At 40.3% G+C, this 115,343-nt stretch carries 120 protein-coding genes, 2 rRNA genes, 2 pseudogenes and 3 riboswitches; of the genes and pseudogenes, 89 read left to right on the top strand and 35 right to left on the bottom strand.

The window, feature by feature from the left end; genetic code table 11:
* The 15 genes from G8782_RS16415 to tsaA form a co-directional block, all read left to right on the top strand.
* Positions 1-157 (top strand): 23S ribosomal RNA (locus G8782_RS16415); the annotation flags it as partial.
* Positions 158-240: 83 nt separating this feature from the next.
* Positions 241-356, top strand: a 5S ribosomal RNA gene (gene rrf / locus G8782_RS16420).
* Positions 357-587: 231 nt separating this feature from the next.
* Positions 588-1,109: a DUF2179 domain-containing protein gene (locus tag G8782_RS16425; RefSeq protein ID WP_172373479.1), complete on the top strand. Its 522-nt coding sequence runs from the start codon at positions 588-590 to the stop codon at positions 1,107-1,109.
* Entirely contained in the window at positions 1,106-1,291 is a 186-nt protein-coding gene (locus tag G8782_RS16430; protein WP_172373189.1) for an NETI motif-containing protein, read from the top strand. The genes G8782_RS16425 and G8782_RS16430 overlap by 4 nt, the downstream gene beginning before the upstream one ends.
* Before the next feature lie 78 nt (positions 1,292-1,369).
* Positions 1,370-1,469, top strand: a riboswitch (purine riboswitch).
* 182 nt (positions 1,470-1,651) lie between these two features.
* Complete coding sequence (purE, locus tag G8782_RS16435) at positions 1,652-2,140, top strand: 5-(carboxyamino)imidazole ribonucleotide mutase (protein ID WP_172373198.1); 489 nt, start codon at positions 1,652-1,654, stop codon at positions 2,138-2,140.
* Complete coding sequence (gene purK, locus G8782_RS16440) at positions 2,137-3,258, top strand: 5-(carboxyamino)imidazole ribonucleotide synthase (RefSeq protein WP_172373200.1); 1,122 nt, start codon at positions 2,137-2,139, stop codon at positions 3,256-3,258. Before purE ends, purK begins: the two co-directional genes overlap by 4 nt.
* A gap of 71 nt (positions 3,259-3,329) precedes the next feature.
* Complete coding sequence (gene purS / locus G8782_RS16445; protein ID WP_172373210.1) at positions 3,330-3,575, top strand: phosphoribosylformylglycinamidine synthase subunit PurS; 246 nt, start codon at positions 3,330-3,332, stop codon at positions 3,573-3,575.
* Positions 3,576-3,580: 5 nt separating this feature from the next.
* A complete protein-coding gene (gene purQ / locus G8782_RS16450; RefSeq protein WP_172373212.1) occupies positions 3,581-4,267 on the top strand; it encodes a phosphoribosylformylglycinamidine synthase subunit PurQ in 687 nt (228 codons plus the stop codon).
* On the top strand, positions 4,251-6,479 hold the full coding sequence (gene purL / locus G8782_RS16455) for a phosphoribosylformylglycinamidine synthase subunit PurL (protein WP_172373214.1): 2,229 nt from the start codon (positions 4,251-4,253) through the stop codon (positions 6,477-6,479). The genes purQ and purL overlap by 17 nt, the downstream gene beginning before the upstream one ends.
* Complete coding sequence (purF, locus tag G8782_RS16460) at positions 6,455-7,879, top strand: amidophosphoribosyltransferase (protein ID WP_172373216.1); 1,425 nt, start codon at positions 6,455-6,457, stop codon at positions 7,877-7,879. Before purL ends, purF begins: the two co-directional genes overlap by 25 nt.
* 11 nt (positions 7,880-7,890) lie before the next feature.
* Entirely contained in the window at positions 7,891-8,946 is a 1,056-nt protein-coding gene (gene purM, locus G8782_RS16465) for a phosphoribosylformylglycinamidine cyclo-ligase (RefSeq protein ID WP_172373218.1), read from the top strand.
* Positions 8,946-9,515 carry a phosphoribosylglycinamide formyltransferase gene (gene purN / locus G8782_RS16470; RefSeq protein WP_172373220.1) on the top strand — a complete coding sequence of 190 codons (570 nt, stop codon included), beginning with the start codon at positions 8,946-8,948 and terminating at the stop codon, positions 9,513-9,515. Before purM ends, purN begins: the two co-directional genes overlap by 1 nt.
* 40 nt (positions 9,516-9,555) lie before the next feature.
* Positions 9,556-11,091 carry a bifunctional phosphoribosylaminoimidazolecarboxamide formyltransferase/IMP cyclohydrolase gene (gene purH, locus G8782_RS16475; protein WP_172373222.1) on the top strand — a complete coding sequence of 512 codons (1,536 nt, stop codon included), beginning with the start codon at positions 9,556-9,558 and terminating at the stop codon, positions 11,089-11,091.
* Positions 11,092-11,104: 13 nt separating this feature from the next.
* Positions 11,105-12,364, top strand: a complete 1,260-nt coding sequence (purD, locus tag G8782_RS16480; RefSeq protein WP_172373224.1) for a phosphoribosylamine--glycine ligase — start codon at positions 11,105-11,107, stop codon at positions 12,362-12,364.
* Between the two features lie 416 nt (positions 12,365-12,780).
* Positions 12,781-13,242: a tRNA (N6-threonylcarbamoyladenosine(37)-N6)-methyltransferase TrmO gene (gene tsaA, locus G8782_RS16485; protein ID WP_172373226.1), complete on the top strand. Its 462-nt coding sequence runs from the start codon at positions 12,781-12,783 to the stop codon at positions 13,240-13,242.
* A gap of 64 nt (positions 13,243-13,306) precedes the next feature.
* Here the strand turns inward: tsaA and G8782_RS16490 are convergent, their stop codons facing one another.
* Positions 13,307-13,558 (bottom strand): hypothetical protein, encoded by a 252-nt coding sequence (locus G8782_RS16490; RefSeq protein WP_172373228.1) that lies wholly within the window; start codon positions 13,556-13,558, stop codon positions 13,307-13,309.
* Positions 13,559-13,905: 347 nt separating this feature from the next.
* Between G8782_RS16490 and G8782_RS16495 the strand changes: the two genes are divergently transcribed.
* The 12 genes from G8782_RS16495 (at position 13,906) to G8782_RS16550 (ending at position 28,460) form a co-directional block, all read left to right on the top strand.
* Positions 13,906-15,624 carry an adenine deaminase C-terminal domain-containing protein gene (locus G8782_RS16495; RefSeq protein ID WP_172373230.1) on the top strand — a complete coding sequence of 573 codons (1,719 nt, stop codon included), beginning with the start codon at positions 13,906-13,908 and terminating at the stop codon, positions 15,622-15,624.
* Positions 15,625-15,633: 9 nt separating this feature from the next.
* Positions 15,634-16,683 carry a DUF3048 domain-containing protein gene (locus G8782_RS16500; RefSeq protein ID WP_172373232.1) on the top strand — a complete coding sequence of 350 codons (1,050 nt, stop codon included), beginning with the start codon at positions 15,634-15,636 and terminating at the stop codon, positions 16,681-16,683.
* Between the two features lie 179 nt (positions 16,684-16,862).
* Complete coding sequence (locus tag G8782_RS16505) at positions 16,863-17,171, top strand: YerC/YecD family TrpR-related protein (RefSeq protein ID WP_172373233.1); 309 nt, start codon at positions 16,863-16,865, stop codon at positions 17,169-17,171.
* A gap of 151 nt (positions 17,172-17,322) precedes the next feature.
* A complete protein-coding gene (gene pcrB, locus G8782_RS16510) occupies positions 17,323-18,021 on the top strand; it encodes a heptaprenylglyceryl phosphate synthase (protein ID WP_172373235.1) in 699 nt (232 codons plus the stop codon).
* Positions 18,022-18,069: 48 nt separating this feature from the next.
* Positions 18,070-20,304 (top strand): DNA helicase PcrA, encoded by a 2,235-nt coding sequence (gene pcrA / locus G8782_RS16515; RefSeq protein WP_172373237.1) that lies wholly within the window; start codon positions 18,070-18,072, stop codon positions 20,302-20,304.
* 20 nt (positions 20,305-20,324) lie between these two features.
* Positions 20,325-22,340, top strand: coding sequence for an NAD-dependent DNA ligase LigA (gene ligA / locus G8782_RS16520; protein WP_172373239.1), 2,016 nt, complete (start codon positions 20,325-20,327; stop codon positions 22,338-22,340).
* A gap of 6 nt (positions 22,341-22,346) precedes the next feature.
* Positions 22,347-23,507 carry a CamS family sex pheromone protein gene (locus tag G8782_RS16525; RefSeq protein ID WP_172373241.1) on the top strand — a complete coding sequence of 387 codons (1,161 nt, stop codon included), beginning with the start codon at positions 22,347-22,349 and terminating at the stop codon, positions 23,505-23,507.
* An 88-nt stretch (positions 23,508-23,595) separates the two neighbouring features.
* The gene (gene gatC / locus G8782_RS16530) at positions 23,596-23,886 is read left to right on the top strand and encodes an Asp-tRNA(Asn)/Glu-tRNA(Gln) amidotransferase subunit GatC (protein ID WP_172373243.1); all 291 of its coding nucleotides are present in this window, start codon (positions 23,596-23,598) and stop codon (positions 23,884-23,886) included.
* Positions 23,887-23,906: 20 nt separating this feature from the next.
* Positions 23,907-25,370, top strand: a complete 1,464-nt coding sequence (gene gatA, locus G8782_RS16535; RefSeq protein WP_172373245.1) for an Asp-tRNA(Asn)/Glu-tRNA(Gln) amidotransferase subunit GatA — start codon at positions 23,907-23,909, stop codon at positions 25,368-25,370.
* A gap of 2 nt (positions 25,371-25,372) precedes the next feature.
* On the top strand, positions 25,373-26,803 hold the full coding sequence (gene gatB, locus G8782_RS16540; RefSeq protein WP_172373247.1) for an Asp-tRNA(Asn)/Glu-tRNA(Gln) amidotransferase subunit GatB: 1,431 nt from the start codon (positions 25,373-25,375) through the stop codon (positions 26,801-26,803).
* Between the two features lie 139 nt (positions 26,804-26,942).
* Positions 26,943-27,509, top strand: a complete 567-nt coding sequence (locus G8782_RS16545) for a thioredoxin family protein (protein ID WP_172373249.1) — start codon at positions 26,943-26,945, stop codon at positions 27,507-27,509.
* Between the two features lie 39 nt (positions 27,510-27,548).
* A complete protein-coding gene (locus G8782_RS16550; RefSeq protein ID WP_172373251.1) occupies positions 27,549-28,460 on the top strand; it encodes a diacylglycerol kinase in 912 nt (303 codons plus the stop codon).
* A gap of 49 nt (positions 28,461-28,509) precedes the next feature.
* Here G8782_RS16550 and G8782_RS16555 read toward each other — a convergent pair whose 3' ends face one another.
* Complete coding sequence (locus G8782_RS16555) at positions 28,510-28,941, bottom strand: NUDIX hydrolase (protein WP_172373253.1); 432 nt, start codon at positions 28,939-28,941, stop codon at positions 28,510-28,512.
* A gap of 296 nt (positions 28,942-29,237) precedes the next feature.
* Here G8782_RS16555 and G8782_RS16560 point away from each other — a divergent pair, with 296 nt between their 5' ends.
* From G8782_RS16560 to G8782_RS16575, 5 genes and pseudogenes are all read left to right on the top strand, one after another.
* Positions 29,238-30,584, top strand: a complete 1,347-nt coding sequence (locus tag G8782_RS16560) for a cytochrome ubiquinol oxidase subunit I (RefSeq protein ID WP_172373255.1) — start codon at positions 29,238-29,240, stop codon at positions 30,582-30,584.
* On the top strand, positions 30,581-31,606 hold the full coding sequence (locus G8782_RS16565) for a cytochrome d ubiquinol oxidase subunit II (RefSeq protein WP_172373257.1): 1,026 nt from the start codon (positions 30,581-30,583) through the stop codon (positions 31,604-31,606). Before G8782_RS16560 ends, G8782_RS16565 begins: the two co-directional genes overlap by 4 nt.
* An 18-nt stretch (positions 31,607-31,624) precedes the next feature.
* The gene (cydS, locus tag G8782_RS18635; RefSeq protein WP_425505500.1) at positions 31,625-31,744 is read left to right on the top strand and encodes a cytochrome bd oxidase small subunit CydS family protein; all 120 of its coding nucleotides are present in this window, start codon (positions 31,625-31,627) and stop codon (positions 31,742-31,744) included.
* A 241-nt stretch (positions 31,745-31,985) separates the two neighbouring features.
* Entirely contained in the window at positions 31,986-33,359 is a 1,374-nt protein-coding gene (rlmD, locus tag G8782_RS16570; RefSeq protein WP_172373259.1) for a 23S rRNA (uracil(1939)-C(5))-methyltransferase RlmD, read from the top strand.
* Positions 33,360-33,702: 343 nt separating this feature from the next.
* A pseudogene (locus G8782_RS16575) lies at positions 33,703-34,620 on the top strand (Nif3-like dinuclear metal center hexameric protein).
* Between the two features lie 430 nt (positions 34,621-35,050).
* Here the strand turns inward: G8782_RS16575 and G8782_RS16580 are convergent.
* Positions 35,051-35,914 carry a hypothetical protein gene (locus G8782_RS16580; protein WP_172373261.1) on the bottom strand — a complete coding sequence of 288 codons (864 nt, stop codon included), beginning with the start codon at positions 35,912-35,914 and terminating at the stop codon, positions 35,051-35,053.
* Positions 35,915-36,801: 887 nt separating this feature from the next.
* Between G8782_RS16580 and G8782_RS16585 the strand changes: the two genes are divergently transcribed.
* The 13 genes and pseudogenes from G8782_RS16585 (at position 36,802) to qoxD (ending at position 51,012) form a co-directional block, all read left to right on the top strand.
* Positions 36,802-37,746 (top strand): DMT family transporter, encoded by a 945-nt coding sequence (locus G8782_RS16585; protein ID WP_172373263.1) that lies wholly within the window; start codon positions 36,802-36,804, stop codon positions 37,744-37,746.
* 413 nt (positions 37,747-38,159) lie between these two features.
* Complete coding sequence (locus tag G8782_RS16590) at positions 38,160-39,116, top strand: tRNA dihydrouridine synthase (RefSeq protein WP_172373265.1); 957 nt, start codon at positions 38,160-38,162, stop codon at positions 39,114-39,116.
* Positions 39,117-39,823: 707 nt separating this feature from the next.
* Positions 39,824-40,684 carry a MurR/RpiR family transcriptional regulator gene (locus G8782_RS16595; protein ID WP_172373267.1) on the top strand — a complete coding sequence of 287 codons (861 nt, stop codon included), beginning with the start codon at positions 39,824-39,826 and terminating at the stop codon, positions 40,682-40,684.
* A 57-nt stretch (positions 40,685-40,741) separates the two neighbouring features.
* Positions 40,742-41,584, top strand: coding sequence for a GNAT family N-acetyltransferase (locus tag G8782_RS16600; RefSeq protein WP_172373269.1), 843 nt, complete (start codon positions 40,742-40,744; stop codon positions 41,582-41,584).
* Positions 41,581-42,693, top strand: a complete 1,113-nt coding sequence (gene menC / locus G8782_RS16605) for an o-succinylbenzoate synthase (protein ID WP_172373271.1) — start codon at positions 41,581-41,583, stop codon at positions 42,691-42,693. The genes G8782_RS16600 and menC overlap by 4 nt, the downstream gene beginning before the upstream one ends.
* Before the next feature lie 103 nt (positions 42,694-42,796).
* Positions 42,797-43,864, top strand: a complete 1,068-nt coding sequence (locus tag G8782_RS16610) for a YkvI family membrane protein (RefSeq protein WP_172373273.1) — start codon at positions 42,797-42,799, stop codon at positions 43,862-43,864.
* 204 nt (positions 43,865-44,068) lie between these two features.
* Positions 44,069-44,719, top strand: a pseudogene (locus G8782_RS16615) (reverse transcriptase-like protein); the annotation flags it as partial.
* Positions 44,720-45,481: 762 nt separating this feature from the next.
* Positions 45,482-45,631 carry a hypothetical protein gene (locus tag G8782_RS16620; protein ID WP_172373277.1) on the top strand — a complete coding sequence of 50 codons (150 nt, stop codon included), beginning with the start codon at positions 45,482-45,484 and terminating at the stop codon, positions 45,629-45,631.
* 64 nt (positions 45,632-45,695) lie between these two features.
* Positions 45,696-46,661 carry an aromatic acid exporter family protein gene (locus G8782_RS16625; protein WP_172373279.1) on the top strand — a complete coding sequence of 322 codons (966 nt, stop codon included), beginning with the start codon at positions 45,696-45,698 and terminating at the stop codon, positions 46,659-46,661.
* Positions 46,662-47,275: 614 nt separating this feature from the next.
* Positions 47,276-48,121: a cytochrome aa3 quinol oxidase subunit II gene (qoxA, locus tag G8782_RS16630; RefSeq protein WP_172373281.1), complete on the top strand. Its 846-nt coding sequence runs from the start codon at positions 47,276-47,278 to the stop codon at positions 48,119-48,121.
* 64 nt (positions 48,122-48,185) lie between these two features.
* Positions 48,186-50,135: a cytochrome aa3 quinol oxidase subunit I gene (gene qoxB / locus G8782_RS16635; RefSeq protein ID WP_172373283.1), complete on the top strand. Its 1,950-nt coding sequence runs from the start codon at positions 48,186-48,188 to the stop codon at positions 50,133-50,135.
* Positions 50,132-50,728, top strand: coding sequence for a cytochrome aa3 quinol oxidase subunit III (gene qoxC, locus G8782_RS16640; RefSeq protein ID WP_172373285.1), 597 nt, complete (start codon positions 50,132-50,134; stop codon positions 50,726-50,728). Before qoxB ends, qoxC begins: the two co-directional genes overlap by 4 nt.
* A gap of 2 nt (positions 50,729-50,730) precedes the next feature.
* Positions 50,731-51,012: a cytochrome aa3 quinol oxidase subunit IV gene (qoxD, locus tag G8782_RS16645; protein WP_172373287.1), complete on the top strand. Its 282-nt coding sequence runs from the start codon at positions 50,731-50,733 to the stop codon at positions 51,010-51,012.
* 138 nt (positions 51,013-51,150) lie between these two features.
* Here the strand turns inward: qoxD and G8782_RS16650 are convergent, their stop codons facing one another.
* On the bottom strand, positions 51,151-51,930 hold the full coding sequence (locus G8782_RS16650) for a 2-keto-4-pentenoate hydratase (RefSeq protein ID WP_172373289.1): 780 nt from the start codon (positions 51,928-51,930) through the stop codon (positions 51,151-51,153).
* Positions 51,931-52,058: 128 nt separating this feature from the next.
* Between G8782_RS16650 and G8782_RS16655 the strand changes: the two genes are divergently transcribed.
* From G8782_RS16655 to G8782_RS16675, 5 genes are all read left to right on the top strand, one after another.
* On the top strand, positions 52,059-52,469 hold the full coding sequence (locus G8782_RS16655) for a hypothetical protein (protein WP_343035087.1): 411 nt from the start codon (positions 52,059-52,061) through the stop codon (positions 52,467-52,469).
* A 3-nt stretch (positions 52,470-52,472) separates the two neighbouring features.
* Positions 52,473-52,661 (top strand): hypothetical protein, encoded by a 189-nt coding sequence (locus tag G8782_RS18730; protein WP_343035088.1) that lies wholly within the window; start codon positions 52,473-52,475, stop codon positions 52,659-52,661.
* A 269-nt stretch (positions 52,662-52,930) separates the two neighbouring features.
* Complete coding sequence (locus G8782_RS16665; protein WP_172373290.1) at positions 52,931-53,509, top strand: GNAT family N-acetyltransferase; 579 nt, start codon at positions 52,931-52,933, stop codon at positions 53,507-53,509.
* Between the two features lie 56 nt (positions 53,510-53,565).
* The gene (locus tag G8782_RS16670) at positions 53,566-53,943 is read left to right on the top strand and encodes a hypothetical protein (RefSeq protein ID WP_172373291.1); all 378 of its coding nucleotides are present in this window, start codon (positions 53,566-53,568) and stop codon (positions 53,941-53,943) included.
* Between the two features lie 114 nt (positions 53,944-54,057).
* The gene (locus G8782_RS16675; protein WP_172373292.1) at positions 54,058-54,618 is read left to right on the top strand and encodes a hypothetical protein; all 561 of its coding nucleotides are present in this window, start codon (positions 54,058-54,060) and stop codon (positions 54,616-54,618) included.
* Between the two features lie 58 nt (positions 54,619-54,676).
* Here the strand turns inward: G8782_RS16675 and cax are convergent, their stop codons facing one another.
* Positions 54,677-55,738: a calcium/proton exchanger gene (cax, locus tag G8782_RS16680; protein WP_343035089.1), complete on the bottom strand. Its 1,062-nt coding sequence runs from the start codon at positions 55,736-55,738 to the stop codon at positions 54,677-54,679.
* A gap of 185 nt (positions 55,739-55,923) precedes the next feature.
* Between cax and G8782_RS16685 the strand changes: the two genes are divergently transcribed.
* From G8782_RS16685 to G8782_RS16745, 13 genes are all read left to right on the top strand, one after another.
* Entirely contained in the window at positions 55,924-56,400 is a 477-nt protein-coding gene (locus tag G8782_RS16685) for a DUF2975 domain-containing protein (RefSeq protein WP_172373294.1), read from the top strand.
* Between the two features lie 10 nt (positions 56,401-56,410).
* A complete protein-coding gene (locus tag G8782_RS16690) occupies positions 56,411-56,632 on the top strand; it encodes a helix-turn-helix domain-containing protein (protein ID WP_172373295.1) in 222 nt (73 codons plus the stop codon).
* Positions 56,633-56,698: 66 nt separating this feature from the next.
* Positions 56,699-57,280: a hypothetical protein gene (locus G8782_RS16695; RefSeq protein ID WP_216667915.1), complete on the top strand. Its 582-nt coding sequence runs from the start codon at positions 56,699-56,701 to the stop codon at positions 57,278-57,280.
* Between the two features lie 63 nt (positions 57,281-57,343).
* Positions 57,344-57,835 carry a DUF2975 domain-containing protein gene (locus G8782_RS16700; RefSeq protein WP_172373296.1) on the top strand — a complete coding sequence of 164 codons (492 nt, stop codon included), beginning with the start codon at positions 57,344-57,346 and terminating at the stop codon, positions 57,833-57,835.
* A gap of 10 nt (positions 57,836-57,845) precedes the next feature.
* A complete protein-coding gene (locus G8782_RS16705) occupies positions 57,846-58,067 on the top strand; it encodes a helix-turn-helix domain-containing protein (protein WP_172373297.1) in 222 nt (73 codons plus the stop codon).
* Positions 58,068-58,114: 47 nt separating this feature from the next.
* On the top strand, positions 58,115-58,906 hold the full coding sequence (locus G8782_RS16710; RefSeq protein ID WP_172373299.1) for a DUF817 domain-containing protein: 792 nt from the start codon (positions 58,115-58,117) through the stop codon (positions 58,904-58,906).
* A gap of 326 nt (positions 58,907-59,232) precedes the next feature.
* Entirely contained in the window at positions 59,233-59,403 is a 171-nt protein-coding gene (locus G8782_RS16715; protein ID WP_172373300.1) for a hypothetical protein, read from the top strand.
* Positions 59,404-59,825: 422 nt separating this feature from the next.
* Positions 59,826-60,248, top strand: a complete 423-nt coding sequence (locus G8782_RS16720; RefSeq protein WP_172373302.1) for a DoxX family protein — start codon at positions 59,826-59,828, stop codon at positions 60,246-60,248.
* A gap of 48 nt (positions 60,249-60,296) precedes the next feature.
* Entirely contained in the window at positions 60,297-60,965 is a 669-nt protein-coding gene (gene wrbA / locus G8782_RS16725) for an NAD(P)H:quinone oxidoreductase (RefSeq protein ID WP_246231727.1), read from the top strand.
* Between the two features lie 203 nt (positions 60,966-61,168).
* Entirely contained in the window at positions 61,169-61,405 is a 237-nt protein-coding gene (locus G8782_RS16730; RefSeq protein ID WP_172373304.1) for a hypothetical protein, read from the top strand.
* On the top strand, positions 61,383-61,532 hold the full coding sequence (locus tag G8782_RS16735; protein ID WP_172373306.1) for a hypothetical protein: 150 nt from the start codon (positions 61,383-61,385) through the stop codon (positions 61,530-61,532). The genes G8782_RS16730 and G8782_RS16735 overlap by 23 nt, the downstream gene beginning before the upstream one ends.
* Positions 61,533-61,563: 31 nt before the next feature.
* On the top strand, positions 61,564-61,941 hold the full coding sequence (locus tag G8782_RS16740; RefSeq protein WP_246231729.1) for a hypothetical protein: 378 nt from the start codon (positions 61,564-61,566) through the stop codon (positions 61,939-61,941).
* Positions 61,942-62,356: 415 nt separating this feature from the next.
* On the top strand, positions 62,357-63,211 hold the full coding sequence (locus G8782_RS16745; protein ID WP_343035094.1) for an STAS domain-containing protein: 855 nt from the start codon (positions 62,357-62,359) through the stop codon (positions 63,209-63,211).
* A gap of 148 nt (positions 63,212-63,359) precedes the next feature.
* Here the strand turns inward: G8782_RS16745 and G8782_RS16750 are convergent, their stop codons facing one another.
* Positions 63,360-63,611: a hypothetical protein gene (locus G8782_RS16750; protein ID WP_172373310.1), complete on the bottom strand. Its 252-nt coding sequence runs from the start codon at positions 63,609-63,611 to the stop codon at positions 63,360-63,362.
* A gap of 146 nt (positions 63,612-63,757) precedes the next feature.
* On the opposite strand from G8782_RS16750, the gene G8782_RS16755 reads away from it, so the two are divergent.
* On the top strand, positions 63,758-64,609 hold the full coding sequence (locus G8782_RS16755) for a DUF2268 domain-containing putative Zn-dependent protease (protein ID WP_172373312.1): 852 nt from the start codon (positions 63,758-63,760) through the stop codon (positions 64,607-64,609).
* 63 nt (positions 64,610-64,672) lie between these two features.
* Here G8782_RS16755 and G8782_RS16760 read toward each other — a convergent pair whose 3' ends face one another.
* Both G8782_RS16760 and G8782_RS16765 read right to left on the bottom strand, forming a co-directional pair.
* Positions 64,673-65,380: a class I SAM-dependent methyltransferase gene (locus G8782_RS16760; RefSeq protein ID WP_172373314.1), complete on the bottom strand. Its 708-nt coding sequence runs from the start codon at positions 65,378-65,380 to the stop codon at positions 64,673-64,675.
* A 33-nt stretch (positions 65,381-65,413) separates the two neighbouring features.
* Positions 65,414-65,560: a YjcZ family sporulation protein gene (locus G8782_RS16765; RefSeq protein WP_172373322.1), complete on the bottom strand. Its 147-nt coding sequence runs from the start codon at positions 65,558-65,560 to the stop codon at positions 65,414-65,416.
* A 465-nt stretch (positions 65,561-66,025) separates the two neighbouring features.
* Between G8782_RS16765 and G8782_RS16770 the strand changes: the two genes are divergently transcribed.
* Together G8782_RS16770 and G8782_RS16775 are read left to right on the top strand one after the other, a co-directional pair.
* Positions 66,026-66,271, top strand: coding sequence for a hypothetical protein (locus G8782_RS16770; RefSeq protein WP_172373324.1), 246 nt, complete (start codon positions 66,026-66,028; stop codon positions 66,269-66,271).
* A gap of 241 nt (positions 66,272-66,512) precedes the next feature.
* Positions 66,513-67,118 carry a class I SAM-dependent methyltransferase gene (locus tag G8782_RS16775; protein ID WP_172373333.1) on the top strand — a complete coding sequence of 202 codons (606 nt, stop codon included), beginning with the start codon at positions 66,513-66,515 and terminating at the stop codon, positions 67,116-67,118.
* A gap of 55 nt (positions 67,119-67,173) precedes the next feature.
* Here G8782_RS16775 and G8782_RS16780 read toward each other — a convergent pair whose 3' ends face one another.
* From G8782_RS16780 to G8782_RS16790, 3 genes are all read right to left on the bottom strand, one after another.
* Positions 67,174-68,715 (bottom strand): Na+/H+ antiporter NhaC family protein, encoded by a 1,542-nt coding sequence (locus tag G8782_RS16780; protein WP_172373335.1) that lies wholly within the window; start codon positions 68,713-68,715, stop codon positions 67,174-67,176.
* A 105-nt stretch (positions 68,716-68,820) separates the two neighbouring features.
* Positions 68,821-70,080, bottom strand: a complete 1,260-nt coding sequence (locus G8782_RS16785) for a TolB domain-containing protein (protein WP_172373337.1) — start codon at positions 70,078-70,080, stop codon at positions 68,821-68,823.
* A 418-nt stretch (positions 70,081-70,498) separates the two neighbouring features.
* Positions 70,499-71,896, bottom strand: a complete 1,398-nt coding sequence (locus tag G8782_RS16790) for a purine-cytosine permease family protein (RefSeq protein ID WP_172373339.1) — start codon at positions 71,894-71,896, stop codon at positions 70,499-70,501.
* Between the two features lie 165 nt (positions 71,897-72,061).
* Here G8782_RS16790 and G8782_RS16795 point away from each other — a divergent pair, with 165 nt between their 5' ends.
* The 4 genes from G8782_RS16795 to G8782_RS16810 all read left to right on the top strand — a co-directional run bounded on the left by G8782_RS16795 (position 72,062) and on the right by G8782_RS16810 (position 77,790).
* Positions 72,062-73,036 carry a 2-hydroxyacid dehydrogenase gene (locus tag G8782_RS16795; RefSeq protein ID WP_172373341.1) on the top strand — a complete coding sequence of 325 codons (975 nt, stop codon included), beginning with the start codon at positions 72,062-72,064 and terminating at the stop codon, positions 73,034-73,036.
* A gap of 150 nt (positions 73,037-73,186) precedes the next feature.
* Positions 73,187-75,082, top strand: a complete 1,896-nt coding sequence (locus tag G8782_RS16800) for a PrkA family serine protein kinase (protein WP_172373343.1) — start codon at positions 73,187-73,189, stop codon at positions 75,080-75,082.
* A gap of 135 nt (positions 75,083-75,217) precedes the next feature.
* The gene (gene yhbH, locus G8782_RS16805) at positions 75,218-76,384 is read left to right on the top strand and encodes a sporulation protein YhbH (RefSeq protein ID WP_172373345.1); all 1,167 of its coding nucleotides are present in this window, start codon (positions 75,218-75,220) and stop codon (positions 76,382-76,384) included.
* The gene (locus tag G8782_RS16810; protein ID WP_172373347.1) at positions 76,384-77,790 is read left to right on the top strand and encodes a SpoVR family protein; all 1,407 of its coding nucleotides are present in this window, start codon (positions 76,384-76,386) and stop codon (positions 77,788-77,790) included. Before yhbH ends, G8782_RS16810 begins: the two co-directional genes overlap by 1 nt.
* Before the next feature lie 58 nt (positions 77,791-77,848).
* Here the strand turns inward: G8782_RS16810 and G8782_RS16815 are convergent, their stop codons facing one another.
* The 6 genes from G8782_RS16815 to G8782_RS16835 form a co-directional block, all read right to left on the bottom strand.
* On the bottom strand, positions 77,849-78,325 hold the full coding sequence (locus G8782_RS16815; RefSeq protein WP_343035090.1) for a LuxR C-terminal-related transcriptional regulator: 477 nt from the start codon (positions 78,323-78,325) through the stop codon (positions 77,849-77,851).
* On the bottom strand, positions 78,298-78,486 hold the full coding sequence (locus G8782_RS18735; RefSeq protein ID WP_343035091.1) for a response regulator: 189 nt from the start codon (positions 78,484-78,486) through the stop codon (positions 78,298-78,300). Before G8782_RS18735 ends, G8782_RS16815 begins: the two co-directional genes overlap by 28 nt.
* Position 78,487: 1 nt before the next feature.
* Positions 78,488-80,197, bottom strand: coding sequence for a sensor histidine kinase (locus tag G8782_RS16820; RefSeq protein ID WP_172373349.1), 1,710 nt, complete (start codon positions 80,195-80,197; stop codon positions 78,488-78,490).
* Positions 80,184-81,206, bottom strand: coding sequence for a DUF5305 family protein (locus tag G8782_RS16825; RefSeq protein ID WP_172373351.1), 1,023 nt, complete (start codon positions 81,204-81,206; stop codon positions 80,184-80,186). Before G8782_RS16825 ends, G8782_RS16820 begins: the two co-directional genes overlap by 14 nt.
* A 111-nt stretch (positions 81,207-81,317) precedes the next feature.
* Positions 81,318-81,725 (bottom strand): hypothetical protein, encoded by a 408-nt coding sequence (locus tag G8782_RS16830; protein ID WP_172373353.1) that lies wholly within the window; start codon positions 81,723-81,725, stop codon positions 81,318-81,320.
* Positions 81,726-81,783: 58 nt separating this feature from the next.
* Positions 81,784-81,867: riboswitch (cyclic di-GMP riboswitch) on the bottom strand.
* Positions 81,868-82,064: 197 nt separating this feature from the next.
* Positions 82,065-82,607, bottom strand: a complete 543-nt coding sequence (locus G8782_RS16835) for a DUF1102 domain-containing protein (protein ID WP_172373355.1) — start codon at positions 82,605-82,607, stop codon at positions 82,065-82,067.
* A gap of 259 nt (positions 82,608-82,866) precedes the next feature.
* Between G8782_RS16835 and G8782_RS16840 the strand changes: the two genes are divergently transcribed.
* Together G8782_RS16840 and G8782_RS16845 are read left to right on the top strand one after the other, a co-directional pair.
* Entirely contained in the window at positions 82,867-83,973 is a 1,107-nt protein-coding gene (locus G8782_RS16840; protein ID WP_172373357.1) for a signal peptidase I, read from the top strand.
* A 140-nt stretch (positions 83,974-84,113) separates the two neighbouring features.
* Positions 84,114-84,800, top strand: coding sequence for an RluA family pseudouridine synthase (locus G8782_RS16845; protein WP_172373359.1), 687 nt, complete (start codon positions 84,114-84,116; stop codon positions 84,798-84,800).
* Between the two features lie 82 nt (positions 84,801-84,882).
* On the opposite strand, the gene G8782_RS16850 is transcribed toward G8782_RS16845, so the two are convergent.
* Entirely contained in the window at positions 84,883-85,692 is an 810-nt protein-coding gene (locus tag G8782_RS16850; protein WP_172373361.1) for a DUF2935 domain-containing protein, read from the bottom strand.
* Between the two features lie 140 nt (positions 85,693-85,832).
* On the opposite strand from G8782_RS16850, the gene G8782_RS16855 reads away from it, so the two are divergent.
* The 3 genes from G8782_RS16855 to G8782_RS16860 are packed head-to-tail and all read left to right on the top strand — an operon-like array spanning position 85,833 to position 86,906.
* The gene (locus tag G8782_RS16855; protein ID WP_425505501.1) at positions 85,833-86,249 is read left to right on the top strand and encodes an SCO family protein; all 417 of its coding nucleotides are present in this window, start codon (positions 85,833-85,835) and stop codon (positions 86,247-86,249) included.
* Positions 86,250-86,291: 42 nt separating this feature from the next.
* Entirely contained in the window at positions 86,292-86,444 is a 153-nt protein-coding gene (locus G8782_RS18420) for a hypothetical protein (protein WP_216667916.1), read from the top strand.
* A 12-nt stretch (positions 86,445-86,456) separates the two neighbouring features.
* Positions 86,457-86,906, top strand: a complete 450-nt coding sequence (locus G8782_RS16860) for a hypothetical protein (protein WP_216667917.1) — start codon at positions 86,457-86,459, stop codon at positions 86,904-86,906.
* 613 nt (positions 86,907-87,519) lie between these two features.
* Here the strand turns inward: G8782_RS16860 and G8782_RS16865 are convergent.
* Positions 87,520-88,443 (bottom strand): S66 peptidase family protein, encoded by a 924-nt coding sequence (locus G8782_RS16865; protein ID WP_172373363.1) that lies wholly within the window; start codon positions 88,441-88,443, stop codon positions 87,520-87,522.
* Positions 88,444-88,567: 124 nt separating this feature from the next.
* On the opposite strand from G8782_RS16865, the gene G8782_RS16870 reads away from it, so the two are divergent.
* Complete coding sequence (locus G8782_RS16870; RefSeq protein WP_172373365.1) at positions 88,568-89,242, top strand: hypothetical protein; 675 nt, start codon at positions 88,568-88,570, stop codon at positions 89,240-89,242.
* Between the two features lie 144 nt (positions 89,243-89,386).
* Entirely contained in the window at positions 89,387-90,256 is an 870-nt protein-coding gene (locus G8782_RS16875) for a YitT family protein (RefSeq protein ID WP_172373367.1), read from the top strand.
* Positions 90,257-90,296: 40 nt separating this feature from the next.
* On the opposite strand, the gene G8782_RS16880 is transcribed toward G8782_RS16875, so the two are convergent.
* Both G8782_RS16880 and G8782_RS16885 read right to left on the bottom strand, forming a co-directional pair.
* Positions 90,297-90,473 (bottom strand): hypothetical protein, encoded by a 177-nt coding sequence (locus G8782_RS16880; RefSeq protein ID WP_172373369.1) that lies wholly within the window; start codon positions 90,471-90,473, stop codon positions 90,297-90,299.
* Positions 90,474-90,561: 88 nt separating this feature from the next.
* On the bottom strand, positions 90,562-91,629 hold the full coding sequence (locus tag G8782_RS16885; RefSeq protein WP_172373371.1) for an SDR family oxidoreductase: 1,068 nt from the start codon (positions 91,627-91,629) through the stop codon (positions 90,562-90,564).
* A 238-nt stretch (positions 91,630-91,867) separates the two neighbouring features.
* Here G8782_RS16885 and G8782_RS16890 point away from each other — a divergent pair, with 238 nt between their 5' ends.
* From G8782_RS16890 to G8782_RS16905, 4 genes are all read left to right on the top strand, one after another.
* Entirely contained in the window at positions 91,868-93,088 is a 1,221-nt protein-coding gene (locus tag G8782_RS16890) for a carboxylate--amine ligase (protein WP_172373373.1), read from the top strand.
* 50 nt (positions 93,089-93,138) lie between these two features.
* A complete protein-coding gene (locus tag G8782_RS16895; protein ID WP_172373382.1) occupies positions 93,139-94,182 on the top strand; it encodes a lipid II:glycine glycyltransferase FemX in 1,044 nt (347 codons plus the stop codon).
* A 38-nt stretch (positions 94,183-94,220) separates the two neighbouring features.
* On the top strand, positions 94,221-94,916 hold the full coding sequence (gene cuyB, locus G8782_RS16900; protein ID WP_172373384.1) for a cysteate racemase: 696 nt from the start codon (positions 94,221-94,223) through the stop codon (positions 94,914-94,916).
* Between the two features lie 106 nt (positions 94,917-95,022).
* On the top strand, positions 95,023-96,168 hold the full coding sequence (locus G8782_RS16905; protein ID WP_172373386.1) for a DEAD/DEAH box helicase: 1,146 nt from the start codon (positions 95,023-95,025) through the stop codon (positions 96,166-96,168).
* 58 nt (positions 96,169-96,226) lie between these two features.
* On the opposite strand, the gene map is transcribed toward G8782_RS16905, so the two are convergent.
* Positions 96,227-96,973 (bottom strand): type I methionyl aminopeptidase, encoded by a 747-nt coding sequence (gene map, locus G8782_RS16910; protein ID WP_172373388.1) that lies wholly within the window; start codon positions 96,971-96,973, stop codon positions 96,227-96,229.
* A 120-nt stretch (positions 96,974-97,093) separates the two neighbouring features.
* Positions 97,094-97,435, bottom strand: a complete 342-nt coding sequence (locus G8782_RS16915) for a magnetosome magnetite crystal formation protein family (RefSeq protein ID WP_172373390.1) — start codon at positions 97,433-97,435, stop codon at positions 97,094-97,096.
* An 83-nt stretch (positions 97,436-97,518) separates the two neighbouring features.
* A riboswitch (TPP riboswitch) is annotated at positions 97,519-97,620 on the top strand.
* A 118-nt stretch (positions 97,621-97,738) separates the two neighbouring features.
* On the opposite strand from G8782_RS16915, the gene thiT reads away from it, so the two are divergent.
* The gene (thiT, locus tag G8782_RS16920) at positions 97,739-98,299 is read left to right on the top strand and encodes an energy-coupled thiamine transporter ThiT (RefSeq protein WP_172373394.1); all 561 of its coding nucleotides are present in this window, start codon (positions 97,739-97,741) and stop codon (positions 98,297-98,299) included.
* A gap of 35 nt (positions 98,300-98,334) precedes the next feature.
* Here the strand turns inward: thiT and G8782_RS16925 are convergent, their stop codons facing one another.
* A complete protein-coding gene (locus tag G8782_RS16925; protein WP_172373396.1) occupies positions 98,335-99,063 on the bottom strand; it encodes a tryptophan-rich sensory protein in 729 nt (242 codons plus the stop codon).
* A 161-nt stretch (positions 99,064-99,224) separates the two neighbouring features.
* Here G8782_RS16925 and G8782_RS16930 point away from each other — a divergent pair, with 161 nt between their 5' ends.
* Positions 99,225-101,027 (top strand): M3 family oligoendopeptidase, encoded by a 1,803-nt coding sequence (locus G8782_RS16930; RefSeq protein WP_172373399.1) that lies wholly within the window; start codon positions 99,225-99,227, stop codon positions 101,025-101,027.
* Positions 101,028-101,033: 6 nt separating this feature from the next.
* Positions 101,034-101,579, top strand: coding sequence for a GNAT family N-acetyltransferase (locus G8782_RS16935; RefSeq protein ID WP_172373402.1), 546 nt, complete (start codon positions 101,034-101,036; stop codon positions 101,577-101,579).
* A gap of 114 nt (positions 101,580-101,693) precedes the next feature.
* Here G8782_RS16935 and G8782_RS16940 read toward each other — a convergent pair whose 3' ends face one another.
* From G8782_RS16940 to G8782_RS16960, 5 genes are all read right to left on the bottom strand, one after another.
* Positions 101,694-102,260 (bottom strand): beta-class carbonic anhydrase, encoded by a 567-nt coding sequence (locus G8782_RS16940; protein ID WP_172373405.1) that lies wholly within the window; start codon positions 102,258-102,260, stop codon positions 101,694-101,696.
* 120 nt (positions 102,261-102,380) lie between these two features.
* Positions 102,381-102,521 (bottom strand): hypothetical protein, encoded by a 141-nt coding sequence (locus G8782_RS16945; protein WP_172373408.1) that lies wholly within the window; start codon positions 102,519-102,521, stop codon positions 102,381-102,383.
* A 139-nt stretch (positions 102,522-102,660) separates the two neighbouring features.
* The gene (locus G8782_RS16950) at positions 102,661-103,893 is read right to left on the bottom strand and encodes an aminopeptidase (RefSeq protein ID WP_172373409.1); all 1,233 of its coding nucleotides are present in this window, start codon (positions 103,891-103,893) and stop codon (positions 102,661-102,663) included.
* Positions 103,894-104,043: 150 nt separating this feature from the next.
* On the bottom strand, positions 104,044-104,265 hold the full coding sequence (locus tag G8782_RS16955) for a DUF1128 domain-containing protein (protein WP_172373411.1): 222 nt from the start codon (positions 104,263-104,265) through the stop codon (positions 104,044-104,046).
* Between the two features lie 80 nt (positions 104,266-104,345).
* Positions 104,346-105,701: an alanine/glycine:cation symporter family protein gene (locus tag G8782_RS16960; protein ID WP_172373413.1), complete on the bottom strand. Its 1,356-nt coding sequence runs from the start codon at positions 105,699-105,701 to the stop codon at positions 104,346-104,348.
* Positions 105,702-105,929: 228 nt separating this feature from the next.
* Here G8782_RS16960 and G8782_RS16965 point away from each other — a divergent pair, with 228 nt between their 5' ends.
* Entirely contained in the window at positions 105,930-106,304 is a 375-nt protein-coding gene (locus tag G8782_RS16965; protein WP_172373415.1) for a YtxH domain-containing protein, read from the top strand.
* A gap of 164 nt (positions 106,305-106,468) precedes the next feature.
* Positions 106,469-107,359 (top strand): YihY/virulence factor BrkB family protein, encoded by an 891-nt coding sequence (locus G8782_RS16970; RefSeq protein ID WP_172373486.1) that lies wholly within the window; start codon positions 106,469-106,471, stop codon positions 107,357-107,359.
* 17 nt (positions 107,360-107,376) lie between these two features.
* Here G8782_RS16970 and G8782_RS16975 read toward each other — a convergent pair whose 3' ends face one another.
* Positions 107,377-109,275, bottom strand: coding sequence for a heavy metal translocating P-type ATPase (locus G8782_RS16975; RefSeq protein WP_172373417.1), 1,899 nt, complete (start codon positions 109,273-109,275; stop codon positions 107,377-107,379).
* A 392-nt stretch (positions 109,276-109,667) separates the two neighbouring features.
* Positions 109,668-110,051, bottom strand: coding sequence for an OsmC family protein (locus tag G8782_RS16980; protein ID WP_172373419.1), 384 nt, complete (start codon positions 110,049-110,051; stop codon positions 109,668-109,670).
* Between the two features lie 67 nt (positions 110,052-110,118).
* On the opposite strand from G8782_RS16980, the gene G8782_RS16985 reads away from it, so the two are divergent.
* The gene (locus G8782_RS16985; protein WP_172373421.1) at positions 110,119-111,297 is read left to right on the top strand and encodes an MFS transporter; all 1,179 of its coding nucleotides are present in this window, start codon (positions 110,119-110,121) and stop codon (positions 111,295-111,297) included.
* Between the two features lie 33 nt (positions 111,298-111,330).
* On the opposite strand, the gene G8782_RS16990 is transcribed toward G8782_RS16985, so the two are convergent.
* From G8782_RS16990 to G8782_RS16995, 3 genes are read right to left on the bottom strand one after another with little or no spacing between them, the layout of a single operon-like run.
* A complete protein-coding gene (locus G8782_RS16990) occupies positions 111,331-112,131 on the bottom strand; it encodes a polysaccharide deacetylase family protein (RefSeq protein WP_172373431.1) in 801 nt (266 codons plus the stop codon).
* A 47-nt stretch (positions 112,132-112,178) separates the two neighbouring features.
* Positions 112,179-112,322, bottom strand: coding sequence for a DUF1731 domain-containing protein (locus tag G8782_RS18740; RefSeq protein WP_343035092.1), 144 nt, complete (start codon positions 112,320-112,322; stop codon positions 112,179-112,181).
* On the bottom strand, positions 112,319-113,083 hold the full coding sequence (locus tag G8782_RS16995; RefSeq protein WP_343035093.1) for a TIGR01777 family oxidoreductase: 765 nt from the start codon (positions 113,081-113,083) through the stop codon (positions 112,319-112,321). Before G8782_RS16995 ends, G8782_RS18740 begins: the two co-directional genes overlap by 4 nt.
* A gap of 93 nt (positions 113,084-113,176) precedes the next feature.
* On the opposite strand from G8782_RS16995, the gene recX reads away from it, so the two are divergent.
* Positions 113,177-113,986 (top strand): recombination regulator RecX, encoded by an 810-nt coding sequence (gene recX / locus G8782_RS17000; RefSeq protein WP_172373433.1) that lies wholly within the window; start codon positions 113,177-113,179, stop codon positions 113,984-113,986.
* The gene (locus G8782_RS17005) at positions 113,976-114,308 is read left to right on the top strand and encodes a YfhH family protein (RefSeq protein ID WP_172373435.1); all 333 of its coding nucleotides are present in this window, start codon (positions 113,976-113,978) and stop codon (positions 114,306-114,308) included. The genes recX and G8782_RS17005 overlap by 11 nt, the downstream gene beginning before the upstream one ends.
* A gap of 50 nt (positions 114,309-114,358) precedes the next feature.
* Here the strand turns inward: G8782_RS17005 and G8782_RS17010 are convergent, their stop codons facing one another.
* Positions 114,359-115,342, bottom strand: coding sequence for a metal-dependent hydrolase (locus tag G8782_RS17010; protein WP_172373437.1), 984 nt, complete (start codon positions 115,340-115,342; stop codon positions 114,359-114,361).
* Between the last annotated feature and the right edge of the window lies 1 nt (position 115,343).

The raw sequence follows: 115,343 nt of genomic DNA on the forward strand, positions 1-115,343 counted from the left end.
TGCTGAAAGCATCTAAGCATGAAGCCCCCTTCAAGATGAGATTTCCCATTACGCAAGTAAGTAAGATCCCTCAGAGAAGATGAGGTTGATAGGTCCGGGGTGTAAGTGCGGCGACGTACGTAGCTGACGGATACTAATTGATCGAGGACTTAACCTAATAAGTTAAAAGGGTTTGATTGACCCTGATTTGTGAACATTATCATTCGTTTTATCCAGTTTTGAGCGAACAAGCTCAGGAAGTCTGGTGGCGATAGCGAAGAGGTCACACCCGTTCCCATACCGAACACGGAAGTTAAGCTCTTCAGCGCCGATGGTAGTTGGGGGCTTCCCCCTGCAAGAGTAGGACGTTGCCAGGCACTTAAAGAGTCATTACCACATGGTAGTGGCTTTTTTTGTTTATACATAAGAAAAACCGAAGGCTGTATTAATGTCAATCGCAGTTGAGGATGTTGTGAATTCATACCAAGACACCTCGCGGAAGCAGCAAGACATTAAAAGCCATTGCCAATGAGGTAGTGGTTTTTCATTTTTAAAAAGTGTTGGGATAAGGTTTTGTTTATTTCTAGAAAGGGGTGGTCGTATTGTTAATGGTATTAATTATTTTTGCTATTAACATCGTTTACGTGACATTTTTCACGGTTCGAATGATTTTAACGTTAAAAGGGTATAGGTATATTGCGGCTGGTGTCAGTATGATTGAAATTGTTATCTATGTAGTTGGTCTTGGACTTGTGCTAGATAATCTGAATGAAATTCAAAACTTGGTCGCTTACGCAGTCGGATATGGTTGCGGAGTTATTATTGGCACGAAAATAGAGGAGAAAATGGCTTTAGGCTATATAACCGTAAATGTGATCACAGCTGATGAGGATAAGTTACTACCAAAATTGCTGAGAGACCAAGGTTATGGTGTAACGGACTGGTCAGCAAATGGCATGGAAGGAAATCGATCCGCGCTTCAAATACTGACTCCCCGAAAATATGAACTAAAACTTTATACGACAATCAAAGAATTAGACCCAAAGGCATTTATAATTTCTTATGAACCAAAAGCGATTCATGGCGGGTTCTGGGTGAGGTCAATTAAGAGAGGTAATTTGTTTAAATGAAACAAAAGAAAACGATTTGGTTCGGGGTTGCTGAAAACGAAACTATCGATGAGTGTTTGAAGAGGATGGAACGGGAAGGCTATCAGGTAGCCGGGAAAAAAGAGGAGCCGATTTTTTCAGATATTGACGGAGAAATTGTCCCGATTCGTCAAATAATCAAGTTCAAAGGTACTTTGAAGTAAAAAAGCCGAACGATAATTTTTGATGTCGCTTAAATGTTCGCTTTTACGTTGACGAATGGCATGTTTATTGATAAAATAAGTAATGTAATTCAGAATCCCCATATAAACTGAAGAATTGGCTTCAGTGTTTCTACCGTGACACCTTAATGTCTGGACTATGCGGGAAAGCGACTTTTTAGGAAATGATAGCGAAAGGTGTGTGTCCTTAGGAATGAGCACAGTCATCTTAACGCATATTATATATCCTCGAATGATCTGCTTTTCATGTTCAGTGGAAAGTAGTTTATTCGAGGTTTTTTTTGATTTTAAAAACACCTGATAGTAAATAATGAACTTTTATCTTAAAGGAGCGGAATAATTGTGGCGCCGAAAATCGGAGTTATTATGGGAAGTAAAAGTGATTGGGAAACAATGAGACATGCGTGCGAAGTTTTGGACGAGCTTGAAGTTTCTTATGAAAAGAAAGTTGTTTCAGCGCACAGAACACCGGATTACATGTTTGAATATGCTGAGCAAGCCGAGAAACACGGATTATCAGTAATTATTGCTGGTGCTGGCGGAGCGGCTCATTTACCAGGTATGGTTGCTTCTAAAACTTTATTGCCGGTAATTGGTGTTCCAATTCAGTCGCAAGCCCTTAATGGCATGGATTCTTTGCTTTCAATTGTTCAAATGCCGGGCGGTGTTCCGGTCGCGACAGTTTCCATTGGGAAAGCAGGAGCTACAAACGCCGGACTTCTAGCCGCTCAAATGCTTGGGATTACAGATAAAGATTTAATGAATCGGATAAATGAACGTCGGTTGAAAATGAAGGAAATGGCACTAGAAAGCAGTGGTGATTTAGTTTGAAGGTGATCTATCCCGGAAAGGTTATAGGAATTATAGGCGGTGGACAGCTTGGCCGCATGATGGGAGTAGCCGCAAAAGAGGCCGGATTCAAAATTGCGGTATTGGATCCAACTGAGGATTCCCCTTGCGGACAAATCGCGGATATTCGAATAGTTGCTCCGTATAATGATGAAGCAGCTTTAAAGGAACTTGCAGAGGTTAGCGATGTTATCACGTACGAATTTGAGAATATCGATTATGAAGGCTTGAAAACATTATGCGAGACGGCATATGTTCCACAAGGATCTGAACTTGTTCGAATTACGCAAAACCGCATGAACGAAAAAGCCGAAATAACTGCATCGGGTGCTCCCGTTGCCGACTATATTACGGCTGAAACCTTTGAAGAACTGAAAAGTAAAATTGATAATGTAGGTTTTCCTTGCATTGTAAAAACTGCATTCGGCGGCTATGACGGAAAAGGACAAGTTAAATTAGATTCACTAGAAGATTTAGATGAAGCAGAGGCTTTATTTAAAAATTCACCTTGTATAGCAGAAGCATTTGTTCCTTTTGAAAAAGAAATCTCTGTTATTATCCAGCGAAATGCTGCTGGTGAATCTTATTGCTTGCCCATTTCGGAAAATATCCATAAGAATCATATACTGCACGAATCGATTGTACCGGCGCGGGTAGAGGAAAATGTTTTGGTGAAAGCTGAAGAAGCGGCAACTAAAATTGCAAATCATTTGGAACTTGTCGGTACGCTAGCAGTAGAAATGTTCGTGCTCAATGATGGTGATATCGTGATTAATGAACTTGCCCCGAGACCGCATAATTCGGGACATTATTCAATTGAGGCATGTAATATTTCACAGTTTCACCAGCATATTCGTGCGATTTGCGGTTGGCCGCTTCGAAAACCAAAGCTTTGGGCACCGTGTATTATGGTTAATGTACTTGGAGAGCATGTCGAAGCTTTAAACGAAGCATTTCAAAAGTATCCCGATTGGTCAATCCATTTATATGGCAAAGCAGAAGCGAAACTGCAACGTAAAATGGGGCATATCACCATTATGACGGAGAGCATTGAGTCGACATTAAATGAAATTGATTCGACAGGTATTTGGTCAGACTAAACAAAGAAATTTTCTAATTCACACGGCATTCATTAATTGAAGAAATGAAACTTCATTCAGGAGGAACTAACATGACAAAAGTAAACGTATATGTGACACTTCGTGAAAGTGTTGTTGATCCACAAGGAATTGCTACAACAGACGCACTAAAAAATATGGGCTTTGCTGAAGTGACGAGTGTTCGAATCGGGAAGTTAATTGAACTTGAGATTGATGAAACGACAACTGATATTGATGCGCGTGTGAAAGAGATGTGCGACAAGCTTCTTATTAATAAAGTGATTGAAGACTACCGTTATGAAATCGAGGAGGCTTGAATCCGATGAAGTTTGCTATTCTTGTTTTTCCAGGTTCAAGTTGCGATGTAGATATGCACCATGCGATCAATGAAGTGCTTGGTGAAAAAGCGGATTATGTTTGGCATACTGAGGCTAATTTAGAAGACTTTGATGCGGTGATCATACCAAGCGGATCGTCTTATGGGGATTATCTTCGCCCGGGTGCACTGGCTAAAGGTTCTCCAGCAGTGGAAAGCTTGATCTCATTTGTCGAATCTAAGAAGCCTGTATTAGGTGTTGGTAACGGTTTTCAAATTTTAACGGAATTACATCTGTTGCCGGGTGCTTTTCTTCAAAATAAAGAATTGCTTTTTAAATCGGGCAATGCAAAGTTGAAAGTTGAAAATGCGGATTCCATCTTTACTTCTGAATATGACGAAGGACAAGAAATTACGATTCCATTTGCGCAAGCATACGGAAATTATTACGTCGATAAAACGACGTTAGCTGAGTTAAATGAAAATGGACAAATCACATTTACCTATAAAGACGAAAACGATAATGGCAGTACTGAAAAAATCGCGGGTGTTTTGAATGAATATGGAAACGTGCTAGGAATATTGCCGTTACCTGAACGTGCGATCGAAGAGCTTATCGGTGGTACCGATGGATTGCCTCTATTCAAGTCAATTTTGAAAAGGTGGAATGAAAACAATGTCAACCAATCATGAACCAAGCGCAGAGCAAATTCAAGATGAGAAATTGTACCGTCAAATGGGAATGACTGATGAAGAATTCGAACTTGCGGTAAAAAGCATGGGTCGCTTACCAAACTATACAGAAACAGGATTGTTTTCGGCTCTTTGGTCCGAACACTGTTCATATAAAAGCTCGAAACCGATTTTGAAAAAGTTTCCGACTAGTGGCGAACGTGTTCTTCAAGGTCCTGGTGAAGGTGCGGGGATTGTTGACATCGGCGATAACCAAGCAGCAGTTTTCAAAATGGAATCACATAACTCGCCATCCGCTATTGAACCGTTTATCGGTGCAGCGACAGGCGCGGGCGGGGTTCTTCGCGATGTATTTTCAATGGGTGCACGCCCAGTAGCACTTGTCAATTCGCTTCGTCTTGGGGATTTGACAGAGGAGCGAGACCGTTTCTTATTCAAAGAAGCAGTTGCGGGTATTGCTAGTTACGGAAACGGAATTGGAATTCCAACAATTGCGGGTGAAGTGCAATTCGATAATTGCTATTCGAAGCGTCCACTCGTAAATGCGATGGCAGTTGGGTTGCTTAATCATGAAGATATTCAAAAAGGTGTTGCTGCGGGTGTTGGTAATACTGTCATGTATGCTGGCGCTAAAACAGGACGCGATGGCATACATGGAGCAACGATGTCCTCTTCTGAATTAACAGTTGAAGAAGATGGTGAGTTGCCAGTCATGCAAGCCGGCGATCCGTTTCTTGAAAAACTTGTGATGGATGCATGTCTTGAACTTGTAAAATCAGATGCGCTTATTGGGATACAAGATATGGGTGCGGCTGGACTTTCATCTGCATCTGCTGAAATGGCATCAAGTGCCGGATACGGCGTTGAAATGAATTTGGATCTAGTGCCGCAACGTGAAGAGGGAATGACTGCATATGAAATGATGCTTTCAGAATCTCAAGAACGTATGTTAATCGTCGTGAAAAAAGGTCGCGAACAAGAAGTAACCGATCTTTTTGCAAAATACGGCGTTGAAGCAGTTTCAATTGGAAAAGTAACGGATGATAAAATGCTCCGTTTACTCCATAAAGGTGAAGTAGTGGCGGAAGTATCAGCAGATGCACTTGCTGAAGATGCGCCGGTTTATTATAAAGAATCAGCGGAACCAGATTACTTTAAAGAATTTCAAGCAATGGAAATGTCTGAACCAGTTGTTGAAGATTTAAGCGAAACATTAAAAGCACTTTTACAACGTCCAACAATCGCGTCGAAGGAATGGGTATATAACCAATTTGATACGCATGTTCGCCGAAATACAGTTGTCGCGCCAGGTTCATCCGCGGGTGTAATCCGTGTCGAGGGCACGAACAAAGGGTTGGCAATGACTTCTGATTGCAACTCGCGTTATGTTTATCTGGATCCGGAAACAGGTGGGAAAATTGCGGTTGCGGAAGCGGCAAGAAACATTATTTGTTCGGGCGCTGAACCGATTGCGATTACGGACTGCTTGAACTTCGGAAATCCGGATAAGCCAGAAGTGTTCTGGCAGTTTGAGAAATCAGCGGCCGGGATTTCAGAGGCATGCATCAAGTTAAATGCGCCAGTGATTAGCGGTAACGTTTCGATGTCGAATGAAGTGAACGGTGTAGCAATTTATCCGACGCCGACAATCGGGATGGTTGGATTGGTTCACGATTTATCTCACGTTACGACAACTGAATTTAAAAATGCTGATGATGTTATCTATTTGATTGGTGAAACAAAGCTTGATTTTGGTGGCAGCGAACTACAGCAAATGCAAGAGGGCAAGATTTCTGGACAAGCTCCTTCCATTGATTTAGACGTAGAAGCTTCTAGACAAAAAGAACTTCTTACTGCAATACAAAATAACCTTGTTGAATCAGCAACTGACTTGTCAGAAGGCGGATTTGCGGTTGCGCTTTGTGAAAAAGCATTTGGCGCTAATGGACTTGGTGCAAATGTGACTATTTCCGGGTCAGCAGTCACTGCTTTGTTCAGTGAATCGCAATCGCGTTATCTTGTTTCGGTTAAGAAAGAAAATGCTGAAGCTTTTGAAGCTGCTGTAAAAGATGCGATGAAAGTTGGCGTAGTTACTGATACTGATCGAATTGTTGTTAACGGTGAAGACACGGTATTAATCGACGGAACGGTTGAAGAGTTCCGTTCTGCTTGGAGAGGGGCAATTCAATGCTTGCTGAACTCAGAGGCTTAAACGAAGAGTGCGGCGTGTTTGGAATTTGGGGTCATGAGGATGCGGCGCAGATCAGTTATTATGGTCTGCACGCATTGCAACATCGTGGTCAAGAAGGCGCTGGTATCGTTACGAAGGATAGCAAAGGACTTCATGTGCATAAAGGCGAAGGTCTGGTGAATGAAGTGTTTTCCGGCGATGAAATAAACAGCTTGACGGGAAACGCTGCAATTGGACAAGTGCGTTATTCGTCAGAGAATGGTCGTGGCATTGAAAATGTTCAACCGCTCGTTTTTCGTTCAACGACGGGAAGTCTCTCGGTCGCGCATAACGGCAACATCGTAAATGCAGCAGAACTTCGGGAGCATCTTGAGCGACAAGGCAGTATTTTTCAGACGAATTCGGATACCGAGGTGCTTGCCCATTTAATTAAAAGAAGTAATGGGACACCTAGACAGCGCGACCGCGTGAAAAAAGCATTGTCGATGCTTAGAGGCGCTTTTGCGTTTGTCATTTTAACAGAAGACGGTTTACTGATTGCGCAGGATCCAAACGGTCTTCGCCCATTATCCTTGGGGAAAATGGGGGATGCGTGGGTTGTGGCATCGGAAACATGCGCATTCGATATTATCGGTGCCCAAAGCGTGCGTTCGGTTGAACCGGGCGAATTAATCATTATTAATGACCAAGGTCTTCATTCAGAACGGTTTGCACCAGCTGCAGATTCTGCCATGTGCTCGATGGAATATGTTTATTTTGCACGACCTGACTCGGACATCGACGGAATCAATATCCACTCGGCACGGAAGCGTTGCGGCAAGAGGCTGGCGCGTGAAGTGCAGATTGAGGCGGATGTCGTCACTGGAGTTCCGGATTCAAGCATTTCAGCTGCAATCGGTTTTTCAGAAGAAAGCGGAATTCCATATGAACTAGGACTTATTAAAAGCCGTTACGTAGGGAGAACATTCATCCAACCTTCACAAGAATTACGTGAGCAAGGTGTCAAGATGAAATTATCTCCTGTGCGTCAAGTTGTGAATGGTAAACGGGTCGTCATGGTGGATGATTCGATTGTCCGCGGAACGACGTCTAAGCGGATTGTGAAAATGTTGAAAGAAGCAGGCGCGACAGAAGTGCATGTCGTCATTGCATCGCCTCCGCTTGTCAGTCCATGTTTTTACGGCGTTGATATTAGTACGGATTCTGAATTGATCGCGACAAATCGTTCTATTGAAGAAATTCGCGAATTAATTGAAGCGGATTCGCTGACATTTTTATCGCCGGAAGGCATGTTAGAGTCAATTGGGCGACCGGATAAAACGAAAAATTGCGGGCAATGTCTTGCGTGCTTTACAGGCGATTATCCGACGGAGATTTATGCGGATACAGTTATGCCACACGAAAAAGAAACTGTTAGATAGGGGGCTTTTCCATGTCGAATGCTTATGAAAAAGCGGGAGTCAATATTGAAGCGGGTTATGAATCGGTTGAGCGTATGAAATCCCATGTTGCGCGCACGGTAAGAAAAGGAGTCGCAGGTACTTTTGGCGGCTTCGGCGGAATGTTCGATTTGTCAGCACTTGATTATAAAGAGCCGGTATTGATCTCTGGAACTGACGGTGTTGGCACGAAATTGAAATTGGCTTTCATGGCTGATAAACATGACACGATCGGTGTCGATTGTGTCGCTATGTGTGTGAATGATATCGTCGCACAAGGTGCGGAACCGTTATATTTTCTTGATTATATCGCGCTTGGAAAAGCAGTGCCTGAAAAAGTTGAAGCCATTGTAAAAGGAATCGCAGATGGATGCGTTCAGTCGGGAGCGGCGTTAATCGGCGGAGAAACAGCCGAGATGCCAGGACTTTACGACGTGAATGAATATGATCTTGCTGGTTTTGCAGTTGGCGCTTGTGAAAAGAGCGATGTTGTTACAGGCGAAAGAGTAGTTGAAGGCGATGTATTAGTAGGAATTGCTTCTAGCGGAATCCATTCGAACGGATTTTCACTTGTTCGTAAAATCGTTCTCGAGGATGAAGGCTATGAAATTAATAGTTTGATCGCGGGGTATGAAGAGCTGGGAACAGTCGGGAATGCGCTTCTTGAGCCAACGAAAATCTATGCAAAGCCTGTATTAGCGATGCATAAACAACTCGATATCCATTCAATGGGGCATATTACGGGTGGCGGTTTCTTTGAAAATTTGCCGCGCATGTTGCCGGATGGATTCGCAGCAGAAGTTGAACTCGGCTCATGGGAAGTCTTGCCAGTATTCAATATGCTAAAAGAAAAAGGTTCACTTTCGGATAAGGACCTATATAGCGTATTTAATATGGGGATTGGATTTGTCGTTGCTTTACCAGAAGAGGAAGCTGAGAAGGCGCTCCAAATTGCAGCTGAACATGGTGAAAAAGCGTTTAAGTTCGGTCGTGTGATTGCGGGAGAAGGCGTCGTGTTTAACGGCGAGCATGACGGGAGCCTGGCTTAATGACACGGAAAACAAAAATTGCTGTATTCGCTTCCGGAAGCGGAAGTAATTTCGCAGCAATCGAAGAGGCATGCAGGAACGGCGAGTTAAATGCGGAAATTGCTCTAGTCGTGACAAATAAACCCGAGGCGTATGTAGTAGAACGCGCTGAAATGGCCGGCATTCCAGTTGCTGCATTTCGTCCGAAAGATTACGAGTCTAGAGAATTCTACGAGGCAGCAATTCTAGAGTCGCTTCAAGAAGCAGGGGCGGAATGGCTTGTACTTGCGGGCTATATGCGACTAGTCGGGCATACGCTTCTCGCTGCCTACCCATCGCGAATCGTCAATATTCATCCTTCGCTTCTACCGTCTTTTCCAGGAAAAGATGCGATTGGACAAGCAATCGAGCACGGCGTAAAAGTCACTGGAGTTACCGTTCATCTTGTCGATGAAGGAATGGATACGGGACCGATACTTGCGCAGTGCGCAGTTGATGTTGTAGACGGCGACGCTGAAAAGACGGCGGAGGCAATTCACGCTGTTGAACATTTCTTATATAAAGATACTTTGGCCCAACTATTTCACTGAGTGGTAAACTACTAATTTTATAAAACGGAGGGTTTTATTCGTGAAAAAACGTGCACTGCTAAGCGTGTCGGACAAAAGCGGGATTTTGGAATTTGCAAAAGCTCTAGAAAGTCTCGGCTATGAATTATTATCTACAGGCGGAACGATGAAACATTTGGCGGACAACGGTGTCGCGGTAACGGCTGTCGACGAAGTGACGGGATTCCCTGAAATCATGGAAGGGCGCGTGAAGACACTTAACCCGTTAATCCACGGGGGACTTCTTGCCAAACAAGATGATCCAACACATCAAGCGCAAATGAAAGAGCATGGCATCCAGCCGATTGATATCGTTTGTGTCAACTTGTATCCGTTCAAAGAAACGATTTCAAAACCTGATGTATCCACTGAGGATGCGATTGAAAATATTGATGTCGGCGGTCCTGCAATGCTTCGTGCATCTGCGAAAAACCATGCATATGTCACGGTTATTGTCGATGCAAAAGATTACGACCAAGTTCTTGAGGAATTAAAAACAGACGGGAAAACGACCAATGAAACACGCAGACGTCTTGCGGCGAAAGTTTTCCGCCATACTGCAGCTTACGATGCATTGATTGCGAATTTCCTAACGGATCTTGCGGGAGAAGAATTCCCGGAGCAAGTCACTTATACATACGAATTAAAACAACCGCTTCGTTACGGTGAAAATCCGCATCAAAAAGCGGCATTTTACAGTCGTCCACTTGGTTCGGACTTCTCGATTGCGTATGCGAATCAGCTGCACGGCAAAGAACTTTCGTACAATAACATTCAAGATGCGAACGCTGCGATTCAAATCGTGAAAGAATTTGAAGGCGCTGCAGCAGTAGCAGTTAAACATATGAATCCTTGCGGTGTTGGTACTGGCGAAACGATTTTCGATGCGTTCAATAAAGCATACGAAGCAGATCCAGTGTCCATTTTCGGCGGCATTATTGCTTTGAACCGTGAAGTGGATGGGGCAACTGCTGAGAAGTTATCAGGTATATTCCTTGAAATTATCATCGCGCCTTCATTCACAGAAGATGCGATTGAGATTCTAACGAAGAAGAAAAACATTCGTCTACTGACTATTTCATTTGAACAAAACAAACAAGACAACTGGAATACAGTTTCTGTAGAAGGCGGACTTTTGATGCAAGAGCCTGATGCATATGGATTTGCGAATGCAGACATTCGCGTCGCGACAGACCGTGAGCCGACGGAAGCTGAATGGGAAGCGATGAAACTTGGCTGGGCAGTTGTTAAACATGTGAAGTCGAACGCAATTGTCGTGTCTGATGATCATATGACGCTCGGCGTCGGTGCGGGGCAGATGAACCGTGTCGGTGCGGCGAATATTGCGCTTACCCAAGCAGGCGAGCGTGCAAAAGGTGCGGCGCTTGCATCAGACGCATTTTTCCCGATGGACGATACAGTCGAAGCAGCTGCGAAAGCGGGCATTACGGCAATTATCCAGCCGGGCGGCTCTGTGAAAGACGAAGATTCAATTAAGAAAGCGAACGAATACGGGATTACAATGGTAATGACCGGCGTTCGGCATTTCAAACACTAAGGAGGATAATGCATTGAAGGTACTCGTTATCGGGAGCGGCGGTCGTGAGCACGCGATTGCCAGACAGTTCAATGTCTCCCCTTCGGTCAATAAAGTATTTGTTGCACCTGGCAATGCTGGCATGAAAGATGTCGCTGAATGTATCGGGATTAGCGCCACAGATTTCGAAGCACTCGCTTCATTCGCGAAAGAAAACGACATTGATTTAACATTTGTCGGTCCTGAACAACCACTAGCAGAAGGCATCGTTGATTACTTCGCGGAACGCGGATTACAAGCTTTCGGTCCGACGAAAGCGGCGGCACTCATTGAAGGCAGTAAATCATTCGCCAAGGAACTTATGGCGAAATATAATATTCCAACAGCTGGTTACGGAACGTTTACAGACGCGGAAGAGGCGAAAGCATTCATCCGTGAAAAAGGCGCGCCGATTGTCGTCAAAGCGGATGGACTCGCGGCTGGAAAAGGTGTTATCGTTGCGATGACGCTTGAAGAAGCGATGGCGGCGGTGGACGATATGATTGGCAATCAAAAATTCGGCGAATCATCATCTCGTGTTGTCATCGAGGAGTTCTTGGACGGCGAAGAGTTCTCATATATGTCGTTTGTTCATGACGGACAGATTTACCCAATGGTTATCGCGCAAGATCATAAGCGCGCGTATGACGGCGACAGGGGACCGAATACAGGGGGAATGGGCGCGTATTCGCCTGTTCCGCAAATTTCACAAGAAGTCGTGGATGAAGCCTATGAAAAAGTCGTCGTTCCGACTGTTGAAGCGATGGCGGCTGAAGGGACTCCGTTTACGGGAATTTTGTATGCAGGTTTAATACTCACAGAGGATGGTCCGAAAGTGATTGAATTCAACGCGCGCTTCGGAGATCCGGAAGCACAAGTCGTTCTTCCGCGCATGGCATCTGATTTCGGTGAATTTATGACTGCACTTATGGCTAGTAAACCGTTTGATTTGGAGTGGAATGACAAAGCAATGTTAGGCGTTGTTGTTGCTTCCGATGGGTATCCTGAAGCTGTTTTGAAAGGGAGCGTATTACCGAATTTAGATTCACTATCAAGACAAGGATTAGATGTTTTTCATGCAGGAACAAAATTGTATGACGGAAACTTTGTCGGTGACGGTGGCCGAGTAATTCTAATTGCGGCGAAAGCAGACTCTTTAAAAGAAGCACAGAAAAGTGTTTATGAAGGTTTATCATACCTGGAATGGGACGGGTTTTTCTACCGTACTGATATTGGTTGGCGAACGTTTGAATAAATTGAAGTCCGCTCTCTCTTAGTTGGGAGAGTGGACTTTTTAATGCTTGAAGGTTAGAAGTCAGAGCTTCTGCATCGAATTTCCTCTTCTGGAGTATAAGCCTGCTAGGTCGTTTCATCTTCCATTGCCATTTTTCAACTAATTTTCTCCTCATAGTCATCTTTGTATGAAAAATTTCATATAGAGACTTAGGCTTTATTGCCGGTAAATTTTAATAAATCATGTGAAGGTGTGTTAGTAAATGATTAACACTAGAAAAAATGCCACAAGCAAACATAGTAATTTTTGATAAGTCGGATTATAATATATTTGAGCCTGAATGGAAATATTTATTAATTATTAAGCATTCAGTCGGGGCATGAACAGAAAGAGATTTAGGATGTGTAGAATGAAATGAATTAAGAGGTGGGCAGAGGTTGGAATTTTTTATTAAACCTATAGCATTTGTAAGTAATTCGAGAACGAAGATTAAAGATGACGATTGGGGATCCACCGTTTCAGAGATTGAACTTGTAGATGAATTGAATGAGTCCTCTCTTCAAGGGATAGATGAATTTTCTCACCTTGAAATCATTTTTTATTTTGACAAAGTTTTGGATGAAGAAATTCAATCCGGGGCCCGGAATCCTCGTAATAATCAACAATTCCCGAAGGTAGGCATATTTGCGCAACGTGGAAAAAATAGACCGAACAAATTAGGGTTAACTACCGTTGAGCTAATCGAACATAATGGAAGAAGATTAATAGTGAAAGGGTTAGATGCAATTGATGGTACTCCAATTATTGATATAAAACCAGTCATGAAAGAATTTCTTCCGAAGAAAGAAATAAAACAGGCACAATGGTCTACTGAACTGATGAAAGATTATTGGAATTAAACCAATAAAAATAATCCTGATCTTGAATGATCAGATATCTCAAGATCAGGATTATATTAAGCGTTTAATCACTCACCTTTTTATAATTGCTGTTTATTTTCTTATAAATGATAAATCCAGCCAATCCCAACTGTAATAAGGGAACAATCAGGAGTAGTTTGCCGATAGAGGATCCAAAAATATAACAGATTAAAAGTTCAGCAACCGCTCCTACGATAAGTAGATATAAATCTTTTTGTATATACCCGATAATTCCCCATGCTGCAATACCAGTAAAAAGTATTAAAAGTATTGGTCCGATGATGTCCCAAACCATTCTCATTCCTCCCTCTATTCAACATATTTGTTTGAAAGAAAATCGCGATATTACCTACCCCCGCTTGCTCTAACATTGAGTAGGCTCGCCTCCTTCTCTGTATTTGTTCGAAGATTACTTGCACGAGTCTAAATATAGAATCATATGAAGGAAACATCCGCCTTATCCCTTTATCATATTCCGTCGCATTTCTTCATTATATTGCATATTATCAAATCCTATCTAATTCAATTCTACTATATTCGCTATGAATGTATAAAATCCTTGTTTTTATCGCTCACTATTTTTATAAGCTTCGCTGTGCTACGATTAATAACAAAGAAATAGTAGTAAAAGGAGCGAATTCAATGTGGGAGAATCATGTCATACAGGAACAACTACATATTATTGACGGCAAAAAAGCACCGGATCTCGTGATTGGTAACGCTACATATCTGCATTCTATTTATAAAAAATGGTTGACCGGCAACATCTGGATTTCAGGGGACAGGATTGTTTATGTCGGGAAAGAAATGCCGGCCATGACAAATGGTACGGAAATTGTAGATGCGACGGAAAAGAGAATTGTTCCGGGCTATATTGAACCGCATGTCCATCCGTTTCAGCTTTATAACCCGAGAACGTTCGCAGAATACGCTGGCCGTCTAGGAACTACGACGTTTATCGCAGATAATCTTACATTATTCATGTCCCTAGCAAATGAAACCTCATTTTCACTACTTGACGAATTAAATAAATTGCCGTTTTCATTTTATTGGTGGGCGAGGTTTGATTCGCAGACGGTGCTTCAAAACGAGGCGGAGCTTTATAACCTTGAGTCGATAAAGGAATGGCTAGAACGACCTGAAGTATTGATGGGCGGCGAATTAACGGGGTGGCCTCGTCTCATGGGCGGGGACCCTGCGATGGTGGCTTCCGTTCGTGAGGCAAAATTAGCTGGTAAAAAGATTGAAGGCCACTTACCGGGCGCTTCGGAAAGAACGCTTACGCGGATGAAATTACTTGGGATTGACGGCGATCACGAAGCGATGACAGTAGAAGAAGTTGAAAGCAGATTATTGCACGGCTATGCCGTAACACTTCGTCATTCATCCATCCGTCCGGATCTACCAAATTTATTAAAGGATATTGTTGAAAAAGAACTGAATGTTTTCGGCCATTTAATGATGACGACAGATGGCTCGACACCAGCTTTCCATAGCGACGGCGTCATGGATAAATGCATTCGCGCTGCGTTGGATTCGGGGGTTCCAGCGATTGACGCGTATTTAATGGCGTCTTATAATGTTGCGCGTTATTACGATATGACGGACCTACATGGAATTATTGCGACTGGGCGATTTGCCACATTAAATTTTTTGACGGATGAACGAAATCCAGTACCAACGGATGTTTTATCGAAAGGCGTTTGGTTGAAACGAGAAGGTGAATGTCCACATGCATTTCCTCCCATCGATTGGTCAGTCATTCCGCAATTTAAACCGGAATTCAATCTAACGATGGCGGATTTCTCCTTTGACGTATCAACCGGCATAGAAATGGTAAATGATGTAATTACAAAGCCGTATTCAGTAACAACTGACACGTCAGTTGATAGTTTAAAAAACAATCACGATGAAAGTTTTCTAGTGTTAATTGATAAAAAAGGAAAATGGCGCGTGAATACGATATTAAAAGGATTCGCTACGCATGTACAAGGGTTTGCAACATCCTATTCCAACACGGGAGATATTATTTTGGTAGGAAAGGACAAGTCTGCCATGTTAACTGCATACAATGAAATGAAGCGGATTGGCGGCGGTATGGTACTCACTGAAAATGGACAAGTCTTGAAAACACTTCCACTCCCGATTGGCGGCGGCTTATCTGCGGAACCGATGGAAAAACTTATCGAACAAGAACTCGAACTTAAATCTGCCTTAAAAGAACGAGGCTATCATTTCGCCGATGCAGTTTATACATTTTTATTTTTACAATCGACCCATCTGCCGTATGTCCGAATTACGCAGGTCGGTATCTATGATGTCTTGAAAAACAAAGTACTCATTCCAGTGACGGAAAGATAGGAGAAGAAGATGAAAGGTAAACAGAGCATACTCATTTATATTTTACTCGCTATATTACTAGTATCGGCTTGTAGTAAAGAAAAAGTGGAGGTACCTAGTACAGGGCCGGAAGATTCAAATACAGAAGAACCAGCCGATGAAACTGTTTTGTATGAGGCACCGTTTACGGGTGTCATGTCTGAAGAAGAAAGTTTGAGTCGTCCAGTAGCCGTAATGATCAATAATCATCCGCTTGCCAGACCCCAATCAGGATTAAGTGATGCGGATATCGTTTATGAATTAATAACAGAAGGAAATGTCACGAGATTGTTAGCTTTGTTTCAAAGTGAATTACCCGAACAAATCGGACCCGTTCGAAGCGCACGGGATTATTTTATTCATATTACTAAGGGACTTGACGCATTTTATGTTGCTCATGGATATAGCCCAGATGCACTCGATTTACTAAATGCGGGCTATGTCGACCATGTTAACGGCATGCGTTATGACGGGACTCTTTTCAAACGTTCACCGGATCGAAAAGCTCCGCATAATTCATATATTTCAAATGACAGTATAATAGAAGCTCTAGAAACGACGAATTCTTCGAAGGTAATTGACAAAATGCCGTCACTTTCTTTCCATGAATTTATTGAAAGTGCTAAAATAGGAGATAGTACTACATCTGTGGTCGTTCAAAACGGCACGCATCCAAATTTTACAAGTACGTATGCGTATAACGAAGTCAACGGGACGTATGACCGGACGGTGAACGACGTTTTAACCATCGATCACACAAACAATGAGCCGATTGCGCTTTCAAATATATTAGTGTTTGAAGCAAATCATCAGACAATCGACAAAGACGGTAGACAAGCCATCGATCTTGAATCCGGCGGCAAGGCTCTTTTATTTCAAGCAGGAATTGTAAAAGAGATTGAATGGGTAAACCTGGACGGCATCTTAACGCCATTTGACAACGGCGAACCTGCAAAACTCGTCCCGGGTAAAACATGGATTCACGTCATTAAGACAAATCCTGGGATTGGTACTAATGTTTCGTATACCATTAATGAATAATAGGCACTAATTTAACTTCCTCTGTATATATAGTGAACATAGTTGATTGGAGTGGAGGGCGGCGGCTCCAGCGGGCTCACCGTCCGCCCTTAATGGAAATCACCATTATTAAGGTACTTTGCTAATGTTGGACACTAACAGTACCCTTGGCGAATAGATTGGGAAGAGAGGGAAATCGTATGCAATTAAATAAAATACGCGGACATCAGACAGACCAACTATTTAAAGCGATTCTTGAATTGAAAACGATTGAGGAATGCTATGAATTTTTTGATGATCTTTGTACAATCAGTGAAATGCAATCACTATCACAAAGACTTGACGTAGCGCACATGCTAAATATGAAAAAAACGTACGATACGATTCAACATGATACAGGTGCAAGCACCGCTACCATTTCACGCGTTCGACGCTGTGTCGATTATGGCTCCGGCGGTTACAATAAAATTCTAAATCGCCTTTATCCGATAAAGGACGAAGAAAGCTAATAAGTTATTTTTCATGAAAAAAATAACAAGTTATTTTCCTGTAGAAAATAACCCAATAGTGAAACTTAAACAATCAACCAGGCAGAGAAAGAATCTGTCTGGTTTTTTTGCTATAATGGAAGAACGAACATAAATGGTTAGGTGGTTAATAATGGACATCACAACATGGCGTCATGCCTTTAAATTAGATCCCGCTAAAACAATTACAAATGAAGAAATTGAACTTCTTGCAGAATCAGGAACAGACGGAATCATCGTCGGCGGAACTGATGGCGTCACACTGGATAATGTACTGGACTTGCTCGTTCGGATCAGAAGATATTCCGTCCCGCTTGCCCTCGAAGTGTCAACCGTCGAATCAGTTACGCCGGGCTTCGACTATTATTTTATTCCCACAGTGCTAAACTCTACGAAAGCTGAATGGATTAACGGTATCCATCACGAAGCGCTTCGCGAATATGGCCATATGATGGATTGGAACGAAATCATAACAGAAGGCTACTGCATTTTAAATCCAGATTGCAAAGCCGCGCAATTGACGGGTGTCACAAAAGTCCCCGACGAGGAAGATATTATTGCTTATGCGCGAATGACGGAACATCTTTTCAAGCTGCCCGTCTTTTATATGGAATACAGCGGAATGTACGGTGATCCGGAAATCGTCCGGGCTGCAGCGCGAATACTTGAAAACACAAAGTTGTTTTACGGCGGCGGCATTCAAAATGCTCATGATGCCAAGGAAATGGCCGAAATTGCCGACACGGTTATCGTAGGAAACGTAATTTATGAAAATTTCAAAAATGCACTTTCAACAGTCAAAGCTGTTAAATCAGTTTCCATCACTGAATAAGAAGTGTACAATATGAAGAACAAATGTTCCGAAAGGACGATGTAAACAATGAAAACAATTGCAGAGAATTTACTGGCGGGCATGAACCCCGAGCAAATAAAGGCAGTTAAGAAGACAGAAGGGCCGCTACTGATCATGGCGGGCGCCGGTTCGGGGAAAACCCGTGTTTTGACGCACCGAATCGCTTACCTTGTCGTGGAAAAAAGCGTTTATCCATCGAATATATTAGCGATTACCTTTACCAATAAAGCAGCGAGAGAAATGCGGGAAAGAATCGATGGTTTGCTTGGTTCAGGTACGGGCGAGCGAATGTGGGTATCGACGTTCCACTCCATGTGCGTGCGCATATTGCGCCGAAACATTGACCAGCTAGGTTATTCGAAATCCTTTTCGATTTTGGATTCAGCCGATCAACTGACAGTCATAAGAAACGTACTCAAAGAATTAAATTTAGATCCAAAGCAAAATGACGCGAGAATGTTATTGAATACGATAAGCAACGCTAAAAACGAATGCATCGATGCAAAAATGTATCGTGAACAAATGAACAAATTCAATCCTTATGAAAAAACGATTGCTGATGTGTATGACGGCTATTCAAAACGTCTGCGCCAAAATCAATCGCTCGATTTTGACGACTTGATCATGTTGACGATCGAGCTGTTTAAGCGTGTTCCCGATGTATTGGAATTCTACCAAAGCAAATTCCAATACATCCACGTAGATGAGTATCAAGATACGAACAATGCGCAGTATCAACTCGTTAACATGCTCGCGGCTAAGTTTAATAATTTATGTGTCGTCGGCGACTCCGATCAGTCGATATATAGATGGCGCGGCGCGGATATCGGGAACATTCTTTCCTTTGAAAAAGATTATAAAGACGCCGAAGTGATAATGCTTGAACAAAACTACCGTTCAACAAAACGAGTGTTGCAAGCAGCGAACGATGTCATTTCTAATAACCGAACCCGGTATGATAAAAATCTTCACACAGAGAATACGGAAGGCGATCCGATTTATATTTATAAAGCGAGCGATGAGAAAGATGAATCTCAATTTGTCGTTGGAAAAATTCTTGAATTGCAAAAGGAAGAGAATTTAAAACTTGACCAATTTGCAATTTTATACCGAACGAATGCCCAATCACGAGTGATTGAAGAATTTCTCGTAAAATCGAATCTTGATTATACAATTGTCGGAGGCACGAAGTTCTATGATCGAAAAGAGATCAAGGACTTGCTTTCCTACTTGCGATTAATAGCAAATAACGAAGATGACTTAGCGTTAGCGCGAATTATTAATGAACCGAAACGGGGAATCGGGGCGACGTCATTTGAAAAAATGGCGAGCTTTGCAATCATGCATGATCGTTCAATTTTCGACTCCCTTCAAGAGGTGGATTTTATGGGGATTACGCCGCGCACGGCAAACGAAGTGGCAAAGTTTCGAGATATGATCACCGGTTTTACAAAGATGGTTGAATTTCTACCGGTTTCAGAACTTGTTGAAGAAGTTCTTGATAAATCGGGTTATCGTGAAATGCTAAAACGCGAAAAGTCGATTGAGGCAGAAAGCCGACTTGAAAATATTGAAGAATTTCTATCTGTTACGAAATCTTTTGAAGAGCAAGCAGAAAATGATGATAAGTCACTTGTTGCATTTTTGACTGACTTAGCCTTAATAGCGGATATCGATTCGCTTGATGAAGAAGAGAACAAAAATGCCGAGAAAGTCGTCTTAATGACGATGCACGGCGCAAAAGGTCTTGAGTATCCTGTCGTCTTTATTATCGGCATGGAAGAAAATGTATTCCCTCATTCCCGTTCGATGGCGGATGAGGAAGAAATGGAAGAAGAAAGACGTCTTGCTTACGTTGGCATTACACGTGCGGAACAGAAACTATATTTGACTTCGGCGCGTTACCGAACGCTTTACGGGCGTGCAAGTTATAATAATCCATCCCGGTTTATCACGGAAATTTCGGAAGACATTACGGAAGAGCTTTCCGAAAAAAGCGCGTTTTCTATCGGAAGCAACCCGCGAAATCGCATGGCGGCATCAGCTAGACGTGCTGCTGTAACCAGACCTGCTTATCAAGCGAGCGGTGGCGAGAAAATGGGCTGGAGCGTTGGAGACAAAGCGAGCCATAAAGTTTGGGGCACCGGCATGGTTGTCAGCGTGAAAGGATCTGCTGATGATATCGAACTTGATATCGCTTTTCCAAATCCAGTCGGTGTTAAACGATTATTAGCTAAATTTGCTCCGATTGAAAAGGTGTGAATTGCCAAGGAGGAAACGAAATGAAAGACAGAATTGAACTAGAAAAGCGAGTGGAAGAGCTGAATAGCCTCCTCCATAAATACGGTCATGCTTATTATGTACTCGATAAACCGCTCGTTTCCGATGCAATCTATGATGAATATTTTCAAGAATTGCTGAAAATCGAAACTGAAAATCCGGATTTGCGGTTCCCGGATTCGCCCACGCAACGCGTCGGCGGCGAAGTTCTTTCGGGTTTTGGAAAAGTGACTCATGAAAACCCGATGCTTAGCTTATCGAATGCGTTTAATGAAGACGACCTGCGTGATTTCGATCGAAGAGTTCGAGAAGCAACAGGCGCTGGTGTCTCCTATATTTGCGAGTTGAAAATCGACGGCCTCGCGATTTCATTGCGCTACGTTGATGGACGTTTTGTCCAAGGCGCGACTCGGGGCGACGGGACTGTCGGTGAAGATATTACTGCAAACTTGCGAACGATACGGTCGGTTCCGCTTCGCTTGCATGAACCTGTTTCTATTGAAGTTCGCGGTGAAGCATATATGCCTAAAAAATCCTTCGTGAAATTGAACGAATCTCGAGACGAAGCGGGTGAGGAACCGTTTGCGAATCCTCGAAATGCGGCGGCAGGCTCTTTGCGCCAACTCGACACGAAAATTGCCGCAAGTCGAAACCTCGCTATTTTTATTTACGGGATTGGCGGAGACGGCAGCGAATACGGAGTTGACAGTCATTCCGATGCGCTAAATTACGCGGATACGCTTGGGTTTGTTACGAATAAAGAACGTCAGCGCTGTGAATCGATTGACGAAGTGATTGCCTATATCAACAAATGGGCTGATGCGAAATCAGATTTGGATTACGACATTGACGGCATCGTGGTGAAAGTGGACTTATTCGAAGATCAAGAACAGCTTGGGTTCACCGCGCGCAGTCCGCGATGGGCGACTGCTTTTAAGTTTCCGGCAGAAGAAGTGATTACCAAACTGATTGATATCGAGCTCAGCGTTGGGCGTACTGGCGTTGTTACGCCGACAGCAATTCTTGAACCCGTACTCGTCGCCGGTTCGACGGTAGGAAGAGCGACACTTCACAATGAAGATTTAATAACGGAAAAAGATATTCGAATCGGGGATACGGTGGTCATCCGTAAAGCGGGCGATATCATTCCGGAAGTTGTCGCGCCTATGGTAGAAAAGCGGTCGGGGGATGAAGTGCCGTTTGAAATGCCGGAAAACTGTCCTGAATGCGATTCTGAGTTAGTACGGCTTGAAGAAGAAGTTGCACTCCGTTGTGTGAACCCGAAATGTCCTGCGCAAATGAAAGAAGCGATCATTCATTTCGTCTCAAGGAATGCGATGAATATTGAAGGCATTGGTGAACGTGTCGTTGAGCAATTATACTTGGCTGAACTTGTCCGAGATGTATCTGATTTGTATACGTTAACGAGAGAGCAATTGATCGATCTTGAACGGATGGGCGAGAAATCTGTTTCTAATTTATTGACAGCGATTGAAAACTCAAAGAAGAATTCATTGGAAAAAGTTTTATTCGGGCTAGGCATTCGTCATGTCGGGGAAAAGGCGGCACGGATTCTTGCAGAGGAGTTCGGAACGCTCGAAGCGCTGATGAAAGCCGATGCAGAGAAACTAGTGTCCATCCATGAAATTGGCGATAAAGTCGCGGAATCGATCACAACTTATTTTGCCAATGAAGATGTGCTCGAAGTCTTGCGAAAACTTGAGCGTTACGGGGTTAACTTGACATATAAAGGTCAAAGCAGGCAGGATGTCCCGACAGAAGGGCCTTTTGCTGGCAAAACAGTCGTGCTAACGGGGAAACTTTTTGAAATGACCCGAGGAGAAGCAAAAAAAGAAATTGAAGCGCTTGGTGGAAAAGTAACGGGAAGTGTCAGTAAAAATACGGATCTTGTCGTTGCCGGAGAAGCTGCCGGTTCCAAATTGACTCGAGCACAGGAGCTTGAAATCCTAGTTTGGAATGAAGCGCAGCTGATTGAAGCACTTGGTGCAAAGGAGTAAAACCTTATGAGAAGATTTTTATTAATTCCAGGACTTGTCTTGATGCTTTTAGTCGGGGGATGTCTCCCTTCAATAGGCGGTGAAGATGAGGAACTTATCCAGGACACGGAAGAAAGTGTTGAAGAAACGGTAATAATTCCAGATGTCCAATTGAAAGACGACTATTACCAAACCTTATTGCCATTTAAGAAAAGCGCGAGTCGCGGTTTGGTTGCTGAGGACCGGGCCGGAACAAAGTATGACATTAAAGAAGTGGAAGAAGGTTTACTTCGCCTTTCCGCTCAACACTTTGCCCCGAAAGATTATTACTTTCAAGAAGGCCAGTATATTGACGAGAAGACCGCAGCGTCATGGCTAAAAAGAAAAGGTGACGATAAAAGTATAGGCAAGGATGAAGTAGACCCAGGCCTTAATCCCAAACGTCCGCCTAAAGGGACATCGGATGCTGAAATAGCGGAAAAAGCGCCAGATTATCTTTCACATATCGTAGAACAAAACTATCTAGTCATGACAAAGGATAAAAAAGAAGTGAAACTGGGAGGCATATCAATCGGCCTTGCGTTAAAATCCTATTATTACAATATCAGCGGGCATCAGATAGCGGCAATACCGGATAAACAGATTGAAGAGCAGGGCATGTTGATGGCTGAGGAAGTTGTCAAACGTCTTCGCGCTCAGGAAGGACTTGAAGATATCCCGATTGTTGTCGGTCTCTTTAAACAAAACCGCAAATCCTCGATTGTGCCAGGCACCTATTTCGCAACGGCTTTTGCGGATAAAGGAAAAGGATTGACGGGTTGGAAGCGCATCAATGAGAAGTACGTCGTGTTCCCGACGCGGACAAATGATGAAAAATACCGGGATACAAACACGGCTTTTAAAAACTTCAAACAAGCGATTGATGATTATTTTCCGAGTTTCGTCAACGTTATTGGACGTGGATTTCATAAAGAAGGCAAACTGAATTCATTAACCATTGAAATTCCGATTCAATTTTACGGAACTAGCGAAACGATCGGTTTTATTCAATACTTAGTCAGTATAATGCCGAAATATCTTCCGAATGTCCATACTGAAGTGAGCATTACATCGATTAACGGACCAGAAGCGTTGATTATAAAAAAACCTGGTGAAGACGAACCGTTCGTTCATATTTACGGCTATTGACCGTATTCAGTTGAAGCCGACTATTTTTATGTATAAGCAGATTGGTGTTATGATAAAGAGTATTATTGGACCTAAAGGAGGAATTTAAATGACGAAAGTTACAAAAGAAGAATTGCTTGCAGTTGCTGATCGTGCAATGCTTGCCTTGACAGATGAAGAAGCGGATCTTTTTACTGAAGATTTAGCGACATTCATCGGATATGCTGATAAACTAAATGAATTGGATTTGGAGAACGTTGTTCCAATGACGCATGCGCTACAACAAATTAACGTGATGCGCGAAGACGTGGAACGAGATGTTCTGGACCGCGATGAAATGCTGAGAAGCGTGAAAGAACATCAAAATGGCGAAATTAAAGTACCGACAATTCTTTCATAAAAGCCCAAGGAGGAAATCCAATGACATTACTTAATAAGACGACGGCGGAACTTCAGTCGCTGTTACATAATAAAGAAATAACCATTAAAGAACTCACTGAAGAAACATTTGCTCGCGTTGCTAAAACGGATGATAAGGTACAAGCCTTCATTTCTACCAACGAAGAGAAAGCCTTGGAAAGAGCCGAACAGTTGGATAACGAACCGGTTGAAAACCGCGGTCCGCTATTTGGTTTGCCTGTGGGCATCAAAGATAATATTGTAACAAAAGGAATCACTACGACATCTGCAAGTCGTATGCTAGAAGATTTCATCCCTGTATACGATGCAACAGTCGTTGAGAAATTAAACCAAGCCGGTATGGTTTCAATCGGGAAACTGAATCTTGACGAGTTTGCGATGGGTTCAACAACAGAAACATCTGCATTCAAAACAACGTGTAATCCTTGGAACCTTGACCATGTCCCTGGCGGCTCATCAGGCGGTTCTGCAGCAGCTGTTGCAGCAGGTGAAGTTCCTTTTGCATTAGGAACAGACACAGGCGGATCGATTCGCCAACCAGCGGCATTCTGCGGCGTTGTCGGCATGAAACCGACTTATGGACGAGTATCCCGTTATGGACTTATCGCGCTTGCATCCTCATTAGACCAAATCGGCCCGATTACGCGCACGGTTGAAGATAATGCGCTCCTTTTACAAGCAATCGCCGGACATGATGAAAAGGACTCATCCTCTTCTTCGAAAGAAGTGCCTAATTATATCGAACATTTAACAGGCGATATTCGTGGAATCAAAATTGGCGTTCCGAAAGAATATATGGGCGTAGGCGTTGGAGAAGATGCGAAGAATGCAGTACTCGAAGCCCTTAAAGTACTAGAATCACTCGGGGCAGAGTGGGAAGAAGTTTCGCTTCCGCATACAACATATGCACTCCCAGCGTATTATTATATTTCTTCCGCTGAAGCATCATCCAATCTCTCCCGCTATGACGGAGTACATTTTGGATATCGTTCTGAAGATGCAAAAAGTCTCGATGAAATCTACAGAAAGTCACGGGCAGAAAGCTTTGGACGTGACGTGAAACGACGTATTTTATTAGGTACCTATGCGTTAAGTGCCGGACATTACGAGGAATACTATAAAAAAGCGCAGAAAGCACGAATGTTAGTAGCGCAAGACTTTGCAAATGTCTTTTCCAAATACGATGTCATTATAAGTTCTGCAGCCCCGACAACAGCTTATAAAATCGATGGGGAACCAGATGATATCGTCACAAAATACATGGGCGACATTTTGACGACACCTATAAACCTTGCAGGTGTTCCGGCAATTTCTGTCCCTTGCGGATTTTCGAACGGACTTCCGTTAGGCTTGCAAATCATCGGAAATCACTTCGATGAGGCGACAATTTATAAAGTGGCACATGCGTACGAACAAGCAACCGATTTCCATAAACGCACTCCGGCCATATGGGAGGAGAAATAACGATGAATTTTGAAACAATAATCGGACTAGAAGTTCACGTCGAATTAAAAACAAACACAAAAATCTTTTCTTCTGCACCATCCCATTTCGGTGCAGAACCAAATAAAAATATTCACGTAACCGACTTGGCCTATCCTGGCGTTATGCCCGTATTGAATAAATCGGTCGTCGATTTTGGCATGAAAGCTGCGATGGCGCTGAATTGTGACATTGCTGATGTCATGCATTTCGATCGAAAGCATTATTTTTACCCGGATAATCCGAAAGCGTACCAGATTTCTCAAGAAGATCGTCCTATCGGCGTTGGCGGATGGGTTGAAATTGAAGTGGATGGCAAGAAGAAAAAAATCAGATTGAACCGAATCCATCTTGAAGAAGATGCGGGTAAACTGACGCATACGGAACACGGATATTCACTCGTCGATTTGAACCGACAAGGAACACCGCTAATTGAAATCGTTTCAGAAGCGGACATTCGTTCTGCGGACGAGGCATACGCTTTTCTTGAAAAGTTAAAAGCGATTATCGAGTACACAGGCGTGTCAGATTGCCGCATGGAGGAAGGTTCGCTTCGTTGTGACGCTAATATTTCATTGCGTCCAGTCGGTCAGAAAGAATTTGGCACGAAGACGGAACTGAAAAACTTGAACTCCTTTAACTTTGTTAGAAGAGGAATCATTAAAGAAGTGGAACGTCAAGAAAAAATCTTGCTTTCAGGCGGTGTAATTGAGCAAGAAACGCGTCGTTATGACGAATCAACTGGAGACACCGTGCTCATGCGTATCAAAGGGTCAGCGGATGATTACCGTTTCATTAATGATCCGGACTTACCGGAAATTCATATTGATGAGGATTGGAAAGCGCGTATTCGTGCTGAAATTCCAGAACTGCCGGATGCGCGTAAAGATCGTTATATGAATGAACTCGGCCTACCAGCTTATGATGCAATGGTATTGACATTGACGAAAGAAATGTCCGATTTCTATGAAGCGACAGTTGAAGCGGGCGCAGATCCTAAATTGGCCTCTAACTGGTTAATGGGAGAAGTATCTGCATATCTGAATGCTGAACAAAAAGAACTTGCGGAGACTAAACTTACTCCTGAAGGGCTTACCAGCATGATCAAGCTCATCGAAGACGGAACGATTTCTTCTAAAATCGCGAAGAAAGTATTTAAGGAACTGATTGAAAAAGGCGGTATCGCTGATGACATCGTTAAGGCGAAAGGACTTGTCCAAATTTCGGACGAAGGCACACTTCGCAAGATGGTCGCTGAAACGCTCGAAGCAAATCCTCAATCGATCGTCGACTATAAAGACGGTAAAGGCCGCGCGCTAGGCTTCCTAGTAGGGCAAATTATGAAAGCATCTAAAGGACAAGCAAACCCGCAACTTGTCAATAAAATCCTTCTTGAGGAAATTGAGAAACATTAATTTAAACTATACGTCCTATGAATGACTGTACCAGTCGTTCCATAGGACGTTTTTTAGATTCACATCCTTCCAAACGAACCGTGGAAGTTGATTAGCAATTGAGGAAAACGTACAATTGATGGAAGGGAGTGTGTTGTCCATGAAAACTGAAAAACAATATTTCGATGAAGCAATTTCACTCAAATCGTATATGGATCAAATGAAGAGCCACAAAGAAAACTCGCATCGTATTTATGAGCAATTCGAATGCCCGCAAGACGATGAATTTATCGCACTTTTGAAGACGGTAAACCCCGAAATCCTTGTCATTACGGAGGACTGGTGCGGGGACGCAATGATGAACAACGCGATACTTCGAAAAATAGCGGAAGCGGCTGATTTGGATGTTCGTGCAGTCTATCGGGACGAGGATACGACGTTAATCGATCGACACTTAACGAATGGCGGTCGATCGATCCCGAAGTATTTACTACTAGGAAACGATGGAGAAGTCGTGGCAGAATGGGGTCCGCGTGCTAGCCAACTTCAAGACTATATTTTAAAACTCAGGGAGTCATTGCCTTCAAAGGATGCACCTGAATATATTGAAAAACAAAAAGAATTTATTTCTCGAATTACTTCAGAATACACGACGAAACCCGAATATTGGCTGGCTGTTTACGAGGATATTCGTAAGACTTTCATGCCGGTATTGCAAAACGCGTAAACATTAATTTAAATGTATAGAAAGAAAGGGAATACTCGGATGAAACGTGCCCGTATTATATATAATCCCACATCTGGTCGCGAAGTGTTTCGAAAACATCTCGGCGATGTGCTCGAACAGCTTGAAATAGCAGGTTATGAAACTTCTTGTCATGCAACGACGGGAGAAGGCGATGCAACCGAAGCGGCCAAAATAGCAGTAGAACGAGGTTTTGACCTTATTATTTGCGCAGGTGGCGATGGAACGCTCAACGAAGTTGTTGCAGGCGTCAGCCCTTTTGAAAAACGTCCCAAAATCGGACTAATTCCAATGGGAACAACAAACGATTTTTCTCGCGCCTTGCGAATTCCGCGCGATATTGGCGGTGCACTAGATGTCATTCTTAAGGGAGATACCATTCCCGTTGATGTCGGATTAATGAATGATCGCCATTTTATTAACATTGCCGGCGGGGGAAGAATGACTGAGCTTACGTATGATGTGCCGAGCAAGTTGAAAACTGTCCTCGGTCAGCTGGCCTATTATTTAAAAGGAATTGAAATGTTGCCATCGATTAATTCTTCCCATGTAAGAATTGAATATGACGGGGAAGTCTTTGATGATGAAGCGATGATGTTCCTTGTTGGATTAACAAACTCAGTGGGCGGCTTCGAAAAACTTGCGCCTGATTCAAGTTTGAATGATGGTAAATTCACGTTGCTAATTTTAAAGAAATGTAATATTGCTGAATTTATTCGCATTGTTTCGCTGGCCTTGCGCGGTGAACATATTGACGATCCGCTCGTTATTTCAAGCAAAGCGGAAAAAATCGTCGTCACATCTTCAGAAGAAGTTCTCTTGAATTTGGACGGCGAATACGGCGGGGTATTGCCAGCGACCTTTAAAAACTTATACCGCCATATTGAAATGTTTGCGCCATTAGACGAATTGAGAGAACAGGATTTGGTATAAACGTAAAAAGTTGTATGCACAGTCATTAAATGACTTGCATACAACTTTTTTATGTTAAGAAATTTATCGCTTCGTCTTGGTTTCCCGCGAGTTCGGGAATCTGATCTATCGGAACAAATCGATGACAAAATGTCATCCCTTCGTCTTTGCCATTCCCCTTGACAATATGTTCCCATTTCTTGTCATTGTCTCCAATGTAGGAAAGATGGAAAATTGTGCGTTCATAAATCTTGTTTTTATGTTCGGGAAAGTACTTGTTTTTAATTACCTTGCCCTTGAGCTCGAGGTTTTCGCGAGTAATCCCGGTTTCCTCTTCGATTTCACGGTATAGTGCGTCGATGATCAATTCATCACTTTCGATTGTACCGCCTGGAACTTGTATGCCGGCGTCGGGGTTGTCTTTTTGTTGGAAAACGAGAATTTCCCAATCCGGTTCTTCGCCTCTTGTAATATAAGCTAGTACTTTTCTTTTGGTTTTCATTTGCCTTCACCTCTTGGGCTTATTCTTTCATTATACCTAAGATTCATACTATTCTCAAGTGTTTGTTGCTGAATTGTCGGATATTGGTCATAAAAGGTTCACTATTTGAAGTTAATAGCGGAGTTAATGTTGGGTATAGCGGGTATATGATATAGGGAAGAATGACTTTTGAAAGGACGTGCCTGGATGTATAAAAAACATGAAAAACGTCTTATTTGGCTGGTCTTCATTATCGCAGGAATTATGCTCCTCTCAATCGTCGGTCGAATTTTTGGGAGTTGAAGGAGGTAATTTGATTGGGAAATGAAGAAGCTGTATTTTTTTCGCGCGTATTAACGGAAACCACATTATCATTCCACATTATCTACGCAACAATTGGCGTAGGGGTTCCTTTAATGATTATGATCGCCCAATGGGTCGGAATAAAGAAAAATGACGAGCATTATATTTTGCTGGCAAGACGATGGGCAAGAGGATTCATCATTACCGTCGCGGTCGGAGTTGTAACCGGAACTGCAATCGGTTTGCAGTTGTCGTTGTTGTGGCCGAACTTCATGGAGCTTGCAGGAAATGTCATCGCGCTGCCGTTATTTATGGAAACGTTCGCGTTCTTTTTTGAAGCGATTTTCCTTGGCATCTATTTATACACTTGGGATCGGTTTGAAAACCAGAAAAAACATTTGCTTTTGCTTATTCCAGTTGCAATCGGCGCATCCTTTTCAGCTGTTTTTATCACGATGGTAAACGCATTTATGAACGCGCCGCGCGGATTTGACATCGTGAATGGGGAATTAATCAATATTAACCCGCTCGTAGCGATGTTTAACCCGGCAATGCCGACGAAAGTGGCGCATGTTGTTGTGACTGCATATATGACTGCAGCTTTCGTTCTTGCAGCAATCGCTGCTTTTCGTTTATTAAAAGGATCCAATCATGAATATCACAAAAAAGCCCTTTATTTGACGATGAAAATCGGACTAATCTTTGCAATTGCAACGGCTGTCATCGGAGATTTCTCCGGGAAGTATTTAGCTGAATACCAGCCTGAAAAACTTGCCGCGGCTGAATGGCATTTTGAAACTGAAGGAAACGCGCCGCTAATTATGTATGGTGTGCTCGACGATGGAGAAGTGAAATATGCGATAAAGATTCCGTATGCATTAAGTATTCTCGCCCATAGCATACCGTCAGCAGAAGTAATCGGGCTTGATCAGTTTCCTGAAGATGAAATTCCGCCGCTCTATATCCATTACTTATTCGACATCATGGTGACCATCGGCGTGTGGATGGTTTTATTAGCGGCCGTATTCTGGATCGGCACCAAAAGACGTTGGAAAATGGTCACGACAAGATGGTTCCGCTGGTTAATCGTGCTCGGTGGACCGCTATCAATTATCGCGATTGAAGCAGGTTGGTGGCTGGCCGAAGTCGGGCGACAGCCGTGGGTTCTTCGTAAAATCATGCGAACCCAAGATGCTGCGACAACAAGTGGTCATGTAGATACGATGCTTGTCTTGTTCTGTTTGCTTTATCTCATACTTGGTATCGGAAGCGTTGTCATCTTAAGAAGGATGTTCCGAAAAAATCCAGTCGAACAAGAAATCGAAGACCGGAATATGGAGAAGGGCGGTGACATGCTATGAGCCTAGAAATAATCGGCATAACGGTTCTTTGGACATTTCTATTCGGTTATATTCTAATCGGCGCGATTGACTTCGGAGCAGGGTTCTTTAACGCTTATAGTTTGCTCACAGGCAAGAAGCATATTTTAACAAATATCATTCAGCGCTATTTATCGCCGGTATGGGAAGTGACGAACGTTTTCCTCGTCTTCTTTTTCGTCGGGATCATCGGATTCTTTCCGAAAACAGCATTTTATTATGGCACGACGTTATTGGTTCCCGTCAGTATCGGGATTATCTTACTCGCGATTCGGGGTTCGTATTATGCGTTTGAAACGTATGGGTCGCGCGGACATAAGGGCTATTCCTTCATGTATGGCCTTAGCGGGTTATTGCTTCCCGCGTCGTTATCGATTGTCCTGACGATTTCAGAAGGCGGTTTCGTCGAGATGGTGGACGGGAATCCCGTGCTCGATTATTGGTTATTGTTCACGAGTCCTTTGACTTGGTCTATCGTCGTTCTAAGTATTGCGGCGACACTTTATATTTCTGCCGTATTTTTAACGTGGTACGCGAATAAAGCGCGTTACTTCGAAGCGGCAAATCTGTTGCGGAAATATGCGCTCATTTGGGCATTGCCGACAATCATTACAGCAGGCGGCATTATTTTCGAATTAAGAAGACACAACCCGGAGCATTATGCCAATATCCAAAATTTCTGGCCGATGTTTCTAATCTCATTTATCATGTTCATCGGGACGGTCTGGCTATTATGGATCCGTCGTAATTATGGGCTTGCGTTCATCTTGCTGGCAGGGCAATTCATATTTGCCTTCTTCGGATACGGCGCATCACATTACCCGTATTTGCTCTACCCGTACTTGACGATTTACGACAGTTTCACGAATCCAGCGATGGCGATTTCGTTAATTGTCGTGTTCATAATGGGACTCGGATTATTGATTCCGTCCTTGTATTTGCTAATGAGGTTGTTCCTATTTGACAAAGACTATGTCCGCGGAAAAAGTAAGCATCATGCTTAAAGGGGGGAATTTATTGTGCTGAATAACTTTCTAATGTTTTACGCCCCATTCATTGTGCTCATCGGTTCGCTTGTTCTCGCATTTGTCGTGGCTCCGAAGGATGATGCGGTGAGGCGGCAGATTGATGAGGAAGAATAAGTAGGGAGGGGGCAGACGTCGTTATGGCGTCTGTTTTTTTTGAGGGGATAGTTCTTAAGTAATGATTTGCGGATATGTTTGTGAAAAGTGCGGAAATAAATGAGTATCTGACGGATAGCACCGGGAAAGTATCGGATATCGACACTAAATGTGCGAATATCCATCGTAAAGCGTCGGATATATATCGCGATTCATTATCTACGTGTTAAACTATAGGCATATGAATTTTGGAGGAATAGTAATGTCTTTTACTGTAAACAAAAATGATCGCCTCAACGTCTATGTGGAAGATTTAACGCATGATGGATCCGGTGTAGCAAAAGTGGACGGATACCCGCTTTTCATCCCCGGCGTGCTTCCAGGCGAAGAGGCTGAAATACAAGTGATGAAAACAATGAAACGGTACGGTTTCGCGAAGTTGATAAACGTGACGAAAGAGTCGCCAGACCGTGTTGCGCCCCCTTGTCATGTATTTTGGGAATGCGGCGGTTGCCAATTGCAACATTTATCTTACGAAGCACAACTGCGCCAAAAACAAAAAACGGTTCGCGACGTCATGGAACGCATCGGGAAAATTCCGCATGTCCCCGTACATCCAGTCAAAGGCATGGATGACCCTTGGCGCTATCGGAACAAATCCCAAATTCCGTTCAGTGAACGAAACGGGGAAGTAGTTTCGGGTTTTTACCGATCTCGAACCCATCATATCGTCGACACGGATGTCTGCATTATTCAAGGCGAAGAAGCAGACGAAATCATGTCCACCTTGAAACATGAAATGCATGCCATGGGGATTGAAGCATACGATGAGCGAACACACCGCGGCATGCTGCGTCATCTAATTGTCCGAAAAGCGCGTGCAACGGGCGAATTAATGGTCGTGCTTGTGACCCGTTCGAAAAAGTTTCCGCAAAAAGATGCTGCGATAGACCTCATTAAACGCGTCGTTCCCGATGTGACATCAATTATGCAAAACGTCAACAGCGAAAAAACCAACGTTATTTTTGGCAATAAAACACTCTTGCTCTACGGAAAACCATTCATCGTCGATACAATAGGCGATATAAAATTTGAAATATCCGCACGCTCATTTTATCAAGTGAACTCCGAGCAGACAGAAGTGTTATACGGGCAAGCACTCGAATATGCTCAACTAACAGGAACTGAATCTGTCATCGATGCCTATTGCGGGATCGGCACAATTTCACTGTTCCTCGCTCAAAACGCCCAAGAAGTTTACGGCGTCGAAATCGTTCCGCAAGCAATCGAAGATGCCAAACGAAACGCTGAATTGAACGGCATCGACAACGCCCATTTTGAAGCCGGTCCAGCAGAAGAGGTAATTCCTAAGTGGTACGCTGAAGGAAAGCGATTTGACGTACTAGTCGTCGATCCTCCGCGTAAAGGCTGCGACGAGAAATTATTGGACACAATTTTGGAATATAAACCGAAACGCATTGTCTACGTTTCATGTGATCCAGCGACACTTGCGCGAGATTTACGTATTTTGGAAGATGGAGGGTATCTTACGCAGGAAGTGCAGCCGGTGGATATGTTTCCGCAGAGTAGTCATGTAGAGTGTGTGGCTTGGTTGGAATTGGCTTTGTCTAGTTAAAATAAACACCTATTATTTCCGAATGTTATTCAATAAAGTCCCGGGTTTGATCCACTACAAACTCGGGGTTTTCTATGTGGAAAGCCATAGGACTCTGTTAGAACCCCAGTACTAATCCAATAGGGCTTCCGGGTTCGGAATTGAGGGAAACCGGGGAAACAGTCAGGAATTGCGACAGATGATGGGGTCGCGATTCATTATAAGGAACAAGAAATCTTTAAAGTAGTTAGCTCGAACCTTCTGCCAAGGCCTATAGAGATTCTTTTGAAAAGAAGATTATAGAAACAGAACTTCAAACAGAATTTTTAGGAGGGTCTTATTTAACTAAAGGAGAGTGAGAAATGTGGTACTTCTGAATGAGGTCGTCAATAAATTAGATATAGAATTTAACATTAGGTCGTTTGGTAAGGACCCTGCTTTTAGTCGATTTGTTCCTAGTGTCTATGATCCGATTCATTTTGATTGGAAAACTGCTTTTGAACCGGAGTTTACGGATTTGTTTAATGGGCTTATGATCCGAGGTGCTGAAGAGGTAGAACGTATTTTTCTTGCGGTATTTCCTACAGACCATGTTTTGGAACGATTTATCGACGAAAGTAATACAGGGGACTTATTATTTATGCACCACCCACTGCTTATGGAATGTGGAGATCCAAATGGAAAATGGGGCAGGGGTTTTGTCCCAATAAAAGAAGAGTATATAAAAAAAATAAAGGATAAAAAGTTATCTGTTTATACTTGCCATGCCCCTTTAGATTATCACAAACAATTAGGCACGAACGTTTCAATAGCTAAATCTTTAAATGCTAATATTGTTGACGGTTTTATGCAAAATGAAAATGGTGATAGTCTGGTATTAATTTGTAATATTAAAGGAACAAATACTGATGATTTAGAACAGGACTTGAAAGAAATCTTTGAGATTCCTTACGTTGATTTTGAAGGGCAACGTTTAAATCATATCCATACAGTTGCTATTGTAGCTGGTTGTGGAGATAAAGTAGATTGGATTAAAGAAGCAGAAGGAAAAGGTGTTTAAGCATATATTACAGGTGAAATTCATTGCCATATTGATAATAATTATGGGAAAGTAAAATATGAAGAGATGATGGATTATGCCAAGGTCACGTCGATGTCACTCATTGGTGTGTCACATTCTGCATCAGAATATCTTGTGAAAAAACACCTAATAAAAGATTGGTTTGAAGGCAATTTCGGGATAAAATCTATTTTAATTCCACAAGAAAAATGGTGGTTATAGAAAGTTAAGGATTTTCTAATGTGAAAATACTGTACTTAAAGTAATTAAGCTCATGAAGAGTTCATCTATCAGATCAACCGGGTGAAGCGGACTTTCTTATGGGGCCTGAACTCGTATTCTACAGGGAGAATGAATTTGATAGTATTTAATGTCGGGATGTATTTGCGTTTGTCCGAACATGTTGAATTAAACGAAAAAACTTCCTCGCAATGGTTAATCGGGGAAGTTTATTTATATTATTTTGTATAAATAACACCGATTTCCGCTTTATTTGTACCTTCCGTCATATTAAACTTCAACATCAAGTGACCTTCGTTATCAAAAGAAGCAAAAAATGGATTTTCTTCTTTAGTAATCTCAACATCAATTCGAACAGGTTCATCGTCTTTAAATTCATAAAAAAATAATTCATTGTTACTGTCCAGAACGGCTACTTTATTGGCGAATGTATCAAAATAATTAATGTACTCTCATGTTCGAAAGTATGGTATTCATTGGTGGCTATATCCAAATAACCAAACTCTTGTGAAGTCCAATTCCTATCATCATCAAAATTGATAGAAAAAATTTTACCGTTACTATAAGTCGCATATCCGGGAAAGGTTTTTGGAGCCTTGTAGTTTTCAGTACTTTTACTTTCAATATCATATAGAATGTAATAGCCTTGCCCATCTTCTGTATCGGTCCATAATAATTTATTATCCTCTATATGAACAAAAGCATTATATAAGGAATAATCATTCATTTTTGCTACACTAATGGTTTCATTGGTGATAAGATTATGCAATTTAACTTCCACAGTAATTCCATCGTCAACCAATTGTGTCCAAGCGACATACTCATGATAGAGTTCAGGTGATAGAATGGTTAAATATTTAGGATTAGTTTCAGCAAGTGTCTGTATTTTACCGCTTGAACGTTCCATTGACAATATCTTTTCATAATATCCATCACTACTTGAATCAACCCAAATTAACCAGTCTTCATTCACCTGAGTCGCTTGCATAGAGGATTCATCATATTCCGATTCATACAAAACTTCTCTATCTCCATTATCAATATTATATTGAATCAATGTATCCACATCGAACGAATCACTTGTATTACGATTGATAGGAACAAACATTTCATCTCCTTGAATAACAGGATGATTGTAATTGGCAAAAGGTATTTCGATAACAGTCTCTTTCATTTCTTCCGCTTCTTTTATTTTTTCAGTTTCGACTTCCTTATTTACACATCCTGCTAAGAGGATAACCATGAGTGCGATGAATAGATTGATATGTTTATCCATTAATTTCCCCCTATCTGTATTAAGGCAGGACCAGATAAGATTATTATCACTAGTCGCTACCCATTCACCATTAGTAAGCCATTGCCATGTTAGTACCAGCTCTGTCTGCTTTGCCGTTTGGGGTAGTCGAACATACCGGAGCCCCCAAATCACCTATAGGTACTAAAACTTCGTTTAATTATCATTTAATTCCTCCATTTATAAAATAAGTTACAAGCGTTAAGGTGATAATAGCCTATATAGAATATTAAGACAATACAGAAAGCGGATAGAAAATACTGGAGGGTGTGAGATTATGGAAAAGAGGTTCGGTAAACAGATCATTGTTCTATTATCGTTGTTATTTATCTCGGTGGGATGCAACAAAAGCAACACAAAGATTGATGTAACTCAGCTAGTTGACATGGATACTCTCTCAAGAGTAATGGTGTATCCTATTTTGTGATGAATATATACCCGAAAGAATCCATGACGATGTTCCGTTTCTCATGTGACTCTGTATTTCCATCCGTAACTAAGTCAATCATGTTGTTCTCTGAACGATGAGAAAAATACGTAATTCGATTGTTGTTCCAATTATCATTCAATCGACTTTTACAATCCGAAATCAATTATATATTTAGGTTGGATTCCATATGGATTCAGTCTTTTTTGTGTTTGTGCAATTCTAATATACGCGTATAGCTATTTAAAATAATAAGCCGAGTTTTACGGTATCTCAACTTATCGCAACTTGGCGAAATTAATATATGATATCTTTCCGTATAATCCTTTCCATGATAGATACAATAATGAATGAGCTACAATAACGTACTTATATTCCAATGGTCATTACAATCATTCATTCAGATTGCGGGAAACTAATTTTTCGGGAAGAGGTAAGGTCGATGACTAAAAAAAGTATTAAAGAGGGTAGAAAGGGTATTGGCCTCGGCGCTACTTCCGCTGTTGCTTGGGGAGTCGATACAGTAATCATTGGCGTTATCATAGCGAGTACGCCATTTAAAGAGGCCGTGATGCTTGCTCCGATTATAGCTGCGTTCATGCACGACTTTTTCTCTTCAATATGGATATCTTTGTTGATGATTATAAAGGGCGAATTTTTAAATGTCTTAAAGCTGTATAAAACGAAAAGCGGTGCGATTTTAGTGTTAGGCGCATTGTCGGGCGGACCTTTGGCAATGAGCTTTTACTTTCTTGGTATTCAATATGCCGGAGTCACCTATGCGGCAAGTATTGCTTCTATATTTCCTGGCATAGGAGCGGTGCTTGCATTCTTTTTTTTGAAGGAAAAAATGAATAGAAGAACTTGGTCTGGTGTTGTGCTAAGTATCATCGGTGTCATTGTACTGGCTTATGTGCCAACGAAGTTTGACACCGAAAGCACCTTTTTCATCGGAATATTGTTTGCGTTGGGAGCTGCCATATTTTGGGGTCTTGAAGGCGTGATTGGCGCTTGGGGGATGAGAGGAAAAGACGTCGTACCGCTATATGCGATTAATATTAGGCAAATGACTTCCGCGCTCAGTTATGCAATCATACTTGTACCATTACTGCATGGCTATCCTTTAGTATTTGAAGCGGCAACATCCGATATCGTATGGCTTATCGTCATCGCCGGATTTTTAGGGACTGCTAATTATTCCTTATACTATTCGTCCATTAATTTAATCGGTGCCGCTAGGGGTCAATCTCTGAACAATACGTACGTATTTTGGGCAATCTTAACTGAAATTGTGTTTATTGGCACTCGGGTCAACTTCCAATTTGTCATAGGCGCAATCATCGTACTTATTGGGTCTATACTCGTTTCTGGAAATATAAAAAAGTAAAGAACTAATTGGGATAAGATATATTGTATGAACGGTGTCAGGGAGCGATTCAGGTACCGTTCATTACATGAACTTACTCCAATTAGTTGATTTTGCACACGTTTTCTTGAATTTAATAATTTAAGTGAATTACTAACGAACACTATTTGACATCATCTATTAACAGGAATTTTCCAGCAAAATGCAGTAGAAGCCTAGCTATCCCCATGTTCTATATCACCTGATCTACTTAGATTTACTTTGAACTCTTTAATGCTTAATATTAAAGTGTATACTAATAGAATGTTGCTATAGTTTGATAAAAATTACTTAAGCATGGTATATCTCTAAAGAAGCAGAGACATTTATGCTTTTTTATTTTGGAAACACCGTTTTAAGCTGGTGTCCCATCATGAAAGGATTTGAATTTAACAATGAAAGATAATTTTTGGCGTGATTTACCACGACCGTTTTTTGTGCTGGCACCAATGGAAGATGTGACGGATGTTGTTTTTCGCCATGTAGTGAGTGAAGCAGCTAGACCTGATGTGTTTTTTACAGAGTTTACAAACACAGAGAGTTATTGTCACCCAGAGGGAAAAGATAGTGTGCGCGGTCGTTTGACTTTTACAGAAGATGAACAACCGATTGTCGCCCATATATGGGGGGATAAGCCTGAATACTTCAGAGAAATGAGTATTGGCATGGCGGAATTAGGCTTTCGAGGTTTGGATATTAATATGGGCTGTCCTGTGCCTAATGTGGCATCGAAAGGGAAGGGAAGCGGCCTTATCCTGCGTCCAGAAGTTGCAGCAGAGATCATACAAGCATCAAAAGCAGGAGGTTTGCCTGTCAGTGTAAAAACAAGGCTTGGTTACAGCGATGTAGACGAATGGCATGACTGGCTAACACACTTATTGAAACAAGACATCGCTAATCTTTCCATTCACCTGCGTACAAGAAAAGAAATGAGCAAAGTCGATGCTCATTGGGAATTGATTCCGGAGATTAAAGAGCTTCGCGACCAAATAGCACCAGACACACTATTAACAATCAATGGGGATATTCCCGACCGTCAAACTGGTTTGGAGCTCTTCGAAAAATACGGTGTTGATGGGATTATGATTGGGCGTGGTATTTTTAATAACCCATTCGCCTTTGAAAAAGAGCCGAGAGAACATAGTAGTGAGGAGTTTCTAGATCTCTTAAGGTTACAACTTGACCTTCATGATAAATATTCAAAATTAGAATTACGTTCATTCAAAGCTCTTCATCGCTTTTTTAAGATATATGTTCGTGGGTTTCGAGGAGCTGCAGAATTAAGAAATCAAATGATGAGCACAGAGTCAACAGATGAAGTGCGTACATTGCTCGATAACTTTGACGGATAGAATATTGATTATACAGAGAAAGAGGAGAAGTTCCTTATATTTCAGGGGAAAGCGAGTGTCAGGTACAATGTAACAGACTTGCGTCTTGAAGCTATTCCAGGTGCATCGATAATATTTATAGTTACTGTACCTCAATATTAATAAATATTTAGTGTCTAAACAGGTTAGGCCATGCTTTACCTGGATATGGAGGAGTTGGCCTTTCAGTCTCTCAAGACACTACAACATATCTAACCCGATATAGTCTCAGTTTTCTACAACAAGATTCTGGGATTATTTTTTTTGACGAAAAGTCACAACGTTTTCTTTTAGACGAATCACAAAGTTTTGTCTGTACGTGACAAATTTGAGACTGTTCATTCCAAGGAATAATTAGGATTGATTATTCATCTAATAAAATACCATATGAAATCGTCCTACAAGATTGGACGATTTTTTTGTCTGGAATATGAAAAGGGCTGTTCCAGAAAATTGCTTTCACTGACTTTCTGGACGACCCCTCGTTATAGTGTAATCCATGATAATTGGTTTTGTGCTTCCGTACTGGGGGAATTCTCCCATAAACGCCATGTCGAGTTACACATTAAAGATTCAGAAAGTAGATTGTATTCTGTGAAACTATATGTTAAATTAGTTTATAATCAGTATTGAAGTTTGAACTTCATTTATTGAAATAAAAAATCCTGCACTTCAAATGGTGATCAATTATGAAATTTAAAGAGCTCGTGCATGAGCATTTCCATAAACTGTCGAAAAGTCAAAAGCTAGTCGCTGCCTACGTATTGGATCATCCCCGGAATGTCGCTGTGTCTTCGGCGCAGGAAATCGGCATGATAATCGGGGTGAGTGAAACGACGGTAATCCGCTTTTGTTATAGTCTTGGATTTTCCGGTTATTCAGAATTGCAAAAGACCACCCGGGAGCAACTATTATTCCAAGAAAGCAGTTTGTATACTTATCAACAATCCAAGCTTGAATTGGAAAAATCACCCCATTTCTATGAACAAGTGATGGAACAGGATTGTCGTTCCATTGTGGAAACAATCAAGCAGATCAATGAGACAGATTACGAAACGGCAATTACACATTTATCAAAAGCAGAAACGGTTTATATTTTGGGGCTTCGTTCATCCTACGCTGCGGCAAATTGGCTCACCTATACACTTGGGCTAGTCAGGCATGACGTCCGGCTCATTCGGATAGAGGCGGAAGATGTTATTCGAACGATTAGTACCATGAATGATCAATCTGTATTAGTTGCCATTTCTTTCCATCGCTATCTAAAAGAAACAATCCGTATTGCTGAGTTGGCCAGTGATCAGCAAGCCTATGTCATTGCGATTACAGACTCATTGTTGGCACCTGTTCAAGCGCATAGTGATGTGCTATTTCCCATTCATTCACCGAATAAATCCACACTTGATGCGACGACTGCTTTGTTTTCGTTTATGAATGCGATGGTTGCCGGGGTGTCCGTGAAGGAAAAAGATAACTTCGAAAAACGTCAAGAGACCTATCAATCTTTGAAAAGTGATTTCTTATTTGTGGAAGGGACGGAGAAACAATGAAATGGACATTGCGTTGGGCTTCGTACAGATATCGATAGAAAAAAAGGACGTGATTCAATGAATGCAAATATTACAACGCGCAAATTGGAGACAATTGAAGATATGCGTCTCATGCAATCCCTTGAAAAAACAGTATGGGGATCGGAGTCGATTCCAATCCATCAAACCTATACAGCAGTCACAAATGGAGGCCTAATGCTTGGCGCTTTCGACGGCGAGAAAATCGTCGGATTCTCATACGGATTTACTGGATTTGCAAATGGAAAAACGTATTTATGTTCCCATATGCTCGGGATCCATCCCGATTACCAGCTGATGGGAATCGGAAAAACGTTGAAGGAAGAGCAACGAAAATTCGCCATAGATATGGGTTATGACCTGATAACATGGACATTCGATCCGTTGGAAAGCCGGAACGCGTATTTGAATTTGTCGAAGTTATATGGGGTATGCGAAATTTATTTAGAAAATTGGTACGGTGAAATGGAAGACGGTTTGAACAAAGGATTACCTACTGATCGTTTTAAAATCGAATGGTGGATTACGAGTAAAAGGGTCGAAGAAAGCTATATTCCGACAATTGATCGTTTTGATCGTCCGTTTACGGTGGGAAGTTCCGAACAGGGAAATCCAATTCTAGAATGGGGTGAACGGGATATTCCGATCAACAGTGCCGGTATTGAAATCCCAATACCCGAAAATTTTCAGTTGATTAAACAAAATGAGCCGCAGCTTGCACTGGATTGGCGACTGAAAATTAGGGAAATCTTCCAAACGCTCTTCCGTGCAGAGTATGCTTTGGTAAGCGTCAATCGAACGACATATGGCATCCACTATTACCAAGTGGTCAAAAGAAATACAATCCCATTGAATACGAATGAAAGAGGAGAAATCGAATGATCATTCAAGAAATCACCATCCGTAAAATGAAAATGATGATGAAGCATCCGTTTACAACAAGTTTCGGTACATTACATGAAAAGGATTTTCTATTGTTAGAGGCGAAAGATGAGCTGGGCAATAGCGGCTGGGGTGAGTCTGTTGCATTCAACGCGCCTTGGTATAATGAAGAGACGCTTGAAACGAATTTGCATATCATCCAAGACTTTCTGATTCCACTCATATTAGGAAAAGAAATAGGACATCCCGATGAAGTGAGTGAACTTTTCAGCGCTATCCGTAAAAACAACATGGCGAAATCGACCGTTGAAGGGGCTATTTGGGACTTATATGCCAAACGGAACCAGATGACATTGGCGCAAGCTTTAGGCGGGGAGCGCGACAAAATTGAAGTCGGAATCAGCATTGGGATCCATGAACATATCGAAGATTTGATTGCAACCGTCCGTGGCTTTGTAGAGGAAGGTTATAAACGTATCAAGGTGAAAATCAAACCGGGATATGACGTCGAAGTGATGCGCGAGCTCCGGAAGCAGTTCCCAGACGTACCGCTCATGGCGGACGCCAACTCGGCTTATACACTGGATGATATCGAACTGTTGAAACAGCTTGACGCGTTTGACTTGACCATGATTGAACAACCACTTGCGTCAGATGATATTATCGACCATGCGACATTGCAGAAACAAATGTCTACACCGATTTGTTTGGATGAAAGTATTCATTCCCTTGAAGACTCGCGGAAAGCATTGGAACTCGGGAGCACAAAAATCATCAATATTAAAATCGGCCGAGTCGGTGGCTTAACGGAAGCCAAGAAAATACATGATTATTGCATGGAACGAAACATTCCAGTTTGGTGTGGTGGCATGCTGGAATCGGGCATCGGGCGTGCCCATAATGTGGCGTTGACGACATTGCCGAACTTCGTCTTGCCAGGCGATACTGCCGGTTCCTCCCGTTATTGGGAAGAAGATGTTATTGCGCCAGAAGTGGTCGTGGAAGACGGCTATATTACGGTGCCGAAAGCATATGGAATCGGTTATGAACCAAATTTCAATGCAATGGACAAGTTTACAATCGAAAAATACCATTTTAGCGCCGAATAATAAAGATCATGTGGGTGAACAAGCATCCACATGATTTCTTCCGGCTGCCGAATTCGGAAAATTTAAATATATCAAATGAGATCAGTTAGCAGGGGGAATGTTTATGAGAAAGAGTTTTCAAATTGGTGCAGCCTTTATTGGAGTCATAGTAGGGGCAGGGTTCGCATCAGGGCGAGAGATTCTACAATTTTTCACGAGTTTCGGGGCAATCGGTATTGCCGGTTCAATCGTTGCAACGTTTTTATTCGCATTTATTGGCATGAATTTGACTCAGCTTGGGAGCCGTTTACAAACAACATCTCATCAAAAAGTCATTTATCATATTTGTGGACGTTATTTAGGAATAATTGTCGACACCATTATTACGTTTTTCTTGTTCGGTGTAACAGTCGTCATGTTTTCAGGGGCCGGAGCCATTTTCGAACAGCAATTTGGTGTGCCAAGTGTCATAGGAAGTATACTCATGGCAGTGGTAACAATCCTTTCTGTTACACTAAATGTGCAAAAAGTGATTTCGCTCATCAGTGCGTTCACACCTTTTTTATTGTTGATTGTCATTGTGATTACCATCTATTCGGTCATCAATTTCGACCTCGCATCAGCAGATCTGCAAGCTGTCTCGGCTAGTCAAAATCGGGCTGCTTCTCACTGGCTGTTAGGGGCAGTTTTATATGTATCGTATAATATTGCTGCAGGTGCAGCGATGTTGACCGTCATGGGCGGGACAGTCAAGGATGAGAAAGTGGCGGCATGGGGGGGCATTATCGGGGGATTGGGTCTCGGTCTTCTCATTATCCTCATTAATGTTTCAATGCTGACACAGTTGAAGGATATTGCGTCCTTACCAATGCCGATGTTAGCGTTGGCCAATAGCATGAGCCCGGTCATGAGTACAATTTTTTCTATTATTTTACTTGGTATGGTCTACAATACCGCTGTCGGTATGCTCTATGCATTTACGGCGCGTACCATGAACCCGGAAACGAAAAAATTCAAAGGTGCCGTTGTCCTCTTCGGGGTAGCCGCATTTGGAGCGAGTTTTGTTGGGTTCATCACACTTGTTGGAACGGTCTATCCGGCAATGGGCTACCTAGGCTTTACGTTAATTGGTGCAATTGTCTTGGCTTGGATCATGAGAAAAAGAGAACAGCATAATGTGGGAGAGAACTGAGGCAGTCAATTTTGTCTGCCTTGAAATATTCGGGTTAATGAATTTAAATTATCTTACTCAAAATTATCCCGGTTTTCCTCAAAAGGATTCCGGGGTTTATCCGATATGCTTAATGGGGTATATTTGTTGGATTGTGACGAGAAGACTTCTAAAAGAGCATCGCATTAGGTACACTACAGGGACAAACTAGTTGGAGGAATTGCGATGAAGGTTATAATCGAATGGAGTTATCGAACACCTAAAGGAACGGAAACCGTCTTCCAATCGCATGAAATGAAAGCAGCTCATGCAATGCTCATTGCGGAAGATTTGGAGAGGACGGGACGTACGAAAACTTTAAAATTTATCGATCGATATGACAACTTGTGGACGATTAAGCAAATGAAGAGTTATTTAAAAGAAATCGAAACAGAGCCGCATAATATTATAGTCTATTTTGACGGAGGGTTCGACCAGACTACGAAGGCATCTGGATTGGGTTGCGTAATTTATTACGATCAAAATGGGAAATCGTATAGGCTAAGGCGAAACGCATCTGTTCTGGAGCTCACATCGAATAATGAGGCGGAATATGCAGCGCTACATCTTTGCATAAAGGAACTTGAAAATTTGAATGTCCACCATCTTCCGGTCCGATTTATTGGGGATTCTCGGGTTGTCATCAATCATTTGACCGAGGAGTGGCCGGCGATAGAACAGAACCTGTACAGTTGGGCAGACCGAATCGAAGCCAAAATGAAAGCCCTTAGAATTACACCGGAGTATGAGTTGGTATCTCGAAAAGGGAATACAGAAGCAGACAGGCTAGCTACACAGGCATTGAACGGGATTGAGATTACAGCAACGGTCGAAATCGAGATAGGGGGAGAAACGATGGGGGCTTTATTGGAACTAATAGGTTCTATTGCAACACTTATCATTTCTTCTATGAAAGATGTTACAGATGAAGAAATTGACCAGAACATCACATTTCTCAATAAATATGAATGGTTTCAATCATACTATGATAATGAGGAACACAAAAGATTAATAAGGGAAAATAATGATGTTCGATTTATCATTGGTCAAATAAACATTGAAAAGATGAGAAAAAATTCATATCGGAACAAATATAAAAAGAAATTAGAAGTAATACTACAAAAATAATCTTGGGTAACTTATTATGCTAACGAAGGCTTTAGCTAAAGAGCAGAAGATTAGTAGAAGAAGAAAATGTCGTGTTGGAACTAATGTTGCGCCAAAATCGATAGGTAAGAATCAGGAGCAAACGTCGTTATGGCGTCTGCTTTTTTTAAAGTAATGATTTGCGTATATGTTTGTGAAAAAGGCGCGGATATACTCGGGTATTTGTCGGATATAGTCATTAAATTTATGTATATCCGCCTTACTGCGTCGGATATATATATCACGATTTATTATTTACATGTTAAACTATAGGCTTAGAAACAGTAATCGTGTGATTGTATAGATGCGTGGATTATCGTGAATGTTTGTAATACATAGGTACCTGTCAAAAAATGAGTAGATAAACCTTAGATGATGTGTAAATTATTAACATTGCTTTGAATTATTTCGCATACATATATCAAAAACCATTAAGTAGAGGTATTGAATCGTATGAATGAAGAGTTACTAAAAAATGCTAATGCATGCTATCGATTGGCTGAGCAGGAGGCTACTCATTATTTTGAATCACTTTCCGTGCAGCTTTTGCAAAAGGCGTATATCGCACCCCTGTTAAAAGTGGATTTATATAGTGAATCGTGATCGTTGAAGGAACCCCTCACTAAGCATAGGATTTATATATAGAAAATAATAGGATGGTGCTTTAATGATTGGTATGGGCTACCGGACGATAAAGACTGCTGTAGGAGCAGGGCTGGCAATTTGGATTGCGAGTTTATTGGATTTGGAATTTGCAACGTTTGCTGCAATTATCGTTATTATGTGTATCGAGAAAACGAAGAAAAAGACATTAATTACAATGAATAAAAAATTCCTTGCCTCTCTTTTATCTTTGATTCTTGGTGCTTTATTTTTTGAGGTATTAGGTTATTACCCCATTGTCTTTGCCTTATTTATTTTATTATTTGTACCTATCCTTGTAAGAGTGGGTATCCAGGACGGTTTTGTCACAAGCATGGTCGTGGTATTACATGTTTATACGGTAAAGAATGCTAACTGGGCTATGTTTTTGAACGAGCTCTACATTATTTTCATCGGTATGGGAATTGCTCTTCTCGTCAACAGCTTCATGCCAAATTTCAAGCGAGATATTGAGACCTTTAAGAAGGAGATTGAACAAAAGTTTGAAGTTATTCTCTATGAATTCTCTGCCCATTTAAGGGATAGTGAGCGAAACTGGGATGGAAAAGAAATACTTGAGGTAGAAGATTCGATTAATCAATCCAAAAGCATTGCTGTTCAAGATGTAGAAAATCATCTGTTACGAAAACAAAATAAAGATTATTATTATCTGGAAATGCGAGAGAATCAACTGGAACTCCTAAAACATATGATGAAAATCGTTGCCATTGTCTCTTCATCGAGCTTACATGTCAAACAGAAAGAAATGTTTGCAGAGTTCTTGAAGAATTTAAGTCAGAACGTCCATTCAGGAGATACAACCGACATCTCATTAAATGAGTTAGAGGAATTAAAAGCATCGATCCGCAGGACGGAGTTGCCGAAGACAAGAGAAGAATTTGAAATACGGGCGAATCTATTTTATTTAATTTTTGAAATGGAAAACTACTTAAACATAAAGAAAAAACTTTTTACAAAAAGGAGTCGTTAGTATAGAAGAGAACTGATTGGTTGTAGCTGGAAGTGAATAGGTAACCCAGACTCAGTTTATTACGGTGCCAATTTCATGAAATAATTGAGTAACAGAATAGAAATGTTGACTCTGTGGTTTACCCAAATGGGTTGTACGTATAACTCCAAGGTGAAATCCACTCAATTTTACAACTTAATACAAAGGCAAAAGACACTTTTCCAAGATAGCGGAGAGTGTCTTTTTTATATGAGGTAGTCTTGTAAATAATGTTAATGAAAATTAACTTGTTTTGGTTTTCAGAGAGATTAAACCTGTATCCACTAGAAATTAGTCTGGGTTTATTACTATAATTTGGATAGCATTATATTAAGTTATAAATTTGTAATTCATTACTATTTAATAGAATGATATCCAATTAATTGTACAAGGTGTGACGTAATGAAGTGTTGTAATATGAACGTTTTATGAATTTTTTTAAAGGATTTAGTGAAGCTTTTGTGACGTTCTTTTTGGAATGTTGTTTTCGAGGAATCAATATATTAAAATTATTATTGTGTTGTGGATGATAATAATTCAATACCTAATTTAGTAAGCTGAAAAGCTTTTAAAATAATAGAAAGGGGTAACTCTCCATGAAAACCAAGTTGGCTTTTTATAGTTTGGTCATCAGTATTTTCGCAGTATTAGCGGGTTGTGAGCCAGTGATGGTCTTGGATCCAAAAGGACCCCAAGCTGAAACGACTGCTAATGTCATTTGGATTTCAATCGCGACGATGGCTTTTGTTGTTGTTGTTGTTTTCGGAATGATGGCATACATCGTATTTAAATATCGTGCTTCAAGACAGAGCCCTGATTATGAACCTCCACACATCGAAGGGAATCATCTTGTTGAATCGATTATTGTCGGGATTCCGGTTTTAATTATCATTTTCCTTTCTATTGTCACTGTCAAATCGACATATGAGGTGGAAGCAACACCTAAAGGATATGAAGATCAGAAACCATTGATTGTTTACGCTTCGTCTTCTGACTGGAAATGGCATTTCAGCTATCCGGAAGAAAATATCGAAACAGTAAACTATTTGTATATTCCGACAGATCGTCCAATAGAATTCAGACTGTACTCTTACGGCCCAATTACAAGTTTCTGGATTCCACAATTGGGTGGACAAAAATATGCCATGTCGGACATGGTCACTAAATTACACTTAGCAGCAACTGTACCAGGTGAATATATGGGAAGAAATGCAAACTTTAGCGGGAAAGGATTCGCTGAAAATATATTCGAAGTGAAGGCGATGCCTGAATCTGAGTTCGATAAATGGGTAGAAGACGTTAAATCTACTGCCGCGCCTCTTTCTGAAGAGAAGTTTAAAGAGCTATTAGAACCTGGGCACCTTGGACAAATGACATTTAGTGGAACTCACTTGAAATTCTTGCCTCCTCCTGAAGGTGAACATGGAGGCCATAACCATTAATAGTCTTTCAACACAATTAACTAAGAAGATCAAGTATTAAATTTCCGAAAGGAGTCTTACATGTATGGATTACTTTGATCGATTTGCTATACCTCATCCAAGTCCAGCGATCTACGCATCAATGGTTGCCATTGGTCTCACCGTAGTCGCTATAATTTTTGGCTTAACCTATTTTAAAAAATGGGGTTACTTATGGCGTGAATGGTTAACGACAGTAGACCATAAACGAATTGGAATTATGTACCTCATCTCCGCTTTAATTATGCTGTTCCGCGGCGGTGTAGATGCAATTATGATGCGAGCGCAAACAGCGGTACCAGATAATAAGCTGCTAGATGCTCAGCATTACAATGAAGTATTCACGACCCACGGGGTTGTCATGATTATATTTATGGCGATGCCGTTTATATACGCATTAATGAACGTTGTTGTTCCATTACAAATTGGAGCACGTGATGTTGCTTTTCCCCGTTTGAACGCACTCAGTTTCTGGTTGTTCTTTATGGGGGCAATGCTATTCAACATTTCGTTCGTCATTGGCGGTTCTCCTGATGCAGGTTGGACTTCTTATTTCCCGCTTGCAGGAAATGACTTCAGTCAATCTGTCGGGACGAATTACTACATGCTATCGATTCAAATCGCTGGTATCGGAACATTAATATCAGGGATTAACTTCACTACGACCATCTTCAAAATGAGAGCACCTGGAATGACATTGATGAAAATGCCAATGTTCACTTGGACAGCTCTAATTACGAATGCAATTGTTCTCTTCGCATTTCCCGTGCTAACGATTGCACTTCTATTGGGAACAATGGATCGACTATTTGGTACAAACTTCTTTACGATGACGAATGGCGGAATGGACATGCTCTGGGCCAACCTTTTCTGGGTTTGGGGACATCCGGAAGTATATATCCTCATATTGCCGGCATTTGGTATTTATAGCGAGGTCATCTCGACTTTTTCGCGACGTAACCTCTATGGCTATAAATCAATGGTCGGTTCGATTGTGATTATTTCGTTCTTCTCATTCTTAGTTTGGACACACCATTTCTTTACAATGGGTCAAGGACCGCTAACAAATAGCATTTTCTCCATCACGACGATGGCGATTGCGATTCCGACCGGTATTAAAATCTTTAACTGGCTGCTAACGATGCGAAAAGGGAGTATTAAATTTACCGTTCCGATGCTATACTCTGTAGGATTTATTCCGATTTTCACAATCGGCGGGGTTACTGGGGTTATGCTCGGTATGGCAAGTGCTGACTACCAATACCATAATACGATGTTCTTAGTGGCGCACTTCCATTACACAATTATTCCTGGTGTTGTTTTCGCAATGATTGCCGGCCTCACATACTGGTGGCCAAAAATGTTTGGCTTCATGCTTAATGAAAGAATCGGTAAATGGGCATTCTGGTTTATCGCGATCGGCTTTAACGTAACATTCTTCCCAATGTTCTTTACTGGTTTAGATGGGCAAGCGCGTCGGATGTATACGTACTCTGAGGCAACTGGTTTTGGTCCGTTAAATATGTTGTCGTTTGCCGGGGCAATTGTACTTATGATCGGTTTTGCTCTAATTGTCTATAACGTCTATTACAGTACACGTTACGCTTCAAGAAATATTAGTGCTGACCCATGGAATGCACGTACGCTTGAATGGGCTACGCATAGTCCGGTACCATCATATAACTTTGCGATCACGCCTCAAGTGAATTCGATAGAGGCGCTCTGGGATCATAAGAAAAAAGGTCAACCATTATTCAGTGGTCCAATTGAAAAAATTCATATGCCAAATAATAGCGGTGTTCCGTTTATTATGAGCTGCATATTCTTCGTATGGGGATTCTCTTTCGTGTTCAGCATGTGGATTCCTGCAATCATTACGACAATTGGAATTTTTGTATGTATGGCTCACCGTTCATTCGAGAAGGACGATGGATATTATATTTCTGTAAAGGAAATTGAAGATACAGAGAAAGAATGCGAGGTGCAAAGCAGATGAAAATAGATAACACGCTACCTCTCGAATATAGTACAGAACAAAATAGAATGAATGTATTAGGCTTCTGGATTTTCCTCGGAGCAGAAGTTATGCTGTTTGCAACCTTATTCGCAACCTATTTCACGCTAGCGCACCGTACAGGAAATGGGCCGTCGGGAGCAGAGATATTTGAAATCGCTCCAGTGCTCATTGAAACATTTTTATTGTTAACGAGTAGTTTTACGATTGGGCTTGGTGTACATGCAATGCGACTTGGTAGAAAGAATGCAATGATAGCATTCTTTGCTGTCACGTTGCTTTTGGGTCTCGCATTTTTAGGTGTAGAGATCTATGAGTTTACGCATTATGTCCATATTGGAGCAGGACTTCAAACAAGTGCATTTACAGCTATACTCTTAACGACATTAGGGACGCACGGCGCGCACGTTACACTCGGTTTATTTTGGGGATTATTTATCATCCTGCAAGTAAAAAAACGTGGTCTAACGCCCGAAACAGCTAATAAGTCATTCATCTTTTCGCTTTACTGGCATTTCTTAGACGTTGTCTGGATCTTTATTTTCAGCTTCGTTTACTTGAAAGGAATGATGTAAACATGAGTGAATTATTCCCGCGTAAACAAGTAATGGGCTTTGTCTTTTCATTGGTTCTTACCGCTGCCGCATTGACAGTCTATTTCATGGATTTGTCATTTGCTGTAGGCATGACAGTGTTGTTAGTTACTGCATTCGTACAAGCCGCAGTTCAACTAGTAGTGTTCATGCATGCTGGTGAAACGGATGATAAGGTCGCGATCTATATGAACATTTATTACGGCGTTGCGATAGCCCTCGTTACAATTTTTGGTACTTTACTAATTTTAGTTTGGGATATGTAATTAAATAATCCAAAGGAGCGCATAAAATGGCGCTCCTTTTTTAATTTATCTAAAAAAACCGTATTAACGTTGAAGATGTAATGGAAAACCTCGTGTTGTATGGAGGAATTGAAAATTAAATTCTCCCCTTTTCTTCTATCATGGCACAAAAGTAATTTCAACCTCGCCAATATCCGAATAGGTCACTCTATATGTACCTTCCTTCGCAACAAGTGGTGAAATAAAAGTACCCGAAGAAATAATCATATCCTTCTTCAAGATTTTATTTTTCTTAGCTAATTTTCGAGATAACCAAGCTACCGATAAGACGGGATTACCTAACACTGCCGAAGATAGTCCTTCACTAATTTTTGCTCCGTTATGGAAAAGTTCCATTTTAATATGCTCAAATTCGTTGAAAGGCAATGGTTCAATTTGATTAGACAAAACAACGAGACCTGTTGCTGTGTTATCACAAAGTAAATCAGGTAATGAAAAATTTGGGAACCAATCAACATATCGGGCATCTGGAATTTCTATCCCCGCACAAATTTTACTTTTACGAATGATCTCATCTTCATCGGCCTCAGCTGATAAATCTTCCGTCAAAACAAACATAATTTCAGGCTCAATTAAAGGAGCAAACAAAGATGATAAAGAAACAGCATCACCACTATTGGTAATATGCGTTGAAAGCAGCGTCCCGTAAGCTGGTTCGTCCGTGTTTGCAATTGCTTGGGTTTCGGCACTTGTCATACTAATTTTATAGCCTGTTATTTCAGCATTATGTAACTTGCATTTCTGGTTAATTAATTCTTCTTGTACTAAATATGAAGTTTCTTCGTCTAACGTATATCGATGACGGATAAATTCAATTGGCTGTTTTGTTTCGTGAGAATTAACCAACCTTCCAACAATTTCATCTACCAAACTTGTCATAAAAATCACCCCATTTTGAAATGTATAACTTTAATATACTGTATTATTAGATTTTCGTGAAGGGGTGAAAAGCTGACAGGTATGAGCTGTTGAAATTTCCTGATAAGATAAACGTAAGGGGGGATAAAGTGTTAACACTTAATCTTATTAGACAGAAAGGAAAATACTTCTTATGTTTAACTGCATTTCTTGTATTCCTGTCAGGATGTGGTAACACTCAAATAAATATCTCACAACCTGGGTCAATAGGTAATCCTACTCCAAAGGATTTTCTCAAAGATGCTGGTGCTGACATATTTGTTTTTGAAGGCATTGTCTATTCTAATGTTGAAGATGTAGATTGGGTAAAAGAATTAGATTATACGATAGGTGAAGAGGTCGGTGAAATAATCAAACAAACGGATAAAGCGATTAGTTTTGGAAATGGTACATCCAACAAACTACCTGTGGGAACAAAAATATATGACACGGATACACAAATCTACATCGCCATTGTAGATGATAAGGAGATAAGATATCTGCAGATGCTTGAAGGTTAATAGATGCAACTTCTTGATAAATACGAAGGGGGATTGGATATGGTTGGTTTGCTTAATCTCGGCAGCTTCGTGCTTGGACTAATTGCTTGGATACTTCCTGTTGTTAATCTCATGCGATATGGAAAACATGGCCGTCGGAATTGGGCCACTCTTTCCATTATGAGTCTCAGTGCTTGTGCAATTTCGCTATGATTCCAGATTATCTATAACTATAATCTGGTACAGATTGAGGATTGGTCTGCCCTTATGGATACAACAGGTGCTATGGCGTTTGCGGCGGCAGTTCTTCTGATTGTTACCATCACATTAAATGCCATTACACTAATTGTATATCGTGATAGAACAGCGAAGTAGGATCTCAATGTTAAGTAGATAATATCTTCTACAATTTTGGGCATCAAATTTTAATCTAAACTAGAATTGATTTTATATGAAAACGTAAAAACTGGAGTGTGATTATAGTGATAAATTTAAAGGATAAACCATTGCTCAAAGGAGATAAAGTCATACTTCGGCCATTTAAAGAGGCTGATTTTACATATATCGAGGAATGTTTACAGGATGCCGAAGTAATTAAACTGACAGGCAGCGATTCACAATATGACAAGGTATTTACGCAAAATTGGTATAATACGAGAAATGAACAAATCGATCGCTTGGACCTTGCGATTGTTGACCAATCTAAAGGTATTCTAGTAGGTGAAGTCGTCGCCAATTTGTATGATGAAAAAAGCCATAGCATGAATTTCAGAATTTTAATTGGACCAAGAGGAAGAGACCGAGGTTTAGGATCGGAAGCAACTCGACTTTTCATAAATTATTTATTTTCTCATACGACACTTAAGGCATTAACTTTAAGTGTTTTTGATTTTAATCCTAGAGCTAAGCGTGTTTATAAAAAAGTGGGATTTCTTGTGGATAGCATTGATGAAAATAAACTGGAATTTGAAGAGGAATGGATTGACTCGGTGAATATGAAGTTGACGAGAAAAGATTGGTTAAGAGGCATGAAAACTTCGCTTGAAACTTTCATTCTTTAAGAACGTTAAAGTATCAGGGATTCCATTGAATGGATAACAAAGGGGGAAGTTTTCAAATGAAAAAGCGGATATTATGGATGCTATTAATAATAAGTCTCTGCTTCAACGTGTACGCTATAGGCAAAGATTCTTGGGTAAGCATGTATACGCCAACACAAGAAGATCAGGTTATTTTGGGTGAGATGACGCAACTCGTTGTGGAAAGTGATGCTTATCAAAAACTTACTGAAACGGAAAAGGTTTATGCAATCACAACAGCGGTAGATCGTAATAAGGGCGGGGTTTATCCGTTTCATTATGACGTGACGGTTAGAACCGATAAGCAATCATATATTTTCAGCTGTAAGGACAAAACATGTTCGGATATGGAAATCGGTGGTTGGACTTTCTCGAGATATAGTGAGGATGATCCTGTATTACCACTCAAAAAATAGATGGAACTGGGGTGCATGAATTTACATTTCGTCTAACTGGTTAAGTAAACGTGTATAAACTGAGTAATATATCAAACAATACCAAGGATAAAGAAAAAGAAGGTTGTGACCTCCTTGGTTCAAAAGAGTCTTTTTATTCTCTTCATTATTGCTTATCTCTTTCCATCCTTAACAGGTTTTGAAAAAACAAATGCAAACACAGTATCAGCAATATTAACCGCCAAAGTAACAACAACTTCTGAAGAACATAGTACACCCATTAATAACGCCCAAATTATTGTGATAAATTCATCAGGTGGAATCGTCGGAACAGAGCTAACAAATTCTGAAGGTGAAGTAAACATACCTGTTACAGTTCAGAAAGACCCTAGGTTTCCAATGAAAAAAATGGGAGAAGTCACTGTCATCGCTGTTGCGAATGGGTATAACGAGTATGTCGATTTCAATGTTCCAATTAATGAATTCGATGATAATACAGGCACAGTTTTTATACCGCTTTGGAGTATAGATCCGACTAGACGAAATGAACCGCAATATCTCAACGGGAGTTTTCATCGTTTTACAGTTTTTGAAATGCTTGATTATTATGCTGAGAAAATAGGGTTGAAAAGGCAAGAAATAAAAGTGGATATTGGAAAAGAACCGCCTTGGAGTCCCGATTTAAAAGTTGATTAAACGTATACGAAAATAAAAAGCATCGGTGCTATAACCGATGCTTTTTAGTCGTTGAAGTTCAAAGAAGGAAAAATCCAATCCCCATAATTAAATAAGCCGCGAAAAGAATCAACCCCTCAAACCAATTCGACTCACCATCATTACTGAGATTAATAACAAGAAGCGTCGCGGTGATCATTGCGACCAATTCAGGTACCGTAAAAACAAGTGGCATCGGTTCGGGCATTAACAGTGAGACAAGGACGAGCACGGGTGCGACGAACATAGCGACTTGCAATGTCGAGCCGACAGCAATCTCAACCGTGACATCCAACTTGTTCTTCATCGCCATCGTAATGGCAGAGAAATGTTCCGCCGCATTCCCGATGATTGCAACGACAATAACACCGATGAATAACTCCGTCCATCCGAATTTCTCGCCAATCGTCTCAAAGGTCTGGACCAGCTGTTCCGATACAAATGCGACAGCCACCGTCGATAGTAAAAGAACCCAAATCGACTTGCGTTTCGTCCACTCCGGTATCTCCGTTTCGACTTCCTCCTTATCCGAGGAACCGAAAACACCCCGGTGCGTGACGAGCTTAAAGAGTAAGCCCGCGAGATAAAGGGTAATTAGAATGACTGATATGCCGATACTCAGGCTTAACGTTTTCTGTTGATCCAACGTCATCGAAAACATCTCCGGAATGACAAATGCGACAATGACAGCGAAGATGAGTAGCCCCGAATTATAGCGGGCATCATGGATACTGAAATTTTGGCGCTTAAACTTGAGTCCGCCTGCAAAAAATGAAAGGCCAAGCACGAGCAGAAGATTCCCAAGAACGGATCCGGTGAGTGACGCCAAAACAATACCAATCATTCCGGCTTTCAAAGTGAAAATCGAAATAATCAGCTCAACCGCATTCCCGAAAGTAGCGTTCAACAAACCGCCCACCCTAGGACCACTCACAATGGCCAAGCTTTCTGTCGCCCTTCCTATGTATCCCGCCAGCGCGATGATATTCAAGCAACAGAGAAAGAACATCAATATGTCATTCCAAGTCAGGATTGCGCCCGCAATGACAAGCGGTATGCCCGTGAAAATAATAATGGCGAATAATCGATTCAATAAAACCACCTCTTTGGATCTTTAGATAAAGTATTCCCTTACGGAAAAATTAAAAACACTTTTATGATTTCTTTCTCATTCGGGGTATATTCCTATTGCAATAAAAATATAGTTATAATCAGTAATTATTTATTGCTATTCGATAAACCCTATGCTAAAATAAAATTAACAATAAATAAGTGAGGTGCTTTTTAATGAAACAAGGTTCAACACTCTTTTTAAAAATAGCTGTTTTTCTTATCGGAGCTCCAGTTCTTGCTCTCGGTATATTTGGGGTGACTTACTTAGTGAATAATCCTGCCAATCCAAATTATGCCCATATACTCTATCCGATAGTAATAGGCATGTATATCTCAATAATCCCGTTTTTCGTTGCATTGTACCAGGCATTTAAACTTTTGAGCTATATTGATAAAAGCCAGGCTTTCTCCGATTTCTCTGTGATAGCTCTAAAGAAAATTAAATTGTGTGCATTGACGATCAGTGGCTTGTATGTGGTAATTTTACCATTTGTATATCTCGTCGCAGAGCTAGACGATGCACCGGGGCTCATAATTATTGGAATGGTTCCTATTTTTGCTCCAATGATAATCGCCGTCTTTGCTGCTGTTCTTCAAAGACTCTTACAAGAAGCGATTACTATAAAATCTGAAAATGATTTAACGGTCTGAGGTGAATGATATGGCAATTATAGTAAATGTTGATGTCATGCTAGCTAAAAGGAAAATGAGCGTAACAGAACTTACGGAGAAGGTCGGAATCACGATGGCGAATATTTCGATACTGAAAAATGGAAAGGCAAAAGCGATTCGATTTTCTACTTTAGAAGCGATATGTGAAGCGCTAGACTGTCAGCCTGGAGATATTTTAGAATACAAAAAGGGCGAAGATACTCAAGGCTAATTATGAGGTATGAGGTGTTTTGATACCGCCTATTTTACAGGCATAAAAATAGTTAAGGTGAGGATTATGATCACGGATAAAAAGATTTATATCCTTTTAACAGATACAGAAACGTTATTAACAAGACTGATTAAGTTCTATACGAAAAAACCCTATAATCATGCCTCAATCGCCTTCGATGCTGAGTTAATTGAGGTATATAGTTTTGGGAGAAAAACAGCGAAAAATCCTCTTATTGGGGGATTCGTTAGAGAAGATATTCATTCGGTCATATTTAGACAGGCAGATTGTGCTATCTATTCTTTAAACATAACAAATGATGAATTTCAAAAGATGTATCAATATATTCAAGAAATAGCTTCCAATAGAGAAAAATATCGCTACAATTTCATAGGATTATTTGGGGTGCTATTTAAAAAGCCGATTAAAAGAAAGAATGCTTTCTTCTGTTCTCAGTTTGTGGCATCTGTCCTAAAGGAAAGTAAGATCATTGACTATGCAGAAGAGGATCTTTCACTGGTTAAACCAAGTGACTTGACTCATTTAGCGAATTTCGAGTTGTTGTTTGAAGGTGGATTAAACGATTATCCAAGAGGCATAAATGAAAAAATCCATGTCCCTTATCAATTAGTTCCGATTGAAATATAATTATGTGCGCCTATTAATGGCGTGCTAAGATCAAATTAATAATAAATATGTGAGGTGCTTTTTATGAAACGAGGTTCAACACTCTTTTTGAAGATAGCTGTTATTCTAATGGGAATTCCTGTTCTGGCTTTGTGTCTATTTTTATTGCCACAGATAGCGAATGAAGCAAATGAAGCAGCGGCAAGAGGTTCAGATTTGGCTTTTGTGGTATACGGCATTTTAATGATTATGTATATTTCAGCAATCCCGTTTTACTTTGCTTTGTATCAATCTTTTAACCTTTTAAGTTATATTGACAAGAACCAAGCTTTCTCGGAACTATCCGTAGGAGCTCTAAAAAAGATCAAAAACTGTGGCATCATAATCAGCGGCTTGTATGCGGTAGCCCTGCCATTCGTCTTTATCATGGCGGAGGTAGACGACGCTCCAGGTCTAGTAATAGTTGGAATGGTTCCTATATTTGCTTCCATTGTAATCGCCGTCTTTGCAGCTGTTCTCCAAAGACTTTTACAAGAAGCGATTACCATAAAATCCGAAAATGATTTAACGGTCTGAGGTGAATGATATGGCAATTATAGTAAATGTTGATGTGATGCTGGCTAAAAGGAAAATGAGTGTAACAGAACTTACGGAGAAGGTCGGAATAACGATGGCAAATATTTCGATACTGAAGAACGGAAAAGCGAAAGCGATTCGATTTTCTACGCTAGAAGCTATATGTGAGGCGTTAGATTGTCAGCCCGGAGATATTCTAGAATATCGAAAAGAGGAAGTTACCCAAGATTAACTAGAAAGTTATTCATCGGTGTATCAATACCTTTGGAGGTACGAACTATGAGAGCACTAAAACAATTTGTTCGTTTTGGATATGAGCAGGCCCTATCATGTTTGTTTCCCGCCGTTATTTTCGCCTCTTTGGCTATCACGCAAATCATTCCACTTCCATTTCTGCCGAGGTATGACTGGATTCTGATCATCTGTTTGTTGATGCAATGGTGGATGGTGAGTTCTGGGCTTGAAACGCGGGATGAACTAAAGGTTATTTCATTGTTCCACCTTATTGGACTCGCACTAGAAATTTTCAAGGTCAATATGGGATCGTGGTCTTATCCAGAGGAAGGCTATTTCAAGATATTTGGAGTGCCTTTGTTCAGCGGGTTCATGTACGCAAGTGTTGCAAGTTATCTTTGTCAGGCGTGGCGGAGGTTCGAGGTTGAACTAGTTCAGTGGCCGCCGTTTTTAGTAGTTGTACCACTTGCAGCCGCGATTTACTTGAATTTTTTCTCCCACCATTACTGGATTGACGTTCGTTGGTGGTTATCTGCACTTGTCGTTATCGTCTTTTGGAAAGCCTGGGTCATATACGAAGTTGGAGGAACTCGTTACCGGATGCCGCTCGTATTCTCTTTTGTGCTCATCGGATTTTTTATATGGGTAGCCGAAAACATCGCGACATTCTTTGGCGCTTGGCAATATCCAAACCAAACCGCTGCATGGAGTCTCGTTCATCTAGGAAAGGTGAGTTCATGGCTATTATTGGTGATTGTTAGCTTTCTAATAGTAGCGACGTTAAAACGGGTTAAGGGGAAAATTCCAGTCGGTAAAGATGCTAGGCAATTTTTATAACTATTTTAAAGTCGGATTCTTATCTTAATAAGGAATTCGGCTTTTTTGGTTGATTTTTGCTCCCTCTAACCTTGTGATGAGCATCCAATATCGCTCCGAGTATTCGCGATTAGGTAAACAATTGAAAGCGAATATGGAGCCGGGGTAGCAATTTATGCATTACTACTCGTTGTAGGGGCAGCGGTTTTCAGCGTACAGGTTTTGGCACTTTCGTATGTTTCTAACTATTATTCTTCGGAAGTAAGAACAACAGCGGTAGATACAACGATGGGCTTTGGTCGTATGGGGGAATTGTTGCGCCAACCCTAATTGGATTGTTATTAACAATGAAGCTTTCGCCACAATTTAACTTTGCGGCGATTGGAGTAGTTGCTGTATTGGGTGGTTTGGCAATGATATTTATACAAGAAAGACATGCTGATTATAGTAGTCATGTTGAAAAAGAAGTAGTTAATAGAAATGGTGATAAAATAATTGCAAAGTCTATAACTGAATAATACAATGTAATTAATCATTCCTGAAAAGTATTCTTTTGGGGGATGATTTTTTCGTTATTAAAAGTAAAACAAAGAGAATGTTGACATGCTAAAAAAAACGTGTTAATATTACCTTGAGTTCAAGATACTTGGATTCGAGGTAGTTGTTTTGGAGGTAATCATATGAAGGGAAAATGTGCGAACCACGTGTATCAGTAGTAATGAGAACAAGCTAATCAATTCAAGAGCGAATCAGGGAAGCATAATTTTTTTGTGGAAAAATACCTTGAGTTCGAGGTAAAAATGAAATTGATTTGTTTGTTCGCGTCAATGGTGTAAAAAAACACTGAGGTTGGATGGAATATATTTGCATCACAGATTTATGCAGAAGCATTTGGATTAAGGCTTGTTAAAATAAAAAATATTTGGAGGTAAAGTTAGTTATGATTAAAAATGGATTAGGAGCTCTTATTTTACGTGTAACATTAGGTGTATTATTTTTCATTCATGGGTTAGTGAAATTCCAGGGAGGAATAGGTAATACTGTAGGATGGTTTGATAGCATTGGCATACCAGGAGTTATCGCGTATGTTGTGGCATTAATTGAGTTAGTTGGCGGAGTTGCATTAGTCATTGGCTTAGGAACCCGATTTGTATCTGCCCTGATTGCAATCATTATGGTTGGCGCAATACTGAAAGTTAAGCTCGCGGTAGGTTTATTAGGAAATGGAGAAATGGCGGGGTATGAGCTCGATCTAGCATTTTTAGCAATGGCAATCTATCTAGCCATCAATGGCAGTAAGTTATTATCAGTAAGTCAATTCATTTCTCAAAAAGATTCGAAAGACTTAACAAAAGCTGCCTAATAACAAATGTAGATTTCAACTGGAAAAATCAATAGGAGGAGTAATTAAATGAGTTTTTTATCTAAATTATTTGGCGGCCAATCAATAGAGGAAACAGAGAAAATAATGCCAAAAGTAAAATTGGCTGTGGTTTATTACAGTACAGGCGGGACAAATTATCAATTATCAAAATGGGCTGAAGAGGGAGCAGTAGAAGCTGGTGCTGAAGTAAAAGTTTTAAAAGTCCCTGAAACTGCTCCTCAATCAGCCATTGATGGAAATGAAGGTTGGAAAGCACATATTGAAGCGACAAAAGATGTTCCGGAAGTAACTTTAAATGACCTTGAATGGGCGGACGCAATTATTTTTAGTGTACCTACTCGTTTTGGTAACATGCCTTCACAATTGAAGCAGTTTTTGGATACAACAGGGGGGTTATGGTTTAATGGAAAGCTTGCAAACAAAGTAGTAAGTGCAATGACTTCCGCACAAAACCCTCATGGCGGACAAGAGGCGACGATATTATCGCTATATACAAGCATGCATCATTGGGGCGCTATTATTGCATCTCCAGGTTATACAGATCCTGTAATATTTGGCGCGGGTGGAAACCCTTATGGAACAAGTGTGACAGTAGATCAAGATGGGAAAATGGTTGAAGATGTAGAGGCAGCGGTTAAACATCAAGCTAAACGTACAGTTACAGTTGCACAATGGGTTAAAAAAGCGAATCAATAATAAGTGTTTAAAGTGAACTGAATCCAATAACGGATTCAGTTTTTTCTATTTATCCTTAGATTGATAAGTAATTAATGAAAGACTTTCCGATTAATGAAACATATTAGTCGATGAGAACGTATATATAGTAAGTTTTATCAAATTAATGAATGGTGATAATCAAGAAGAGTGGAATGATGTGAATTTGAAAGGTGGAGGATTGTTTGAAAAAGCTGATCGTAATTATATTGGTACTTATATTAATTGGATTAGGAATGTTATTTTATTTTAAAAGTTATTATCCCGCCTTGCCTATAGAGTCAGTATCCAAGCGTGAAGTCGTTAAAATGGGGAAAGCCTCTAATGATACCATCATAAAATTGACGGAAGAAAATGGTTATGAGTGGTATATCTCGAAAATGAATCAAGGAAATGCAAATGAAGCAAATGATGGAAAGTAGAGGATGGGTTTTCAAAGAACAAATGGGAGCGGGATTCTTTTTCGAAAAAGAGAGTGAAGAAATAATTGTCGAAGGTGGAATGTGGACAGGAAAATACGTTATATTTCAAGTGCCAAAGATTCAGTAAACTACTAATTTCAATCAGAGGGGCATTTATTATGAAGCCAGTATTTTCATTATGCATTACTTTACTTATAACGGTTTTAGTCGGTTGTCAATTACATCAGGCAGAAACGATGTCTCTTTTAGAAGAAAAGGTTGCAGAAATTAAACTTTCAAAATCAAATGAATTTGATGGAATGAATGAAGACATTCTTCATTCATTTTCTAATGACGAATCCATTACATTATTCGAAGAGGCAATCGCTACCGCTCGAAAACAAGTGGGAATAGTTGACGTGACGGAACCTGAATATGATGTAATGGTTGTATACGTAGCAAAAGGCAATAGTCAATTGCCAATTGCCAATTGCCAACTCATGCTATGCATTTATGGTTGGGCAAGGAAGATGAAAAAAGTATGTTCATGTATTTAGGAGATGATGCAGTTTATTTTGCCACGAAAAAAATGAGCGAGAAACTACGGTCTTTAATATCTTCGCAAGAATAGTCAGGGGGATGCATCAATGATGGATGAACTAGCTCAATCCGTAAAAAAGCAATCTTGCGCCGAAGCAAAGAATACGCTGTTGAATCAATCAGACATCTTATATTCAATGGCGTTTTTGAAATAAAAGGGAATCTCAAATCGATGCGGTATTATAGTGTGAAATTAAGTGAAACGTTGTAATATGCCTAACAAAATTCATTGTTACATTGATAAACAATTATATTCGCAATAGGATTGTTTAAATTAGGGTGTAATCAACACTTTTATGATTTAATGATATAATAAAATAACATGAATCAAATAGAGAAATAAAATTAAAAGGGTGAAGATAATTGAGTGCAATGGATAAGCAACTTTATGATTACCTACTAGCAAATATGACAGCTATATCGGACAAATGGCTTTCCCTGCGTGAGGAAAATAGAGGATCCATCTATTCCATGGATGCTGGTGAAACTGCAGAAGCATTACTTCGCGAACAAAACCGTTTAACTAATATGACTGTCACCAGCATACTTTTGAATGATAGACAGATATTTGAATCCAATAAAGAAACATGGGCTCGTGAAGTGGCTGAAAGTAGAGTGAACAGCAATACGTCTGTACCGGAAGTGTTGGGGGCTCTGAGTAAAGCCAGGCAAACGTACTGGTCATTCATAGAGAAATTTGCGAAAATGAAAGGGGAAGAAGTAACCCCAGATGATTTGTTAAGATGGGGAATTTCAATCCATTTGGCTTTCGATGAACTGTATATTGATTTCTCCCATATGTATTATGAAATTATGAACAGAAGACTTAAGATGCAGCAAGGTTTAATAGAAGAATTGAGTTTTCCAATTATAAAACTTAATGAATTGAATGGCGTGTTGCCGCTAATCGGAAATATTGATACGTTTCGCGGGGAAGGGTTTTTGGATTATATCCCTCCAAAATGTGTTGAATTAGATCTCACCCACTTATTCATTGATTTGTCGGGTGTGTCTGAAATCGATACAATGGTTGTGCAGCAAATCAATCCACTGATACAAGTATTAAATTTACTCGGGATAAATACGACATTAACCGGAATCCGTCCGGAGCTTGCTCAAACAGCAGTCCAGTTAGGATTGAATTTTTCCGATATCGATACACATGCTTCCTTACAGCAAGCGCTTAGTGAAGAATACTCGTTAGCATTACATAAAAATCAAGATTAGCAATATGTAAGGCACCAGTTCTAATAAATCTCTATACCGAAATAGCCTATCTGAACTATATCCTAAATACGGCCCACCTTGAAAAGGGCTCGTAATTCGGGGTATAGTTCAACTTGACTTTATTATACTTTCGGTTTCAATAGCAGGTTTACCAAAAAAATGCCGAGGCTAGGACTATGCCCGTAATTGCACCAAGAGCAATCCCAATTCCAAATCCCCCAAATCCAAATCCGCCGAATCCTAATCCATATCCGCCAAGACCATCAAAAGGTCTAATCCAGACCATATCGCGAGTTACTCTAGTAATTTCTCCTCTATAAACCCGACCATCACGACAAGTAATTCTCACATTTCTTCCATGATATCTGCGACAAAGATCATAAAAATTAGCTTGAGACATTATTTTCCTCCTTTCAATCATATTTACACATAGCATGTACAGTTAACATATGATACAAATAATGCAGTGTAATAGATAAACGTCTAGACCCGTCCTAATTTGCAGTAATTACGGGTCTAATCATTCATTTAGAAAAAACATAAAGGATGAGAGCCTCGTCAGTTATCCAAACACAAAAATGGCTATATAAATTTCTTTGTGCATGTGCGGAAAAATCGAGTGAAAGTCCATATGCCCTTCAATGTGAGATGCTCTGTGCACCAATCGTAGAGCCGTTTCCTGAAATAAAACCGGAAGAATTGCAATATGAGCTTCTAAATCATGGATTATTTGATCCTGATAAATGGGCGGATATTAGAAATCAAGTGGAGATATTGGAGAAACAAAGTATCTGGAAAATTGTCGGTCAGGAATATCAGTTATTAAAAACTTTGTGGAAAGGTCCAGAGGTAGCAATCTATATTTATCCATTAAACAATGTGATTCTCAATAAGAAAGAGCAAGCTCCTACGAAAAACGGTGTCGCATATAAAGGAGCATTGTTTTTATTTTTATCCGGCGGGCTTAGGGTGGAAGAAATAAAAGCATTATTAGCGCATGAATACAATCATGTTTGTCGACTAAATTATTTAGGATTAGAGTCTAAAAAAATCCCATTAAAGGATTCGCTAATCATTGAAGGTTTTGGGGAGTTTGCAATCAAAGAATTATACGGTGAAAAGTGGCTGGCGCCATGGACTGATCTCTATTCATTTAAAGATTCAATCAGAATATGGACTAAATACTTCATTCCAAAATTGAATTTATTGGGTACTGATAATCATCAAGTTTTTTTATATGGCAAAGCGAGAAGCCCTTTTCCTAAATGGATTGGATATCATATAGGTTATCAAATTGTTAATTCATTCCAAATGAATAACGGGCCCTTTAACAAATATGAATTGTACCAAAAGACGTCTGATGAACTAATTGCAGGTTCTAAGTTTCCTGCCAATTAGTCAATAAAAAATAAAACAATCTTTATTCTAGATCGTTGTCTAGAATAAAGATTGTTTTTGTATTTACAGCAATTGACATCGAAACGCACGAAAGCCAATGTAATCATGGTTTTGAGTGATGAAATGATTATGCTCTTCCCATACATCATAGAGGTCCATATTTATATTTTCCGATTGATTAATATCAGTAATATCGGTTTGGATAAGTCCAGAGGGAGTATCGATTATTTCAATTTGTGAAAAACCGGCTTGCTGTAGCTTCGATTTCCACTCTTGTTCATTTAGAATTTCGTTAATACCGTACAAGCTGCATACTTTATTTTGTACCTCTAACGGCAAGGATTGTTCAGCCGTCATTTCAATCAAAATCATTCGTCCGCCACTTTTTAAAACTCTGGAAAGTTCGTTTAGCGTCTTGGAAATATTCGTAAAAGAAATGACGGATTCCGCTATTATTAAATCGAAGGAATTATCCATCAGATTTAAACTTTGTGCATCTCCTTCAATTACTAAGATAGAAGAGTCAGAGCTTTCGAAGCGTTTTCTTGCTTTTTTTAACATGACTGAATGATTATCTACTGCAGTCACTTGACACTTGAATCTTTGAGCTAAGAATGCGGCTGTCTGACCGGTTCCGCAACCGATATCCAACACAGATTCACGGGGTTGAATATTTTCATCTTCCAATATGGACTGTGTCAGAGAAAACCCGCCAGGATGTGCACCGCCAATTCCGAAATTAGCTACTAAGTCTATATAACTATTGTGCATTAGGTATTCTCCTGGTTTTACTACTTTTACGACTTAGTAGCAATAGCCATGACCTCCGTCAAAACCATGATCAACAAAAGCTGCACCAACAATGATCAACAGGATAAATAATACAACGATCAAGGCAAATCCCGAGCCGCATCCAAAGCTGCCAACTTTCTTTTCGATTTCAGAAGACATTCTATCCACCCCTTTCCTATTGACATATATATAGGATATGAGGCGATTTAGGAAATCTCAGGGCAGATGGGAAAAAACTTTCTTTAAGAAATCTTAATCGAATACGGGAACAAAGAACACAAATGGCGCGAGAGCAAGCCATGAAAGCTCCGGTTAAAATGGTGTTTCCGATGTTGCTATTTATCTTCCCGGCTATGTTTATCGTGATGTTGGGACCGTTAGTTATTTATTTGATTCAGACGATTTTTTAGAAGATCCATTCATTACAATAAAGTATTTTTAACCTCGTCCTAAAATATGGACGGGGTTATTTGTGTTTAAGGTTGATATAGATATAGATAGAGATAGAGATAGAGATAGAGATAGTCCTTATTGCGCCAGGTGCAATCATTAAACTTCCGAACATAAGCCGTTCTCAGAAGGACATGTCACACATAAAATACAAAAAGGAGAAGAGGTGATGATATGTTTGAACTTTATGATGTAATTATAATTCCTCTGATTTTGGGGATTGTAGAAGTGTTTAAAAGAGCAGGGGTTAGTAAGAAATTATTGCCGTTTATTGCGTTAGTTATCGGTATTGCGATAGGTGTAGTATACGTTACCGATTTTGATTGGAAACAAGGCGTGCTAGTCGGTGCGATGCTTGGACTTTCTGCAAGCGGGCTATATAGCAGTTCTAAAAATACATTCGAAAAGAGTGACGAGTAATCGTTGCTCTTTTATGTGTAACAGCTGCATACTGTATTGCATTTGTTTTGGTTTCGGTATACAAGACATCTCTCCTACTAAATGTGCTACAATCGATAGGTAAATACATACTTAATCTAATTTATTTTCCGGTTCGGGTAACTAAAATTAGAAAAACTCAACATAACCAGTTTCTCTAAGACTAGTCAAAAGTCTTGTGGACTGGTGCTTTTTATGAGAAATATTTCAGGAGGATTTTTACATGACCAAGAATAGCGACCGTCTGCTTCGAATCAATACAACCGGTTTAAGTGAGGAACCAAGTCAATCCGATCATTATAATCATTACGAGGCAACGCCGTATATCGTATTAGATGCACTCTTTGATACATACACATTAAAGAAAACAGACGGTCTTGTCGACTATGGATGTGGAAAAGGCCGCGTCATGTTTTATGCGCATAGTCGCTTTAATGTTCCGATAACGGGAATTGAGATGAATGACCAACTTTACCATAAGGCACTTACGAACATGACCCATTACTTACAGAAATCAAAAGGGAAAAGTCCCGCAATCCGGGTGAGCTGTTGCAAAGCGGAGGAATATACTGTGGATGAACGGGAAAACCGATTTTACTTTTTCAATCCTTTTTCAATAGAGATATTCATGAAGACTGTAAATAATATTTTAAGGTCGGTAGAACAACACCCTCGCGAAGTCGATATCATTCTTTATTATCCAATTCCTGATTATGTTGAATACCTCGAATTATGTACGCCATTTAATTTGTATCGTGAAATTCAAATTCCAGGACTTTATAAAATTAATAATGACGAACGATTTTTGATTTATCGCCATGGAAATTAATTCGCAATAAAATAAAAATCCCTCAATCGATGATTTCGATTGGGGGATTAGTTGTTCAACTTTGGACAATTTCCTCTTCTACAAACACATCCAATACTGGTTCCGTTCGCCGCTTCAATATGAGTAAAATGCCAACTAATGCTAAGATATTCACTGCTAATCCAAGCCATACGATCGAAGTTAACCCAAACACGATATAGCCGATCAGTGAAGTGAAGGCTGCGGTCAATGCGTAAGGAATCTGAGTGGAAACATGATCCATTAACTCGCATTCGGCACCAATTGCGGACAAAATTGTTGAATCGGAAATCGGTGAGCAATGATCCCCAAAGACTGCACCCGCCATTACAGCGCCAATTGCTGGCAGTATCCATTCTGGATTTGTCGAGCCGACAACCGTTGCGGCAATCGGAATCATGATGGCGAAAGTTCCCCAGGACGTTCCCGTTGCAAACGACATCATACAACCCAGCACAAACAAAATCCCCGGAATCACCCACATCGGGATATTTCCTTCAACCAAGGAAGCTAAAAATTGTCCAGTTTCCAGGCGACCGACGATATCACCGATTGACCAAGCAAGTACTAGAATCATAGCCCCGCCGAGCATGCTTTCCATGCCTTTTGTAAAAGTCGACAAAAACTCTTTCGCTTTCAATTTTTTCCTTGGAATATAAAGTAACGCAGCTAAAACAACGGATACAACAACCCCATAAACTAGAGATAACGTAATATTGCCCTCGCCAGACGCTTCGATTAAACTAACACCGCTATTAAAATAACCGCCGGAGTTCAAGAAAAAAAGAATCGTACCGATAATCATCGTGAGTATTGGTAACAGTAAATCTAATGATTGAGTGAATGGAACTTTTATGGCTACTACTTTTAATTTTTGTTCATTCCTAAGTGCGTCCGCTGCTCTTTGTTCATGTTTTCTCATTAACGGAAAATCCACCCGGAACCAAATAATTAGGAAAACCAACACCAGTGACGCAATGGCATAATAATTTGCTGGCAAAACGCTGAAAAAAGCGGATACCGGACTATGCCCTAGACCATACGTTTTAATCGGCTCTGCAAGCAAGGAAAAGATATAAGCGCCCCAACTCGATAAAGGAATCAGTACACAAATCGGAGCTCCGGTCGAGTCGATTAAATAGGCTAGTTTTGATCTTGAGACCCCGTGGCTGTCTGTAATCGGCCGTGCAATTTGTCCGACTGCCAAACTATTAAAATAGTCGTCGATAAAAATTGCATAGCCAGTGACCATCGTAACGAGCTGAGCGCCCACACGCGTCCTTACTTTGGACATCGCCCATACGCCGAATTGTTCTGTCGCGCCTGATTTTGACAATAAAGCCGTGACTCCGCCCAGCATTAAAGCGAAGATGAGTATCGGTGTTGTCCATTCCGGGTCGGCCACTTGTGTGAAAATCGTTTGAAATGAATCGCTTAATCCGCCGGTGAGCGAAAAGTTGGCTAAAATTAGCGCACCGCTTATCACGCCGAGTAACAGCGAAATGATTACTTCGCGCGTAAGAATTGCACAAGTGATTGCCAGAAGCGGAGGGACAATCGACCACCAAGTTGCTTCCATCCCATTCCTCCTTGCTAGTCCATTTGCTTTCGTTATCCTATGAGTTGGTGCTGAACTTTATTTCATGAAAAAATAGCCGGCGATTTCGCTGGCTATTAACTTCTTCTATTTATATGGCGAATAAAAGCTGTACAGCTCAATGTCTTCAATCCATACCCGCGCATTGGCACCGTTAGAATCAGCTATCCATAAATCTCCTTTCAATTCCGCAATATCGCTTTTTCTGAGCCAAGTAATTTTCATAGATGAGCGTAAAAACTGTGGATTATAATCGCCTTTCCCTTTTGGAGGCGTTGTAATTTCCTGCTGTTTCTGGCTCGCCAGCGACACATAGTAAAGGGAAGGTTTCGGACGCTTTTTTGGATCATTTGACCAATCGCTTTCCTTCACTCTCGAAACAATTAGCGAACCGTCTGTAACCCATGTGAACCCTAACTCCGCATAATTTTCGGGTGTAAGACTTTCGCTATAGTAAGCGGGGAGTTCCGTTACTTTTAAATCCTTATTCTTAAAACCGAAGACAATCCGGCCGCCGCCAGCAATATATCCGAGTAAATTTGTTCGAGATGCCCATTTCGGTTCAAAATCGGGAATGACCTCGTCAATCACTTCAAATCCTGTTCCGTCAACCGAGATCACGCTAAGCATATCGCTATCCATCGAAAATGAGCCGGTAGGGTAGATAATGAATGACAACCATTTTTCATTTGGAGAAAAATCAAAAGATCCCGCACTAATTGCAGGGATTTTTGCATTTCCTATTCCCACCTCTTGCGGGATTGTGAAAAGTTTTGTTACATGCCGTGTCAAGTCGGGGATGTCTTTATAACCCTCTTCAATCGATATGGCAAACAAGATAGGATTGGTCCATCCATCGGGTCGCAGCGAAGCGCTGGACGATGCAATGAACCCTTTTCCGTCAGGTTGCCAAACATAATCATTTACGCCTAAAGCGATATTATAGAACTTTTTCAAATCCGAAATATTTAATACGCCATCATCACTAAATGCGATAATGTTTTCCGTCGGAGACCATTTCGGATTTTGGCCGTCATAAAAGATTTTCTGATGTTTTTTTGTTATTAAATCATATACCCATAACTCATTTGACGTTTTTTTAGAGTCATCTATGTTTCCAGTTACAGTTTTTTGATAAAGAAGCATTTTTCCGTCGTACGACCACTGGGGCGGATAGCTGTAAGACGCTTTTTTAGCCGTCAATTTTTGTTCCTTGTCATTGACTTGTATCCACAAATGACCGTCTCTAACAAACGCTACCATGACACTCGAACTGCTTGTATCCGCATGAATAATTGCAGGGAACATCAAAAACAAGATAATCAGTACCTGAATTCGTTTGAACATAAAAAATCACCTCTTAGCAACTATGTTTTCCCGTAACTGAAAAATTAAGCATGTTTATTTTTCAAATATGCAAAAAGCCCAAGCAATGCTTCTGCTTGAGCTTTTTTAAAAAACGGATTAATTTTTATTGATCATTAGAGTTTTTCAATTCAATATGAGCTAGATCTATGAATAGGATAGGCAGCGTATTAAGCACATTTTTTGCAAGATTTACTTACGCTTTTCGGTGCGCCACATTTCTTGCATTTCGCCAAAAGTTCACCCCTTCATCCTGGTATCTATAAATCATATTCACTCACTCCAATGATTATGAACTGAATACGGAGAAAGGACGATGAAACGAATTGTGTAGTATGAGAAGTATTATTCATTGATAGATAAACATTATAGAAGAAGTAAATCAACAGGTAATAATTGATTAGGCAATATAATCTTCTTTTGGAACATCAATCGGTTCTTCTGAGATATAATAATTTCCTTTAGTGATCAATGCAATCAAAATCGTGAGTATAGCCGCTAAAATTGCCGCGAAAAATGCTGCAGTACTTTGTAAAAATGTCCCCATGTATCCTAATGCAGCAATTGTACCTAGACCACTTGCAACGATTAACGATACAACGCCGACCGGATTCCATTTATACAGATACTTTTGCCGCGCCTCATAATAGCGAGGACCAATTTTTAATAACTTTTTCACGATTAGGGCGTCACTTACTAAAATCGCTGCCCAAGAAAGTAAAAAGACGCCTTGGAACGTCATCGCCGTATCCAAATGATCGACGATACCGCCGAGCATTAATGCCATTGCGGTTACGCCCGTCACGACAACCCAAAAACGTCTGCCTGGTGTAAACTTGAAGATGTTTTCAAAGAAGTTTGATAGTGATAAAGAGCCGCTATAAATGTTCGTTACGTTGATCCTTACTTGCGTCAGCATCGTAAATAGAGCGCCGCCTACACCAAGGAGCATGACGATGTATATGCCGGGATTCGATTCTCCAAGACGAACACCAAACCAGATTCCTAAACCGCCCATGACTCCGAAACAGAAAATTTGCGGAATAAATCCAATGGCGATAGAGCCTAATTTTACATCCTCAGGTTTAAGAAATCTCGCATAATCGGACGCTAGAAGAGCGGTTAGACCCATTATTCCATGGTGCATTCCTATGCATAGAAGTAACGCTGTCCCGCCGACTTGAACGCCTTCTGGCATGTATGTCCAAAAACTTCCTTCGTAAACGGATGGCGTATAAATAGAAACAACAATCGCTGTAATTAAAAAGATACCGAAAATCGGTAACGACCATTTTTGTATTTTGTCTAATTGTTTTATTCCGAACCAATTTAACGGGATGACAATCGATCCAAAGAAAACGATGTAAACCCATTGTGGTATTTGAGGGAAAAATGCGTGGACCGCTGAGACGAGTATTAAACCTTCAAAAGCACAATACATAATGAAGTTCGTTGCATAGATGAAAGAGGTAAGCGATGCACCTATATAGCCGAATCCGCCGCCTCTTGACAGTAAATTAACGTTCATGCCGGACTTCGCAGAAAAGTAGGCAATAAAAGTCCCTAATATACCGGCAACAATAATTGCATAAATGGAAGAAATAATCGCATTAATAGCTCCGAATTGAAGCGCCATCACACTGCCCATTTGAAAATAAAAGATAGCAGTAGCTATCCCGAACGTGATATTTGTAATACTAATCCAGCCCATAGTTCTTTTTGAACGCGGGACTCGATCTAATGAGTAATCATCTTGTGTCTCTACTGTTTCATTTTGATTAACTTGGACAGAGCCCATATAGATATCATCTCCTGAATTTCATTATCGACCTCTCTCTCGTTTTTTTAATACACTACAATTCGTCTATATAATACTAACAAAATATAAAATATCTATCAAATAGTAGATACATTTATGGTATAATTATCAGAAACTTCTAGAATTGAATCAGGAGGTAATTAGTTGAAACTAAAAGTCTATATTGCATATCCCATACCTGAAAGTGTCGAAAATTTCATAGCGCAACATTGCGAGATTCATAAATGGGATGGGAATGGGCGAGTTCCTACAAATATCTTAATAGAAGAAATTGCAGAAGTTGAAGGGCTATATACTTCTGGAAGCATGACCGGACCGATTAATGAGGAATTACTAAGTCATGCGTCGCAACTGAAAGTTGTCAGCAATGTTTCGGTTGGCTACAATAATTTCAATTTGGCGGCGATGACTAAACACAATGTCATCGGAACAAACACCCCGAATGTTTTGAATGAAACTGTCGCTGACTTGGCATTCGGCCTTCTATTAGCTACCGCAAGGCGCATTCCAGAATTGGATCGTTTCGTCAAGGAAGGAAATTGGGAGCATAAAACCAATTATGTTGATTTGTACGGAAAAGACGTACACGGTACTACGCTGGGAATTATAGGAATGGGCAGAATCGGAGAAGCGATAGCCAAAAGGGCAAAGTTCGGATTTGATATGAATATAATTTACCATAATCGCAATCGAAACGCCGATGCTGAAAAGAAATACGACGCAGAATACTGTGATTTAGATGCACTATTAAGAAAGTCGGATTATGTATTATTGATGACCCCATTAACTAAAGATACTTTCCACTTGATTGGAGAAGAGGAATTTAAATTAATGAAAGAAACGGCAATCTTTATAAATGTATCGCGCGGACAGACAGTGGATGAACAAGCACTTATTAGGGCATTGGAAAATAAAAAGATTTTAGGCGCCGGCTTAGATGTATTCGAAAAAGAACCGGTCGCACCAGACAATCCCTTACTCAAGCTTCCAAATGTCGTTACAGTTCCGCATATCGGTTCAGCAACGGCAAAAACAGAAGAAGCGATGGCGATGCGAGCCGCCGAAAACTTAGTCGCTGTTCTGACCGGTAAAGGGCCGATTGATCCGGTAGTTAATTAAAGGCATAAACTAAACAAATTACAAACACTGATTAGTTTGCTTTAGGCAATCGAATCAGTGTTTTCTCTTTTATATAAAGCAAGCTTCGGAATTATAAAAATCCCCTTTGCATACTATGTATAAACCATACCCTAAATGGAGGGGGATATAATGGGTATATTAGATAAAGTAAAGAATTTCAGAGAAGAAGAAGACAGACTTCAATGGGAGGGCACATTCGAAGAGTATTTAAACTTGTTGAAGGAAAGAAAAGAAGTCGCCCAAACCGCACATTCACGTGTCTATAATATGATAAAAAGCGCTGGGGTGACTGAAACTGATGGCGGTAAATCATACAACTTTTTCGGGGAAGAAATTTTCGGATTGGAAGAATCTATTCAACGACTTGTAGAAGAATACTTTCATCCAGCTGCCAAAAGACTTGATGTCCGAAAACGAATTCTATTATTAATGGGACCTGTCAGCGGTGGTAAATCGACAATTGTCACGATGCTAAAACGTGGACTTGAACAATATTCTAAAACAGATGAGGGCGCAGTATATGCGATTAAGGGTTGCCCGATGCACGAAGATCCGCTTCATTTAATCCCGATGCATTTACGTGACGACTTTTACGAAGAGTATGGGATTCGAATTGAGGGGAATTTGTCGCCATTAAACGCCATGAGGCTTGAACAAGAGTACGATGGACAAATTGAAAATGTACTTGTGAAACGAATCTTTTTCGCGGAAGATAAACGAGTCGGCATCGGAACGTATACGCCTTCTGATCCTAAATCCCAAGATATCGCGGACTTGACGGGCAGCATCGACTTTTCGACTATTGCAGAGTTTGGTTCAGAATCGGATCCGCGCGCTTACCGTTTTGACGGCGAATTGAACAAAGCCAACCGAGGCATCATGGAGTTTCAAGAAATGCTGAAGTTGGATGAAAAATTTCTATGGCTTTTATTATCATTGACGCAAGAAGGAAATTTCAAGGCTGGAAGATTCGCTTTGATCAGTGCTGATGAGTTAATTGTAGCGCATACGAATGAAACGGAATACCGCTCTTTTATTTCAAATAAGAAAAATGAGGCGCTCCATTCAAGAATTATCGTGATGCCAATCCCGTATAATCTGAAAGTGCATCAAGAAGAACGGATCTATGAAAAAATGATTAAAGATAGCGAAATGGATCATATTCATATCGCGCCGCATGCATTACGAGTTGCCGCTATTTTTTCGATATTGACAAGATTAAAAGATTCGAAAAAGCAGGGCGTCGATCTAGTTAAGAAAATGCGCCTTTACGATGGGGAAAACGTAGAAGGATTTAACCGCGTGAATGTGGAAGATTTGAAGAAAGAGTTTCCGGATGAAGGCATGAATGGGATAGATCCGCGCTATGTCATTAATCGGATTTCATCGGCGATCATTCAAAAGGAAGTCCCGGCGATCAACGCGCTTGATGTCTTGCGTTCTTTAAAAGACGGCCTCGATCAACATGCATCCATTTCAAATGAAGACCGTGAAAGGTATTTGAACTTCATCGGAATTGCGAGACGCGAGTACGACGATATCGCGAAGAAAGAAGTTCAAAAAGCTTTCGTTTATTCGTATGAGGAGTCGGCTAAAACGTTAGTTGACAATTATCTGGACAATGTAGAAGCCTACTGCAATAAAAATAAGATGAGGGACTTGCTCACTGGGGAAGAAATGAATCCGGACGAAAAACTCATGCGTTCAATCGAAGAACAAATTGGCGTATCGGAAAATGCGAAAAAAGCTTTCAGGGAAGAGATTCTGATTCGAATTTCCGCCTATGCAAGAAAAGGGACTCGTTTCGACTACAATTCCCACGCCCGTTTGCGAGAAGCGGTTGAAAAGAAATTATTCTCGGATTTAAAAGATATTGTAAAAATTACAACGTCCTCCCAAACGCCAGATGAATCGCAACTAAAAAAGATAAACGAAGTCGTTGCGAGCTTGATAAATGAGTATGGGTACAATTCAATTTCGGCCAATGAATTATTGCGCTATGTTGGAAGTTTATTAAATCGCTAAGTTCCTCTTTTGGAAAACAAGACTATCTTTTTCAAGTAGTCTTGTTTTTTCATATAGGAAATTACTTGTTTGTACTTGCATATGATGAAGAAAGTATCCGTTATAAACTCTTAAAGGATAGTAGGTGAGGATAAAATGAACAAGAAAGAAAACGATCTTTTTATTGTCTCACAGGAAAATTGGTCTCTTCATCGGAAAGGTTATCAAGATCAGGATCGCCATATGGAGAAAGTGAAAGAAGCGATTAAAAATAACTTGCCGGATTTGATCAGCGAGGAAAGCATCATATTATCGAATGGGCAAGAAATCATCAAAATTCCAATTCGTTCATTAGATGAGTATAAAATTCGTTACGATAATGATAAGTCAAAGCATGTGGGCCAGGGCGATGGCGACAGTCAAATAGGCGACGTTGTTGCAAGCAGCGGCGAAAAACCAGCCAGCGGTTCGGGGCAAGGGAAAGAAGCGGGCGATCAACCAGGTCAAGATTATTATGAAACTGAAATATCCATGACAGAAGTCGAGGAAGTCCTGTTCAAAGAACTAGAACTTCCTGATTTGGAGGAGAAAGAGCAAACTGAGATCGTTTCCGAGGATATTGAATTTAATGATATTCGAAAAAAAGGACTTATCGGTAATATCGATAAAAAACGAACGATATTAACGGCAATCAAACGTAATGCAATTAATGGAAAAGCAGAAATCTCGCCAATCCATTCTGACGATTTGCGTTTCAAAACCTGGAATGTGGTGGAAAATCCGGAATCTCAAGCCGTGGTACTTGCGATGATGGATACGAGTGGATCAATGGGGACCTTTCAAAAATATATTGCCAGGAGCTTCTTCTTTTGGATGACTCGCTTCCTGCGCACTAAATACGAAACCGTGGAAATTGAATTTATTGCCCATCATACGGAAGCGAAAGTCGTGTCTGAGGAAGACTTCTTTTCAAAAGGTGAAAGTGGGGGCACAAGATGTTCATCCGCTTATTTAACTGCTTTGAAACTTATTGAAGAAAAGTACAATCCAGCCAGGTATAATATTTATCCGTTTCATTTTTCAGATGGTGAAAATATGTCGTCCGACAATAATTTATGCATCGATCTCGTTGGAAAATTAATGGAGGTATCGAATATGTTCGGCTACGGGGAAGTCAATGCCTATAGTCGCTATTCAACCTTGATGAATACGTATAAAAAAATTGAAAACCCAAAATTTCGGCATTACATCTTAAAGGAAAATCGCGACGTCTATCATGCACTAAAAAGCTTTTTCCAAAATAAATCGGAAGGATTCGATTAATGGAGTTAAAATCGCTGCATTACGCAATCGATGAAATTACAGAGATTGCCTCCGGTTTCGGTCTTGATTTTTATCCGATGCGCTATGAAATTTGCCCTGCTCATATTATTTATACATTTGGCGCATACGGCATGCCGACACGATTTACTCACTGGAGTTTCGGGAAACAGTTTCATAAAATGAAATTGCATTATGATCTCGGATTAAGTCAAATCTACGAACTCGTCATTAATTCGAATCCGTGTTATGCATTTTTATTGGACACGAATAGCTTGATTCAAAATAAGCTTATCATTGCCCATGTTCTTGCGCACTGCGATTTTTTTAAAAACAATGTACGCTTCTCGAATACAAGGTCTGACATGGTGGAAAGCATGACGGCTACGGCTGAACGAATCGCGCGGTATGAAGTGATTCATGGGAAAGATGAAGTAGAGCGTTTTCTAGATGCGGTATTAGCGATTCAAGAACATATTGATCCATCGATTATTAAGAGGGATAGAGCCGCTGAAGAACTGAAAGATGAAGCCGATAAGAAAAAGGTTAGTCGAAAAGGTCCATACGATGATTTGTGGGGATTAGATGAACAAGAAGACGAAGCGATTGAACCGAGTCAAAGCAGAAAGAAAAACCCGCCCAAACCTGAGAAAGATATTTTGTTATTCATCGAGCAACATAGTCGCGAACTGGAAGATTGGCAACGCGATATTTTAACGATGATGCGGGAAGAGATGCTATATTTTTGGCCTCAACTTGAAACGAAGATCATGAATGAAGGGTGGGCTTCGTTTTGGCACCAACGTATCTTACGGGAGATGGAGCTGACGTCGGACGAATCGATCGAATTTGCAAAGTTGAATGCAGATGTCGTTCAACCGTCAAAAACGAGTATCAATCCGTATTATTTGGGCTTAAAAATATTTGAAGACATCGAGAAACGATACAACCAACCATCCGATGAAATGATGAAATACGGGGCTAAGCCGAATAGCGGCCGGGAAAAAATATTTGAGGTGAGGGAAGTTGAATCGGATATTTCCTTTATCCGCAATTACCTAACAAAGGAACTTGTCCAACAAGAAGATCTTTATTTGTTTGAAAAAAAGGGGAAAGAATATCAAATTACAAGCAAGGAATATGAAGGTGTGAGAGACCAGCTCATCAATATGCGGGTGAATGGAGGGTTCCCATACATCGTCGTGAAAGACGGGGATTACTTGCGAAATGGAGAACTCTATTTGGAACATCGCTATGAGAAAACCGAACTCGATATCAACTATTTGGAAAATGTCCTTCCGTATATTTACCAATTATGGGGACGCATCGTTCACATCGAAACCACTGTCAATAGAAGGAAGGTAATCTTTTCATATGGCGGAAAAAAGGTCCACCGCGCTTATATTTAAATACGAAATGCCCATTTGCGAAACGAATTTCCGGCGTTTCACAAATGGGCATTATTTTTTAATTGACTACGTAGGTGACTAATCCTTTCACATTGGCATATAAGGCGGCATGAGTCCGATCTGCGAGGTTAAGTTTTGCGAGCACTTGACTGACGTGTTTTTTTACGGTGTATTCCGTAATATACAATTTCTGCGAGATTTCTTTATTGGAATGGCCCATCCCCAATTCTAGCAATACTTCTTTTTCTTTTGGCGTCAACTGTTCGAATTGACCATCAACCTTGATAGGATCCCTTGCTTCGATTAATAAATCCATTACGCCCGGATCGTAATATTTACGTCCTCTAGCAATTACCCTTAATGCATGAATGAGTTCCTCAGGCAGAGCTTCTTTTAACACATAGCCATCGACCCCTATTTCTTTCGCACGTTTAAAATCAGCTTCGTCAGTAGAAGAAGTTAAGACGATGAATTTACAACCCAGTTTCAGTGGAAGTGCTTCCGCAATTAAATCCAAACCGGATTCACTACCCAAACGAAGGTCCACCAACGCCAAATTAGCTTTCTTAGTTTAAAAAGTCCAATTGCTTCTTTATGATTCCTTGCTTCACCGACTACATCCATGCCTTCTAAAGTAAGTATTGTATTTAGACCTTTTCGAACCAACGGATGATCGTCCACGATGACAACTTTCATATTAGCCGATTACCTCCTGCATTATTTTCGTTGTATATGGAATGTCTACAATTACTTCTGTACCCCCCTGGTGCCTTTCAGTGATTGAGAATTTACCGTTAAAAGAACGAACAATATTTTGCATATTGTATAAGCCGATACCTTTTACTTTTTTGTCTTTAATTTTAAGCGAATCAATACCAACTCCGTCGTCTTGGATAACTAATACGGTTTTGTCTGCAGAGAAATCTAATTGAACGTGAATGATATGACACTCCCCGTGGCGCACCGCATTCCCGCAAGCTTCACTAATGATTCGATAAAGCCCTTGTTTTAATTCGGCAGGAATCCCTATCTCACTTCCCGAAATTTGATAATCGATATGAATATCATTGAGCTGGGCAAAGTCATCTAAATAAGTTCTTAAGCGAGCAAGAAATGGTTTTTCTCCTTTTTTAATTGAACTCAAACGAAATATTGCCGATCTAAGTTCTTTGATGGTTAAATTGGCTGATTGTGAAAGAAATTGATATTCCTCATTTAATTGCTCTTTTGAAAGTTGTTGACTTTTAGCCTGCAAACCGTGAAGGGAGTAAACAATGCCGAACAATCGCTGTGACACGCTATCGTGAATTTCATTTGCAATCCTGTTTTGTTCTTCGATAATCACGGTTTGCTCGATGATTTGATCCAAATAAATTCTTTCAAGCATGATTTCACCAAGTTCGGTTAAAAACTCAAATGTGTTTTTAAGCAGGTATGGGAGATTATCTATACTCGAACTTGAAATTTGAACACCCAGAACCCCAATTTTCCTAGAGGTTCTGATTAAGCCCATCAAATAGAATTTATTATTCAAGGTTTGAATAAATGGCTCCCGTTTACCTCTGATGGCAATCCATTGTTGTTTAAGACTATCCTCAAGGTGAGTAATATGACTGGATGTGGAAAGATAGCTGGTGGCGTGATTTTTATCAGTTAACCAAACGAACGTGGCATCACTTTGCGTAAATTTCAGCAAAGATGTCGTAATTTCATCAACCAGTTTTTGAGGACTGCTTTTGGAAGAAAAATTATCCATTAAATGATAAAGGGACATGATGTGGTCGAGTGTTTCCTCGTATTTTCCATTCATTTCAATCAGTTCCTTATTTACAATCAACAGTTCCTCATGCTGTTCTTTCAAGACGGCTGCTTTCGAACTTAATTCTTTCGTCAGACCGGAAAACAAACTCGCAAGTAATGTTATTAATAAACAAACAAGGTAGAAATACGAATTATCTTGCAAGATTGCAACCATGCTGTCAATCGGAAATAACAAGTAAGCAATTAAAGTGGCGCTTCCGAGATAAAAAGTTAATGCAGCCCAACAAAATAATGGCGTAAGAAAACTTGCCGCAACAATCACAGGATTTAGCGCATACCAGATAAAAGGACTGGAAATACCCCCAGTTGGAATCAACAATAATGTCAACCCGATTGTTTCAGTTAATACTATAAGTCTTAGAACCTTATCATTTCTAGCATGCTTCTTTTGTAAATCAGTTAAAATACCGGCAGCTACAACAAGCGCAGCAACGACAAGAGCTTTGAAAATAAATGGAGACTGTGGTCCTAGTAAAAAAAAGAATGATGTTAATACAAGTGAACTGAATCTAAACAAGAGCACTAAACGACCCTTGCTAGACGGGTTACTACTAATGAATTGGTAAAGCTGATTAACCTTTTGCATAAGCTTCATCACCATCTAGAATTTCTTCGGTACTACGTGCTATCGTCAATTTAACTGTTTCATATTTGTACAAGTAATCTCCATCGGTTATAAAATACAATGCGCTTCCGTCTTGATGAATCCGGTGGTAAAAGATCGGCAGTTCTTTTTCATCAGCAATCTGAATGATTGATTTGAACGATTGGAGCGTGATCATTGTTTTTTCGTCGGAATTAATTTTTTGCGATACCGGGATGATTCGATTGCCGTATTTTTTATTGATTTTATCGACTTGTGTTGAAGATGATTTTTTACGGGAAACCATTAAGATAGTGTAGAGATAAATTACTGATAGAAACGTCAATATCGATAAAATGGAACTGATTACTCGAACATGACTTAATGAAAGGCTGCTTCCAAAGAAATTGAATGTATTCGTCAGGATTTCTGTCGAAACAAATGGTGCTACAGTATTAAACGATTTTTCACTTAACAATATCAATTCATCATTAGCTAATTGAAAGACTAAACTCCCTAGTTCTGGAATGGACTCAGTTTTTCCGGCGTAGGAAATCGTTCCCTCGATGTTAGGAATAACTTCAATCGTATATTGGTCTGCTCTAATTCCTGTTTCTTCTTCAACTTGGGCAATGAAAGTAGTAATTTCATTCAATTTAATTTGATAAGGTTTGTCAATAACTGCAAGCTCGGTTCCCGTTAAGTCGAATAATTGTTTAGATTCCAAAGGGAATACTCTGTTCCAAAGTCCGCCAGCATCAACAACTAGTTGAACTTCATGGGAACCTTTTATTGTAGATTCATGGTCCAATGACATTAAGGTTATTAAATGAAAAGGAATTGCCGTTGTGATTTTAGTGAAAATTGTATCCCCAACATCAATTGTTCCGCCCTTTGGATAAAGGACATTACGAGTAATTGTCGCTTTGTAATCGTAGTTAGTTTCCAGATGTGCGATATTGTCATTGATTTCACTCGCGGTCGTTAATGGTTGTAATAAAGAGAGAATCATAACCCCCGCCGATATAACAAATAATAATAGCGAAGCATAAAATATAGCTTTTACATTAGTCTTCAACCAACTATTTAAAGGTGTATACGAGTCCAATTCCTATCACCCCAATTATTTATTCTCTTGTAAATTTGGTATTGTAGACTTTACGATAGCGCTGCCACCATTCCAGTGGGTTTTCACTTCTATAACCTTGCCGGTCAACTCTTTTGGATCAGCGGTAATATTCAATTCTCGACTACTTCCTGGTGTAAGGGAAAATGGAACATTTACATTAATTATGTCGTTCTTTGTTTCACTCATTAATTCAACATTTTCCACTACGATGGTTCGATTAGTGTTATTACGAATCTCAAACTTTTTACCGTTCGTGTAGGAAATTGCAATAAGTGCATTCGATTCGGTGGTAACAGACAGAGTTGCTTCATTTTTTACTTTTGTGGTAGAAAAACTAGTGGAATGCACCACCAATAATGACATGAAAATAAAAATGACGGACAACGAAACAATTAATCTCAATAGTGCTCCTCCTATATTCATAATAAAAGCCTAATTAACTTTAGACAGGATTGTCCAATGTTAATTAGGCCGGTTGCACCAGTTACTCCATACGCCCAAGGTGCCCATATAAAGGACGTATTTCACAGTTTCCGATAATATTATGCGACTATACGTACAGTATAACCATGCAATTGAGAATAATTCGTCAAATTGCGCGGTTGTTTAGGTTCTACTTTTGTGATAAAACCAAATATTTTGTCGTTTTGTCCTTAACTTTACTTATCTAGCAATCAAATCAAAGAAAAACAGCTCTAAGAATTCTCTTAGAACTGTTGTGAAACTACAATTTTATTGGAATTATTGAGCGCTAACTACAAGATTAGGAGCGAAATTACCCAAGCTAGCATTGCTACCAACTACTACTTTTATATCAACTGAAACTTCGTGTCCGGCATTAGTTTTAAATGCGACAGGCAGTCCTGAGTGAGTATGGCCATTAATACTATTAATTTCAGTCCATCCACCTGTAGTTTTAACATACAACTTAACGCCAGCAGGTAAATTATTTTCTGTTTTAATCGTTACATTAACGACGTTATCTGAGTTGTTAGCAACGGAAAACAATCCATTCCAAACATATTCGCTCTGCTTTTGAAGTCCATAAGTGCTGACCGGCATACTTGTTACGTTCCCTTTGTTAAAATCAATTTTTAATATGTCATTATCAATCGTTGCTGCTTTGTGTGATCCGGCTTTAAGTGCAAGAAGTGATGCATCAGTGCTCTTCACTGTCCCTGACATAGCACTTGTTACCGTAGCTGACGTATAAGACATTGCCGCCATAATGCTGGATAGTGCGAGTAGTAATACGACCATTAATAATCCTTTTTTCATTTTCATTTCTAAATCTCCTCCTAAGTTGTTTTCGGCTGCTATGCCGTATTTGGAACTACCTTAAGTATAGGTGGGCTGCTATTTGCTATCCTCACTCTGAAGTGTGCAGTTTAGAAACTTTGGTTTACTTTTTACTTCTACTATTTATCCTCTCTTCTACTACTTTAGTTTACTGTCGGTATACTAATTCTCCATACTAATACCACTTTAGAGGGCTTATTCTTCCACGGAGATGTAATAAAATAGACGTGGGAGGAGTGATTGCATGAAATTATTCACAAGAATATTAAATATCCTATTAGCAATTGCTATTTTATGTACATTAATTGCAGCAGTTGGATCCGCAATTACAAAAGAACCCGTCTTATTAACCGTCATCCGCTCGAATAGTATGTCACCCGTTTGGGAACGGGGCGATATGGTCATCGTAAAAAATCTGAAAGAAAAAGATATTGTTCATAATAGAGATATTATATTTTTTGAAACCAAGAAGGGGAGCCTAGCCGAGAAGGGGTGGATAGCACACCGGGTGGTAGATGGGAATGTGGATACAGGCTTTATTACACAAGGGGACGCAAATAAAACAACAGATCAACAAGACGGCTCTGGACCGATTGAACGGGAATGGATTGCAGGTAGGGCATTAACGATAGGAGAAAAACCTATAGTCATTCCTAAAATAGGGTACTTGTCATTATGGATGGAAGAATATCTAAGCAATTCATATCTATTACCTGTTTTCGCATTGATTCTTGCTGTACTTATCGGATTTGGGGAATTAAAATCTGGACAAAAACAAAAAACGAGAAAAAGTAAAGGAATTGAATTACAACTCATCTATGTAATGGGCGGATTAACGATAGCCATTATAATGGGGGCGACCATGCTTGCCTCGGGACAAACATTAAACTTAATCTATGAAATCTCAGCACAAGGCAGAGGTGTTTTGATGGGAAGCGATGTTGGTATTTTGCAAGTTGGTGATGAGGTTACACAGCCATTATCAGAACTTGAAAATGGAGCATTCATTCCGTTAATCGGTTCCATTACAACGAATGACAAGCAGATTGTGCCAAGCCATAAAAATATATATCTTTCACAAGGCCAACAACTAGAAACAAACTTTACAGTAACCGCCCGAAAACCGGGTATGTACGAATCAACTATTCAAGTAGGCTTATTTTACCCATTCTTGCCAGCAACATTTATCTATTTTCTTTCAGAGAAAAGTTATTGGTTAGCTCTTATAGTGGTATCTTTCGTACCCGGATTGCCCTTAATCATATACCCGATGATTGATGGGAAAATGAGAAGGGGGATCATGAAGTTTATTAGAAAAAAGAAAAGAAAACTACTGAGCAATTTACCGTGATGTTAGAATATTACCGCCCTCGTTATAATTGCTAGCGCGGTTTTTGATTAAAGTGAACTGTTTCCTATTTAATTGGCTTAACTCAAAGATTGCATTACAATGGGACAGATATGAGTTAATTAAAAGGAGCAATACCATCCATGAAAATCCCAATTCTATATGAAGACAATCATTTACTCGTCGTAGAAAAACCTGTCAATATTCCTGTGCAAGGAGACGACAGTCGTGATAAAGATTTACTGACGCTATTAAAAGAAGATATAAAGGTTCGGTATAATAAACCAGGTAATGTTTACTTGGGACTTGTTCACCGTTTGGATCGTCCAGTAGGCGGTGTTATGGTGTTTGCAAAGACTTCAAAAGCTGCTTCGCGATTATCGGATGTCATACGGAAAAATGAACTTGAGCGGAAGTATTTAGCAGTAGTAAGAGGTGTTCCGAAGAAAAACAAGGCAAAGTTAGAGCATTATTTATATAAAGACACGAAGAAAAATAAAGTGCATGCTGTTTCCGCTAATCATAAAGAAGCGAAAAAAGCTGTTCTTGACTATGAAACAATCAGCAGTTCGGACCAGCTAAGCCTTGTATCGGTTCGTCTCCATACAGGCCGTTCCCATCAAATTCGCGTTCAATTATCCGAATCGGGAACTCCACTTTACGGCGATCAAAAATACGGCCAACATGTAAATCGGCCGGGACAACAAATCGCTTTATGGGCAAATGTGCTCGAATTTCCACATCCGACTACGAAAGAAATCATTCGAGTCGAATCACATCCGCCGAATGAGTATCCTTGGAATCTCTGGACAACTCATCAGATGAAATAAATCACAAAACATCAAAATAATAGGCTGTTCCCGGACACTTAAAGGTGAATGGGGACAGCCTATTATCTTTAGTCAGATTCTGTTAAGCCTTTTGTTCGCTAAGATGTGCATCAAAGGCATCGATAATTTCAAGGAAGTGACTTGCTTCACGGAATACATGGTCAGCAAGAAGAGGGTGGATGATGCTTTTTATTCTACATTCCTCGATTAACTCTCTAGCTGTTTTCTTGAAATCTCGTAACGACACAACAGACACGCGATTCTGATCAAGAAATTGATCGTAAAGCGGTTTTGTTTCTGATTGCGGACGCATACTGTCTAAATCTTGTGCCTGGTAAAGAAGTTGGTCGAAATCATTGCTGAACTCGCGTGCTTGATCGACAAGTTTTCTTTCAGAAGGATCTAACAAGTGGCCTATGAATTTTGAATGGTCCGCCATTATTTTTAAGAAGAATACATTTTCATCGATAATCGCATCGGCTAAAGGTTTTATCTTACCTTCATTCAATTCTCTTAAACGTTTAGCAAAATACGCTGCTTCTCGGCTAACATGGTCAACTAATAAAGGGAAGTTACTTCCATTAATTTGGCAATGCAAAATCAGCCCGAGTACTTTTCTTTTGAATGCCCAAATAGAAACTGCTGCTTGATAAACTTGTATATTTAGATTTCTAATCACTTCAGGGTCTGTTCTTTCGTTATATTCACTAACTTGTTCTTCAATCCGTTCAAATATTGCAATGTATTGATGTGCCTCTTGAATTAACTTTGTATCATCCGCGGTAAATCCGAGACTTAAAAAGAATGCGTGCTCTTTCATAATCCGTGACCAAAATCGAATTTCCTCCAACGATCGGGTTACAAATGTAGAAATCGAATGTTCACTCCCCATATAGTATTCACCATACTTATAGTATTCGGAGTTTGATATATTGACACGATTTATGGTCAACCGACTTGTATAACTAGCAATGTCGCTAATTTATAACGAAAATGCTCTTGTAAATCAGCAACGAGCATGAACCGAAGCTAATATCTTTTTTCTTTACGAATTGTCCAGATATTTGTCCCACGACAATGTGGGACTTAAAAGAGTTGCAAAATCTAATGCGAGAAAAAGGCATCGCAGATGACCGGTATATTGTCCTATCTGTCACATTGGACCCTGAATATGATACGGATGAGAGAATAAATCATTATAAAGAGCTATTTGAAATTTCGAATCCGAACTGGTTATTTTTAAGAGGATCAATAGAAGAAACGAAAAAATTTACACGATATTTCAATTTCTACTATGAAAAAAATGAAGACGGTTTTGTCACTCACTCTACATCCATGTACATTGTCGATTCAAATGATTATATAAGAGCCCATCATGATATGGCTATAGGAAAGAAACGTGTCAATATTGAAGAGATTGCAAACCATCTGGAGTCGTTGATTAAATAATTCGGATTTATTTTCTCATTATTTTATTGGAGGATACCCATCATGCAAGAAAAGGAACTCCCTGCATCATTTTCATCGCCTACAAGTGCTGTTTCATCGGAAGAAACGAGAGTTCTGACAGAATATATTCACCAGAAAAACCTTTTTAGAGTAACCACACAAGATGAAACACTTCGGAAGTCCCTGATGTTGTAACAGTTTTTTAAAATGAAGCGAAACCAACAAGTAGTCATTACTTCTGTCTGTAATGAAGAAGCAAATGTGATGACTGAGGGGAAAGTTTCTACGATTGGAAGGGACTTTGTCATGGTAACGAACTTGAAAAAGCGAATTTGGATTCCTTATGCAGCAATTGAATCTGCAACAATCTCCTTTGGCTATCCCACTTACTCCGACTCCCAGCAACACTTTATCTATGACAATCAATTGCAGCAAAAACTTGTCCTTCAATTTGGCGACACGGTAACCAAAAGGGAGGAACTCGTTCGACAGTTCTTTGAGGAATCGCTTCAAACAAATCTCCAAACATGGAAAGGCGTATGGGTAGAAGTTCGAACAAGTAAGAATTTTTATTTCGGAAAAATGAAGAAAACAACCAAAAAAGAACTTATTCTTACCTTTTTTAATAAAGAAGAGGAAATTCGATTGAGTGTGTAAAAATGGTCTGAAATTCACTGTGTACTTGAACTATTCATTATTCAAGTCCACGGTTTTTATGTTTCGGGCGGACGGTGAGCCGCCTCGTTCGCTGAGGTCCCGACTTGCAAGCGAATTTGAAATAACTGTAATCAAAAAAGCCATCTTCACTAGACGGCTTTTTTTATAGAAAATAATAGTCTAACTTGTCATATATATAGACTGGCAAAATAGCCTCCTATCAAAAACAAACTAATTCAATCTTATCTATATCTTTAACCGAGATAATTGATGATTGTCCTTTTTCATGCGGTCTATCATCGCTGGGGTCCCCGCTAATAATCTCCACAAAATTGTATCCGACGAAGTTCAGGGTGCCTTGAATTTTATTTCCGTTATCCAACTTAAGAATAACTTCATTCCAAAGCAGCCTGTAGGTAAGACTATTTTCGAGACCTTCTAACCTAATTGTAAATTCCGTATCGCAAAGGTCATTTCGACAATGAACTTGTTTGCACGGCGGACAGGTACAATGTTTAGTCTCGTGAATGTAATCCTTACGTGCCTCCATGATTTTCCTCATTTCATTTTATTACTAGTATATGAATGAAAAGACAATCTATGGACGCTGAACTCAAGGGCTTACCGTCGGCTCCATAACTGTTAATGTTCGATTATACGTATTCATATTTACCATCGCGCCGATCGGTATCGTTGCTTTGAATCTGCCGTGAGCAGTGGCTAGATTAGACATTAGTGGTTTACCCAATGGCACAAAGAATTGATTTATCAAATCGTTGTAGTTTATACCGTATGCGGGTTGGCAATTCGTGCATTCGCCAATTATTATTCCTGCACAATGATCGAACTTCTTAGCCAATAAAAGATGGTTCAAATATCTGAAGACGGTATTGACGGGTTCATGGGTTTCTTCAAGCAGGATAATTTTTCCGTCCGTATTAATCTCATATGGAGTTCCTAAAGTACCTAAGAATGACGTAATATTTCCGCCGACGATTGGTCCTGAAACATTTCCGGGCACCAAACTTCTCAAGGCCATGCCAGGTGGATTGGTAATTTGCCAAGGAGAAGTCACAGTCGAAGTCGCATTGAAGAATTGATTGAAGTTATATTGTGGCGTATTTGATTTGAAATCGATTAGAAGAAGACTTTGAAATGTGATTAACTGGGCATACTCATAAAGCACATTCAACAGAATTGTTATGTCACTATATCCCGAGATGATTTTCGGATTTTGGGCGATTACTGAAAAATCCAAGTAAGGAAGAATCCCTTCAACTCCAACACCGCCGCGCGCGGGCAAGATCCATTTGACTTTTTGGTTTTCAAACATACTCATTAAATCTGATGCCATTTGTTCAGGAGTTGCTGCTAAAAATCCATTCGCGGAATAGACATGTTCACCAACGATGACTTCATAGCCCATGCTTTTCAATTTCGCGATTCCTTCATTGATTCTGCCGGCTGCCAATGGACTTCCTAAAGTAACGATTCCGACAGTATCCCCTTTTTGTAAACGGGGCGGTTTTATCGCCAATTTTCAATCCTCCTAATTTTTGATGAATAAATTTTCGTAGCAAATCAATTTGCCGTCTTGGACATTTGAATGGTTATCTTATACTATGATGACAACAGTAATAAAAGCATTGGAGGTTTTATGTATGAATTTATTACAAGTACGAAAAGGACAATTTGTCTATTATAAAAATGAATTGCATAAGGTTTATTCTGTTCGCCCTTTGTCAAGATTATCCATTAAATTGTTTCGGATTAAGGACATGGAACAGGTGAATTGCAGAGCTGACGAACTCACTCTGCACCGGCCGCAACACTTGGACTCGCTCATATTCCAAGGGGTCCGTTATACGCTTCGAAAAGACAAGCCGGCGAAAGTGGATGGGTATATCTTAATTACGCATCCGGACCCTGGTCAGTTAGATCATTATACGTTGAACGAATTTGAAAAAGTCGGCGAACTTGTTGGCGATAAGGTGTATACGACGCTTTATAACACGGTTAAGCCGAAAGAGTTTTTAGTGCTGGAACCCGGCGAAGCGCCTGACAGTAAAGTGATTGATTACTTAGATCCATCGCTTGTGACCGCGGAACAACTAGAAGCAGATCGCGAATTAGAAGAGAAAGCTGTTGAAGAGGCGGCGAAATTGCCGTCAGTTGGCGACATTTATCTTAACTTGGATAACGGCATTAAAGCGATGGTCGTCGCATTAGTAGACAATGAGGCGATCTTGGGACACGGTGAGCGCGTGAAGAGCGATGATTTATTCAAATCGGATAGTTGGAATGTAATTTATTCTACGGGTGAAGAAGATTTTTAAATTCACATGTAAATACATTGTTGTGACATTTTATTATGTCGCGGCAATGTTTTTTTGTTTGGATGGACAGTTCACAATTTTACAGACGAGCCGCTCGGTTTTTGTTAAAATAGGGAGGTTGGGTATGAAAGGAGATTTACGATTATGCGTACTTTTAAAAAATCATTAGCATTTGAATATATACAAATTATTTTCGGTGCCGCGTTAGTCGGTTTGGCGTTTAATATATTCCTTTTGCCGGCACGTTTAGCGGCTGGGGGAATTTCAGGTATTAGTACGATTCTTTATGAAGTGTTTCAATTCAATCCGGCTTATGTGCAATGGCTTATCAATATCCCCTTACTAATCGTCGGCATTGTGTTTATTGGCAGGGAGTTCAGTGTGAAAACGTTTGTTGGAACCTTATTCGTTCCGTTCACGATATGGGTTACCCAAGGCATGAATCTTTCTGTAGATAATCCATTATTGAGTGCGATTTACGGCGGGATTATGCTAGGTGTCGGACTTGGCATTGTGTATCGCGGAAACGGTTCAACGGGGGGCACGGCATTAATTGCCCAGGTGTTGAAGAGGTTTACCGGTCTTTCTAGTGGATTTTCACAACTTCTCGTGGATGGATTAGTTGTTGCGACATCAGCGTTTGTTTTTAACTTTGAACTGGCTTTGTATGCGCTGATGTCTATTTATGTCACTAGTAAAGTAATCGATTTTGTCCAGTTGCAAACATCGCCGACAAAGTTGATCCTTGTCATTACGGATAGAGAGGAAAAAATCCAATCCATTATTAAAAATGAAATTAATCGCGGGCTAACGAAAGTGAAGACCATAGGTGGATATTCGAATGAAGAAAAGACAATGATTTTATGTGTCGTTGAACAATCGGAAGCAATCTATTTTAAAAAGCTGCTACAAGAAGTCGAGCCTGATTCATTCGTGATTTTCTTGAACGCATCCGAAATCCTTGGTCGAGGGTTTTCAAAAGCGCAATTAGATAAATTAAATAGTAAAACATAAAAAATCCAGTACTCATTTTTAAAGTGAGTACTGGATTAGCCTATTTATCATCAGTTGGGTTGTGGTAAGAACTTTTACTGCCATTAAGCTGTTGTTGCGCTTCTTTTTTTAATTTAGAAACTTGTTCTTCAGCTCTTTTCGCGGCATCCTCGGCATTTTTAGCCCAGTCAGTGCCCATCTCGACATTTTCATTCTTTTTACTATTAGATAAATCCATCTGTTAAGCCTCCATTCAACTTTCAGGATTGTTCTTTCTATTTTCCCCAATCCCGACCAGATTAAACTGGTTGTTTTATCCTGAATGGTTACTGGCTGCAATCTTGAACGCCAAAATAAGCATTAATAATCATTTTTAACGTATCCTCTGGCATATGAAGGTGCTCAATATCCGACCCTGAAATCAACTCGACTGTATTGTCATCGTTAAAGTCGAAGGAACGGGATAAATAGTCGATAAATACGCTAATCATCTCATTTAACCGCACTTCCTCAGGTGTGAGGTTTGCGTTTTCAGCATCCTCGATGATCTCCAATTTATCAAAATCAAGCGCATTTTTGATCAACGTTAAAATCTCGTAATTTGTCGCTGGGTTTGGATTTGTAATATTATAAATTGTATTTGGTTTTGCTTTTCTTTCAGCCAGCGCTAAAATATCTGCAACGTAATTGACCGGCACAAAATTCGAAGTTGCATGTTTACTGCCGAGAACACGATAGACTTTGTCTGGTTCTTCAGATGATCTTGCAATGCGGCGCTTAAATACATCAAGTGCACGCATAAAGCCATATAAGGTGAATTCTGAATCAGCCTCGCCTGTAACGGAGTCGCCCACAATAATTGAGGGACGGAAAATCGATACATCAAAGTCTTTCGAATAAGTGAAGGCAAGATGTTCAGATTGAACTTTGCTATCTTCGTATGGATTATGACCTGCTACATCTATCGGGTAAAGTTCTTCAATTCCATGCGCATGCTTTCCTACGGTATAGGCGGTACTTATATAAAAGAATTTAGATACATTCAGGCGTTTAGCAAGTTCAAGAGCTTGCTTCGTACCTTCGTAATTAATCAAAAATAATTCATCTCGTAATTCTTGATCGAATTTAACAAGAGCGGCTAGATGATAAAAAATCGAAACTTCATTCACAAGCTCGTTTATTTCATCTTCATTAAGTCCGCAGTTTGGTTTTGTAATATCCCCGCGGAGCAGTGTAATGCGATTTTCCGCGTCACCCGGGAGAGTTGAAACTAGCTTTTCAGCTTTCTCTATATCTCTGACTAGCACATATAAATTATGGGTTGTCGATTGTAAAAGATTTGTCAGCAGTTTCCCGCCTAAAAACCCTGTTGTGCCTGTTAAAAAAATTGTCAAACCGTACGCCTCCATCAATTGGATCGAAAAATAAATCCTTATCTAATTTCTATTTTAGATTATCGCATAAATCCCGATGAAAAGATAAGAAACACCTCGTTAAATTGACAGTGTCCCTTTTTTCACGTAGATTTAGACATGTGTGTATTCTTATTTTAGCCGTTATGAACGGCTATATAAATTTCATTTTACGGGGTGCCTGAAATAAAGACACTTGTTAAGAAATGAGGAGTTACTATTGAAAAAAGAAGATTTCCTGCCAGTGATACTGGGATCTGATGATAATGCTTATGGAATGGCAAGAGCCTTCCACGAACAATATGGAATTAAAAGCATCGTCGTAACGAAGGGGCATATTTTGCCGACGATGCACAGTAAGATTGTTGAGAAAAAGATATATGAAAAATTGGACGAACCTGCGTATTTCATTAAAAGCATGCTCGATCTACATAAAGAGTTGAAAAACCGTGCTGAAAAACTGCTCGTTATCGCCAGCAACGAAAACTACGCTGAACTCGCGATTCGTCATAAAGCGGAGCTTGAACCGCATTATATCCTGCCGTTTATCAGCGAAGATCTGATGGATCAAGTCGTTTATAAGGAACGGTTTTATGAGATGTGCGAGGAGCATGGACTTGATTATCCGGACACGCTAATTTTCAAAAAGGGAATGGATCCTGAGATGGAGCTCCCATTCGATTTTCCAATCGTCGTAAAGCCGTCAGACAGCATGACTTATTTCAATGCGCAGTTTGAAGGAAAGAAAAAGGCTTACGTTCTACATGACAAAGAAAGTTTCACCAAGACGATCAACGATATTTATTCATCGACATATGAAGACTCGCTGATTGTTCAAGATTATATACCTGGTAATGATACAGTAATGCGTGTCTTGAATGCTTATGTCGATCAACATGGGAAAGTGCGTATGATGTGTATGGGTCGCGTTATATTGGAAGATTACACCCCGATTTTAATAGGCAACTACGTCGGAATTATTGGCGAGGAAAACCAAGAGATTTATGCGAAATATAAAAACTTCCTCGAGAAAATCGGATTCAGAGGCTATGCCAATATCGATTTGAAATACGACCGCCGTGACGGCAAGTATAAAATTTTCGAATTGAATATCCGTCAAGGTCGCAGTAGCTATTTTGTAACTGCAAATGGATATAATATGGCGAAATACCTCGTGGAAGACCGTGTATACGACCGACCTGCGCCAACTGAATACGGCACGAACAATCATCTATGGCATACGGTTCCAAAGGATCTTTTGATCAAGTATACGATGGATGAGGATTTGAAAAAACAAGTTATCGATCGATTTGAAAAAGGCGAAGCCTCAAGCACGCTTTATTACCCGAAGGATTTAGGGTTTATTCGTCGATTTAAATTAAATTCATTTTATAAAGATTATTATGGTAGATTTGAAAAATATTTTAAGTTGAAAGAGTAAGGTAATGTCTCGGATTGTAGTTAATTCGAGAAAATGGAGGGTTTAACGAAATGGCTTTGCTTGATAAATCAAATAAGCAAGACGTGAAAAGATATGATGATTTTGTTCGAAATTCCAAATATCGTTCCGTGACTCAGGATCGTTTATGGTCCGAGGTTAAAGACGATTGGGGCAACGAGCATGTTTATCTAGAGAGAAATGGCGAAATTGTTGCCGCGCTTTCAATATTGATCAAGCGACTTCCTGGTGGGTTTTCGGTTTTATATGCACCGAGGGGACCGGTTTGCGATGTTTCAGATATTGAACTTGTGGAAGAACTACTAAAAGAAGCCGATATAGTCGCTAAAAAAAACAAAGCAATTATGTTGAAGTTCGATCCGGAAGTATCGTATTCGGATGAATTGTATAATTTATATAAAAATAAAGGATTTAGTTTAATTTCAAAAGATGATGACCAAGACAAATTAATACAACCGAGATTAAATATGATTCTCTATTTAGAAGATCATGATGAAGAGTCTATTATGATGAAATTTTCAAAAAGATGTCGAAGCTCAATCCGCGGTTCGGCTAGAAGGGGCGTAGAAGTTCGTTATTCGCGAAGCGACGAGGATATTGAAATCCTCCATGACGCCTATATGACAATGGCCGCGAGGAATAAAATATCAACAAGATCGGTTGAATATTTTAAGCAAATCCGAGATTCTTTTGGAGAAAATTGCAGAATCTATATCGCGACGCATGAGGATGATATATTAGCAGCCGGCTTGACGATTAATTATTACGGTAAATTATATTTCTTATATGCGGGCAGTACGAATATAAAGCGTAACTTGAATCCGAATCACCTCATGAATTACGAGATGATAAAATGGGGAATCGAAACAGGCGCCGAGCAATACGACTTTGGCGGCGTTTTCGAGCTATCGAACAATGATGGGTTATATATGTTTAAAAAGAGTTTTTGCGATAAAGATGAACCTGCCCAGTACATCGGAGAGATTAATAAGGTGTATAAACCGTTTATGTACAATGTGTTGGAGACTATGGTCCCTAAAATCCAAAACTTACGGAAGAAAATAAGTCGCAGATAGTTGTTGGTGAAATCATAAAGTAAAGGTTTTGAAGTGATATGGAAAAGAAAACTTTGGGAATTATCGGCGGCGTCGGTCCATTGGCGACGATGTATATTGGCGAAATGCTTGTTCGAATGACAGATGCCGATACAGATCAAGAACATATAAATATGGTCATCACCAATAATACGAAGATTCCTGATCGAACCGCATTCATTTTGGGGGAAAGCACGGATGATCCTGTGCCGTATATTATTTCTGATGCAAACCGACTTCGTGTTGCACAAGCTGAAGTGCTTATCATGCCGTGCAATACTGCGCATTCCTTTTACGATCAAATTCAAAAAGAATCGGATTTGCCGATTATTAATATGATTGATGAAACGGCCGAGCGGGCGAAACAGATTAATGCGGAACGTGTTGGGATTCTTGCGACTACAGGGACAATTTCCTCAGGCGTTTACCAGGACGCGTGTGAAAAGTATGGATTGACGCCTGTATTGCCAGATTCCGATATCCAATCACTCGTCATGTCGCTCATCTATGACGATGTTAAAGCAGGTAAACCTGTAGATCCGGAAAAATGGAATACGATTAGCCGTGCGATGAAGGAAGCGGGTTGTGATGTGCTAATTCTTGGCTGCACGGAACTGTCAATCGTGCGTAAAGAATTAAAGCTTGAAGGATGCATCGATTCGCTTCTCGTTCTAGCCGAAGCAGCAATAACGGCTTGCGGATATCGATTAAAGTAAAAGAAGCATTCAGAAGTGTGCGAGGGCAACTTCTGAATGTTTTTTTAATGGATAGTCATAATGTCTATGATACACTTGTAAGAACAGTCTGAAAGTAGGGATAAAGATGTCTTTTGTGGAAAAAATGGACGATGTATTTAAAGAGAAATGGAAGTTTAAAAATGAAATGCCGATCCAGAAAAAAATGATTCCAGAAATACTAGCCGGCAAGGATATCGTTGCACAATCTCCGACCGGCACTGGAAAAACGCTTGCATACACGATACCTCTTTTACATTTGGTGGACGGCAGCAAACAACAAACACAGGGGCTGATTGTTGCTCCTTCTCAAGAGTTGGCGATACAAATCACCGATGTCATTCGGGAATGGATTGTCGGGACGAACATTACAGTCGCACCATTGATCGGCGGTGCGAATGCTAAACGCCAAATTGACCGATTAAAAAAGAAACCGACAATTGTCGTCGGTACACCGGGCAGGCTTGCTGAGCTCATTCAAACGAAAAAATTCAAGATTTTTGAAGTTCGACATATCGTGCTGGACGAAGGCGATATACTCTTATCGCGTGAACATCGCGTCATCATTAAAAATATGATTAATGGCGCAAATCCTGACCGTCAAGTGGTTGTTGTCTCTGCTACGATTACTGATGAAATCGAACGGGTGGCAAGCGAGTTCATGAACGAACCGCTTCGCATCCATCTTGAAGCGGAACATATGCCGAAGACGGGCACAATCACGCATTCATACATTAAAACGACGGTGCGCGATAAGACGGATATACTGCGGGGACTTTCTCACGTTAAAGGCATGCAAGCGCTCGCTTTCTTGAACAACATCGACCAAGCTCGAATGAAAGATATGAAGTTGAATTACAACAAAGCGCCGATTGTCGTCCTGCATTCCAATATGCGTTCGCAGGATCGTCAAACCGCGCTTGAAAGTTTTCGTAAGGGAGACGCTTCCATTTTAATAGCAACGGACCTGGCCGCTCGTGGATTGGATATTGAAGGGCTGACACATGTAATCCACGTTGATACGCCTCATACAATTGAGCAGTACGTGCATCGTTCTGGGAGAACCGGACGCGCGGGTGCAGACGGGGAAGTGCTTTCCTTATTGACACCTGCCGAAGAACGAGATTACCGAAAGCTGACAAGAGGAAATCGCCCAGTAGAAAAGATTTGGCGGAATGGAAGACTGCAGGAAGTCTCTTCGATTCCTAGAAGACCAACAAATAGAAGGAAATAAAAAAGTTGTCGACGAAATCCTCTTTGGAGGATTTTTATCGACAACTTTTTGTTTTTTATTAGATTTCAGTCAAAATAATTGGTTTATCTTTCGTGACAATAATTGTATGTTCGATTTGCGCGACCAGCGAGTTGTCAGGCGTTACAAATGTCCACCCATCACCTAATTCAACAATGTTTTCGGCTTTTTCCGAGATGAAAGGTTCAACAGCTAAAACCATTCCCTCTTTCAGCAATGTTTTATCCCAAGCATCGAAATAGTTTAGAATATGTTGTGGTTCTTCGTGTAACGATTTTCCGATCCCGTGGCCTGTTAAATTACGAATAACGGACAAGCCGTTTCGTTTTGCTTCACGTTCGACAGCTTTTCCGATGCCGCTCAAATTAGAACCCGCTTTTACGCGCAACATCGCCCGGTCGAACGCTTCTTTCGCTACATCGCATAATTTTTGTTTTCTTTCATCAGGTGTCCCTACGACAAATGAAATACCTGTATCTGCAAAGTATCCATCACAAGAGCCCGAAACGTCTATGTTTACAATATCTCCATCTTTAATGACACGTGATCCAGGAATGCCGTGCGCGACTTCATTATCGACACTAATGCAAGTATATCCAGGGAAGTCATATTCAGCGATCGGAGCAGAAACTGCGCCTTTTTCTTTAAAGAGGCGTCCGCCGATTTCGTCTAATTCTTTCGTCGTCATACCGGGAACAGTCGCTTTTTTCATCGTATCTCTGATTTCAGCAACGATTCTGCCGATTTTTTTCAAACCCGTAAAATCCTGTTCTGTTTTAGCAATCATATATTGTACAATCCTTTCTTGCCTACGTTTATTTCCATCCTACACTATAGCACAAAAAACGATAGAAAAAAGCCTGCATACATTAACAATGTATGCAGGAATTATAGGGAAGACAACTACTCATTTCAACAGTTTGACACCATGAAAAACATTCCATATAATTACGGCTAAAAATAATGCTGAATAAATCAGCGTGAAAATAAACGGCGCGAAACTCCAAAAATCAAATCCTCCGCTAAGAATGCTAGTCATTCTGTTTTCAAAAGAAAACATAGAAAGAGAAAAGATGATAATGCCAGCAATTAAAAGAATGACAGGAATCAGATGGGAGATGAATGCGCGTCTAGCATGATTTTTCACTTCTTGTTCATCTGTAACCAAATAGATGACAAACGGCAGCAATAAAGGAAAAAAGAATACGCTAAAATAGCATAAGGAACTTAGTAGTTTTTGATTTGTCATCGTGGTCATCCTCCTTGAACGTATAAGGTCAGCTTGCTATAAAATAGCTTCTATTATACAATAGACAAGGAAAACTTAATAAGTTAAACCACAAGGGGGGCCTTTTCGGCTGAGATAAAACAATATGTTTTGACCCTTCGAACCTGTAAGATTATTCTTGCGTAGGGATGTGGATGGAAACAGACCTTATTAGAAGAAGTGCAATTTGCTTCTCTCATAATAAAGATGTCCCGTTCTATCCGGGATGTCTTTTTTTATTTCAATCCGGCGTCCCTGCGATCAACTAATAGGGAGAAGATTATTTTGGACAGAGGTAGACTACAATTATTATTGGAAATCGCTATATTAGGGGCGCTTTCCTTCGTGCTTGACCAGTTGACAGTCTTTCAAATGCCTCAAGGCGGATCGATTACGCTTTCTATGCTGCCGATCATCGTCATGGCATTTAGATGGGGCCTGGCTGGCGGAATGTTAACTGGATTTATTAGCGGATTATTGCAATTAATATCAGGCGGTAAAGTGTTTCATTGGGCGCAAGCTCTTCTCGATTATACGTTAGCGTATACGCTTGTTGGTTTAGCCGCTATAACAGGCATTTGGTTAATTAGAAATGTCGCGCAAAAGAACAAAGGCGGTATGGCTGCAGCTATAATTATCGGAACGGTGGTTGGTGGACTACTTCGCTACCTGATTCATTTTATCGGCGGAATTGTCTTTTTCGGGGAGTATGCACCTGAAGGTCAACCAGCATGGCTTTATTCACTCATATACAACGGAAGCTATATGATTCCATCCATAATATTATGTGCAATTGTAGCGGTATTGTTATTCACGACAGCACCAAGACTATTAAAACGCGCATAAAAAATAACCTTTCGTCCCAAAGATGGGAGGAAAGGTTATTTTTTATGTGAAGGTTTTAGTAAATACAAGCCAGCCCCAATAACAAACGTCAGGAATAGGGCAGCCGTGGAAACAAAGAGCTCATCAAATCCGTTTTTCACCGCAATGCCGATAAATACCCATATGAATACCAAGTTAAATGCAATATCTCGATAATGATACATAAAGTGAAGCGCAATTGCCGTTGATATTGTCAAATAGATGACTGCCCACAGTGAATTACTGAGCCCCCATCCGCTCCACTCGTGAAAGGTAAGCAAATAATTGGTTAGTTCGATTAGGGAAATGACGCTGCATCCAAATAATAATGAAATGGGAACTCTATCCCAAAAATGATTCTTTCTCTTGGGGTACGTAAAATAAAGGGTTGCAGTCAGTAGCAGAATAGTCAACATGACAGCAAATTCCAAGTTGAAGAACTCATAATGCCATGAATAAATCATAACAATATTTAATAATGAAATAAAAATGAATAATACAGTTCTTTTGTTCAAGACTGAATGACTATAATTGTCTCGTGTACGCCAAAAGTTGTAAATCCAACCGCCAAGAAGTATATAGATGAACACCCAAATAACGAGAACATAGCTAGCGGGTGTAAACAGAATGGGTAAACGATTCATGATTTCTGCTGCCGTTACATCATTAAAAGGAATGAAGATAGATGTGACATAGACAGTAATCGTGCCAATGAGTGATAATACCATCATAATTATTCGCGACATGTTAAAATCCTCCTAATTAATCAGTATACAGTTGAAACCATTCCCCTGCGAGCGTAATTATGAAACTTCTGTCACAAATGATTTTTTTCGATTCTCGAAATTCCATGGTATAATAGATAAGCATATTTAGAAAATTGAAAATGCCCGGGGGAGGAACGAGAATGAATAAAGTAAAGTATTCTGAAGTATGGGATTTAGACGTGTTTTATAAAGGCGGAAGCGATTCCGAAGAATTGAGAACACATCTTGATGATGTTGATAAATTACTTAATTCATTGGAAAAAGAAGCGGTGGAATTCAGTGTTCCCGAATCAGTAGATGCAGCCAATGATATTATTAACCTAATCGAATCAATTAAAAACGTTGCATTGAACTTAACGCAAGCAGGGGCGGTAATCGGATGTTTTCTTGCGGCGGATACAACAGACAAAAAAGCACTTTTATTACAAGGTGAAACGAGCACGTTAGGTGCAAGATTCTCGACTGTAATGTTGAAGATTCAACAAACACTTTCAAAATCGGAAGATGCGGTTTGGAAGGAACTAATGGAATCCGATGATCTTAAAGAATTTGCATTTATATTAACAGAGTGGCGCGATGAGGTCGCATTAAAGCTCTCAGAAGAGGAAGAAAGTCTTGTTACAGCGCTCAGCGTTGACGGATACCACGGATGGGGAAAGTTGTATGATCAACTCGTTAGCGATATTAAGATTACAATCGAAGTAGACGGAGAAGAAAAAGAATTATCCGTCGGCCAGGCAGCTAATTTAAGTTCTAATTCAGATGCGGGTATCCGTAAACGTTCCTTCGAAGCACTGGAAGAAGCTTGGGCGGAAAAAGAAGATTTCTTTGCGGCAACATTAAACCATTTAGCTGGTTTTAGGTTAGCGGTGTATAAAAAGCGCGGTTGGGATTCAGTCCTCAAAGAACCATTACTCACAAATCGCATGAGCCAAAAAACACTTGATGCAATGTGGGGCGCAATCGGTGCCAATAAAGCGCCGTTTGTCGACTATTTAAATGTGAAAGCGAAAATGCTGGGAACTGAGAAGATGAACTGGTACGATATTGACGCGCCAGTCACAGAATCGACGATGGAATTATCCTACCAAGAAGGTGCAGAATTCATCCTGAAGCATTTCGGCGAATTCGGACCGCAACTGGAGTCGTTTTCACGTAAAGCATTTGAGGATAGTTGGATTGAAGCAGAAGATCGTCCCAACAAACGACCTGGCGGGTTCTGCACAGGAATGCCGATGTCTGAGCAATCTCGTATTTTCATGACGTATAGCGGATCCATGTCGAACGTTGCGACACTTGCGCATGAACTAGGCCATGCATTCCACTCTTACGCGCTGCGTCCAGTACACTGGATGAACCGCGGCTATGCAATGGGGGTAGCTGAAACGGCTTCTACATTCGCGGAAATGATAGTTGCAGATGCGGCTGTGAAAGCGGCAGAAACGAAAGATGAAAAAATCGCCTTACTTGAAGATAAAATTCAACGAAGCGTAGCATTTTTCATGAATATCCATTCTCGCTTCTTATTTGAAACACGCTTTTATGAAGAACGTGAAAAAGGTATCGTATCAGCAACGAGATTAAATGAACTTATGGAAGAAGCGCAAAGAGAGGCTTACGGGGATGTACTCGATACAGTTCATCCGCACTTCTGGGCATCAAAACTTCATTTTTATATTACCAGCGTTCCATTTTACAACTTCCCGTACACGTTCGGGTACCTATTCTCGCTTAGTATCTATGCCAAGGCGTTAGAAGAGGGAGCTGGTTTTGAGGAGAAATATATCGCATTGCTTCGCGATACAGCAGTCATGAGCGTTGAGGACCTGGCGATGAAACATCTCGGCGAAGACATTACAAAACAAGAGTTTTGGGCAAAGGGTGTTGCATTATGCGTGAAAGACGTTGAGGACTTTCTTGAACTCACTACAAAAGAAGGTTGATAAAAAATGATTCTTCTCGAAGGTAAAAGTTGTTACTTGCGAATTTTAACTGAAGAGGATGCCGCAATCTTCACAAAATTATTAAGTGCCAATAAAAAATATTGGTCGATTTTCGAACCGAGACAGGAACCAGGTTTTTACACTGTAGCGATACAAAGAGATAAGATTAAAGAGTCGCTCTTTCAAATGCGAGATCGAAGAGAGTATAACTTCGGCATTTTCAAATCTGATACGAATCAGTTAATAGGTCATATATCCTTATACAGTATTAAACGGCTTCCGTTTTCAAGCGGATTCATCGGCTATTCAATCGACGAAAGGCATACTGGAAAAGGAATTGGCACCGAAGCGGTTCGTCTCGTGACGGAATTCGCTTTCGACAGAGTCGCTTTACACCGTGTCGAAGCGTATGTTTCTCCGCGGAATAAAGGGTCGATTATTGTGCTTGAAAGATCAGGCTACCGACAAGAAGGATTATTGCGGCAAATCCTTTATATCAATGGCGTGTGGGAGGATCATTATATGTATGCAATGATCGAGGACGATTTTTGAAAGGGCAAGACCGCTTTGCGGAAACTTAAAGCAAAATTAAAAAGCCGATTCCTGTAAAAAGGAATCGGCTTTTGCTTATTATTTTGTAGATTGCCCGGGAAATATGTCGAATTCCTAGATGTTTTTATATCCGTCAACAATAGTATCTAATTCACCAGTTGTCGGGTTAATAACTAATCCGTGAATAGGAACTTTTGGGTCCATTAAAGGATGATTTCGAACTTGTTTTACGCTAGCTTTAACACTTTCCATTACATCGTCGAATCCATGCAGCCATTCTTCCATGTCGATACCTGAATATTGAAGTGTTTTAAAAAGGCTTTTGTCGATTCCGCGTGCAACCATATCTTCAATGATATGATCTGTATCAATTGCATTCATCCCGCAGTCGTGATGACCGATGATAAATACTTCATCTGCTTGAAGTTCATATACTGCAATTAGAATACTCCGCATGATTCCGCCGAAAGGATGCGTGACAACAGCCCCAGCACTTTTGATGAGTTTAGCATCGCCATTTTTCAAGTTCATTGATTTGAGAAGAAGTTCTGTAAGGCGCGTATCCATGCATGTTAAAATCACGATTCTTTTGTCGGGGAATTTCGTAGTAGAATACTGTTCGTATTGTTTTTCGTTTACAAACTGTTTATTATGTTCTAGTATTTCACCGAGAAGTGTCATAGAAAAAGCTCCTATCTTTTTGAATTTCAGCCTCGGGCGGGTGCCTTCGGTTTCATTCTAACCATTGTACTGAAAAAATGAGAAAAAGAAAAGAGCTGCATTAGGCAGCTCTTAGTAATCTTAGTAATTCGTATCTGGTTTAGGATCTATTTTAGTTGCTTCAGAAGAATCAAATGCTTTAACTAGAAAATGCATGATGAATCCTGCTGATAGACCAAGCATTACCATGTATCCAATAACTGTTAAGTACATTAAGCCCATCTCATTGACCCCTCTCATAATCATAATTTCTCTATCTGCATTATACCTTATTCAGCTGAACATTTTAAGGGGTTCAGCAATAATCATGCTGAAATGTGACAGATTGTTGAACGCTTCTCAGGGGCAAAGGCTGCTAGCATTAAAACGCCCAGTTGCCTTTGCGGAATACCGCCTCTGTAGTCCCATCTTCATTTACGCCGTCAATATCCATGTCCTCGGATCCGACCATAAAATCGACATGGGTAATACTTTGATTCAATCCGTGTTTCTCAAGATCTTCACGTGCCATTGTTTTTCCGCCTTCTAGGCAAAACGCATATGCACTGCCGAGCGCGAAGTGGTTAGAAGCATTTTCATCAAACAATGTATTGTAAAAAAGTACGTTTGATTGTGAAATAGGAGAGGCATGTGGAACGAGTGCAACCTCACCAAGACGTTTCGCCCCTTCATCAGTATCGATTAAGCGCTTTATGACTTCTTCACCTTGTTCAGCTGAAATATCAGTTACACGTCCATCTTCAAAAGTGATCTTGAAGTTATCGATAATGTTGCCGCCATAGCTTAATGGTTTTGTGCTCGAAACGTAGCCATTAACTCCATCTTTATGCGGTACGGTAAATACTTCTTCAGTCGGCATATTCGCCATGAAAGCATGGCCTTTTTCGTTTAGGCTGCCTGCACCACACCACAAATGTCCTGCGGGAAGATCAACAATTAAATCTGTTCCAGGTGCACGATAATGCAGTTTCTTATAACGCTTTTCATTCAAATAATCGACTTTTTCATGCAAAGTTTTGTCATGGTCGATCCAAGATTGAACAGGGTTTTCTGTATTTGCTCTGACAGCTTTGAAAATGGCATCCCAAAGAGCGGGAACTTGTTCCTCGGCAGGTAGCTCCGGAAAAACCTTTGCTGCCCACGCTTTTGATGGTGCAGCAATAACTGTCCAACTAAATTTGTCGGCTTGCATATCTTGACGGAATTTATCGAGTGCGATTCCAGATGATTTTTGTGACTCGCTAATCCGGGAAGGATCAATACCTTGTAATAAATCGGGACTTTGAGACATGATGCTCATAAATGCGGCACCTTTTGCTCCCAGTTGTTCACGCTCCATAACTTTCCACTCGGGAAACTCAGAGAATGAATCAGCAGGCGCTTTTTCAAACCGCAAGCGTGAAATTACATCATCCGAGAAATCGACGATTACTTGGCGTGCACCCGCATCATAGGCTTTTTCAGTGACGAGGCGAACAAATTCAACTGCGTCAGTTGATGCGCTAATAAATAGATGTTGATCTGGTTGGATATTAACGCCTACCTTGACGGCTAATTCAGCATAATTGGAAAGTTGTTGTTCAAATGTGGGCATATACATTGCTCCTTTCGATATACTTTCAATAGTACCAATTTCTAACTAGAAGGTACATATTATTTTGTGAATTGAGTCATAGAGTATTTAAAAAATTCATTCGCGTAAAAAAAGAAGCTTTCCTATCCGAGAGGATAGAAAGCTTCTCCTTTAATTTCGTAAAGATCCCAGTTCCGCAGCGATTGCTTCGATTTCGTTTGAACTGATATGACTACGCTTCATAACCATATTGTACATATATAGCAAGTCGTCATATTTATCAGTGTTGAAGTGTTCTGCTTTCATCGCATCAACATTAACCATGCGAAGCTTTTCTTTAATTTGCTCAACCATATACTTTACATTTTCATCTGAAGGTTTTGTTAAATCCATGATTAGTAGCCGCCTTTCATTAACTGTCACTTATCATTTCATTATATCTCAAACCTGTCAAATTGAAAGTGAAAATACAATTACTTCTTCGCCTCCGCTTGTTCTTCCTTGATTTTCGCTTGAACTCTTTTTGTCTCATAAATGATGACACCGGATAATCCGAGAAGCCCGATTAAGTTCGGAATCGCCATGAGGCCGTTTAATACGTCTGCTAGAGCCCAAATGACATCAAGGGATGCCGTAGCGCCTACATAGATAAAGAGCACGAACGCGAGTCTGTAAAAACGCACTGCTAAAACGTTCGGGAATAAGTATTGGAAACATTTCTCGCCATAATAACCCCAACCGAAAATAGTAGATGTTGCAAAGAATATTAGTCCGATAGATACTACAATTGGACCGGCTCCGCCTAGGAATTCACCAAAAGCGGCGGCCGTTAAAGCGCCTGCTTCAATTGATGTATCTTTCCACTGTCCGGACATGACAATTGTAATTCCTGTAATTGAACAAATGACGAGTGTATCAAATAGAACTTGCGTCATTGAAACAAGGGCTTGTCTGCCAGGCATGTCAGTTCTTGCAGCGGCTGCTGCGATCGGCGCAGATCCAAGACCCGCTTCGTTGGAGAATAAACCGCGTGCAACCCCGAAACGAATTGCGGCTCCAATTGAACCGCCAACAGCTGCTTCACCCGTAAAAGCAAATTTGAAAATCATTGCAAAAGCTTCTGGAACAAGACCGATGTTTAAAATCATAACGATTCCACCTGCAATAATATAAAAGAGAGCCATAATGGGAACGAAGAAAGAAGTTACACGCCCGATTACTTTAATTCCTCCAAGGATAACGGAACCTGCTAGTAAGACTAGCGCAAGACCAGTAGCCCAGTGGGGAAATGAGAAAGTTTGGGACATAACATCGGCGACAGCCTTAGCTTGCGTACCGTTTCCGATACCAAAAGCTGCAAGCGCGCCAAATATTGCAAAGAGAACGCCAAGCCATTTCTGCTTAAGCCCGTGTTCAAGATAATACATCGGGCCCCCAGCCATTTGCCCATTAGCGTCTTTAACACGGTATTTAACTGCGAGAATGGCTTCCCCATACTTGGTAGCCATTCCGAAAAATCCTGCCATCCACATCCAGAAGATTGCTCCGGGTCCTCCGAGCACGACAGCTGTGGCGACACCGACAATGTTACCGACGCCAACAGTGGCGGCCATGGCAGTCATAAGCGCTTGGAAATGCGAAATGTCTCCTTCTGATTTTTTATCCTGATTTCTCGAAAAGACTAGTTTTAAAGAGTAGGGCAATAATCGTAATTGAATAATCCCGAGTCTCGCTGTTAAATAGATTCCGGTACCGACAAGCAAGATTAGTAAAGGCGGACCCCAAATGACACCACCGATACTATCCAGTATCTCTTTAAAATTTCCCATTTCATTCCCTCCAATTTGTCTATATTCATATAAAGATTGTCCATCTATTAAACTAGAATAAAGATAATCATCCTCCTTGAAACCAATAGTATTATGCTTATTCACAATCTTCCGAAATAATGTATTAATAGTCAAGCTTTATTTTTTTTATTTTTCAAGTCATGTTTTTTTCTATATCATTAAGGGTATAATGCTCTATGCAAATTCTTTAAAAGTGGAGGGTGTTCAATGAGCGGAAATAAGTTGGGAAAGTATATCCTTTTTGGTGCATTGGCAGGAGGGATAATCAGTTTATTCGACAGAACGACACGTGAACAAGTCATGAATAAATCAAGGGATTTTATTTCTGATGTTCGCTATTATTCGAAAAATCCGGATGTGGTTAAATTAAAGATCCAAGAGAAGTCAGAAAAATATCAATCGATTTATGAACAAGTTGCAAATGATGCGACTTATTTCAAAGGGAAAATTGATGAGTTAAAAGAACTCAGCCCCCAAGTAAAGGAATTAGTTGTTGACACAAAAGATGCATTCACTGAAGCGAAGGATGATTATAAAGCAATGGTAAGCGAAAATTCTACCAGCGATTCAATGGGAAAATAAAGGATGAAGAGGGGAGTGAGGAAATGATGACAGAAAAAAAATCAAATACTCCTAAATCTAAATCAGAATCCGAACTATCAGCAGCAATCAAACAAGATGTAGTAGAAAAGAAAAAACATCAGAAAAGCAATTCTAGTTTTCGGAACTTGGCCATCGTCAAATTCATGGATGATGTCAAAGAGGGAGATCTGGAAAAGTTTGATGTGACAACAGTCAGTGGATTTTTAAAAGAGTTGATAACACGAATAAGGAAAGTCGATGTTACGGGCCTTGGTTCACAACTCGCTTTCTTTTTCTTATTATCTCTTTTTCCACTATTAATCTTTCTATTTACCCTTTTGCCCTATTTAAATTTAGACCAATCGGAAATTTTCTTGTTTATAAGGGACTATGCGCCGGCAAGTGTAGCATCGTTGATTGAAGACACTGTCGGCGAAATTTTAAGTAAGCGTAATACCGGTTTACTTTCAATTGGGGCGTTAGCTACAGTGTGGTCTGCCTCGAAAGGAATGAATGCACTTACGAAAGCATTGAATCGTTCTTATTTTACAGAAGAAACGCGAAACTTTTTTGTCGCGCGCGGGATGTCGGTTGTCTTCACCATCATGCTTATATCAGTGCTTATTGTCGCATTGGTATTACCGGTATTCGGTAAACAAATCGGCATATTCGCATTTTCATATTTGGGATTAGAAGCTGGCTTTCTGTCTATATGGAATAATTTGAGATGGATCATTCCGCCATTTTTGATATTCGGCGTTTTTACAATCCTTTACTGGCTTGTGCCGAATTTGAAATTGAATATTAAAAGTGTCTTATCAGGGGCGGCTTTTGCGACATTGGGGTGGATACTTACTTCGGTTGGATTCTCGTATTATGTTAGTAGTTTTGGTAACTACTCGAACACATACGGAAGTATTGGGGCTATCATTGTTTTGATGATGTGGCTATACTTCTCCGCCATTATATTAATGCTTGGCGGTCAGATTAACGCAGTCATGAGCGAGCGCCGACAAGCGATTTTAGCGAAAAAGAAAAGCAAAGCAGTCATTTGACCGCTTTGCTTTTCTATTTAGTTTACCTTATTCAGCATCCGTAATCCGTTTAAAATTACAAGAATCGTACTTCCTTCATGGCCAATCACGCCGAGAGGAAGATCGACGACTTGCATGAAGTTCGAAACAATCAAGACTGCGATGACAGCAATTGAAAAGAATACATTTTGTTTTACGATACGTTGCATTTTTCGCGATAATTTAATAGCATAAGAAATTTTTGTAAGATCATTTTGCATTAGAACAATATCTGCCGTTTCCAAGGCGACATCCGTGCCGTCACCCATTGCAATCCCCGAAGTTGCCGTAGCAAGCGCAGGCGCATCATTTATCCCGTCACCGACCATTGCGACGGCCTCATATTTTTGAATAAGCTCTTTTAATTTTTCGACTTTCATTTCAGGCAAACATTCAGCAACGTAACGATCTATTTGAACTTCGCTCGTAATAGCAGCGGCTGTTTTTTCATTATCGCCGGTTAGCATAATTGTTCGTATACCGGCTTTTTTTAATTCATTAATCGCTTGTATCGATTCATTTCGTAATGTGTCCTTCGAAGCGATTGCAGCAACAATCCCTTGATCATCTTTCAAGAAAACGACAGTCTTTCCGCCTTCAGATAGATTCATAGCAATCCCGTCGTTAAAGTCCTCTGCTAGCTTCTTTCCGACAAATCCGGGGTTGCCGACAAGAAATTCTTTACCGCCGTAGATTGCGCGAAGACCATGTCCAGGCAAGTCTTCAGTTTGCATGCCTTGTAAATGAGTCAACTTTTTCTCATTAGCAAAGTTTGTAATTGCGATTGCAAGCGGGTGATTGGATTGCGATTCGATTCCGGCAATGAGTGCCAAGGTTTCATCGGCGTCCTCGCCTTCGCGGACGATGAAATCTGTAACAACAGGATGACCAGTTGTCAACGTGCCTGTTTTATCGAAAGCAATTGCATTAACTGAACTTAAAAGTTCAAGATGAATTCCGCCTTTAAATAAAACTCCTCTTCTCGCGCCGTTCGAAACTGAAGCGAGTGTAGCCGGCATGACGGACGCCACAAGCGCACAAGGCGAGGCGACGACGAGCAGAACAATGGCACGATAAAAAGTTGTCGTCCAATCCCAGTCAAAAACAAAATGGGGAAGAAACATCATAATGAAAACTGCGATCAGGACAATTTTCACGTAGGTCCCTTCAAATCGTTCGATAAATTGTTGGGAAGGAGATTTTTCGCTTTGAGCACTTTGAACGAGCGTGATTATTTTCTGGAAAAGCGTTTCTGAACTCGGTTTCGTCATTTCCATTTGAATCGCGCCACTCAAATTGACTGTACCGGCAAATAAATCATCATCAATTCCTTTCGTAACCGGAATTGATTCACCGTTTATTGCGGACATGTCAACTGACGTCATTCCACTTATGATTTTACCATCAACCGGAATTCGCTCACCGGGTTTTACAAGTAGTAAAGCTCCTACTACTAGTGAATCCGTTGCTACTTTTTCAGTCGTTCCATCTTCTTTCAGGAGCCAAGCTTCTTCAGGTTGCAGTTCCATTAATGAGGAAATCTCTTTGTGACTTTTATTGAGTGTATAGGTTTCCAATGCTCCGCTTAATGCGAATATGAATATTAGTATTGCACCTTCTGTCCAGTACCCAATAACTGCAGATCCAATTGCGGCAAACACCATTAACATTTCAACATTTAACTCTTTGTCGTTAATGGTTTCCTCGATGCCTTCTTTAGCTTTAGCATACCCGCCAATTAAAAATGCGGCAATATACAAGGAAACTGAAATAGCATCGGCTCCATTTTCGCCACTTAGCCACGCCGCTACTATAAGAAGTCCGGAGAGGATAGCAGCCACGAGTTCAATATGCTCAAGCCGGTTGATTTTGCGTTGATTTTCAAAAGGGACATCCATGATATTTCCCTCCTATTAAAATAATGAGTATCAGATAATAATTATTCTAATTATAACATATGAGTTTAAGAACGGTAAGGACTTTGCTTTGAAGATAAAATGCAATTCAATGAATTCTAAATAGTTCTTTTGAATCAAATTAATATTAGAGTAGTATGAACATTGTCAATATAGTGTCGATATGTTAAGCTATACTTAATCAACTGAAAGGGAGGGCGTAGTGCTTGTGTAGACGAACTCAGAATCTAAGTTGAAGGAGGGGATTCGTAAACGTCCAATGGCGTTAAACTTTCCCAACGGACAATACGATTTATGGAAGCAGAAAGTGAAGAATCATTTCAAACATAAAAGGCTTAGCTCATCTGAAAGTAAGAGATGGACTAAGCCTTTTTCTAATGGATTTCGTAAGATTTAACAATCTCGATAGATTCTGATACTGATTGCGCCATTGAACAGTTCTTCATTGTTAGATCCATAACCCTCGGCATTTTTTCTTCATTGATTTCCGTACCTTCAATAATGAAATGCAGATGGATTTTCTCGACCCTATTTGCCTCGTCCGAATTTCGAACAACTTCCTTCACCTCAATACGAATATCTCTAGCAGGCATTCGCATTCTTTCCAGCACTTTTCGCAATACGCCGCCACTGCAAACTGCGATTGAAGATACTAACAGTTGGTACGGTCTAAATCCGTATTCATCATTTGAAGAAACCTGAAGCGATCCAAAAGATGTTTCTGTTTGAAAGCCGTTTTCCGTCATTGTATATTTCATATGTAATCCCTCCCCGATATGGTAGAATTATACACGATTTCACACTTTATTAGAACGGGTTGACTTAATGGGTACTTTTACAGTAATAGAACAAAGGCGATTTAGAATTCTTGTTGCGATTGTAGCAATTTCAGGATTCTCGCAAGGAATGCTCCTGCCTTTAATTTCAGTCATCTTCGAAAAAGATGGCGTTTCAAGTGCGTTAAACGGATTAAACGCAACTGGCTTATATATCGGGACGCTTCTCGTATCGCCATTCATGGAAGCCCCTCTGCGAAGATTCGGTTTTAAACCGATCATTGTCATCGGCGGCATGTTGGTGTTCATTTCTTTATTATTATTTCCATTATGGAAAAGCATGGTGTTTTGGTTCATCTTGCGATTAATCATCGGAATAGGGGATCATGCACTTCATTTTTCGACGCAAACATGGGTGACAAGTTTTTCGCCGAAACATCGTCTTGGTCGCAATATTGCAGTGTACGGTTTGTCATTCGGGGTAGGTTTTGCGGTTGGCCCTTTATTTGTCCCGCTTGTAAATATTTTTGAAGGGTTGCCATTCATTGTTTCAGGTGTTCTTTGCATGCTCGCATGGTCGCTGATTTTCTTATTGAAAAATGATTTTCCAGATGTTATTAAAGGAACGTCTGCAGAAACTGGATTCATCAATAGATTCAAGACAACATCTGCCTTTGCATGGTTGGCGTTTCTCGGGCCATTTGGTTATGGGTTTCTCGAATCTTCCTTGAATGCCATTTTTCCTGTCTATGCGCTACGAAACGGTGTTAGTGTATCTTCTGTTTCAGTTATATTGGCGACATTTTCAGCAGGGGGAATTGTCTCGCAAATACCGCTTGGCATGCTTTCAGACCGCATTGGAAGGCGTCCAGTATTTCTCATTGCACTGGGCGGGGGAGCTGCAGCATTTTTTGCGGCAAGTCTCTTTGAAGCATCAACATTACTCGTTATAGGAACTTTTTTCATAGCTGGATTATTTGTAGGATCCATCTATTCACTCGGAATTTCATATATGTCAGACCTGACACCAGCTGAACTGTTGCCAACTGGAAATCTCCTATGCGGGATCTTTTTTAGTTTCGGTAGTTTAACGGGTCCATTTTTAGGCGGTTTATTTTTAGAGTTCGAGGCCACTTTCAGCTTTTTATTACTCATATCACTCTTTTTGGGCACGCTATTTCTAATATCCGCTATTAATAAACCGAACAACAATAAAATGAGAATATAAATGCGCCCTATATTAAGGCGCATAACTGTTTTATTAAAACACCGGTTCAATGCCTTCGTATTCCATGACCAAATCATCAAGGGATTTGAAAACGTAACCCTCTTTTTTAGCATCTTGGATAAAAGAAGGAAGAGCTTCAGCATTATCCGATGATACTGTATGCATTAAGATAACGGCACCGGGGTGCAGTTGTTTCATCAGTTCGCCATAAGCATAATCTTTTCCTCTCGGCTTATCTTCATGCCAGTCTACGAATGCAATTGACCAAAAAATATGGCGGTAGCCGAGTTCATTGCCAAAACCTAGAAGTTTTTCATTGAAGATGCCCTTCGGCGGTCTTACATAAACGGTTCGTTCAATCCCAGTTAACTCTTTAAGCTTATTGTCGAATCGACTCCACTCATCTTCCATTCCTTTTTCCGATAAATTCGCCATATTGGGATGGTCGTATGAGTGGTTCCCTATAATATGGCCATCATTTACCATCCGTTTCAAGATAGGGGTCGCGCTCGTTAAATAATGCCCCGTCAGAAAAAATGTCGCGGGGACATTTTCTGCTTTCAACGTATCTAAAATCGATTCGGTATAACCTGCTTCATACCCATTATCAAATGATAAATAAACTACTTTTTCATCTGGTTTTCCTTTATAAATAGCGCCGTATTTATCTAATATTTCGTTAAAAGCAGCACCTGCATCCGGTGGAACGCCGTTCGTCGCTTTCTTGAATCCCCAATGGAATTCTTCCGCGGCTGCTGAATAAGGATTGAAAAAGATTCCCGCCAAAATTATCATGCCAGCAAGCATTAGACCACGCCAGTGATATTTATTCATAAAAAACGCATCCTCCTTTTTAGGTAGGATGCGTGTTAGTTAAGTAATTATACGTCTTTAGTAGTTAGATCTTCCAAAGCTGATTCCAACGTGGGGAATGAAAAATCGAAGTTGTTTTCAAGTAATTTTTCAGGCGTTACATGCTGCCCCGTTAATACTAATGCACTTTTTTTGCCCAGTGCTAATTTCATTGCAATGGCGCGGGAATCCAGTGAGTTCTTTGAAGGATTGCGCCAATTGTTTGGCCAAATTCTTTCATGCGTTTTGGCGATGGCACTGTTACGTTTAATGGACCCCTGAGATTGTCATTTTCAAGAGCAAAGAGAACCGCTCGGGCGACGTCTTCTATATGAACCCATGAAATCCATTGTTTACCTGTACCGATCGTCCCGCCCGCAAATAATTTATAGGGAAGCGCCATAAGGGGGAATGCACCGCCGTCTCGACTGAGAACGACGCCGAATCTCGTGCAAACGACACGCAGCCCGTCGTATTTAGCACTTAACGCTTTTTGTTCCCAATCATTAACTGTCTTGCCGATAAAATCATCTGCAACCTCATGTGATTGTTCAGTATAAAGATGTTGATCGTCAGCTGGATAAATTCCGATTGCACTCGCATTAATTAAGACAGATGGTTTTTCTGGAAGTGCTCGAATGATTCGTAGCAACTCATCGGTGGCAGTCATTCGACTATCATAAATCTGTCGTTGATGATTTGCTGACCAACGTCCATCGTTTATAGAAACGCCGGCAAAGTTAATAAATGCATCCGCATAAGCAATCTCTTTTTCTGGAAAAAGGCCTTCATGAAGCCATTTCACATAAGAAATATTTTGATCATTTGTCGCGCTCTTCCTCGTTAAGACAACAACTTGATGACCCGCTCTTTGCAATACTTCAGTTATCTTCCGACCAATTAACCCAGAACCGCCGGCAAGTACAATTCTCATTATTTTCGCCTCCGTCTTAAAAAATATAATTTGTATAGCTGAATCAATCAGGCAGAACATGTATACTTAGGGAAAGTACAGGAGGGATTTAAAGTGCCTGTTATTACAAAGATAACACAACAAAAGAAAGATAAGGAACGGTATAATATATTCCTTGATGAAAAGTACGCGTTCAGCGTTCATGAATCAGTTTTGGTTAAATTTGAATTGACAAAAGGGATGTCGTTGGAAGATTGGTCTGTCGATGAAATGGTTTATGAAGATGAAATTCGTAAAGCATTTAATCGTGCACTTCATTACTTGGGTTTCCGTATGCGCAGTGAATTTGAAGTGAAACAAAAGCTAATGGAAATCGGGTACGGCGAAGCGGTTGTATTAGAGGCGATTGTGAAATTAAGAAACTTGGGCTTTCTGAACGACGAAACGTTTTCAGAAGCGTTATTGGAAACGCAGAAAAGGTCTTCTAGTCGCGGTCCGCGGGCAATTCAACAAGAACTTCAGAAGAAAGGCATCGCGAAAGAACTCCAGGAACAAGTGCTTGATTCCTACACGGAAGAAGAGCAAGTTGAAATCGCTAGGAAGTTGGCGGAGAAAGAAGCTGCAAAAAGCCGTTCCCAATCTCCGTCCCAAACCAAACAGCGAATTCATAATGTTTTATTACGCAAAGGGTATTCATATGAAATTAGTAAGCAGGCTTTAGAAAATCTAGACTTATCTATTGATGAAGATGAATGGGCCGACGTGGTCGAATCGATCGGCGAGAAAGCATGGCGCCGTTATAGTTCGAAATTTAGCGGCAGAGATCGAAATAATCGGGTAAAACAATCCATGTACCAAAAAGGAATACCACTTGACCGAATCGATCGTTTCATCGAAGAGAAGGAGAATGAAGATGACAACTGAGAAAAAATACAGCGAAATGACAGAACATGAATTGCGCAGTGAAATAGCAAATTTACGCGAAAAAGCGCGTAAAGCAGAACAGCTCGGTATTCTAAACGAATTTGCGGTTTATCAACGAAAAATGTTAATGGCCGAAGCTTATTTAATCGATCCCTCCACAATAGAAAATGGAGAAATTTATCGCATCGAAGGCGATGAAGGAATGTTTTTTCAAGTCGATTACTTAAAAGGGCGTTTCGCATGGGGACATAGATTGGGCGGCAGTCTGGCAAAAGAAGCATTGCCGATTTCAATGTTGAAACCAGTGAAAACAGGGAAATAGAATAGGCGAAAAGCTATGAACATGAAGAATGTCATAGCTTTTCATTTGTTTCAAGAATGTGGTATAAAATTCAACTTTTTATTGAGCTTTTCCTCAGAGAAAATCCATCCAGTATATGAATTGATAACATTCATTTCCGAATCAATATGGGCCACAGCGACAAAGGGATAATAATCTTTATTGCGATAGCGTAAATCGATTAAGCGAACTTCGCATAAATCGCCGGCTTTCGTAATTTCCCATCGGTATATTGGTGAAAAGTCGGTGAATGCTTTTACATTATTATCCTCTAGAGCAGCCTTTACTTCTGGAAAATCTGGCAAAGGATCTTTCGTAAATCGATCATAAATCGTAATGGAGCGTCCATACGCACGCCCGACATAATGGCATTTTGGAGAAGAGGCGGCAACTCTCCATTGGAAAAAGCGAATAGTTGGCGCAATAATAATCTCATCCGCATCGGGAATCGTATGTGCAACAGCACGTTTGACAGCGTACTTCAACATGAACCGAAGCAAATAATAGATGAAGATTATCCCGTACGTAATCGATATCGGGTAAATCGGTTTGACGCCGAAAAGCCATATCGTAATCGCTAAAATATGCAAGATGAAAATGATCGGGTCGAATGTATTGATAACACCAATTGCGACCCATTTTTTTGAGAAGGGTCGCAATGCTTGAGTTCCATACGAATTAAATATATCAACAAATACATGTAAAAAAACAGCTAAAAATGACCAAGCCCACACATGGATAAAATTGGCCCCCGGAAAAATTAAAGTCAACACTATAGTTAATAGAAGTGGCCAGAGTAACACTGCGGGAATTGAATGCGTTATTCCACGGTGATGCCGAATGTATACTGCATTGTTTCTAAGTTTTAAAACGGTGTCGATGTCTGGAATGAGAGAACCGACGACAATGCCAGAAAAAACAGCACTAGTCGTCACTGCATCTGCTGAAACGACTGGATCAGATAAGGCAAGTCCGCAAATCGCAACACCCATTACAACATGAGTTCCAGTATCCAAA

Origin of the sequence: Sporosarcina jiandibaonis, from assembly GCF_013184495.1 — a bacterium.
Taxonomy (GTDB): Bacteria; Bacillota; Bacilli; order Bacillales_A; family Planococcaceae; genus Sporosarcina; species Sporosarcina jiandibaonis.

Coding starts and splice junctions, on each gene's coding strand:
- G8782_RS16425 (WP_172373479.1), top strand. CDS start 588: ATGGTATTAATTATTTTTGCTATTAACATCGTTTACGTGACATTTTTC.
- G8782_RS16430 (WP_172373189.1), top strand. CDS start 1,106: ATGAAACAAAAGAAAACGATTTGGTTCGGGGTTGCTGAAAACGAAACT.
- purS (WP_172373210.1), top strand. CDS start 3,330: ATGACAAAAGTAAACGTATATGTGACACTTCGTGAAAGTGTTGTTGAT.
- purQ (WP_172373212.1), top strand. CDS start 3,581: ATGAAGTTTGCTATTCTTGTTTTTCCAGGTTCAAGTTGCGATGTAGAT.
- purL (WP_172373214.1), top strand. CDS start 4,251: ATGTCAACCAATCATGAACCAAGCGCAGAGCAAATTCAAGATGAGAAA.
- purF (WP_172373216.1), top strand. CDS start 6,455: ATGCTTGCTGAACTCAGAGGCTTAAACGAAGAGTGCGGCGTGTTTGGA.
- purM (WP_172373218.1), top strand. CDS start 7,891: ATGTCGAATGCTTATGAAAAAGCGGGAGTCAATATTGAAGCGGGTTAT.
- purN (WP_172373220.1), top strand. CDS start 8,946: ATGACACGGAAAACAAAAATTGCTGTATTCGCTTCCGGAAGCGGAAGT.
- G8782_RS16490 (WP_172373228.1), bottom strand. CDS start 13,558: ATGGTTTGGGACATCATCGGACCAATACTTTTAATACTTTTTACTGGT.
- G8782_RS16495 (WP_172373230.1), top strand. CDS start 13,906: ATGTGGGAGAATCATGTCATACAGGAACAACTACATATTATTGACGGC.
- G8782_RS16500 (WP_172373232.1), top strand. CDS start 15,634: ATGAAAGGTAAACAGAGCATACTCATTTATATTTTACTCGCTATATTA.
- G8782_RS16505 (WP_172373233.1), top strand. CDS start 16,863: ATGCAATTAAATAAAATACGCGGACATCAGACAGACCAACTATTTAAA.
- pcrB (WP_172373235.1), top strand. CDS start 17,323: ATGGACATCACAACATGGCGTCATGCCTTTAAATTAGATCCCGCTAAA.
- pcrA (WP_172373237.1), top strand. CDS start 18,070: ATGAAAACAATTGCAGAGAATTTACTGGCGGGCATGAACCCCGAGCAA.
- ligA (WP_172373239.1), top strand. CDS start 20,325: ATGAAAGACAGAATTGAACTAGAAAAGCGAGTGGAAGAGCTGAATAGC.
- G8782_RS16525 (WP_172373241.1), top strand. CDS start 22,347: ATGAGAAGATTTTTATTAATTCCAGGACTTGTCTTGATGCTTTTAGTC.
- gatC (WP_172373243.1), top strand. CDS start 23,596: ATGACGAAAGTTACAAAAGAAGAATTGCTTGCAGTTGCTGATCGTGCA.
- gatA (WP_172373245.1), top strand. CDS start 23,907: ATGACATTACTTAATAAGACGACGGCGGAACTTCAGTCGCTGTTACAT.
- gatB (WP_172373247.1), top strand. CDS start 25,373: ATGAATTTTGAAACAATAATCGGACTAGAAGTTCACGTCGAATTAAAA.
- G8782_RS16545 (WP_172373249.1), top strand. CDS start 26,943: ATGAAAACTGAAAAACAATATTTCGATGAAGCAATTTCACTCAAATCG.
- G8782_RS16550 (WP_172373251.1), top strand. CDS start 27,549: ATGAAACGTGCCCGTATTATATATAATCCCACATCTGGTCGCGAAGTG.
- G8782_RS16555 (WP_172373253.1), bottom strand. CDS start 28,941: ATGAAAACCAAAAGAAAAGTACTAGCTTATATTACAAGAGGCGAAGAA.
- G8782_RS16565 (WP_172373257.1), top strand. CDS start 30,581: ATGAGCCTAGAAATAATCGGCATAACGGTTCTTTGGACATTTCTATTC.
- rlmD (WP_172373259.1), top strand. CDS start 31,986: ATGTCTTTTACTGTAAACAAAAATGATCGCCTCAACGTCTATGTGGAA.
- G8782_RS16580 (WP_172373261.1), bottom strand. CDS start 35,914: ATGGATAAACATATCAATCTATTCATCGCACTCATGGTTATCCTCTTA.
- G8782_RS16585 (WP_172373263.1), top strand. CDS start 36,802: ATGACTAAAAAAAGTATTAAAGAGGGTAGAAAGGGTATTGGCCTCGGC.
- G8782_RS16590 (WP_172373265.1), top strand. CDS start 38,160: ATGAAAGATAATTTTTGGCGTGATTTACCACGACCGTTTTTTGTGCTG.
- G8782_RS16595 (WP_172373267.1), top strand. CDS start 39,824: ATGAAATTTAAAGAGCTCGTGCATGAGCATTTCCATAAACTGTCGAAA.
- G8782_RS16600 (WP_172373269.1), top strand. CDS start 40,742: ATGAATGCAAATATTACAACGCGCAAATTGGAGACAATTGAAGATATG.
- menC (WP_172373271.1), top strand. CDS start 41,581: ATGATCATTCAAGAAATCACCATCCGTAAAATGAAAATGATGATGAAG.
- G8782_RS16610 (WP_172373273.1), top strand. CDS start 42,797: ATGAGAAAGAGTTTTCAAATTGGTGCAGCCTTTATTGGAGTCATAGTA.
- G8782_RS16620 (WP_172373277.1), top strand. CDS start 45,482: ATGAATGAAGAGTTACTAAAAAATGCTAATGCATGCTATCGATTGGCT.
- G8782_RS16625 (WP_172373279.1), top strand. CDS start 45,696: ATGATTGGTATGGGCTACCGGACGATAAAGACTGCTGTAGGAGCAGGG.
- qoxA (WP_172373281.1), top strand. CDS start 47,276: ATGAAAACCAAGTTGGCTTTTTATAGTTTGGTCATCAGTATTTTCGCA.
- qoxB (WP_172373283.1), top strand. CDS start 48,186: ATGGATTACTTTGATCGATTTGCTATACCTCATCCAAGTCCAGCGATC.
- qoxC (WP_172373285.1), top strand. CDS start 50,132: ATGAAAATAGATAACACGCTACCTCTCGAATATAGTACAGAACAAAAT.
- qoxD (WP_172373287.1), top strand. CDS start 50,731: ATGAGTGAATTATTCCCGCGTAAACAAGTAATGGGCTTTGTCTTTTCA.
- G8782_RS16650 (WP_172373289.1), bottom strand. CDS start 51,930: ATGACAAGTTTGGTAGATGAAATTGTTGGAAGGTTGGTTAATTCTCAC.
- G8782_RS18730 (WP_343035088.1), top strand. CDS start 52,473: ATGCAACTTCTTGATAAATACGAAGGGGGATTGGATATGGTTGGTTTG.
- G8782_RS16670 (WP_172373291.1), top strand. CDS start 53,566: ATGAAAAAGCGGATATTATGGATGCTATTAATAATAAGTCTCTGCTTC.
- G8782_RS16685 (WP_172373294.1), top strand. CDS start 55,924: ATGAAACAAGGTTCAACACTCTTTTTAAAAATAGCTGTTTTTCTTATC.
- G8782_RS16690 (WP_172373295.1), top strand. CDS start 56,411: ATGGCAATTATAGTAAATGTTGATGTCATGCTAGCTAAAAGGAAAATG.
- G8782_RS16695 (WP_216667915.1), top strand. CDS start 56,699: ATGATCACGGATAAAAAGATTTATATCCTTTTAACAGATACAGAAACG.
- G8782_RS16700 (WP_172373296.1), top strand. CDS start 57,344: ATGAAACGAGGTTCAACACTCTTTTTGAAGATAGCTGTTATTCTAATG.
- G8782_RS16705 (WP_172373297.1), top strand. CDS start 57,846: ATGGCAATTATAGTAAATGTTGATGTGATGCTGGCTAAAAGGAAAATG.
- G8782_RS16710 (WP_172373299.1), top strand. CDS start 58,115: ATGAGAGCACTAAAACAATTTGTTCGTTTTGGATATGAGCAGGCCCTA.
- G8782_RS16715 (WP_172373300.1), top strand. CDS start 59,233: ATGAAGCTTTCGCCACAATTTAACTTTGCGGCGATTGGAGTAGTTGCT.
- G8782_RS16720 (WP_172373302.1), top strand. CDS start 59,826: ATGATTAAAAATGGATTAGGAGCTCTTATTTTACGTGTAACATTAGGT.
- wrbA (WP_246231727.1), top strand. CDS start 60,297: ATGAGTTTTTTATCTAAATTATTTGGCGGCCAATCAATAGAGGAAACA.
- G8782_RS16735 (WP_172373306.1), top strand. CDS start 61,383: ATGAAGCAAATGATGGAAAGTAGAGGATGGGTTTTCAAAGAACAAATG.
- G8782_RS16740 (WP_246231729.1), top strand. CDS start 61,564: ATGAAGCCAGTATTTTCATTATGCATTACTTTACTTATAACGGTTTTA.
- G8782_RS16745 (WP_343035094.1), top strand. CDS start 62,357: ATGGATAAGCAACTTTATGATTACCTACTAGCAAATATGACAGCTATA.
- G8782_RS16750 (WP_172373310.1), bottom strand. CDS start 63,611: ATGTCTCAAGCTAATTTTTATGATCTTTGTCGCAGATATCATGGAAGA.
- G8782_RS16755 (WP_172373312.1), top strand. CDS start 63,758: ATGAGAGCCTCGTCAGTTATCCAAACACAAAAATGGCTATATAAATTT.
- G8782_RS16760 (WP_172373314.1), bottom strand. CDS start 65,380: ATGCACAATAGTTATATAGACTTAGTAGCTAATTTCGGAATTGGCGGT.
- G8782_RS16765 (WP_172373322.1), bottom strand. CDS start 65,560: ATGTCTTCTGAAATCGAAAAGAAAGTTGGCAGCTTTGGATGCGGCTCG.
- G8782_RS16770 (WP_172373324.1), top strand. CDS start 66,026: ATGTTTGAACTTTATGATGTAATTATAATTCCTCTGATTTTGGGGATT.
- G8782_RS16775 (WP_172373333.1), top strand. CDS start 66,513: ATGACCAAGAATAGCGACCGTCTGCTTCGAATCAATACAACCGGTTTA.
- G8782_RS16780 (WP_172373335.1), bottom strand. CDS start 68,715: ATGGAAGCAACTTGGTGGTCGATTGTCCCTCCGCTTCTGGCAATCACT.
- G8782_RS16785 (WP_172373337.1), bottom strand. CDS start 70,080: ATGTTCAAACGAATTCAGGTACTGATTATCTTGTTTTTGATGTTCCCT.
- G8782_RS16790 (WP_172373339.1), bottom strand. CDS start 71,896: ATGGGCTCTGTCCAAGTTAATCAAAATGAAACAGTAGAGACACAAGAT.
- G8782_RS16800 (WP_172373343.1), top strand. CDS start 73,187: ATGGGTATATTAGATAAAGTAAAGAATTTCAGAGAAGAAGAAGACAGA.
- yhbH (WP_172373345.1), top strand. CDS start 75,218: ATGAACAAGAAAGAAAACGATCTTTTTATTGTCTCACAGGAAAATTGG.
- G8782_RS16810 (WP_172373347.1), top strand. CDS start 76,384: ATGGAGTTAAAATCGCTGCATTACGCAATCGATGAAATTACAGAGATT.
- G8782_RS18735 (WP_343035091.1), bottom strand. CDS start 78,486: ATGAAAGTTGTCATCGTGGACGATCATCCGTTGGTTCGAAAAGGTCTA.
- G8782_RS16820 (WP_172373349.1), bottom strand. CDS start 80,197: ATGCAAAAGGTTAATCAGCTTTACCAATTCATTAGTAGTAACCCGTCT.
- G8782_RS16825 (WP_172373351.1), bottom strand. CDS start 81,206: ATGATTCTCTCTTTATTACAACCATTAACGACCGCGAGTGAAATCAAT.
- G8782_RS16835 (WP_172373355.1), bottom strand. CDS start 82,607: ATGAAAATGAAAAAAGGATTATTAATGGTCGTATTACTACTCGCACTA.
- G8782_RS16840 (WP_172373357.1), top strand. CDS start 82,867: ATGAAATTATTCACAAGAATATTAAATATCCTATTAGCAATTGCTATT.
- G8782_RS16845 (WP_172373359.1), top strand. CDS start 84,114: ATGAAAATCCCAATTCTATATGAAGACAATCATTTACTCGTCGTAGAA.
- G8782_RS16850 (WP_172373361.1), bottom strand. CDS start 85,692: ATGGGGAGTGAACATTCGATTTCTACATTTGTAACCCGATCGTTGGAG.
- G8782_RS18420 (WP_216667916.1), top strand. CDS start 86,292: ATGCAAGAAAAGGAACTCCCTGCATCATTTTCATCGCCTACAAGTGCT.
- G8782_RS16860 (WP_216667917.1), top strand. CDS start 86,457: ATGAAGCGAAACCAACAAGTAGTCATTACTTCTGTCTGTAATGAAGAA.
- G8782_RS16870 (WP_172373365.1), top strand. CDS start 88,568: ATGAATTTATTACAAGTACGAAAAGGACAATTTGTCTATTATAAAAAT.
- G8782_RS16875 (WP_172373367.1), top strand. CDS start 89,387: ATGCGTACTTTTAAAAAATCATTAGCATTTGAATATATACAAATTATT.
- G8782_RS16880 (WP_172373369.1), bottom strand. CDS start 90,473: ATGGATTTATCTAATAGTAAAAAGAATGAAAATGTCGAGATGGGCACT.
- G8782_RS16895 (WP_172373382.1), top strand. CDS start 93,139: ATGGCTTTGCTTGATAAATCAAATAAGCAAGACGTGAAAAGATATGAT.
- cuyB (WP_172373384.1), top strand. CDS start 94,221: ATGGAAAAGAAAACTTTGGGAATTATCGGCGGCGTCGGTCCATTGGCG.
- G8782_RS16905 (WP_172373386.1), top strand. CDS start 95,023: ATGTCTTTTGTGGAAAAAATGGACGATGTATTTAAAGAGAAATGGAAG.
- map (WP_172373388.1), bottom strand. CDS start 96,973: ATGATTGCTAAAACAGAACAGGATTTTACGGGTTTGAAAAAAATCGGC.
- G8782_RS16915 (WP_172373390.1), bottom strand. CDS start 97,435: ATGACAAATCAAAAACTACTAAGTTCCTTATGCTATTTTAGCGTATTC.
- G8782_RS16925 (WP_172373396.1), bottom strand. CDS start 99,063: ATGTCGCGAATAATTATGATGGTATTATCACTCATTGGCACGATTACT.
- G8782_RS16930 (WP_172373399.1), top strand. CDS start 99,225: ATGAATAAAGTAAAGTATTCTGAAGTATGGGATTTAGACGTGTTTTAT.
- G8782_RS16935 (WP_172373402.1), top strand. CDS start 101,034: ATGATTCTTCTCGAAGGTAAAAGTTGTTACTTGCGAATTTTAACTGAA.
- G8782_RS16940 (WP_172373405.1), bottom strand. CDS start 102,260: ATGACACTTCTCGGTGAAATACTAGAACATAATAAACAGTTTGTAAAC.
- G8782_RS16945 (WP_172373408.1), bottom strand. CDS start 102,521: ATGGGCTTAATGTACTTAACAGTTATTGGATACATGGTAATGCTTGGT.
- G8782_RS16950 (WP_172373409.1), bottom strand. CDS start 103,893: ATGCCCACATTTGAACAACAACTTTCCAATTATGCTGAATTAGCCGTC.
- G8782_RS16955 (WP_172373411.1), bottom strand. CDS start 104,265: ATGGATTTAACAAAACCTTCAGATGAAAATGTAAAGTATATGGTTGAG.
- G8782_RS16960 (WP_172373413.1), bottom strand. CDS start 105,701: ATGGGAAATTTTAAAGAGATACTGGATAGTATCGGTGGTGTCATTTGG.
- G8782_RS16965 (WP_172373415.1), top strand. CDS start 105,930: ATGAGCGGAAATAAGTTGGGAAAGTATATCCTTTTTGGTGCATTGGCA.
- G8782_RS16970 (WP_172373486.1), top strand. CDS start 106,469: ATGGATGATGTCAAAGAGGGAGATCTGGAAAAGTTTGATGTGACAACA.
- G8782_RS16975 (WP_172373417.1), bottom strand. CDS start 109,275: ATGGATGTCCCTTTTGAAAATCAACGCAAAATCAACCGGCTTGAGCAT.
- G8782_RS16980 (WP_172373419.1), bottom strand. CDS start 110,051: ATGAAATATACAATGACGGAAAACGGCTTTCAAACAGAAACATCTTTT.
- G8782_RS16985 (WP_172373421.1), top strand. CDS start 110,119: ATGGGTACTTTTACAGTAATAGAACAAAGGCGATTTAGAATTCTTGTT.
- G8782_RS16990 (WP_172373431.1), bottom strand. CDS start 112,131: ATGAATAAATATCACTGGCGTGGTCTAATGCTTGCTGGCATGATAATT.
- G8782_RS18740 (WP_343035092.1), bottom strand. CDS start 112,322: ATGAAATTAGCACTGGGCAAAAAAAGTGCATTAGTATTAACGGGGCAG.
- G8782_RS16995 (WP_343035093.1), bottom strand. CDS start 113,083: ATGAGAATTGTACTTGCCGGCGGTTCTGGGTTAATTGGTCGGAAGATA.
- G8782_RS17005 (WP_172373435.1), top strand. CDS start 113,976: ATGACAACTGAGAAAAAATACAGCGAAATGACAGAACATGAATTGCGC.